The sequence below is a fragment of the Ornithinimicrobium carbonis genome (assembly GCF_977012275.1).
In genome coordinates this window covers 1,251,156-1,366,498 of the sequence record NZ_OZ348993.1, presented here as the reverse complement: position 1 = coordinate 1,366,498, position 115,343 = coordinate 1,251,156, and the positions used below count along the sequence as shown (strand labels likewise).

At 73.6% G+C, this 115,343-nt stretch carries 91 protein-coding genes (2 of these 91 cut by a window edge); 36 read left to right on the top strand and 55 right to left on the bottom strand.

Annotation, left to right across the window (positions count from 1 at the left end; translation table 11 throughout):
- Together ACWHYA_RS06120 and ACWHYA_RS06115 are read left to right on the top strand one after the other, a co-directional pair.
- Positions 1-442, top strand: partial view of a S66 family peptidase gene (locus tag ACWHYA_RS06120; RefSeq protein ID WP_425942292.1) — the 3' portion only. Its footprint begins 584 nt before the window's first position; only the last 442 of its 1,026 coding nucleotides appear in the window; its start codon lies off the left edge, out of view; its stop codon occupies positions 440-442.
- Positions 443-484: 42 nt separating this feature from the next.
- Positions 485-1,504 (top strand): LLM class flavin-dependent oxidoreductase, encoded by a 1,020-nt coding sequence (locus tag ACWHYA_RS06115; protein WP_425942294.1) that lies wholly within the window; start codon positions 485-487, stop codon positions 1,502-1,504.
- Positions 1,505-1,516: 12 nt separating this feature from the next.
- Here the strand turns inward: ACWHYA_RS06115 and ACWHYA_RS06110 are convergent, their stop codons facing one another.
- From ACWHYA_RS06110 to ACWHYA_RS06085, 6 genes are read right to left on the bottom strand one after another with little or no spacing between them, the layout of a single operon-like run.
- Complete coding sequence (locus ACWHYA_RS06110) at positions 1,517-1,846, bottom strand: type II toxin-antitoxin system PemK/MazF family toxin (protein ID WP_425942511.1); 330 nt, start codon at positions 1,844-1,846, stop codon at positions 1,517-1,519.
- Positions 1,846-2,076, bottom strand: coding sequence for a type II toxin-antitoxin system VapB family antitoxin (locus ACWHYA_RS06105; protein ID WP_431473223.1), 231 nt, complete (start codon positions 2,074-2,076; stop codon positions 1,846-1,848). The genes ACWHYA_RS06110 and ACWHYA_RS06105 overlap by 1 nt, the downstream gene beginning before the upstream one ends.
- Positions 2,077-2,111: 35 nt before the next feature.
- Complete coding sequence (gene hutI, locus ACWHYA_RS06100; protein ID WP_425942298.1) at positions 2,112-3,317, bottom strand: imidazolonepropionase; 1,206 nt, start codon at positions 3,315-3,317, stop codon at positions 2,112-2,114.
- A gap of 1 nt (position 3,318) precedes the next feature.
- Positions 3,319-4,740: a formimidoylglutamate deiminase gene (locus ACWHYA_RS06095; RefSeq protein WP_425942300.1), complete on the bottom strand. Its 1,422-nt coding sequence runs from the start codon at positions 4,738-4,740 to the stop codon at positions 3,319-3,321.
- The gene (locus tag ACWHYA_RS06090) at positions 4,737-6,143 is read right to left on the bottom strand and encodes an allantoate amidohydrolase (protein WP_425942302.1); all 1,407 of its coding nucleotides are present in this window, start codon (positions 6,141-6,143) and stop codon (positions 4,737-4,739) included. The genes ACWHYA_RS06095 and ACWHYA_RS06090 overlap by 4 nt, the downstream gene beginning before the upstream one ends.
- A gap of 32 nt (positions 6,144-6,175) precedes the next feature.
- Positions 6,176-6,718, bottom strand: a complete 543-nt coding sequence (locus tag ACWHYA_RS06085) for a DUF4395 domain-containing protein (protein ID WP_425942304.1) — start codon at positions 6,716-6,718, stop codon at positions 6,176-6,178.
- Positions 6,719-6,885: 167 nt separating this feature from the next.
- Between ACWHYA_RS06085 and ACWHYA_RS06080 the strand changes: the two genes are divergently transcribed.
- The 4 genes from ACWHYA_RS06080 (at position 6,886) to ACWHYA_RS06065 (ending at position 17,652) form a co-directional block, all read left to right on the top strand.
- Complete coding sequence (locus tag ACWHYA_RS06080) at positions 6,886-7,374, top strand: aminoacyl-tRNA deacylase (protein WP_425942306.1); 489 nt, start codon at positions 6,886-6,888, stop codon at positions 7,372-7,374.
- A 141-nt stretch (positions 7,375-7,515) separates the two neighbouring features.
- Positions 7,516-14,970 (top strand): cell wall-binding repeat-containing protein, encoded by a 7,455-nt coding sequence (locus tag ACWHYA_RS06075; RefSeq protein ID WP_425942308.1) that lies wholly within the window; start codon positions 7,516-7,518, stop codon positions 14,968-14,970.
- Positions 14,967-15,572 (top strand): hypothetical protein, encoded by a 606-nt coding sequence (locus ACWHYA_RS06070; RefSeq protein WP_425942310.1) that lies wholly within the window; start codon positions 14,967-14,969, stop codon positions 15,570-15,572. The genes ACWHYA_RS06075 and ACWHYA_RS06070 overlap by 4 nt, the downstream gene beginning before the upstream one ends.
- Complete coding sequence (locus tag ACWHYA_RS06065; protein WP_425942312.1) at positions 15,532-17,652, top strand: copper resistance CopC/CopD family protein; 2,121 nt, start codon at positions 15,532-15,534, stop codon at positions 17,650-17,652. Before ACWHYA_RS06070 ends, ACWHYA_RS06065 begins: the two co-directional genes overlap by 41 nt.
- An 8-nt stretch (positions 17,653-17,660) precedes the next feature.
- Here the strand turns inward: ACWHYA_RS06065 and ACWHYA_RS06060 are convergent, their stop codons facing one another.
- The 6 genes from ACWHYA_RS06060 to ACWHYA_RS06035 form a co-directional block, all read right to left on the bottom strand.
- Entirely contained in the window at positions 17,661-18,128 is a 468-nt protein-coding gene (locus ACWHYA_RS06060) for a hypothetical protein (RefSeq protein WP_425942314.1), read from the bottom strand.
- 28 nt (positions 18,129-18,156) lie between these two features.
- Entirely contained in the window at positions 18,157-19,167 is a 1,011-nt protein-coding gene (locus ACWHYA_RS06055) for a DMT family transporter (RefSeq protein ID WP_425942316.1), read from the bottom strand.
- A 22-nt stretch (positions 19,168-19,189) separates the two neighbouring features.
- Complete coding sequence (locus ACWHYA_RS06050; protein WP_425942318.1) at positions 19,190-20,464, bottom strand: YjiH family protein; 1,275 nt, start codon at positions 20,462-20,464, stop codon at positions 19,190-19,192.
- 101 nt (positions 20,465-20,565) lie between these two features.
- Positions 20,566-22,290, bottom strand: a complete 1,725-nt coding sequence (gene hutU, locus ACWHYA_RS06045; RefSeq protein ID WP_425942320.1) for a urocanate hydratase — start codon at positions 22,288-22,290, stop codon at positions 20,566-20,568.
- Between the two features lie 181 nt (positions 22,291-22,471).
- Positions 22,472-24,121, bottom strand: a complete 1,650-nt coding sequence (gene hutH / locus ACWHYA_RS06040) for a histidine ammonia-lyase (protein WP_425942322.1) — start codon at positions 24,119-24,121, stop codon at positions 22,472-22,474.
- A 219-nt stretch (positions 24,122-24,340) separates the two neighbouring features.
- Positions 24,341-24,943 carry an ASCH domain-containing protein gene (locus tag ACWHYA_RS06035; RefSeq protein ID WP_425942324.1) on the bottom strand — a complete coding sequence of 201 codons (603 nt, stop codon included), beginning with the start codon at positions 24,941-24,943 and terminating at the stop codon, positions 24,341-24,343.
- 153 nt (positions 24,944-25,096) lie between these two features.
- Between ACWHYA_RS06035 and ACWHYA_RS06030 the strand changes: the two genes are divergently transcribed.
- From ACWHYA_RS06030 to ACWHYA_RS06020, 3 genes are all read left to right on the top strand, one after another.
- Positions 25,097-25,861, top strand: a complete 765-nt coding sequence (locus ACWHYA_RS06030; RefSeq protein ID WP_425942326.1) for an IclR family transcriptional regulator — start codon at positions 25,097-25,099, stop codon at positions 25,859-25,861.
- A gap of 9 nt (positions 25,862-25,870) precedes the next feature.
- Complete coding sequence (locus tag ACWHYA_RS06025) at positions 25,871-27,244, top strand: NupC/NupG family nucleoside CNT transporter (protein WP_425942327.1); 1,374 nt, start codon at positions 25,871-25,873, stop codon at positions 27,242-27,244.
- 121 nt (positions 27,245-27,365) lie between these two features.
- Complete coding sequence (locus ACWHYA_RS06020; protein WP_425942512.1) at positions 27,366-28,358, top strand: NAD(P)H-quinone oxidoreductase; 993 nt, start codon at positions 27,366-27,368, stop codon at positions 28,356-28,358.
- A 160-nt stretch (positions 28,359-28,518) separates the two neighbouring features.
- Here the strand turns inward: ACWHYA_RS06020 and ACWHYA_RS06015 are convergent, their stop codons facing one another.
- Positions 28,519-29,025, bottom strand: a complete 507-nt coding sequence (locus ACWHYA_RS06015) for an NUDIX domain-containing protein (RefSeq protein WP_425942329.1) — start codon at positions 29,023-29,025, stop codon at positions 28,519-28,521.
- Between the two features lie 116 nt (positions 29,026-29,141).
- A complete protein-coding gene (locus ACWHYA_RS06010; RefSeq protein ID WP_425942331.1) occupies positions 29,142-30,935 on the bottom strand; it encodes an FAD-binding dehydrogenase in 1,794 nt (597 codons plus the stop codon).
- An 82-nt stretch (positions 30,936-31,017) separates the two neighbouring features.
- Between ACWHYA_RS06010 and ACWHYA_RS06005 the strand changes: the two genes are divergently transcribed.
- Positions 31,018-32,823 carry a metallophosphoesterase family protein gene (locus ACWHYA_RS06005; RefSeq protein WP_425942333.1) on the top strand — a complete coding sequence of 602 codons (1,806 nt, stop codon included), beginning with the start codon at positions 31,018-31,020 and terminating at the stop codon, positions 32,821-32,823.
- A 3-nt stretch (positions 32,824-32,826) separates the two neighbouring features.
- On the opposite strand, the gene thpR is transcribed toward ACWHYA_RS06005, so the two are convergent.
- The gene (gene thpR / locus ACWHYA_RS06000; RefSeq protein ID WP_425942335.1) at positions 32,827-33,417 is read right to left on the bottom strand and encodes an RNA 2',3'-cyclic phosphodiesterase; all 591 of its coding nucleotides are present in this window, start codon (positions 33,415-33,417) and stop codon (positions 32,827-32,829) included.
- Positions 33,418-33,683: 266 nt separating this feature from the next.
- Complete coding sequence (locus ACWHYA_RS05995; RefSeq protein WP_425942337.1) at positions 33,684-34,622, bottom strand: DsbA family protein; 939 nt, start codon at positions 34,620-34,622, stop codon at positions 33,684-33,686.
- A 157-nt stretch (positions 34,623-34,779) separates the two neighbouring features.
- Between ACWHYA_RS05995 and ACWHYA_RS05990 the strand changes: the two genes are divergently transcribed.
- Positions 34,780-35,703: a carbamate kinase gene (locus ACWHYA_RS05990; protein WP_425942339.1), complete on the top strand. Its 924-nt coding sequence runs from the start codon at positions 34,780-34,782 to the stop codon at positions 35,701-35,703.
- Positions 35,704-35,709: 6 nt separating this feature from the next.
- Here the strand turns inward: ACWHYA_RS05990 and ACWHYA_RS05985 are convergent, their stop codons facing one another.
- Genes ACWHYA_RS05985 through ACWHYA_RS05975 form a run of 3 tightly spaced genes read right to left on the bottom strand, consistent with a single transcriptional unit; the run spans position 35,710 to position 37,817 of the window.
- Positions 35,710-36,087, bottom strand: a complete 378-nt coding sequence (locus ACWHYA_RS05985) for a YciI family protein (protein ID WP_425942341.1) — start codon at positions 36,085-36,087, stop codon at positions 35,710-35,712.
- 12 nt (positions 36,088-36,099) lie between these two features.
- On the bottom strand, positions 36,100-37,272 hold the full coding sequence (locus tag ACWHYA_RS05980) for a trans-sulfuration enzyme family protein (protein WP_425942343.1): 1,173 nt from the start codon (positions 37,270-37,272) through the stop codon (positions 36,100-36,102).
- On the bottom strand, positions 37,269-37,817 hold the full coding sequence (locus tag ACWHYA_RS05975) for a CGNR zinc finger domain-containing protein (protein WP_425942345.1): 549 nt from the start codon (positions 37,815-37,817) through the stop codon (positions 37,269-37,271). Before ACWHYA_RS05975 ends, ACWHYA_RS05980 begins: the two co-directional genes overlap by 4 nt.
- 83 nt (positions 37,818-37,900) lie before the next feature.
- Between ACWHYA_RS05975 and ACWHYA_RS05970 the strand changes: the two genes are divergently transcribed.
- On the top strand, positions 37,901-39,037 hold the full coding sequence (locus ACWHYA_RS05970; protein WP_425942347.1) for a DMT family transporter: 1,137 nt from the start codon (positions 37,901-37,903) through the stop codon (positions 39,035-39,037).
- Between the two features lie 54 nt (positions 39,038-39,091).
- Here the strand turns inward: ACWHYA_RS05970 and ptsP are convergent, their stop codons facing one another.
- The 6 genes from ptsP to ACWHYA_RS05940 form a co-directional block, all read right to left on the bottom strand.
- Positions 39,092-40,825: a phosphoenolpyruvate--protein phosphotransferase gene (gene ptsP, locus ACWHYA_RS05965; protein ID WP_425942349.1), complete on the bottom strand. Its 1,734-nt coding sequence runs from the start codon at positions 40,823-40,825 to the stop codon at positions 39,092-39,094.
- 6 nt (positions 40,826-40,831) lie between these two features.
- Positions 40,832-41,101: an HPr family phosphocarrier protein gene (locus ACWHYA_RS05960; RefSeq protein ID WP_425942351.1), complete on the bottom strand. Its 270-nt coding sequence runs from the start codon at positions 41,099-41,101 to the stop codon at positions 40,832-40,834.
- A 212-nt stretch (positions 41,102-41,313) separates the two neighbouring features.
- A complete protein-coding gene (locus ACWHYA_RS05955) occupies positions 41,314-43,485 on the bottom strand; it encodes a PTS fructose transporter subunit IIABC (protein WP_425942353.1) in 2,172 nt (723 codons plus the stop codon).
- Between the two features lie 42 nt (positions 43,486-43,527).
- The gene (pfkB, locus tag ACWHYA_RS05950) at positions 43,528-44,475 is read right to left on the bottom strand and encodes a 1-phosphofructokinase (protein ID WP_425942355.1); all 948 of its coding nucleotides are present in this window, start codon (positions 44,473-44,475) and stop codon (positions 43,528-43,530) included.
- Positions 44,472-45,239 (bottom strand): DeoR/GlpR family DNA-binding transcription regulator, encoded by a 768-nt coding sequence (locus ACWHYA_RS05945; protein WP_425942356.1) that lies wholly within the window; start codon positions 45,237-45,239, stop codon positions 44,472-44,474. The genes pfkB and ACWHYA_RS05945 overlap by 4 nt, the downstream gene beginning before the upstream one ends.
- A 126-nt stretch (positions 45,240-45,365) precedes the next feature.
- Positions 45,366-46,907, bottom strand: a complete 1,542-nt coding sequence (locus ACWHYA_RS05940) for a S10 family peptidase (protein WP_425942358.1) — start codon at positions 46,905-46,907, stop codon at positions 45,366-45,368.
- A gap of 55 nt (positions 46,908-46,962) precedes the next feature.
- On the opposite strand from ACWHYA_RS05940, the gene ACWHYA_RS05935 reads away from it, so the two are divergent.
- The 5 genes from ACWHYA_RS05935 to ACWHYA_RS05915 are packed head-to-tail and all read left to right on the top strand — an operon-like array spanning position 46,963 to position 52,572.
- A complete protein-coding gene (locus ACWHYA_RS05935) occupies positions 46,963-48,387 on the top strand; it encodes a lipase maturation factor family protein (RefSeq protein WP_425942360.1) in 1,425 nt (474 codons plus the stop codon).
- A gap of 10 nt (positions 48,388-48,397) precedes the next feature.
- Positions 48,398-49,969, top strand: coding sequence for a serine hydrolase domain-containing protein (locus ACWHYA_RS05930; RefSeq protein WP_425942362.1), 1,572 nt, complete (start codon positions 48,398-48,400; stop codon positions 49,967-49,969).
- A 26-nt stretch (positions 49,970-49,995) separates the two neighbouring features.
- The gene (locus ACWHYA_RS05925; protein WP_425942364.1) at positions 49,996-52,080 is read left to right on the top strand and encodes a M3 family metallopeptidase; all 2,085 of its coding nucleotides are present in this window, start codon (positions 49,996-49,998) and stop codon (positions 52,078-52,080) included.
- Positions 52,077-52,295 carry a hypothetical protein gene (locus ACWHYA_RS05920; protein ID WP_425942366.1) on the top strand — a complete coding sequence of 73 codons (219 nt, stop codon included), beginning with the start codon at positions 52,077-52,079 and terminating at the stop codon, positions 52,293-52,295. Before ACWHYA_RS05925 ends, ACWHYA_RS05920 begins: the two co-directional genes overlap by 4 nt.
- Before the next feature lie 31 nt (positions 52,296-52,326).
- The gene (locus ACWHYA_RS05915) at positions 52,327-52,572 is read left to right on the top strand and encodes a hypothetical protein (RefSeq protein ID WP_425942368.1); all 246 of its coding nucleotides are present in this window, start codon (positions 52,327-52,329) and stop codon (positions 52,570-52,572) included.
- A gap of 268 nt (positions 52,573-52,840) precedes the next feature.
- On the opposite strand, the gene ACWHYA_RS05910 is transcribed toward ACWHYA_RS05915, so the two are convergent.
- From ACWHYA_RS05910 to ACWHYA_RS05900, 3 genes are all read right to left on the bottom strand, one after another.
- A complete protein-coding gene (locus ACWHYA_RS05910; protein WP_425942370.1) occupies positions 52,841-54,922 on the bottom strand; it encodes an elongation factor G in 2,082 nt (693 codons plus the stop codon).
- Between the two features lie 90 nt (positions 54,923-55,012).
- A complete protein-coding gene (locus ACWHYA_RS05905; protein ID WP_425942372.1) occupies positions 55,013-56,386 on the bottom strand; it encodes a choice-of-anchor B family protein in 1,374 nt (457 codons plus the stop codon).
- Between the two features lie 174 nt (positions 56,387-56,560).
- A complete protein-coding gene (locus ACWHYA_RS05900) occupies positions 56,561-57,076 on the bottom strand; it encodes a MarR family winged helix-turn-helix transcriptional regulator (protein ID WP_425942374.1) in 516 nt (171 codons plus the stop codon).
- A 129-nt stretch (positions 57,077-57,205) separates the two neighbouring features.
- On the opposite strand from ACWHYA_RS05900, the gene ACWHYA_RS05895 reads away from it, so the two are divergent.
- Positions 57,206-60,526 carry an efflux RND transporter permease subunit gene (locus ACWHYA_RS05895; protein WP_425942376.1) on the top strand — a complete coding sequence of 1,107 codons (3,321 nt, stop codon included), beginning with the start codon at positions 57,206-57,208 and terminating at the stop codon, positions 60,524-60,526.
- A 33-nt stretch (positions 60,527-60,559) separates the two neighbouring features.
- Here the strand turns inward: ACWHYA_RS05895 and ACWHYA_RS05890 are convergent, their stop codons facing one another.
- Positions 60,560-62,341 (bottom strand): BCCT family transporter, encoded by a 1,782-nt coding sequence (locus ACWHYA_RS05890; protein ID WP_425942378.1) that lies wholly within the window; start codon positions 62,339-62,341, stop codon positions 60,560-60,562.
- A 135-nt stretch (positions 62,342-62,476) separates the two neighbouring features.
- The gene (locus ACWHYA_RS05885; protein ID WP_425942380.1) at positions 62,477-63,862 is read right to left on the bottom strand and encodes a glucose-6-phosphate dehydrogenase; all 1,386 of its coding nucleotides are present in this window, start codon (positions 63,860-63,862) and stop codon (positions 62,477-62,479) included.
- 62 nt (positions 63,863-63,924) lie between these two features.
- Here ACWHYA_RS05885 and ACWHYA_RS05880 point away from each other — a divergent pair, with 62 nt between their 5' ends.
- Positions 63,925-64,482 (top strand): DedA family protein, encoded by a 558-nt coding sequence (locus ACWHYA_RS05880; protein WP_425942382.1) that lies wholly within the window; start codon positions 63,925-63,927, stop codon positions 64,480-64,482.
- Positions 64,483-64,678: 196 nt separating this feature from the next.
- Here ACWHYA_RS05880 and ACWHYA_RS05875 read toward each other — a convergent pair whose 3' ends face one another.
- The 7 genes from ACWHYA_RS05875 to ACWHYA_RS05845 form a co-directional block, all read right to left on the bottom strand.
- On the bottom strand, positions 64,679-65,740 hold the full coding sequence (locus ACWHYA_RS05875; RefSeq protein WP_425942384.1) for a lactonase family protein: 1,062 nt from the start codon (positions 65,738-65,740) through the stop codon (positions 64,679-64,681).
- 34 nt (positions 65,741-65,774) lie between these two features.
- Positions 65,775-66,962 (bottom strand): MFS transporter, encoded by a 1,188-nt coding sequence (locus ACWHYA_RS05870; RefSeq protein WP_425942513.1) that lies wholly within the window; start codon positions 66,960-66,962, stop codon positions 65,775-65,777.
- 227 nt (positions 66,963-67,189) lie between these two features.
- Positions 67,190-67,774 carry a class F sortase gene (locus ACWHYA_RS05865; protein WP_425942386.1) on the bottom strand — a complete coding sequence of 195 codons (585 nt, stop codon included), beginning with the start codon at positions 67,772-67,774 and terminating at the stop codon, positions 67,190-67,192.
- 47 nt (positions 67,775-67,821) lie between these two features.
- Positions 67,822-68,493, bottom strand: coding sequence for a hypothetical protein (locus tag ACWHYA_RS05860; protein ID WP_425942388.1), 672 nt, complete (start codon positions 68,491-68,493; stop codon positions 67,822-67,824).
- A 330-nt stretch (positions 68,494-68,823) separates the two neighbouring features.
- Positions 68,824-70,995: a cation:proton antiporter gene (locus ACWHYA_RS05855; protein ID WP_425942390.1), complete on the bottom strand. Its 2,172-nt coding sequence runs from the start codon at positions 70,993-70,995 to the stop codon at positions 68,824-68,826.
- A 58-nt stretch (positions 70,996-71,053) separates the two neighbouring features.
- Complete coding sequence (locus ACWHYA_RS05850; RefSeq protein ID WP_425942392.1) at positions 71,054-71,350, bottom strand: hypothetical protein; 297 nt, start codon at positions 71,348-71,350, stop codon at positions 71,054-71,056.
- A 26-nt stretch (positions 71,351-71,376) separates the two neighbouring features.
- Positions 71,377-72,321, bottom strand: a complete 945-nt coding sequence (locus ACWHYA_RS05845) for a hypothetical protein (RefSeq protein WP_425942394.1) — start codon at positions 72,319-72,321, stop codon at positions 71,377-71,379.
- A 40-nt stretch (positions 72,322-72,361) separates the two neighbouring features.
- Here ACWHYA_RS05845 and ACWHYA_RS05840 point away from each other — a divergent pair, with 40 nt between their 5' ends.
- Positions 72,362-73,483, top strand: a complete 1,122-nt coding sequence (locus ACWHYA_RS05840; RefSeq protein ID WP_425942396.1) for a hypothetical protein — start codon at positions 72,362-72,364, stop codon at positions 73,481-73,483.
- Between the two features lie 75 nt (positions 73,484-73,558).
- On the opposite strand, the gene ACWHYA_RS05835 is transcribed toward ACWHYA_RS05840, so the two are convergent.
- Positions 73,559-74,173, bottom strand: a complete 615-nt coding sequence (locus tag ACWHYA_RS05835; protein ID WP_425942398.1) for a biotin transporter BioY — start codon at positions 74,171-74,173, stop codon at positions 73,559-73,561.
- Between the two features lie 336 nt (positions 74,174-74,509).
- Here ACWHYA_RS05835 and ACWHYA_RS05830 point away from each other — a divergent pair, with 336 nt between their 5' ends.
- The 4 genes from ACWHYA_RS05830 to ACWHYA_RS05815 all read left to right on the top strand — a co-directional run bounded on the left by ACWHYA_RS05830 (position 74,510) and on the right by ACWHYA_RS05815 (position 79,559).
- Positions 74,510-75,529, top strand: a complete 1,020-nt coding sequence (locus tag ACWHYA_RS05830; RefSeq protein ID WP_425942400.1) for a 6-phosphofructokinase — start codon at positions 74,510-74,512, stop codon at positions 75,527-75,529.
- Between the two features lie 100 nt (positions 75,530-75,629).
- Positions 75,630-76,820, top strand: coding sequence for a M20 metallopeptidase family protein (locus ACWHYA_RS05825; protein ID WP_425942402.1), 1,191 nt, complete (start codon positions 75,630-75,632; stop codon positions 76,818-76,820).
- On the top strand, positions 76,817-78,106 hold the full coding sequence (gene ilvA, locus ACWHYA_RS05820) for a threonine ammonia-lyase IlvA (RefSeq protein WP_425942403.1): 1,290 nt from the start codon (positions 76,817-76,819) through the stop codon (positions 78,104-78,106). The genes ACWHYA_RS05825 and ilvA overlap by 4 nt, the downstream gene beginning before the upstream one ends.
- A 67-nt stretch (positions 78,107-78,173) precedes the next feature.
- Positions 78,174-79,559 (top strand): MFS transporter, encoded by a 1,386-nt coding sequence (locus ACWHYA_RS05815; protein WP_425942405.1) that lies wholly within the window; start codon positions 78,174-78,176, stop codon positions 79,557-79,559.
- A gap of 217 nt (positions 79,560-79,776) precedes the next feature.
- Here the strand turns inward: ACWHYA_RS05815 and ACWHYA_RS05810 are convergent, their stop codons facing one another.
- Complete coding sequence (locus ACWHYA_RS05810) at positions 79,777-82,080, bottom strand: MMPL family transporter (protein WP_425942407.1); 2,304 nt, start codon at positions 82,078-82,080, stop codon at positions 79,777-79,779.
- Positions 82,081-82,344: 264 nt separating this feature from the next.
- Here ACWHYA_RS05810 and ACWHYA_RS05805 point away from each other — a divergent pair, with 264 nt between their 5' ends.
- The 3 genes from ACWHYA_RS05805 (at position 82,345) to moaA (ending at position 84,399) form a co-directional block, all read left to right on the top strand.
- A complete protein-coding gene (locus ACWHYA_RS05805) occupies positions 82,345-82,776 on the top strand; it encodes a MarR family winged helix-turn-helix transcriptional regulator (RefSeq protein WP_425942409.1) in 432 nt (143 codons plus the stop codon).
- A 106-nt stretch (positions 82,777-82,882) separates the two neighbouring features.
- Positions 82,883-83,401, top strand: a complete 519-nt coding sequence (locus ACWHYA_RS05800; RefSeq protein ID WP_425942411.1) for a MogA/MoaB family molybdenum cofactor biosynthesis protein — start codon at positions 82,883-82,885, stop codon at positions 83,399-83,401.
- Positions 83,401-84,399, top strand: a complete 999-nt coding sequence (gene moaA, locus ACWHYA_RS05795) for a GTP 3',8-cyclase MoaA (protein WP_425942413.1) — start codon at positions 83,401-83,403, stop codon at positions 84,397-84,399. Before ACWHYA_RS05800 ends, moaA begins: the two co-directional genes overlap by 1 nt.
- A gap of 37 nt (positions 84,400-84,436) precedes the next feature.
- Here the strand turns inward: moaA and ACWHYA_RS05790 are convergent, their stop codons facing one another.
- From ACWHYA_RS05790 to ACWHYA_RS05745, 10 genes are all read right to left on the bottom strand, one after another.
- The gene (locus ACWHYA_RS05790; RefSeq protein ID WP_425942415.1) at positions 84,437-84,676 is read right to left on the bottom strand and encodes a MoaD/ThiS family protein; all 240 of its coding nucleotides are present in this window, start codon (positions 84,674-84,676) and stop codon (positions 84,437-84,439) included.
- 51 nt (positions 84,677-84,727) lie between these two features.
- On the bottom strand, positions 84,728-85,882 hold the full coding sequence (locus ACWHYA_RS05785; protein ID WP_425942417.1) for a cell wall-binding repeat-containing protein: 1,155 nt from the start codon (positions 85,880-85,882) through the stop codon (positions 84,728-84,730).
- A gap of 181 nt (positions 85,883-86,063) precedes the next feature.
- Complete coding sequence (mobA, locus tag ACWHYA_RS05780; RefSeq protein WP_425942419.1) at positions 86,064-86,720, bottom strand: molybdenum cofactor guanylyltransferase; 657 nt, start codon at positions 86,718-86,720, stop codon at positions 86,064-86,066.
- 76 nt (positions 86,721-86,796) lie between these two features.
- Positions 86,797-87,930, bottom strand: a complete 1,134-nt coding sequence (locus ACWHYA_RS05775; protein WP_425942421.1) for a ThiF family adenylyltransferase — start codon at positions 87,928-87,930, stop codon at positions 86,797-86,799.
- Positions 87,931-87,945: 15 nt separating this feature from the next.
- Positions 87,946-88,461 carry a hypothetical protein gene (locus ACWHYA_RS05770; protein WP_448095566.1) on the bottom strand — a complete coding sequence of 172 codons (516 nt, stop codon included), beginning with the start codon at positions 88,459-88,461 and terminating at the stop codon, positions 87,946-87,948.
- A complete protein-coding gene (gene narI, locus ACWHYA_RS05765; protein ID WP_425942425.1) occupies positions 88,443-89,189 on the bottom strand; it encodes a respiratory nitrate reductase subunit gamma in 747 nt (248 codons plus the stop codon). Before narI ends, ACWHYA_RS05770 begins: the two co-directional genes overlap by 19 nt.
- Positions 89,186-89,965, bottom strand: coding sequence for a nitrate reductase molybdenum cofactor assembly chaperone (gene narJ / locus ACWHYA_RS05760; protein WP_425942427.1), 780 nt, complete (start codon positions 89,963-89,965; stop codon positions 89,186-89,188). The genes narI and narJ overlap by 4 nt, the downstream gene beginning before the upstream one ends.
- On the bottom strand, positions 89,965-91,677 hold the full coding sequence (narH, locus tag ACWHYA_RS05755; protein WP_425942429.1) for a nitrate reductase subunit beta: 1,713 nt from the start codon (positions 91,675-91,677) through the stop codon (positions 89,965-89,967). Before narH ends, narJ begins: the two co-directional genes overlap by 1 nt.
- Positions 91,678-91,750: 73 nt before the next feature.
- Positions 91,751-95,476 (bottom strand): nitrate reductase subunit alpha, encoded by a 3,726-nt coding sequence (locus ACWHYA_RS05750; protein WP_425942431.1) that lies wholly within the window; start codon positions 95,474-95,476, stop codon positions 91,751-91,753.
- Complete coding sequence (locus ACWHYA_RS05745) at positions 95,473-96,462, bottom strand: helix-turn-helix transcriptional regulator (RefSeq protein WP_425942433.1); 990 nt, start codon at positions 96,460-96,462, stop codon at positions 95,473-95,475. Before ACWHYA_RS05745 ends, ACWHYA_RS05750 begins: the two co-directional genes overlap by 4 nt.
- A 265-nt stretch (positions 96,463-96,727) precedes the next feature.
- On the opposite strand from ACWHYA_RS05745, the gene ACWHYA_RS05740 reads away from it, so the two are divergent.
- The 6 genes from ACWHYA_RS05740 (at position 96,728) to ACWHYA_RS05715 (ending at position 104,453) form a co-directional block, all read left to right on the top strand.
- Positions 96,728-98,092 carry an MFS transporter gene (locus ACWHYA_RS05740; protein ID WP_425942435.1) on the top strand — a complete coding sequence of 455 codons (1,365 nt, stop codon included), beginning with the start codon at positions 96,728-96,730 and terminating at the stop codon, positions 98,090-98,092.
- Positions 98,089-99,486: an MFS transporter gene (locus tag ACWHYA_RS05735; protein WP_425942437.1), complete on the top strand. Its 1,398-nt coding sequence runs from the start codon at positions 98,089-98,091 to the stop codon at positions 99,484-99,486. Before ACWHYA_RS05740 ends, ACWHYA_RS05735 begins: the two co-directional genes overlap by 4 nt.
- Before the next feature lie 182 nt (positions 99,487-99,668).
- Positions 99,669-99,977 carry a DUF2249 domain-containing protein gene (locus ACWHYA_RS05730; RefSeq protein ID WP_425942439.1) on the top strand — a complete coding sequence of 103 codons (309 nt, stop codon included), beginning with the start codon at positions 99,669-99,671 and terminating at the stop codon, positions 99,975-99,977.
- On the top strand, positions 99,977-100,411 hold the full coding sequence (locus tag ACWHYA_RS05725) for a hemerythrin domain-containing protein (RefSeq protein ID WP_425942441.1): 435 nt from the start codon (positions 99,977-99,979) through the stop codon (positions 100,409-100,411). Before ACWHYA_RS05730 ends, ACWHYA_RS05725 begins: the two co-directional genes overlap by 1 nt.
- Positions 100,408-101,553 carry a hypothetical protein gene (locus ACWHYA_RS05720; RefSeq protein ID WP_425942443.1) on the top strand — a complete coding sequence of 382 codons (1,146 nt, stop codon included), beginning with the start codon at positions 100,408-100,410 and terminating at the stop codon, positions 101,551-101,553. Before ACWHYA_RS05725 ends, ACWHYA_RS05720 begins: the two co-directional genes overlap by 4 nt.
- Positions 101,550-104,453 carry a multicopper oxidase domain-containing protein gene (locus ACWHYA_RS05715; protein ID WP_425942445.1) on the top strand — a complete coding sequence of 968 codons (2,904 nt, stop codon included), beginning with the start codon at positions 101,550-101,552 and terminating at the stop codon, positions 104,451-104,453. Before ACWHYA_RS05720 ends, ACWHYA_RS05715 begins: the two co-directional genes overlap by 4 nt.
- 197 nt (positions 104,454-104,650) lie before the next feature.
- Here the strand turns inward: ACWHYA_RS05715 and ACWHYA_RS05710 are convergent, their stop codons facing one another.
- Complete coding sequence (locus ACWHYA_RS05710) at positions 104,651-105,520, bottom strand: glycosyltransferase family 2 protein (RefSeq protein WP_425942447.1); 870 nt, start codon at positions 105,518-105,520, stop codon at positions 104,651-104,653.
- Positions 105,521-105,612: 92 nt separating this feature from the next.
- Between ACWHYA_RS05710 and ACWHYA_RS05705 the strand changes: the two genes are divergently transcribed.
- On the top strand, positions 105,613-106,344 hold the full coding sequence (locus ACWHYA_RS05705; protein ID WP_425942449.1) for a helix-turn-helix transcriptional regulator: 732 nt from the start codon (positions 105,613-105,615) through the stop codon (positions 106,342-106,344).
- A gap of 1 nt (position 106,345) precedes the next feature.
- Here ACWHYA_RS05705 and ACWHYA_RS05700 read toward each other — a convergent pair whose 3' ends face one another.
- A complete protein-coding gene (locus ACWHYA_RS05700) occupies positions 106,346-108,091 on the bottom strand; it encodes an alpha-amylase family glycosyl hydrolase (protein ID WP_425942451.1) in 1,746 nt (581 codons plus the stop codon).
- 187 nt (positions 108,092-108,278) lie between these two features.
- Between ACWHYA_RS05700 and yczE the strand changes: the two genes are divergently transcribed.
- Positions 108,279-108,968 (top strand): membrane protein YczE, encoded by a 690-nt coding sequence (gene yczE, locus ACWHYA_RS05695; protein ID WP_425942453.1) that lies wholly within the window; start codon positions 108,279-108,281, stop codon positions 108,966-108,968.
- A gap of 22 nt (positions 108,969-108,990) precedes the next feature.
- Positions 108,991-110,244, top strand: a complete 1,254-nt coding sequence (locus ACWHYA_RS05690; protein ID WP_425942455.1) for a multidrug effflux MFS transporter — start codon at positions 108,991-108,993, stop codon at positions 110,242-110,244.
- An 85-nt stretch (positions 110,245-110,329) separates the two neighbouring features.
- On the opposite strand, the gene ACWHYA_RS05685 is transcribed toward ACWHYA_RS05690, so the two are convergent.
- The 4 genes in view from ACWHYA_RS05685 to ACWHYA_RS05670 are tightly spaced (each overlapping or abutting the next) and all read right to left on the bottom strand, a layout consistent with a single transcriptional unit that may run on beyond the window.
- Complete coding sequence (locus ACWHYA_RS05685; RefSeq protein WP_425942457.1) at positions 110,330-110,686, bottom strand: formate dehydrogenase subunit delta; 357 nt, start codon at positions 110,684-110,686, stop codon at positions 110,330-110,332.
- Entirely contained in the window at positions 110,683-113,688 is a 3,006-nt protein-coding gene (gene fdhF, locus ACWHYA_RS05680; RefSeq protein WP_425942459.1) for a formate dehydrogenase subunit alpha, read from the bottom strand. The genes ACWHYA_RS05685 and fdhF overlap by 4 nt, the downstream gene beginning before the upstream one ends.
- Positions 113,685-115,283, bottom strand: a complete 1,599-nt coding sequence (locus ACWHYA_RS05675; RefSeq protein WP_425942461.1) for an NADH-ubiquinone oxidoreductase-F iron-sulfur binding region domain-containing protein — start codon at positions 115,281-115,283, stop codon at positions 113,685-113,687. The genes fdhF and ACWHYA_RS05675 overlap by 4 nt, the downstream gene beginning before the upstream one ends.
- Positions 115,280-115,343 carry the 3' end of an NAD(P)H-dependent oxidoreductase subunit E gene (locus tag ACWHYA_RS05670; protein ID WP_425942463.1) on the bottom strand. It continues 506 nt past the right edge of the window, so 64 of the gene's 570 nt are visible here — the last part of the coding sequence; the start codon falls outside the window, past its right edge; its stop codon occupies positions 115,280-115,282. Before ACWHYA_RS05670 ends, ACWHYA_RS05675 begins: the two co-directional genes overlap by 4 nt.

Sequence of the window (115,343 nt, the reverse complement as noted above, 5' to 3'; positions counted from 1 at the left end):
GCAGCGGCTGGACTCCACCGAGCCGGTCACGCTGACGGGCCGGCTGCTGGGCGGCTGCGTGGAGACCCTGACCAACCTCACCGGGACGCCCTACCTGGACGTGGGCGCCTGGGCCGACGTGCACGCTCCCGAGGGTGTGCTCGTCCACCTCGAGGCGGCCGAGGCGGACGCGCTGACGGTCGCCCGGCACCTGCACGGCCTGCGGCTGGCGGGCTTCTTCGACCGCGCGGTGGGGGTGCTCGTGGGGCGGACGTCGGCGCCCGACGCGGACGGCTACACCCAGCAGGACGCGGTCCTGGACGCGCTGGGACCGCTGGGCGTGCCGCTGGTCGCCGGTGTCGAGTGCGGGCACGTGGCGCCGCGGATGCCGATGATGAGCGGGGCACTGGCGACCGCGGAGTGGACGCCGGGCCGCGGGGTGCTCACGCAGCGGCTTGTCTGAGGCGGCCGGAATGCCAGCCCGCCCCCGACGTTGACCACGGGTATGAAGCGCATCGGCTTTCTCTCCTTCGGCCACTGGACCCCGCACCCGCAGTCGGCGACGCGGTCCGCGTCCGACGTGCTGCTCCAGTCGATCGACCTGGCGGTCGCGGCGGAGGAGGTGGGGGCCGACGGGGCGTACTTCCGGGTGCACCACTTCGCCCGCCAGCTGGCCTCGCCGTTCCCGCTGCTGGCCGCGGTCGGAGCCCGGACGGAGCGGATCGAGATCGGCACCGGGGTGATCGACATGCGCTACGAAAACCCTCTCTACATGGCCGAGGACGCGGGCGCCGCCGACCTCGTCTCCGGCGGCCGGCTGCAGCTGGGGATCAGCCGCGGGTCGCCCGAGCAGGTCGTCGAGGGCTACCGCCAGTTCGACCACCACCCGCGTGAGGGCGAGACCGACGCGGACATGGCGCGGCGGCATACCGCACGGTTTCTGGAGGTGCTCTCGGGCGAGGGCTTCGCCGAGCCCAGCCCGCGCCCGATGTTCCCCAACCCGCCGGGTCTGCTGCGGATCGAGCCGCACTCCGAGGGGCTGCGGGAGCGGATCTGGTGGGGCGCCGGCACCCGGGCGACCGCCGAATGGGCTGCGGCGCAGGGGATGCACCTGATGAGCTCGACCCTGCTGACCGAGGACGGCGGCGTGCCCTTCCACGAGCTGCAGGCCGACCAGATCCGACGGTTCCGCGACGCGTGGCAGGCGGCCGGGCACGACCGGACGCCGCGGGTGTCGGTGTCCCGCAGCATCTTCCCGCTGGTGTCGGCGGAGGACCACGCCTACTTCGGCCTGGAGCGGCGCAGCACCGACCAGGTCGGGATGCTCGAGGGCGGCCGGGCCACGTTCGGGCGGACCTACGCCGCCGAGCCCGACGAGCTGGTGCGTCAGCTGGAGCAGGACACCGCGGTCGCCGAGGCGGACACGCTGCTGCTCACCCTGCCCAACCAGCTGGGCGTGGACTACTGCGCCCACGTGCTGCGGACGGTCGTCGAGGAGGTCGCGCCCTCGCTGGGCTGGCGGTGAAGGGGTCCTCGCTCAGCACCCTGTCGCCGTGGCGAGCGCCTGACACACCTCGCGCATCCGGAGGTCACCGAGCCGCCCCAGTCGGCGGGTGAGGACGCGGACGTCGACGTCGACGACGGCGTCGAGCTGCACCACGCTCGGTCTGACGACCGGGTCACCCTCTGCCGGATCGAGAACCACCTCGCTGGGCAGGCCTCGGCGCACCGTGCTGCAGGCGGCGATCATGGCCCGACGACGGCCCCGCACAGCCGCATCCCGACTGAGCACAACAACCGGCCGGCTCCCCTGGTCCTCCAGATCGGCCCACCACAGCTCTCCCCGTCCAGGCAGGTTGGTGATCATCACGTGCGGGACGCCGCGTCCAGGAACGTCTCCAGGTCGCCCCACTCGTCCGTCGTCGGCAGGGGCGTCCTGACATAGGCCGCCTCGTAAGCGGCGTCCACCTCCGCCTCCCGGTGAGACCGGAGAAGCGACTCGAGCGCAGCCTCGACGACGGAGGCGTCCGTGGTCCCGGGTGCCAGCGCCCGGGCCCGTGCAAGCAGGTCCTGGTCGACGGTCGTGCTGATCCTCACCCTGACCATGCCACCATCATGCCACAGAAGTGGCACTACACCTCCAGCGCCCGCACCACCGGCACCCCCACGCGGTAGGGGATGTGCAGCCAGCTGGGTGCGTCGACGAGCGCCAGGTCGGCCCGCTGGCCCACGGCGACCCGGCCGATGTCGGTGCGGCGCAACGCGGTCGCGGCGGTGATCGTCGCCGCACGCAGCGCCTCGGCGGGCGTCATCCCCATCTCGCGGACGGCGAGGGCGATCATCAGCGGCATCGAGGAGGAGTAGCAGGTCCCCGGGTTGCAGTCGGTGGCGATGGCGACCTGCACCCCGGCGTCGAGCAGCCGGCGGGCGTCCGGGTAGGGCTGCCGGGTCGAGAACTCCACCCCCGGCAGCAGCGTCGCGACGGTGTCGCTGCCCGCGAGCGCCTCGACGTCCTCGTCGGACAGGTAGGTGCAGTGGTCCACGCTCGCCGCGCCCAGCTCGACGGCCAGCTGCACGCCGGGGCCGTGGCCGAGCTGGTTGCCGTGGACGCGCAGCTCCAGGCCGGCGGCCCGCCCGGCCTCCAGCACCCGCCGCGACTCCTGGCCGTCGAAGGCGTGCGGGCTGGCGGGCTCGCAGAAGACGTCGATCCAGCGGGCGTGGGGCGCGCAGGCTGTGAGCATCTCGCCGACCACCAGGTCCAGGTATGCCGCCCGCTCGGCCGCCGACCCCCTCGCCTCGGGCGGGACGACGTGGGCGCCGAGGAAGGTGACCTCCGCCGTCACCTCGCGGGCCAGCCGGAGGGCCTCGACCTCGTCCTTCACGGTCAGGCCGTAGCCACTCTTGACCTCCACGGTCGTGGTGCCCTGGGAGCGCATCTCCGAGACCCGCCGCTGCAGCAGCTCGCGCAGCCGTGGCCGGTCGGCGGCCCGGGTAGCGTCCACCGTCACCGCGATCCCGCCGCCGTCGTAGGGGGTGCCGGACATCCGCGCGGCGAACTCGGCCGAGCGGTCGCCGTCGAAGACCAGGTGGCTGTGGCTGTCGACGAAGCCGGGCACGACGGCGCGGCCCTCGAGGCTGATCGACCAGTCGGCCGCCGGCGCCCGGTCGGCCGGCCCGACCCACTCGACGGTCGGCGCGCTGTCCTCACCACCTCCGCTGATGACGACGGCGGCGTCCCGGACGACCCCCAGGCCTGCGTGCAACGGGTCGTCGACGGCAGCGTCGACCGTCTCGTCGTTGGTGACGAGCTCGCCGATGCCGGTGATGAGCATGCTCACGTCAGGAGTCCTTCCAGAGGGGGTCGATGGCCTCGCGCAGCAGTCGCCCGACGTCGCCGAGCCGGTGGCGGCCGTCCTGGACGGCGACCCGGCCGTCGACGACGAGGGTGTCCACGTCGGCCGCGGCGGCGGACAGCAGGATCTGGGCGGGGTCGGAGCCGGCGGTGCGCACGGTGTCGTCGCGGACCGCCACCAGGTCGGCCCGGGCGCCGGCCTCGAGCCGACCGGCGTCGGCCCAGCCGATGCTCTCCTGGGCGGTGGCCGCCGCGACCAGCTGCTCGGGCGTGAGCCGGCCGCGCTCGAGGCTGTCGAGCCGCTCGTGCATCTCCAGCGCCCGCGCCTCCTCGAGCAGGTCGATCACGGCGTGCTGGTCGGAGCCGAGGCACAGCCTGGCCCCGGAGCGGCGCAGCGCCGACGCCGGTCCGATGCCGTCGGCGAGGTCCCGTTCGGTGGTGGGGCAGAAGCAGGCCCACGCGCGATGCTCCCCGAGCAGGCCGATGTCCTCGCCGGTCAGGTGGGTGGCGTGCACGGCGGTCAGGTCGGGGCCGAGCACGCCCTCGGCGGCCAGCAGCCCGGTGGGCGTCAGGCCGTGCGCGTCGAGGCACGCCTGGTTCTCGGCCGGCTGCTCGGACAGGTGGACGTGCAGGGGCCTACCGGTCACGCCGTCGGCGGCGGGGCGGGCCCCTCCCCCGTCGCCGCCGACCGCCCGGTACGCGAACGGCCGCCCGCCGAAGTTCGTCCGCACCGCGGCCGCGACGACGGACAGCTGCTCCCGCGGCACCGCGCGCACCGAGTGGATCGCCCCGCCGACCCGCACGTGGGCCGGGCCGCCGTCGGTGGCGTCCCGCAGGTCCGCCACCCGCAGCGCCCACGCGTCGGCGTCGCCGTCCCCGAACCGCAGCTGGGTCCCTTCCAGCGGCGCGTGCCCCTCCCCCGAGAGTCCGCCGGCCAGGTAGCAGGTGTCCAGCAGCGTCAGCCGGATCCCGGCCTGCGCGGCCGCCTCGACGAGGGCCTGCCCCATGGCGTTGGGCTCCAGGTAACGACGCCCGCCCGGCCCGTGGTGCAGGTAGTGGAACTCCCCCACCGCCGAGACCCCGGCGAGCGCCATCTCGGCGTAGACCGCCCGCGCCAGGGCCAGGTAGCTGTCGGGGTCGAGGCGGGCGGCGACGGCATACATCCGCTCCCGCCACGTCCAGAAGGTGCCGCCGCGGTCGTGGGTGCGTCCCCGCAGCGCCCGGTGGAAGGCGTGGCTGTGCGCGTTCGCCAGTCCCGGCAGGACCACCCCGGGCAGGCGGTGGTCGCCGGGCTCGGCGGCGGTGCCGCTCGTGACGGCGAGGAACCGGCCGTCCTCGACCGTGAGGCGCACGTCCCGGGCGAGCCCGTCGGGCAGGGAGGCGTATGCCGCCGCGTAGGTCGTGCTCATGCGTCGGAGTCCGGGTGGGACGGGGTGTCGGGTGCGTCCTGCCCGGCGGGCCGGGCGGCGGGTGCGTCCTGCCCGGCGGGCCGGGCGGCGCGAGGGTCGGTGGCGCGGACGGTCAGCTCGCGGACGCACGCGGCCAGCGCCTGGACCCCGGCGTGGCAGTCGTCGCGCTCCGCGTGCTCGGCCGGGCTGTGCGAGACGCCGGTCGGGTTGCGGACGAAGAGCATGGCGGAGGGGACACCGGCGGTCGCCAGGATGCCGGCGTCGTGACCGGCGCCGGTGCCCAGGACGGGGACCGACAGCGGTGCGTCGATCCCCCCTGCTCCGCGGACCATTCCCCCGTCCCCCGCTCCGCGGGGGACCGCCGTGCCCGCCGCTCCTCTGAGCACCCCCCTGAGCCGCTCGGAGAGGTCGGTGTCGAACCGGGTCGTGGGCGTCCAGCTCTCCCGGACGACCTCGGCCCCCAGCTCGGCGGCGCGGCCGCTCAGCTCGTCGACGAGCGCCTCGACCTGGTCCTCCTGCGGGCCGCGGGCGTCGAGCCAGCCGGTGACGTGCGAGGGAATGGCGTTGACCCCGCCGGGCGTGACGGCCACCTTGCCGACCGTCGCCACGCACCCCCGCTGCGCGGCGACGTGGCGCGCGCCCAGGACGAGGTCGGCATACCCGAGCATGGCGTCGCGGCGGTCCTCCAGCCGGGTGGTGCCGGCGTGGTTGGCCTCGCCGGGGAAGTCGAAGCGCCAGCGACCGTGCGGCCAGATGTCGCTGGCGACAGCGACCGGGGCGCCGAGGTCGACGAGCGCCCGGCCCTGCTCGACGTGCAGCTCGACGAAGGTGCCGACGCGGCGCAGCGTCTCCTCGTCCGGACCGAGGTCGGCCGGGTCGCGGCCGGCGGCGCGCAGGGCCTCGGCGTACGTGGTGCCGTCGGCATCGGTCAGCGCCAGGGCCCGCTCGGGGGACAGCTGACCGGTGAGGACCCTGGAGCCGGCGCACGCGATGCCGAACCGGGCACCCTCCTCGTCGACGAAGTTCACGACCGCCAGGGGCACGTCGGGGGTCAGGCCGGCCTCGCGCAGCCGGTCGACCGCGGCGAGGGCCGACACGACCCCCAGCGGACCGTCGAACGCGCCACCGTCGGGCACCGAGTCCAGGTGGGAGCCGATCGCCACGCCGGGACGGCCGGCCGTGACCGCGTCGTCCACGGTCCCCGGCCCGTCCCACCACCAGCCCCACTGGTTGCCCACCCTGTCGGTCGTCAGGTCCAGACCCCGGCGACGGCACTCGCCGGCGAACCACTCGCGCAGGGTGTGGTCCTCGGCGGTCCAGGCGAAGCGCCGGTAGCCGCCGCTGCGGGCACGTCCGACCGGTTCCAGGTCGGACCACAGGCTGTCGAAGGTGGAGCTGGGCACACCCCGACTCTAGGGCGGGGCGGCCCGGGCGATCAGGAGGTCGGCGCGGGGTGCGTCCCGGATGCGAGACCCGAGGCCCGGAGCCGGCCGGTGATGTCGGAGCACTCCACGCAGACGTCCTCCGGCACCAGCCCCGTCCGCATGAGGACCGCGAACAGGCGGCAGCCCACGCACAGGCCGAGGACGGCCTCCAGCGCGGGGAAGACGACCATGACCGCGGTGATCCCGGCGACGACCGCGAGGGCGACGGCCGAGCCGGTGAGCAGGTGGGTCGCCCAGAGCAGCACGGCGACGGACGTCAGCACGGCTCCGATGGCCGCGGCGAACCTCTTGGGGGTGCCGGCCGTGGGGTGCGGGACCGCGGCGACCCGGGGGCGCACCCACCGGCCCACGGACCGGGACACGGGGCTGGCCTGCGGACCCAGCGTCGCGCGCAGGACGAAGTCGAGCGCGAGGGGCACGAGCAACCACCACTGCTGCAGAACCAGCGTGCTGAGCGTGACGAGGAGGACCACGCCGGCGACCAGGCGCACGGTGACGTCGTCGACCACGGAGGGGAAGCGATTGTTCGGCATGCATCGATTATGCGGATACCAACCCTGGATTATGAAATCGCCGGCGGGCCGGGCAGCCATGTCCAGTCACCGTGCCGGTCGCGCCAGGGTGTCGCGCCGGTCGCGCCAGACGTCGTGCCGGTCGCGCAACGCCACCGGGTCTGTCACTCCGGAGTACCGTCCTGGTCATGAGCGAGCAGCGCGCCCTGGACGCCGTCGCAGCCAGCGGCCTGGAGCACACCGTCACCCGGCACGGGCGGGTGGGCAGCCTGCAGGAGGCCGCCGAGGCGCGGGGCGTGCGACCGCGGGACGTCGTCAAGACGATGGTCGTGCGTCGCGGCGAGGGCGACCACCTCTTCGTCCTCGTCCCCGGCGACCGGCAGATCTCCTGGCCCAAGCTGCGGGCCCTGCTCGGGGTGAGCCGGCTCTCGATGCCGGACGCCGAGGGCGCCCGGGAGGCCACCGGCTACGCCCGGGGGACGATCACCCCGTTCGGCTCGACCACCGCCTGGCCGGTGGTCGCCGACGACACCCTCACCGGGGACCGGGACCGGACCATCTCGCTGGGCGCCGGCGCGCACGGGGTCGCCGTGACGGTCAACGCCGAGGCCGTCCTGGCCAGCCTGGACGCCCGGGTCGCCGACGTCACCGAGCCGGAGGGCCCCGAGGCCCGCTGACGCCGGGCACGCCGAGCGCTTGGCAAAGTCCAGGTAAGGAAAAGGTCAAGAAAACGTCTTCCCAACACCGTCCTCGCGGGTCTACGGTGTGACGAACGTCATGCGGCGATGCCGCGTGTCGCTCGGGGAAGGGCTTTGACGATGGACGTATCCGTCGTCCGGGGACGGGTTCGTCCTCGGACCAGCGAACGCTTCCGGGCGCGCAGGACCGGGGGGCCGCCGGAGCGCGCGAACCACCACCTGCTCACGCATCGCCACCTGCTCACGTACGTCGGTGGCGCCCTCGCGGTCACGCTCGGGGTGGCCGTCCTGCAGGTCGGGGCGGACCCCGCGACCGTCCTCGCCCCCGGCGCGGTGGCCGCCGCCGGCGCCGCGCTCCTGCCGGCTGTGCTGGCCGGGACCGCCGCCCGGGCCGCTGCCCGAAGAGCTCTCGGGCGTCGTCTGCCCACGGCTCCGGCCGTCCGGGCCGCCCTCGGACTCACCCTGCTGGCCGTCACCGTCGTGGCGGCCGGCGTCGTGCTGTCGCTCCTCGGGGGCCTGCTGGCCGACGGCGGACACGCGCACGCCACCCCGGGCGCACACCCGGCGATGGCCGGGATGGGGGTGCTGGAGCACGCGCTGCACGTCGGGGCCGACCTCGCCCCGCTCGTCGTGCTCGCGGCCGTGACGGTCCAGGTGGCGGGAGCCGCCGGGCGAGCGTCGACGGACACCCTCCGGCGTGCGCTCCGCGCCGGTCCCGCCCGGTTCGGCCGGCTCTCGGTCGGGTGGGCCTCCACCTTCTCGCTGCTGGCCGGAGGCATGCTGGTCGCCCTCCCGGCCACCTCCGGGTCCGCCGCCATCGTGCCCGCGGTCCCCGCGTGCACGGCCGAGACGGCCGTCCGCTCCTACGACGTCGCGGCCGTGCGGGCCTTCATCCCCTTCAGCCGCTGGGCCAACGACAGCGGCGAGGCCGCCGTCGACCCGGTCACCGGGACGCAGCAGCTCACCGACGGGGACGCCGACGGGATGCTCTTCGCGCTGGAGCAGGACGTCGCCGCCGTCCAGCACTGGCACGTCCCGCTCGCCGCGGACCCGGCCGACGACCCGGCCGGCAACCGGCGGCTGCGCCCGCGGCCCCTCGTCCTGCGCGCCAATGTCGGCGACTGCCTGGAGATCACCCTGCGCAACGGCCTGCTGGACACCCCCGGGGCAGGCATGGGCCCGTGGCTGCCCCAGGTCGACCCGCACGTCTCCCTGCAGGCCTTCGGCGTCTCCTACAACCCCCAGACCAGCGAGGGCAGCAGCCTCGGGCACAACGCCGACAGCACCGTCGCCCCCGGTCAGACGCACACCTACTACTGGGTCGCCCCGCAGAGCTCGGGCCTCTACCTCTTCCGCGACCAGGGCATGCCCGCGGGGGCGGACGCCGACGGCGGTGGCGCCGAGCACGGCCTGTACGGCGGGCTGGCGGTCCAACCCGCCGGGGCCCGCTGGTTCGACCCGGTGAGCGGGGCCGAGCTGTCCTCCACCACCCCCGACCAGCAGTACGCCTCCGTGGCCCGGCAGAACGGCGACCTCTACGTCGACGCCGTGATCACCGTCCCCACCGAGGGCAGCTTCCTGCGCTACCGGGAGAGCGTGCTGGTCAGCCAGGACCTGCTGCCCATGCGACGGCCAGGTCCGGAGGCCGAGCCGCTGTTCGAACGGTTCAGCATCAACTACGGCTCGGAGCCGGAGATCAAGCGCGCCACGTGGAACAAGGAGGGGGACGTGTGGTGCGAGGAGTGCGTCTCGGAGGAGACCGTCCTGTCCTCCTGGGTCTACGGGGACCCGGGCCTGGTCAAGCTGGCCTCGGGCACCGGCCCCTGGCTGCCCACCGAGCCGGAGTGGGAGGACGTCGACCCCGCGACCGTCGCCGGCGGGCTGCCCGCGGAGAACATCGAGGACTGCGGCCTGACCCTGGCCACCGACGACGACACCCCGACGTCCTGCTACGTGGCCAACGTCACCCGCGCCTACCAGGGCGACCCGATCAAGCTGCGCTTCGGGCAGGCCGGGGTCTACGAGACCCACGTCTTCCACCTGCACGCGCATACCTGGCCCGCCGAACCGGACGAGCTGGGCCCGGCGCAGAGCAACCCCCCGCGCCCGACCTCCGCGGCCCAGCCGCGCGCCACCACGATCGACTCCCAGACCTACTCCCCCTGGACCGCGTTCACCGCGGACCTCAACTACGGCGCCGGGGCCAGGGCCGGCACCGTCGGCGACTCGATCTACCACTGCCACCTCTACACCCACTTCTCGTGGGGCTTCTGGGCCCTCATGCGCGTCCACGACACCTACGAGGACGGCACCGGGGCCCTGCCGGACGGCACCCGCGTCACCCGGTGGCTGGCCCTGGCCGAGATCTCCCCGGACCAGCCGGCCCACCCCCGCGTGCCCCCGGCCAAGAACGCCCCCACGCCCGAGAACCCGGGCTACCCGCGCTTCATCCCGGGCGAGTACGGCTCCCGCGCGCCCCAGCCCCCGCTCGGCGTCTGGCAGCGCGAGTTCACCGAGGACGGCAGCGTCGTGCTCGACGAGGCCGGTGACCCGGTGGACGCCCCGGTCGTGCGCAGCGTGGGCACCACCCCGCTCGACCCCGCCCTGCTGGAGGCGACCCAGGAGGTCGCCGTCGTCGACCCCGGTGCGGACCTGACCCTCGGCTTCGCCGGGTCGGAGTCGCCGCCGCTCGCGCCGGACGCGAGCGCCGAGGAGGTACGGGCCGCGCTGGAGGCGCTCGAGACCGTGCAGGCCGTCGCCGTCACCGGCGAGGCCGGCGGTCCGTGGACGGTCCAGCTCGGGCTGTGGACCGCCACCCCCGACCTGACCCTGGGCGGTACCAACGTCGCCGTCACGGCCAGCGAGGGCTTCGACCCGGCCGACCCGGTCGTGGCCCGCACGGCCCACCGGCTGGCGCTGGAGCAGCAGGTCACCCGGGCCTACCACGACCCGGACTACGTCTTCGGCGCCGAGCTGGACCCGGACGCCCAGCCGCTGCCCGGGGCCCCCGTCGTCGACCCCTGCGTCCCCGGAGCCCGGGAGGTCACCTACCGGGCCTCGGTCATCCAGCTGCCGCTGACCTACGTCGACGGCGACCAGGCCAACCCGCAGGGCTGGCGCGACGTCCAGGGCCGCATCATCGTGGCCGACGCCGACGTCGACGCGGTGCTCGCAGGGGAGATCGAACCGGAGCCCTTCTTCTTCCGGGTCAACGCCGGCGACTGCATCAACTTCGAGCTGACCAACCGCACGCCCAACTGGATCGGCGACGACGCCTACCAGGAGCTGGTCGCGACCAACATGGTCGGCGCCCACATCCACCTGGTGAACTTCGACGTCCTGGCCTCCGACGGCTCCTCCAACGGCTGGAACTACCAGCAGGCCGCCTTCACCGAGGAGCAGGCCGCGTTCACCCAGGGCGTCCTCGACGGGGAGATCCCCTGCCCCGAGGGCGCGTCCTGCGTGCCCGTGGCACCGACCGACCGCGACCCGGTCCAGCAGGCAGAGGACGCCCGGGCCAGCTGGCTGTCGGAGGGACAGACCATCAAGGAGCGCTGGTACGCCGACTACGAGCTGCGGACCGCGTTCATGCACGACCACCACTTCGCCGGCACCCTGCAGAACCGCGGGCTGTTCTCCGCCCTCGTCGTCGAGGGTCAGGGCTACGACAGCCGCGATCCCCTCACCGGGGAGTTCCTCCAGCCGGTGAACACCGAGGGTCGGGGCGTGCCCGTCTGCGGGACGTCCTGCGTCGGCACCGCCCACGGCTCGGCCATGGACCTCATCGGCCCCGCGGGACAGGACGACTTCCGCGAGTTCGGCGTCGCCATCGCCGACTTCATCCCGGTCTTCCAGCGCTCGGCCACGCACGCCGACATCCTCGACCGCGCCAACGCCGTCGAGCCGCCCCTGGTGCCGCTGGAGGCCGCGCGCAACGACCAGGGCGGGATGGGCATCAACTACCGCAGCGCACCCATGCTGCTGCGCCAGTTCGCCGGTCCCGGTCCCGGTCCGGTCACCGACCCGCAGGCTCCGCCGCCGACGCGGGCCGAGCTGCGGGCGGCCGGCTGGGTCGACCCCGCCTACACCTTCAGCTCGCGGATCTGGGGCGACCCGGAGACTCCCGTCCTCATGGCCAACCGTGGCGACAACGTGCGCTTCCGCCTGATCCAGGGCTCGCACGAGGAGATGCACAACTTCACCGTGCACGGGGTGCGCTGGCGCCGCGACGCGCTCGACCCCGCCTCCCCCTACATCAACGCCCGCCACATCGGGGTCTCCGAGGCGTTCAACATCAGCGATGTCGGCGTGGACTGCGGCCTGGGCGGCGACGTGGTCTGCCCGACGCCGCCGCTGGGCAACCAGCCCCGCGTCTCCGACTTCCTCTACGGCGGGACCGGGCTGGAGGACCTCTGGCTGGGCGCCTGGGGCGTCATGCGGGTCTTCGACCAGACCACCGCCAACCCCCTGACCCCGCTGCCCGACAACCCGGTCGGCCTGGTCACCGGCTACCCCCTGCCCGCGCCGGACCCGGCGGCGCACATCCCCCGCGCCCAGCAGCCCCTGCCGCCGGCGTGCCCGACGGGAGCCCCGCAGAAGTACTTCCAGGTCTCGGCCATCGACAGCGAGATCGTCTACAACCGCTACGGCGACCACGACCCCTACGGGCTGGCCTACGTGCTGTCCGCCGACGTCGCGGCCGTCCGGTCCGGGGAGAAGGAGCTCGAACCGCTGGTGCTGCGCGCCAACGAGGGCGACTGCGTCATCGTCAGCCTGACCAACGAGGTCGACTGGGAGCGCTTCGACGAGCACGGGCTCAGGGGCACGCTCGACGGGGACGCGCCGATCACCCTCGAGCCCGCCTTCCCGGTCCCGCCCGACGACGAGGGGGACGGGGAGTTCACACCCGGCAGGCCCTGGTATGCCGGCACCCGGGTCTCCCTGCACCCCTCGCTCGTGCGCTACGACGTGCGCACCAGCGACGGCACGACCGTGGGCTACAACTTCGACCAGACCGCCGGCCCGGGAGACACCGTGCAGTACGTCTGGTACGCCGACCAGGTCACCTACCAGGACCCTGCCCGTGAGCCCGCGCTCACCGACGGGGAGCTGGGCGCCGTGCCCCTGACGGCCTTCGGCGACGTCCGCGGGCACCGACACCACGGGCTCCTGGCCGGGCTCGTCGTGGGACCGCCGAACGCGGTCTACCGCGACCCGATGACGGGCGAGCGGGTGACCTCCGGGGCCCAGGTCGACGTCCTGCCCGGACGGGAGGGCGCGGACTACCGCGACGCCGTCCTGATCCACCACAACGGGCTCAACCTGCGCTCGGCCGACGGGACCGTCCTGCACGACCCCATCCCGGACGACTGGCCGGACGCCGGTGAGCGGGCGGTCAGCTACCGCAACGCCCCCCTCCACCACCGGCTGGGGCTGCCCGGCCCGGTGACGGACGAGGTCGCCGACCCGCCGCGCGACCCGCAGGGCGCGCCGTTCACCGACCCCGACTTCGGGGCGCGGCTCGCGAACGTCTTCAGCACCACCTACCCGGTCGACGGGGAACCGATCGGCGATCCGGACACCCCGATCATCCGGGCCCACCAGGGGGACCCCCTGCGGATCCACGTCCTGCACGCGGCCGACCGCGCCCGGACCGTGGCCTACTCCCTGGGCGGCCACAGCTGGCTCGAGCACGCCTTCGACGCGGACTCGGTCCGGCAGGGCGTGGCCGGGTCGCTGGCGACGGGCGGGTCGGCGACCCTGCACGTGGAGGCCGCCGGCGGGCTCCTGCAGTCGGTCGGCGACTTCCGCTACGGCGTCGCGAACGGGACGATGGGCCTGTCCTCCGGCAGCTGGGGCGTGCTGCGGGTGCACCAGCAGCCGGCCCCGGGGACCGAGCGCTTCCCGGTCCCGCTCGAACGGTGCCCCAGCCCGTACATGAGCTGCTCGCCGCTACGGGTCATCAACGAGGCCCTCACACCGGTGCCCGGCGCCCCCGTGATGGAGCTGACGCCGGACCCGCTCGTGGTGGAGTCCCTGCCCGACGAGGTGACCGTCACGGCGGCGTTGTCCGTCGACGGCCGACCCCTGGGGTCGGGGCACCAGGTCAGCCTGACCGCCCCCGAGCCCAACGCCTTCAGCACGACCGTGACCACGGGCGGCGACGGCACCGTGGAGGTCACGGTGCCGGTGACGGCATACCCGGGCCGGGGCGTGCTGGAGATCTCGGCGACGTCCACGGTCACGATGTCCGACCCCGACGGAGGCACGGTGACCCACCCGCTCGCGGACATGGCCCAGGTGCTCGTCCTGGACGCCGACGACGTGACCGGGCCCACCGTGACCGCGGTCGAGCCGGCCGACGGGGCCGAGGACGTGCCCCGCAACGGTGCGGTGATCCTGACCTTCTCCGAGCGGGTCGAGCTCGGCGGCCTCGCCGACCAGGTGCGCCTGGTCGACGTGGACTCCGGCGACCCCGTGCCCGCGACGGTGGTCGAGGACCACAGCCTCGACGTCGCCGTCTCCACGGTGGTGCTCGACCCGGAGGACAGGCTGGCCCGGACGAGCGGCTACCGGGTCGAGGTGGACGCGTCGGTGACCGACCTGCGCGGGAACGCCGCCGGGACCCCGTTCAGCAGCGTGTTCACGACCGCGGGCGTGGTGGTCGACCGGCTCGAGGGCCCGAACCGCTACGGCACCGCCGCGGCGGTCAGCGCCTCGCGGTTCGAGCCGGGCGTGGAGACCGTGTTCGTGGCCAGCGGCACCACCTTCCCGGACGCCCTGGCCGGTGGTCCGGCCGCGGCCCGGGCCCAGGCCCCGCTGCTGCTGACGACCCCGTCCACGGTGCCGGCGGCCACCACGGCCGAGCTCAGCCGTCTCGCGCCGCAGCACATCGTCGTCCTGGGCGGCACGGCCGCGGTCGACGGGGCGGTGCTCGAGGAGCTGCGGGCGTTCGTCCCCGAGGGGACGGGCACGGTGACCCGGCTGGCCGGGGCCAACCGGTACGCGACGGCGGCGGCCATCAGCGCTGCCACCTTCGCCCCCGGCGTCGACACGGTGGTCCTCGCCAGCGGGGCGGGCTTCCCGGACGCCCTGGCGGGCAGCGCCCCGGCCGCGCGGGACGGATCACCCATGCTGCTGACCCAGGTCGACGGTCTGCCCTCCGACACGGCCGCCGAGCTCGCCCGGCTGCAGCCGGCACGCGTCGTCGTGCTCGGCGGGTCGGCCGCGGTCGGGGACGCCGTCCTGGATCAGATCGCGACCGCGGCCGGCGTGCAGCCGGAACGCGTGGCCGGTGCGAACCGGTACGCCACCGCGGCGGCCGTCGCCGAGGCGTTCTACCCGCGCGCCGACCGGGCCTTCCTGGCCACGGGCCTGGACTTCCCGGACGCCCTGGCGGCCGGTCCGGTGGCCGGGCTCGACGGGGCGCCCGTCCTGCTGACCACCCCGACCGCGCTGCCCCAGGTGGTCCAGGACGAGCTGGTCCGGCTCGACCCGCTGCGGGTGACCGTGCTCGGTGGTCCGGCCGCGGTGGGCGGGGCCGTGCCCACCGCGGTGGAGGCGCTGCTCCAATGACCACCGCGCCCGCCGAGGTCGACGAGGCACCGGCTCCCCGACCCCTTCGCCGCAGCCAGGCCTGGGGGCTGGTGGCCCTCGGCGCGGTGCTGCTCCTGGCCCTCACGGTCTGGGGGCGGCTCGCCGAGGACGGCCGCGCCCTGGTGGGCAGCGAGGTCGAGCACGACGGCGGGCAGGTGGTGGTCACCGGCGCCTGGACGATCCAGGACCCGATGATGCTCATGCACCCCGAGGACGCCGACCGGTTCGCCGCCCTGGGGATGCAGATGAGCTCGTCGATGATCTCCGACGCGGTGCCTGAGGGGTCCAAGCGGGTCGCCGTGGAGATGGTCCTCTCCGGCGGGGAGGAGGGGACGCAGTTCCCTGCCAGGGACGTCACGCTGACGGTGGACGGCCAGGAACACCCCCCCTACCTGGCCCTGCTCGGCGACGAGTCGCTGACGCCGGGGGCCCGGATCAACGGGGTGGTCGTCTTCCAGGTGCCCAGCGGCGCCGCGGCCGCGCAGTTCCGCCTGGGGCCGGACACGCAGCCGGTGCACGTGGACGTGTCCGGCGGACCCGGTGGCGGAGGTGGTGGGGGCGGCCACGGTACGGAGCACTGAGGAGCGGACCGGCAGGCCCGGGGGCCGGTCGGGGTCCCGGGCGCCCCGTCCGCGCCTGCTCCACGCCCTGCTGGGCCTCCTGGGGCTGCTGCTGCCCCTGCTGCTGGTCGCGGCCCCGGCCGCCGCGCACACCACGCTGCTCTCCACCGACCCGGTCGCCGACTCCGTCCGCACGCTGCCCCCCGAGAGCGTGACGCTGCAGTTCAGCGCGCCGGTGGACGTCGAGCTCGGCGGCCTGCGCGTGGTCGGTCCCGACGGGGACCGGGTCGACGACGACACGACGACCGGGGACGGCGGGACGACGGTCACCGCCGAGGTCGACGCGGACGAGGCGGGCAGCTACGCGGTGTCCTGGTCGGTCGTCTCGACCGACTCCCACGTCATCTCGGGCAGCTTCGTCTTCCACGTCCAGGAGGAGCCGGACGACGGCGGGTCCGACGCCCGGGACGACGCCGCGGACGACCTCGAGGACGCCCGCGACGACCTCGAGGACGCGCGCGACGACCTCGAGGACGCCAGGGAGGACGCCCAGGACGAGCTCGAGGACGCGCGGGACGACGGGGGTGACGACCCCGAAGACGCCCCGGGCGCACCCACCGCCGGGGCGGGCGACGGGACGGGCGCCGGCGGTCCCCCCACCGGCACCGGATCGCCGGCCGACGACCCTGCCGGCACCGGCGGCAGCACCACCGGGGACGGCGCGACCGCCGACGGCGCCGCCTCGACGGGGACCGACCCGGCCGCCACCACGACCTCCCCGGCCCCGACGCCTCCCCCGACCTCCGTCCCCGCCCCCCCGGTCGACCCCGGCCCCGGCAGCGCCGGCCCCGGCGACCCGTCGTCCGCGGTGTCCGGCGCGACCTTCACGACCTCCACCACCGTGGCCGCCGTCCGGTGGGTCTCCCGGTGGGTCCTGCTCGCCGGGACCACCGTCCTGGGCGGGCTGGTGCTTTTCCGGAGCGTCGTCGCCCCGACGGCCACGCTCCGCAGCCGCCGGGCGGCGCAGGTCGCGACGGGGGCGGCGGCGGCGGTCCTGCTCGGGTCCGTGGGCCGGCTGCTGTCCCACGTGGCCGAAGCCTCCGGCAGCTCTCTGCTGGAGGCCCTCCCCCTGCTGGACGACGCCGTGCGGGGCACCGAGGCCGGACTCCACGACGCCCTCCGGATCCTGGCGGGGGCCCTGGCCCTCGTCGCCGCCCTGCTCTGGCGCAGGGCGGGACCGGTGGTCCCGCTGGTGGCGGGCGGAGCGGTCCTGCTCGTCATGGTCTCGCTCGCCCTCAGCGGGCACCCCGCCTCCGCCGGGGCCCCCGCGCTGGCCGTCGCCTCCGACGTCGTCCACCACGCGGCGGCGGCCACCTGGATCGGCGGCCTGGCGGCCCTCGGCATCGTCCTGGCACCCGCCGGCACCGGTGCCGACGAGGCGACCGCCGGGGCGGTCCGCCGCTTCTCCACCGTGGCGCTCTCAGCCGTGGTGGTCGTCGCGATCACCGGTGTCGCCTCGGCCGCGCAGCAGAGCGGAGGGGACCCCGGCACCCTGCTGACGACCCGCTACGGCGCCACGCTCATGGTCAAGCTCGTCCTCGTGGCCGTGCTCCTGGGACTGGGGTTCTGGCAGCGGACCCGGCTGGTGGCCGCGGTCACCACCTCAAAGGCCGTCTTCCGCACGGCCCGCGTGGAGCTGGTCGTCCTCGCGCTCGTCCTGGGCGTGACCGCCATGCTCGTCAACACCCCGCCTGCCCGCGAGGCGCTGCAGGCCCGCTCGTTCGCCAGCACCGTCGACGACGGGAACGGGGCGGTCGACGTCATCCTCACCCCCGCCCGGGCGGGCGGCAACGCCCTCCACCTCACCTTCTACGACCAGGTCGGCTCCCCCAGGACCGTCGACGCCGCCACGGCGACGGTGGCCGCTCCCGGCCAGCCCCCGCGCGAGCTGGCCCTGCAGCCCCTGACCGGCAGCTACTGGGTCGCTCCCGAGGTGACGCTGCCGGCCCCCGGCACCTGGACGGTCGAGGTGACGACGCTCGGCCGCTCCCTGGAGGGTGGCTTCACCGTGGACGTCACGGTGGCCGAGGCGCCCGGCTGAGCGGTCCCTCAGCGCGCAGGCGTCCCGCAGGACCCGGCGGTGAGCACCCGCTGGGCCAGGCCGACGACGACGAGCGCGACGGCATACCCCTGGGCGGTGCCGGCGGCCCCCTGGGCCAGCTGGGAGACCCCGAGGAGCGGCAGGCAGAGGCCGGCGATCCCGCACGTGCCCCCGAACGCCTGGCCCAGGGACTGGCCGGCGGCGGGCAGGTAGGTCGCCAGCGCCAGCCCCGTGCCGGCCCCCACGAGGAGCACCACCCCCCACGAGGCACCCGGAGCCAGGAGCACCAGGCCCACGACCAGGACGGCGGCGATCACGGCGGCGGCGGCCAGCCGATGGCCGGCCCACGTGTCGCGCAGCGTCCCCAGCACCGAGGTGGGGGTCTGCACGACCGGTGTCACGGGGGCCTGCGTCAGCGCCCGGACGCGCGCCAGGGCGGCCTCGTCCTGCGGGCTCGGCCGGGTGGGGGTGGTCATGCCGGGGTCCTTCCGTCGGTACGCACGATCATACCCCAGGGGGTATGCGGTCGCTCGGCGTCGCGCCCCCGTGCCCGCCTCCGGCAGGAGGTGGTGCTGCTCGGGCGGGACGGGCTGACGTCTCGGCGGCAGGGGCTGACGTCTCGGCGGCACGGCCGGACGTCTCCGCGGCACGGGCGACGCCCCGTCCTCCGCGCGACGCGAGCAGCACGCCACCGACGACGAGGACGCCGCCGAGCAGCTGGACGGCCGTCGGTGGCCGGCCCAGGATCGCCGCGATGGCCACGGTGAAGACGGTGATGAGGTTCATCGAGGTGCCCGCCACACCGGCGGGGACCCGGCCGATCGCCAGGTTCCAGCACAGGTAGGAGCCCACGGAGGGGAAGACGACGATGAACAGGACCGCGGCCCACGAGCCGCGGTCCGGTGGCGCGGACAGGCCGGTGAGCAGCACCACGGGGGTCAGCACCACCGTCGTCAGCACGACCTGGACCGCGGTGGCGGCCAGCACGGGCAGGCCGAGCCGACGGCCGATGAGCGTGTACGCCGTCCAGACCGCGACCGCCCCGAGCATGATGAGGTCGCCGGAGTTGAAGGTCAGCGTCAGCACGCGGCCGAGGTCTCCGCGGGTGAGCACCAGGAGCACCCCGAGCAGCCCTGCCCCCACCCCGACCCAGGTGCGCCACCCGGCCGTCGCCTGGCCCAGCAGGACGGCCGCCACGACGATCGCCGCCGGGTTGAGCGCGTTGACGATCGAGGCGTTGACCGCGCTCGTCCGCTCGAGGGCGGCGTAGAGGAGGAGGCCGTAGCCGCCCACCCCGAGCACGCCCGCGAGCAGCAGGATGCGCCACCGCGCCATCAGCCGGCGCCAGTCCGGCCGCTCGACCACCTGGGCCACGACCAGCAGGGGCACCGCGGCCAGGACCCACCGCCACCAGGTCAGCGACAGCGGGTCCAGGGTCTCGACCGCACGCTCGGCGACGAGGTAGTTGCCCGCCCAGAACAGCGTCGCGAGGACGAGGAGCAGGACGGCGGGCACGCGGTCAGGGTATGCCGCCGGGTCAGAAGAGCAGCAGCGCCAACGGGATCGTCAGGACGAGGCTGATCGCCACCCGGAGGAACCACACGACGAGCAGCCGCGGGATCGAGACCGGGATCTGCGTCCCGACGAGGCTGGGCACCATCGCCGAGAAGAAGATGATCTGGCTGACGCTGACCACCGCCACGACGAACTTCACCGACATCGCCGACTCCGTCACCAGCGCCGCCGGCAGGAACATCTCCGAGACCCCGAGCGCGGCGGCCTTGGCCACGAGCATCGGCTCGGGGATCTGCAGCGCCCAGGTGATCGGGTAGAAGAGGTAGCCCAGCCAGTCGAAGACGGGGGTGAACTCCGCGAGCACCAGCCCAAGCAGCCCGATCGAGAGGATCGAGGGCAGGATCGCCATCGCCATGACGAAGCCGTCCTTGAGGTTGGTCAGGACCGTCCGGCCCACCCCGGGGTCGGCGGCGACGGTGGCGCGCGCCTCGCGCCAGGCGGCTGCGAACCGGTTGCCGGCGTGGTCCTGCTCGGGGCGCGGGACCGCCCCGGGGGCGTAGTCCTCCGGCTCCCGGGACAGCGGCGGGATCCGCACGGTGACGGCCGTGACGAGGAAGGTGATGAGCAGGGTCGACCAAAAGTACAGCGTCCAGTGCTCCATGAGGTCCAGCGCGGTGGCCACGACGATCATGAAGGTCGCCGACACCGTGGAGAACCCGGTCGCGATGATCATCGCCTCGCGCCGGTGGTACTTGCCCTCCAGGTAGACCCGGTTGGTGATGAGCAGCGCCAGGCTGTAGGAGCCGACGAAGCTGGCGACCGCGTCGATGGCCGACCGGCCCGGCGTGCGGAACACCGGCCGCATGAACGGGCGCACGAGCACCCCGATGAATTCCATCAGGCCGTAGCCCACGAGCAACGCCAGGAAGACCGCGCCGATCGGCACGAGCAGCCCGACCGGGATGACCAGGGCGTTGAGGAGGAAGGGACCCATGCCCTCGGCGAACAGCCACGCCGGGCCGATGCCGAAGACCAGCATGATCCCCACGACCAGACCCACCACGCGGGCTAGGGAGAACACGAGCGTGGTCGTGTCCCGCCGCCACGTGCGGGTGAGGAAGGGGTATGCCGCGCCCGCGGCGATGAGCGCGAGCGCGTAGTAGGGCAGCACGGCGGGGACGCTGGCCCGCAGCCAGGACACGATGTGGTCCAGGGGGATGGTGCTGCGCTCCCCGATCGTGACCGGCACGAAGAACATGAGGATGCCGATCGCCGAGAGGACGAAGAACTTCCACATGGGTGCCCGGTCGGGATCGACCGCGCCCGGCTCCGCGGACCCCGGGGCGGTTGCCCGGGCGGGGTCCGGACCCGGTCCGGCACCAGGGGTCGCCGCGGTGCTCACCGGCCGCCCTCCGTGTCCTGGACGGTCCCGGCGCCGTCGGCGTCGGCGTCGGCGTCGGCGTCGTTCACGCCCTCCCGCATCGGCACCCGCACGCCACGCTCCTGCGCGACCTGCTCGGCCTCGGCATACCCCGCGTCCACGTGCCGGACGACGCCCATGCCGGGGTCGTTGGTGAGGACCCGCTCCAGCTTCTGCCGGGCCAGGTCGGTGCCGTCGGCGAGCGAGACCTGCCCGGCGTGCATCGAACGGCCGATGCCGACGCCGCCGCCGTGGTGCAGGGAGACCCAGCTCGCGCCGGAGGCGGTGTTGACCAGGGCGTTGAGCAGCGGCCAGTCGGCGATCGCGTCGGATCCGTCAGCCATCGCCTCGGTCTCGCGGTAGGGGCTGGCGACCGACCCGGCGTCCAGGTGGTCGCGGCCGATGACGATCGGGGCGGACACCTCCCCGGAGGCGACCATCTCGTTGAACCGGACGCCGGCCTTGTCCCGCTCGCCGTAGCCGAGCCAGCAGATCCGGGCCGGCAGGCCCTCGAAGGCGACCCGCTCGCGCGCCCCGCGGATCCAGCGCTGCAGGTGGTCGTTGTCGGGGAAGAGGTCCATCACGGCCTTGTCGGTGGCGTAGATGTCCTTCTCGTCGCCGGACAGCGCGGCCCAGCGGAAGGGGCCCTTGCCCTCGCAGAAGAGCGGCCGGATGTAGGCCGGGACGAAGCCCGGGAAGTCGAAGGCCCGGTCGAAACCGCCCTGGCGGGCCTCGTCGCGGATGCTGTTGCCGTAGTCGAAAACCTCGGCACCGGCGTCCAGGAAGCCGACCATCGCCTCGACGTGGTGGGCCATCGAGGCCTGCGCCCGGTCGGTGAACTCCTCGGGCTTCTTCTCGGCGTAGTCGTGCCAGTCGCCCAGGTCGATGCCCTCGGGCAGGTAGGACAGCGGGTCGTGCGCCGACGTCTGGTCGGTGACGATGTCGATCTCGACCCCGCGGCGCAGCAGCTCGGGGAAGACCTCGGCGGCGTTGCCGACGACACCCACGGACACGGCCTCCTGGGTGGCCTTGGCCGCGAGCACGCGCTCGACGGCCGCGTCGAGGCTGTCGGCCACCTCGTCGAGGTAGCGGCTCCTGACCCGGCGTCGCAGCCGGGCCTCGTCGACGTCGACGATGAGGCAGGTGCCGCCGTTGAGCGTGACGGCCAGCGGCTGGGCCCCGCCCATGCCGCCGCAGCCACCGGTCAGGGTCAGCGTGCCGGCCAGGGTGCCGCCGAAGCGCTTGGCCGCGACCGCGGCGAAGGTCTCGTAGGTGCCCTGCAGGATGCCCTGGGTGCCGATGTAGATCCAGGAGCCGGCGGTCATCTGGCCGTACATCGTCAGGCCGAGGTGCTCCAGGCGCCGGAACTCCGGCCAGTTGGCCCAGTCGGGCACGAGGTTGGAGTTGGCGATGAGCACCCGCGGCGCCCACTCGTGGGTCTGGAAGACGCCGACCGGGCGACCGGACTGGACCAGCATCGTCTCGTCCTCGCGCAGGTCGGTCAGCGTCCGGACCATCGCGTCGAAGCTCTTCCAGTCCCGGGCGGCGCGGCCGGTGCCCCCGTAGACCACCAGGTCGTCGGGCCGCTCGGCCACGTCGGGGTCGAGGTTGTTCATGAGCATCCGCAGGGGGGCCTCGGTGGCCCAGCTGCGGGCGGTCAGCTGCGTGCCGCGGGCGGCACGGACGGGGCGGGCGCCTTCCATGGTGGTCTCCTTCGACTCGGTACGGCGTGCGGTGCGGTGGGAAGCGTGCGTGCTGTGGTGCGGGTGGGGCGTGGTGCGGGTGGGCGTGGTGAGGGTGGCCGGTTCGTGCCAGGCGGCCCTCGTCCCGTGCAGACGATCCTGGCCCTTTCCGGGGCTCCCATCGACTGCACGAGACCTGGCCTCAGGTCAGCGGGCCGGCATGCTCCTCGGCGGCCGAGCGCACCCGGCCGTCCAGGACGAGGTCGACGACGGTCTCGATCTCCGGCGAGAGGTGGCGGTCGGGGCCCGGCCCCTGCACTCCGGCTCCGCGGAGGAGCGCGACGACGGCGGCGGTCGCCGGGGCGGGGGTCAGCGGGGCGCGCAGGTCCAGCGCCCGGGCGGCGGTGAGGACCTCGACGGCCAGCACCCGGGCCAGTCCGTCGACGGCCCGGCGCAGCTTGCGGGCCGCGCCCCACCCCATGCTCACGTGGTCCTCCTGCATGGCCGAGGAGGGGATGGAGTCCACGCTCGCCGGGGCCGCCAGACGCTTGAGCTCGGAGACGACCGCCGCCTGGGTGTACTGCGCGATCATGAGCCCGCTGTCGGTGCCGGGGTCGTCGGCCAGGAAGGGCGGCAGGCCGTGGCTGCGCGCCACGTCGAGGAAGCGGTCGGTGCGGCGCTCGCTGATGCCGGCGACGTCGGCGACGACGACCGCGAGGAAGTCGAGGACGTGGGCGACCGGTGCGCCGTGGAAGTTGCCGTTGGACTCCACCCGCCCGTCGAGGGTGACGACCGGGTTGTCGACGGCGGCGGCCAGCTCGCGGGAGGCGACCAGCGCGGCGTGGTCGCAGGTGTCCCGGGCGGAGCCGTGCACCTGGGGCGAGCAGCGCAGGGAGTAGGCGTCCTGCACCCGCGTGCACGCCTCGGTGCGGTGGCTCTCCCGGATGGCGCTTCCGGCCATGAGGGCCCGCAGGTTGGCGGCGGAGGAGCCCTGGCCGGGGTGCGGCCGCAGCGCCTGCAGGTCGGCTGCGAAGACGTCGTCGGTGCCGAGCTGCCCCTCCACGCTCATCGCGGCGGCCACGTCGGCGGTCGTCAGCAGGGTGTCCAGGTCGTGCAGCGCCAGGAGCAGCATGCCCAGCATGCCGTCGGTGCCGTTGATGAGCGCCAGGCCCTCCTTCTCGGCGAGCTGGACGGGCGCGAGACCGGCGTCGGCCAGGGCCTCGGCAGCGGGGACGGGCTCCTCCGGACGCGGCGCCGGTCGGTGACCGCGCGCCGCGCTGCCGTCGGCAGCCCGGGCGTCGCGGCCGCGGGCCCCCGGGTGCGGCCTGCGGACCCGCACCATGCCCTCGCCCGTCACCGCGAGCGCGCAGGAGGCCAGCGGGGCGAGGTCACCGGAGCAGCCCAGCGAGCCGTGCTCGTGCACCACCGGGGTGATCCCGGCGTTGAGCAGGTCGGCGTAGGCCTGGGCGGTGGCCACCCGCACACCCGTGCGGCCGGTGGCCAGGGTCGAGAGGCGCAGCAGCATGAGCGCGCGGACGACCTCGTGCTCGACCTCCGGCCCGGACCCGGCCGCGTGGCTGCGGACGAGGCTGCGCTGCAGCTGGGCCCGCTTCTGCGGCGGGATGCTCGTGGTCGCCAGCGCGCCGAAGCCCGTCGAGATGCCGTAGTGCGGCTGGTCGTCGCCGGCGAGGTCGTCGATGATCCGGCGGGTCGCCGCGATCCCCTCCAGCGCGGCCTCGGAGAGCCGGACGCGCGCCCCGTGACGGGCGACGGCCACGACCTCGGCCGGAGCGAGGGGACCGACGTCGACGACGACCTCGGCAGGGCTGTCGGAGGCGGGGAGGCGGCTCATGGCTCCATTCCACCGTCGTCACCGGCTGAGGGACAGGCCACGCGGAGGGCCAGCGTCTCGCATGCCAGACGTCCAGCACCGGGCGGCACACTCAGGCGACCGACACCGGGCGGCACACTCAGGCGACCGACACCGGGCGGCACCCCCAGGCGACCGACACCCGGCGGGGACTCGCGCGATCGGCGGAGACGGCGCCCGACGGCGGGGGGACCGGCGCCGCTACAGCAGCCCGGCCCTGCGGGCAGAGCGTCGGGCCTGCGCCGGCACCACGACGACGAACCGTTCCAGCACGACCCTGGTGTCCTCGTCGACCCACTGCCCGGCCGGCGCGTGCTCGTCGAAGAACCGTCGGTGCTCGGCCCGCCACCGCTCCAGGGACCCCTCCCCCTCTCGGCGGGCGTGGTCCTCGTCGACGTCGCCAAACCGGACGACCTCCACATGGGTCGTCCGGATGAGGGCGCGGGGATGGTCGGCCCCGTCGAGCACGATGGACAGCGACCCCGGCGCGGGCAGCTCGACGTCGACCCGCGTGCGGACCAGGGTGTCGCCACGGCCAGGACCACCGCCACCGTCCCGGCCGTCGGGGTGCTGATCGTCCTGGGCACCGACCTCGTACTCCCACCGCGCCGAGGCGGACGCCGTCTTGCGACCCTCGAGCACCAGGGCCAGGAGCCGGTCGGCCTCCTCCGGCGTCGAGCCGAACGACCAGGCCGGCGGCGGCAGCAGGTCGGCGGCGGTCACGCCGATGTAGGACTCCGCGGGGTTCAGGCCGCCGCGCACCCGCGCGTCGGCCCAGAAGGCCTTGATCTCGGCGTCGTCCATGGCGCCACCGTACGGCCCCTCCCTCGTTGCCCACGACACCCGAGGACGCCCGGGAGGCGCCCGCACCAGCCCACGCCCCCGCCCACGCCCACGCCCACGCCATGCTGGCGCGGTGGCCGACGCACCCGGCCACGCCCACGCCATACTGGCGCGGTGGCCAACGCACCCGCCGCCGGGCACGCGCTCGACGTGCTGACGTTCCTGGCCCGGCACGCGACCCCCCAGCCGGCGGCTGCGGTCGCCCGCGAGCTGGGCCTGCCGCGGTCCTCGACCTACCACCTGCTCGCCGCCCTCGTCGAGCGCGGCTTCGTCGTGCACCTGCCGGAGGAGCGCCGCTACGGCCTGGGGGTGGCCGCCTTCGAGCTGGGCTCCGCGTACACCCGGCACGCGCCGCTCCAGCGTCTGGCCCGCCCGGTCCTCACCCGGCTCGCTGACACCACCGGGCACAACGCCCACCTCGGGGTGCTGCACGGGCGCGACGTGGTCTACGTCGTGGAGGAGCGCGTGGCCGGCCGACCCTCGCTCGTCTCCGACGTCGGCGTGCGCCTGCCCGCGTCGCTGACGGCGACCGGCCTGGCCGTCCTCGCCGCCCTCCCCGCCGCCCAGGTGCGCGCGCTCTTCCCCGGCCGGGACGCCTTCGTGCGCCGCACCGACGCCGGCCCCACCTCGCCGTCCACGCTGCGCCCCCTGCTCAGCCAGACCCGCACCCGGGGGTATGCCGTGGAGCAGGGTTACGTCACGCGCGGGCTGGACTCGGTCGCGGCTCCGGTGACCGACCACGCCGGCCACCCGGTGGCGGCGGTCGCGCTCACCGTGCCCACCGAGGAGCTGACCGAGGACCTGCGGGAGTCGCTCGCCGGGGCGGTCCGACGGGCCGCGCAGGAGATTTCCCGGCGGATGGGCCACCGTTCCCGGTAACGTCCCCGCATGGACGTCCTCTGGGGTATCGGCGGGATGACCGCCCTCGTCGCGATCGGGCTGCTGCTCTCCTCCAACCGCAAGGCGGTGCGCTGGCGCACGGTCCTGGCCGCCCTCGGCCTGCAGGTGCTCTTCGGTGTGCTCGTCCTCTACTGGTCCACGGGGCGGGCCGTGCTGCAGGCGGTGACGGAGGGCGTGCAGGCGGTCATCAACTCCGCCAACGCCGGGATCGCCTTCCTCTTCGGGCCGGTGCTGCCCCAGGGCGAGGACGCCGGCGTGGTGTTCGCCTTCCAGGTGCTGCCGGTCATCATCTTCTTCGCCTCGCTGACCGCGGTGCTCTACCACTACAAGATCCTACAGTTCGTCGTGGAGAAGCTCGGCGCGGCGCTGGGCAAGGCGCTGGGCACCCGCAAGGCCGAGTCGGTCAACGCGGCCGCCAACATCTTCGTCGGCCAGACCGAGGCGCCGCTGGTCATCCGGCCCTACCTGCGCGGGCTGACCTCCTCGGGGTTGTTCGCGGTCATGGTGGGTGGCCTCTCGACGGTCGCCGGGTCGGTGCTCGTGGGCTACTCCCTGCTGGGCGCGCCGCTGGAGTACCTCATCGCCGCCTCGTTCATGGCGGCGCCCGGGGCGCTGATGATGGCCAAGCTGCTCGAACCCGAAGACCCCGACGCCCCGCCGGAGAAGCAGCTGGCCCGTGAGGAGGCGGCCGAGGACGCGCAGCGGGACGAGGTCGAGGACGGCGACGGGACCAGGGCAGGCGACGGGACCAGGGCAGGCGACGGGGCACGTGACGGGGACGGGGACGAGCGCGCCGCGGCCCACGACGACGACGACGAGGACGAGGACGATCTCGACGAGATGAAGTACCGCAACGTCATCGACGCCGCGGCCTCCGGGGCCGGGGACGGCCTGAAGCTCGCCCTCAACATCGGCGCGATGCTGCTGGCCTTCATCTCCCTCATCGCCCTGGTCAACCTGCTGCTGGGCGTGGTCGGCGGCTGGTTCGGCAACCCGGAGCTGACGTTCGAGCAGATCCTGGGCTACCTCTTCGCACCGATCATGCTGGTCATCGGCGTCCCGTGGGCGGAGGCGACCAACGCCGGCAGCTTCGTCGGGCAGAAGGTGATCGTCAACGAGTTCGTCGCCTTCGCCAACTTCGCGCCCACCATCGAGGACTACAGCCCCAAGACCGCGGCGATCATCACGTTCGCCCTCACCGGGTTCGCCAACCTGGGCTCGCTGGGCATCCTGCTCGGCGGTCTCGGGAGCCTGGTCAAGGACCGTCGCCGCGAGATCGCCACGCTCGGACTGCGGGCCATCGCGGCGGCCACCCTGGCCAACCTCATGAGCGCCGCGATCGCCGGGATCCTCATCGGGTAGCCGCCACGCGCGGTGCCCACCGGGGCGCGGCCGGCCGGGTCGCCGGCCCCGGTGCACGCCGACGCACCGCCGGGTGACGGCATACCAGGGTCCGGTCGGTAGATTGCCGCCCATGCCGCAGATGAACGCCGTCACGATCACCGGCCCCGGCGAGGCCGACGTCCTGGTCCCCGCCCAGGTGGACGTCCCCGTGCCCGGGCGGTACGAGGTTCTCGTGGAGGTCGTCGCCGCCGGGGTCAACCGCGCCGACGTCATGCAGCGCAAGGGCCTCTACCCACCGCCGCCCGGCGCCTCGGAGCTGCCCGGGCTGGAGGTCAGCGGCCGGATCGCCGAGCTCGGCCCCGGCTGTGAGGACGCGGGCTGGAGCGTGGGCGACGAGGTGTGTGCGCTGCTGTCCGGAGGAGGGTATGCCGAGCACGTCGCCGTCCCCGTCGGACAGCTCCTGCCCGTCCCCGCGGTGGTGCCGGTGGCCGACGCCGCGGCGCTGCCCGAGGTGGCCTGCACGGTGTGGAGCAACCTGGTGCTGGAGGCCGCGCTCGGCGAGGGCGAGACCGTGCTGCTGCACGGCGGGTCCAGCGGGATCGGCACGATGGGGATCCAGGTGGCCCGGGCGCTGGGGGCCACGGTGGCGGTGACCGCCTCCACCCAGGAGAAGCTCGACGCGTGCCGGGAGCTGGGGGCGGACGTGCTGGTCAACTACCGGACCCAGGACTTCGTGGAGGAGGTGCGGGCGGCGACCGACGGCCGGGGTGCGGACGTCATCCTCGACGTGGTCGGGGCCAAGTACCTCGAGCGCAACGTGGAGCTGCTGGCCACCGACGGCCGGCTGGTGGTCATCGGGCTGCAGGGCGGACGCCGCGGCGAGCTGGACCTGGGGGCGCTGCTGTCCAAGCGCGCCCGGGTCATCGCGACCTCGCTGCGATCCCGGCCGGTCGAGGGCAAGGCCGAGATCGTCGCCGCGGTGCGCGAGCACGTCTGGCCGATGGTGGCGGACGGTCGGATCCGCACGGTGATCCAGTCGCGCCACCCGCTCGCCGAGGCCGCCAGGGCCCACGAGGAGATGGAGCGTTCCGACCACGTCGGCAAGATCCTGCTGGAGGTCCGGCCCGGTTGACGGTCAGGTCCGGTCGGGGGGACTCGGGCGAACGCAGGTCGCGACACGCCCGGCGCCGTCGACCCCGAGGGTTCACGTGACCTGATGAGGTCGACAGGGCCGGGCGTGGCCCGACCTCGCGGTCACAGCTGCCCGCCCGGGGCGGACCGCGCGCCCGTCATCAGTCGTGCAGCAGGCGGCCCTCGCGCGGCGCCCGGCCGTGGCCGGCCAGCAGCTCCAGGATGCCCCGGGTGTCGCGGTCGGCGTCGTCCAGCTCCTCGGGGGTCAACCACTGCGCCTTGCGGGCCTCGGTCGCCAGCGTCAGCTCGGGGCGGTGGTCCAGCCGCACCCGGAAGACGACGTCGATCCCCTGGTCCACCGCGTCGACGCGGATGAACACCGGGTCGCCGGGGTCGATGTCCACCCCGACCTCCTCGGCCACCTCTCGCCGCACCGCGGCCTCCGGCTCCTCGCCCTTGCCGAGGAGGCCCCCCGGCAGGCTCCACCCCTTCCGGTGCGGCTGCCACAGGAACAACACGTGGCCGTCGTGCTCCAGCACGCAGACCGCCCCGACGGTGTAGCTGGGCGCCCCGACCCGCACCGCCGCCCGCTTCAGGGGTCCGGGCAGGACCCGGAACCCGACCAGCGCCGCGGTCCCGGCCTTGCGGCGGAGCGTCCCCATGTCCATGGATGCAGCCAACCACACGCCCGACCACCCGGCCTGCCGGTCCCGACCAGCCCGACCCCGTCACAGGTCGCGCCCGGCCTCCCGGCCGCCCGGTCCCGACCGGCCGGACCCCCCCGTCACAGGTCGCGCGCGAGCGCCCTCCCGGCGGCCCGGCCGCTGAACAGGCAGCCACCCAGGAACGTGCCCTCCAGCGACCGGTAGCCGTGCACGCCGCCTCCGCCGAAGCCGGCCACCTCGCCCGCGGCGTAGAGACCGGGCACCGGGGTCCCGTCGGCGTCCAGCGCCCGGGAGTCCAGGTCGGTCTGCACGCCGCCGAGGGTCTTGCGGGTGAGCACCCGCAGCCGCAGGGCGACCAGAGGCCCGTGGTCGGGGTCCAGGAAGCGGTGCGGCGCGGCCGTCCGCACCAGCCGGTCCCCGCGCGAGCGGCGGGCCGCCCGCACGAGCGCCGTCTGCAGGTCCTTGCCGTAGTCGTTGTCGAGCTCGCGGTCGTGCGCCTCGAGCAGCGCCCGCAGCCGCCCGCCGTCGACCAGCCCGTCCAGCCCGTCCGCACCGGGACCCGCCGGGTCGCCCTGCCCACCACCTCCGGGACCGCCACCCCCCGCGACCAGCGCGTTCATCGCCGCGGCCAGCTTCTCCGGCGTGTCGGCCTCCACCACGTCGGCACCGTGGTCGACGAACGCCTTCAGCGGCGCCGGCACGTCGGTCGTCACCCGCCCGAGCACCCCGCGCACGGAGCGGCCCGTGAGGTCGGGGTTCTGCTCCGAGCCGGACAGGGCGTACTCCTTGCCCAGGATCGTGCGGGTGGCGACGAACCAGGAGTGGTCGTGCTCCCGCGCACCCTCGGCCGTCCGCAGGTGGGTCAGCGTCCCGAGCGTGTCGAAGCCGGGGAAGAACGGCGCCGGCAGCCGCCGGCCGGACCCGTCCAGCCACAGCGAGCTCGGGCCGGGCAGGATGCGGATGCCGTGGCCCGGCCACACGGGCGCGTGGTTGGCCAGCCCCTCGGTGTAGTGCCACATCCGGTCCCGGTTGACCAGCCGCGCCCCGGCCGCGGCGACCGGGTCGAGCATCGACCCGTCGACGTAGGCCGGCACCCCGGTGACCAGCTCCGTCGGCGGCGTCCCCAGCCGGTCCGGCCAGAACCGGCGCACCAGGTCGGTGTTCGCCCCGATGCCGCCGCTGGTGACCACCACCGCCTGGGCGGTCAGCTCGGCCTGACCCACCACCTCGCGCGTGGACGGCATACCCCGCTCGACCCCGTCCTCGCGCAGCACGTCGCAGCGCACCCCGGTGACCGCCCCGCCGGTGACCACGATATCGGTCACCCGGTGCCGCCCGTGCAGCGTGACCAGCCCGGCGTCGACCGCGGCGCGCACCCGCTGCTCGAACGGCGCGACGATCGCCGGGCCGGTGCCCCAGACGATGTGGAAGCGCGGCACCGAGTTGCCGTGGCCGGTCGCGGTCCCGTCGCCCCGCTCGGCCCAGCCGACGACCGGGAAGAAGCGGATCCCCCGCTCGCGCAGCCAGGACCGCTTCTCCCCGGAGGCCCAGTCGACGTACGCCCGCGCCCACCGCCGGCCCCAGTCGTCCTCACCCGGGGATCCGGAGGTATGCGGTGCCCCGCCGCCTCCTCCAGCGGTGCCCGTGCCCGGGCGGCCCGCGCCGAACCGGTCGAAGCCCGCGGTCCCCGTCCAGTCCTGCCAGGCCAGGTCCCGGGTGTCGGCGATCCCCATCCGCCGCTGCTCGGGGGTGTCGACGAGGAACAGCCCGCCGAAGCTCCACCAGGCCTGCCCGCCGAGATGCCGGGTGGACTCCTGGTCGACCAGGGCGACCCTCCTCCCCGCGGCGACCAGCTCCGCGGTCGCGACCAGGCCGGCCAGCCCGGCCCCGACCACCACGACGTCAGCGTCCATGCGTCCTCCTCGACCCTCCGGCGGGCCCGACGGGCGCGCGGCCCCACGGTATCCAACGCCCCACGACTACGCTGACCCTGCGATGAGCACCCGTGAGCGCATCACCCGTGGGATGGCCGCCGGCCTGTGGCGAGCCCTGGTCGTCATGCTGCTCACGCTCGTGGCCGTGGTCGGCGGGGTGGCCACCACCCAGCTGTGGCCGGTGCACATGGAGACGGGGTACTTCACCGCGGACGTGGCCGTGGAGCCCCGGCTGGACTCCACCATCCAGGTGCCGACGGTGATCGGCGACGTCGTGATGACCTTCGAGGGCCCGTTGCCGGCCCCCGGGCTGACGGCCCAGGTCCAGGTGCGCGACGAGGTGACCGACCTCATCCGTTCCGGCCGGCTGGACGCCACCAGCCTGCAGCCCAGCCAGGAGGAGCTGCGCGAGGCCATCGACACCGGCGTGCGCGAGGTGGCCTGGAAGTTCGCCGCGGGTGCGCTCGTCACCTCCCTGCTCGTCCTGCTGGCCTACGGTGTGTCCCGCCCGCGCCACGCCGGCCACGTCGTCGCGGCGGCGGCGGGCGCGACGGTCCTGGCGCTGGCGCTGCCGGGGGCCTCCGCCTACCTGACCTACCGCACCGGCAAGGTCGCCGAGTTCCGGGCCACGTCCATGCTGTCGCTGGTGCAGACCAACGCCGGGATCCTGGACTCGCTGGCCAGCAAGGCCGACCAGGGTGCCGTCTACGTGACCAACCTGCTGGCCCTGTCCGACGCCCTGCGCGAGGAGTTCACGCCGGAGGGGGTCGAGGCGCCGGTGGCGGCGCGGTTCCTGCTCGTCAGCGACATCCACGGGATGGACCAGTACCCGCTCATGCGGCAGATCGTGGCCACCGAGCGCATCGACGCGGTCGTCGACAGCGGCGACCTGGTCAACTTCGGTCGGGTCCGCGAGGGCGAGCTGACCGGCATCTTCGCCGGGATCGAGTCGCTGGGCGTGCCCTACGTGTTCGTCCGGGGCAACCACGACGCCGTCTCGGCCACCGACGAGGCCCTGCTGCAGCGGCTGGCCCAGATCCCGAACGTCGTCCTGCTGGAGCCGACGGACGGCGAGTACCTGCGCGTCGACGTGCACGGGGTCTCGGTGTCGGGGTTCAACGACGTGCGCTTCTTCAACCAGCGCTCGGACGACTTCGGCGGCGAGCAGCTGGAGGCGGCCGCGCAGTTCCGGGAGGCGACCGACGGCCTGGAGCCCACGGACCTCGTCGTGACCCACCAGCCCTTCGCCGCGCACCGGGTGCGGGCCGGGACGCTGACGGTCAACGGCCACATGCACGCCCCGGCACTGGACGGCCAGCACCTGCAGGTGGGGTCGTTCACCGGGGGCGGGCTGGTCAACCAGTTCCGGCTGCCGCCGCTGACCGAGGAGGCCAGGGAGGCTGCGGAGGAGGACCCGGAGACCGCCGGCGAGCTCGTCAGCCAGCCCTACAGCTTCGACATCCTCACCGTCGGGCAGGACTGCTCGGTCGTGAGCCTGACGCGGTACAGCTACCGCAACCTGGTGTCCGGCAGGCCGCAGTTCGACGACGTCCGCCTGGTCAACGGCCGGACCCTGCAGCCGGACCCGCCACCGGGTCGCACCTGCGGTCCCGAGCTGGGGGTGGTGACCGGGCCGGTGGGTGAGTTCGTCCCGGCGGAGGGGCGCCCCGCGGACGAGGGGGACGGCGAGGTGGACGACGGCGAGGTGGACGATGGGGCGGTCGTCACCGGGGCGGTGGACGACGGGGCGGGTGACGGGCCGGGCGACGGGCCGGGCGACGCGGCCGTCACCGGGGCGATGGACGACGCGGTGGGCGACGCGGCCGTCACCGGGGCGGTGGACGACGCGGTGACCACGGCGCCGTAGCCGTCACCCGTCGGTGCCCTCCCTTCCCAGGGGCCAGCGATGACGCACCTCGTGCCGCGGGGTCCCGTTCGGCCCCTCCCCCAGCCACGAGGCGACCAGGACCAGCTCGGGCACCGTCCAGACCGGGGTGAGGAGGGTGTCCAGAGACTGCAGCAGGTGCCCGGCGGGGTGCCGGCCGCCGACCGAGCGGGCGAGCGTGACGTGGGGCGTGAACCGGGTGCCCTCCAGCCGGGCGCCGGCGTGCGAGAGGACCCGGCGGATGCCGGCCGCCCACCCCGCCAGGGTGTCCGGGTGCTCCTCCTCGACCCCTGCCCACAGCACCCGCGCGGCCCCCGGGTCGGGGAAGGCGCCGGCCCGACGGAGCCGGAGGTTGAGGGGACGCTGGCGGGCGGCATACTCCGCCCCGGCGCCGATCAGCTTCTCCTCGCGCCAGGCGTCGAGGTCGGGCACGAACGCCAGCGTGAGGTGGAGGTGCTCGGCCCGGGTCCAGCGCCACCTGCCCTGCGTCGCGAGCGCGTCCCGGCGGGGCTGCAGGAACTCCTCGACGGCCTCGACGACCGGGGCGGGCGGGACGACGGCGACGAAGACACGCACGGCCCCCATGATGGCTGACGGGGGCGTGTCCGGGAAGTGCCCGCAGGAGTGTGACCGATCGCTGTCCCCATGACGACACCGATCGGTCACGAGTCTTTCTGGTGCCCGACGCTGGGCGGGTGACGAGCAACGTGGGGGCGGTGACCGATGCCCGACGCTGGGCGGGTGACGACCAACGTGGGGGGCGATGACCGATGCCCAGCGGTGGGCGTACGACGACCGACGTGGGAGACGATGACCATCCCGGGGGTGGGCGGCCACGGGGCTCAGCCTTCGGTGGCGGCCTTCTCCAGCTGCTCGGAGACGACGCCGCGGAAGTGCTCGGCCGTCTCGGCACCCTGGACGACGGCGGTGTTGACCAGGAAGGTCGGGGTCGAGCTGAGCCCCAGCGACCGGGCCTCGGCCGTGTCGGCGTCCACGGCGGCGGCGAGCTGGGGGTCGTCGAGGGATTCCGTGAAGGCGTCGACGTCGGGGACGCCGACCTCCTCGGCGATGGCGACCAGGTCGTCCTCGGTGAGCGTGGCCTGGCCGGCGGTCGAGCGCGCGAAGGCCGCCTCCTGGTAGGCCAGCCCGTGCTCGGGCCCCTGCTCCGCGGCGGCCCGGGCGGCGACGGCGACCGCGTGGGACTCATCGCCGAAGATGACGAAGTCACGGAACTCGATGCGCAGCGTCCCGTCGTCCACCAGGTCCTGCAGCTCGGGCAGCGTCTCGAGGGCGAACCGGGCGCAGAAGGGGCAGCGGTAGTCGGCGTACTCGATCATGACGACCGGCGCGTCCACGTCACCGACGGCGAGCGGGTCGTCGGCGTCCCGCCGCTGCAGGCTCATCATCAGCTCGGCGACCTCCGGCGAGGGGCCGGTGGCCGCAGCGTCGTCACCAGCGTCGCCGGTCGCGTCGGCCGACCCGTCCCCGGAGCCGTCCGTCGACCCCTCGGCGGCCCCTCCGGTGTCGGCGGCGTCGGTGCCCTCGCCGTCGTCAGCCTCGGCGTCGTTCCCGGCGGCGTCCTCGGTGGCGTCTTCGCTCGTCGCCGGCGCGCTCACCGAGGGGGCGCTGCCGGCGGCATCACCGTCCCGGCCCCCGTCGCTCAGCGCCAGCCAGGCGATGAAGGCGCTGACCAGGGCGACGACGATGACCGCGACCGCCCAGGCGATGGACGCGGTCCGGCGGTCGTCGGCCGGAGGAGGAGAAGAGGCGGCGCTGCTCACCGGCCCAGCGTCGCACAGCCCGCGCGGGGGGACGGCACCCGGCCGCACCCCTCGCACCCCTCGCACCCCGACCGTGCGCCGCACCACGGCCGCACCCCCGCGCCGGCCGAAACCCCGCGCCTCCCGCACCCCCGCGCCGGCACGGCATACTCCCCCCATGAGGATCGTCGTCGCCCTCGGGGGGAACGCCCTGCTGCGGCGGGGCCAGGTGCCGGACGCCGACGCGCAGGTGGAGAACATCCGGCGGGCGATGAAGGAGCTGGCACCCCTGACCGACGACCACGAGGTCGTCATCACCCACGGCAACGGTCCGCAGGTGGGCGTCCTGGCGATCGAGTCGGCCAACGACGCGCGGCTGACGCAGCCGTACCCCTTCGACGCGCTGGGGGCAATGACGCAGGGGCTGATCGGCTACTGGATCCTGCAGGCGATCGGCAACGAGCGGCCCTACCGCCAGCTCGCTGCCGTGCTGAACCAGACGCTCGTCGACGCGGACGACCCCGCGTTCGAAGACCCGACGAAGTTCGTGGGCGAGGTCTACGACGAGGAGACGGCACGCGTGCTGGCGGAGCGGAACGGCTGGCAGGTGCGCCGCGACGGCGAGCACTGGCGGCGCGTCGTCCCCTCGCCCCGTCCGCGGGAGATCATCGAGACCCAGCTCATCGACCACCTGCTCGACGAGTCGATCATCGTCGTCTGCGCCGGCGGCGGGGGCGTGCCGGTCGTGCGCACCGCGACCGGGGACCTGCGCGGCGTGGAGGCGGTCATCGACAAGGACCTGTCCGCGGCGGTCCTCGCGCACCGGCTCAAGGCGGACCGGCTCCTGGTGCTCACCGACGTGCCGGCCGTCATGGAGGGCTTCGGAACCGCCGAGGCGCGGGAGATCCGGCGGACCACGCCGGAGCGGCTGCGGGCGCTGGACCTCCCCGCGGGGTCGATGGGTCCCAAGGTCGAGGCGGTATGCCGTTTCGTCGAGGTCGGGGGGCAGCAGCATCGGGTCGCCGCGGCGATCGGCAACCTCGAGGAGGCCCGCGAGCTGCTGGACGGTCGGGCGGGGACGTTCGTCACCGCCGAGGGGTAGCGTCCCTCACCGCAGGTCGTCGGCCAGCGGGCCCTCGAACCAGGCGCCGAGCACCGGGGTCCACTCGCGCACGGCCACCTGCTCGACGAGGCCCTGCTGCTGGAACGGGTCCTCGCGCATCAGCTCGACCAGCTCGGCGGCACTGTCGCCGCGGAGCAGGATGAGCGCGGCGTCGGGGGCCTCGTCGACCTCGGCGTAGGGGCCCGAGATCAGCACGACACCCTCCGAGGCGAGGGCGCCGAGGAACTCCCGGTGCGCCGAGCGGTGCTCGTCGCGCGCCTCGGTGTCGTCGGAGTAGGTGTAGTGGACGGCGAAGATGGCCATGGGCCGATCGTAGGCCCGCTGGGCGCTCGCCGCCGCGCCGAGCCCCGTCACGCGGCTCATGGGCAGACCTGCTCAGCCCGCGGCCGCCTCCAGGGCCTGCTCGAGGTCGGCCCACAGGTCCTCGGGGTCCTCGACGCCGACCGACAACCGCAGGAGGGAGTCGGGCACGCTGGTCACCTCGAGCGGGTGGCGTCGTCGGCGCTCGATCTGGGACTCGACCCCGCCGAGGCTCGTGGAGTGGGTCCACAGCCGGGTCGCCGCGGACACCCGCTCCGCCGCCTCGGGGCCGCCGGCGACCTCGATCGAGACCATCGCCCCGAACCCCGGGTAGCGCACCGCCTCCACCGTCGGGTGGTCCAGGAGCCGGCTGACGAGCAGCTCGGCCGTCGCGCTCGCCCGCTCCAGGCGCACGTGCAGCGTCCGGACCCCTCGCAGCACGAGCCAGGCCTCCATCGGGCCGGGGACCGCGCCGTGCAGGGAACGGTGGGTGTGCAGCCGCTCGGCCAGGTCCTCCCGTCGCGGCGAGGTGACCAGGGCCCCGAGGAGGGTGTCGGAGTGCCCGGCGAGGTACTTCGTCGCCGAGTGCACGACCACGTCCGCCCCCCAGCCCAGCGGCTGCTGGGCGACCGGCGTGGCGAAGGTGTTGTCGCAGGCGACGACCGGGCGGGCGTCGCCGTACCGCTGGCCGAGCCCCCGCAGCACCCCGCGCACGTCGGTGAGCTCCATCATCGGGTTGGTCGGGGACTCCAGCATGAGCAGGTCGGCACCCTCGCAGGCGTCGACGATCCCGGCGGTGTCCTCGGCCTGGACCGTCCGGACGGTGAGCGCCCCGGCGCCCGCGCGCTCGGCCAGCTGCGCAGTGGTGCCGCTGTAGGCGTGCCGCGGGGCGACGACGACACCGCCCACCGGGACCAGGGAGACGACGGCCGAGATCGCGGCCAGCCCGGAGGCGAAGGTCAGCGCCCGACCGCCCTCGAGGGAGCCGAGCACCTCCTCCAGCGCCTGCCAGGTCGGGTTGGACACCCTGGCGTAGTCGACGGCGCCGTCGGCGATGAACGTGGAGGTGAAGGTGACCGGCACGTTGACCGGAGCACCGGGGTCGCGCGGCGGGCGACCCAGGGCGACGGCGCGGGTCGCGGAGGCGAGCCGGGCGTGGTCGCCGGACCGGTGGGCGTGGTCGTTGCCGTTGTCGTAGCCGCTGTCGTTGCCGTTGCCGCTGTCGTTGTCGTTGTCGAACGCGTTCATGCGGGATCCTCCTGGGTGGCCTGGCGCTCACGATAGGCCGCCGCGGCCATCCGGTTGCCGCACGCCGTGCTGCAGAAGCGTCGCGAGCGGTTGCGCGAGAGGTCGACGTGCACCGCCTCGCAGCCGTCGGCCTCGCAGGTGCGCAGCCGGCCGAGCTCACCGGCGCGGACCACGTCGACCATCGCCATCGCCGCCTCGACCGCCATCCGGGTCGAGATCGGGGCGTCGTCGGAGACCGCGTGCAGGTGCCACCCCCAGTCGTCGTGGTCGACCAGCTGCGGGAGGGCGCGAGCGTCCGCGAGGAGCGTGTTGACCAGCGGCACGACCGCGTCCTCGTCCAGCTCCCACAGCCGGGCCAGGCGGGGCCGCAGCGCCCGGACGGCCTCCAGCTCCGCGGGCTCACCGGTCAGCGCCCCGGACCAGCCCTGGTCGCGCACGAAGCCCTCGAGCTCGTCCCCGGTCGTCAGGGTGTCGGGCGGACCCATCGTGTTCACCAGCGCGGCCGCGCTCTGCAGGGCGATCTCGGTGTCATGGGTGAAACGCATCTTGACTCCTGACGCAGCCAGTCGTATCGTCATGGTCATCACTTCTTGACACCCATGATGACAGATGAGAGGGGGTCCTCCCCGTGACGATCCACGACCGGCACGCCGCACCCACCGGCCCGGCCACCCCGGCCACCCCGCTGACGGCCGACGCCCCGACGGTGACGCCGACCAGCGCTCCCGCCCCGGGGCGGGCCGCCTCGCCCACCCCTCTTCGCCTGCTCGTCCTCGGCCTGCTCGTCGCCGTCTTCTCGGCCCTGACCTTCGGCAGCTCGGGGGCGGTCGCCAAGAGCCTGCTCGTCCAGGGCTGGTCGCCCGGCGCCGCCGTGACGGCCCGCATCGTCCTGGGCGCGGTGATCCTCGCGGTCCCGGCGGCGCTGTCCATGCGGGGCCACTGGCACCTGCTGCGCCGTCCGGTGACCTGGGCGCACGTGACGACGTTCGGCATCCTGGCGGTCGCCGGTGCCCAGCTCTTCTACTTCCTGGCCGTCGAGCGGCTCTCCGTGGGCGTCGCGCTCATGCTGGAGTACCTCGGCCCCATCCTCGTCGTCGGTTGGCTGTGGCTCGTCCGCGGGCAGCGGCCCCGTCCGCTGACCGTCGTGGGGATCGGCGTGGCGATGCTCGGCCTGCTCCTCGTCCTCGACGTCCTGGGGGACGCCCGGCTCAGCGGGATCGGCGTCATGTGGGGCCTGTTCGCCGCCGTCGGCCTGGCCGCCTTCTTCGTCGTCGGTGCCGACGACGCCACCGGCCTGCCGCCCCTGGCGTTCGCCTGCCTGGGTCTGCTCGTCGGAGCCGCCACGCTTCTGCTCGCCGGGGCGGTCGGGCTGGTCCCGATGCACTGGGACACGGTGGACGTCACCGTCTCCGGGTATGCCGTCACCTGGTGGGTGCCGGTGCTCTGGCTGGGCCTCGTGGCCGCCGCGATCGCCTACCTAACCGGCGTCGTCGCGGCCCGCGCCCTGGGCGCCAAGGTCGCTTCCTTCGTCGGCCTCACCGAAGTGATGTTCGCCGTGCTGTGGGCCTGGGTGCTGCTCGGCGAGCTGCCCGCCGTCGTCCAGCTCCTCGGCGGCCTGTTCATCCTCGCCGGTGTCGTCCTGGTCAAGCTGGACGAGCAGCCCAGTGACCGCGACGGGGAGCACGAGCCCCTCGAGGTGGAGCCGATCCCGGACGTGGACGCTGACCGTTCCGCGGCCGTGGCAGGAGACCGTCCGACCCGGTAGCCGACCCGGTGGCCGACCCGGTAGCCGACCCTGCCCGACGACCTCGTCGCCGGCTCAGACCAGCTCGGTCAGCTGCGGCCGGGCCGCCTCCCGCACCGCGGTGAGGGCGTCCGTCGCCGTCCGCGCGGAGGTGGCGATGCTGGCGAGGTGCTGGCACTCCGGCAGCGAGTGCAGCGACAGCGCCAGCCGGACCAGGGGCACCTTGCTCGGCGCCATCGAGAGGCTGGAGACCCCCATGCCGACGAGCACCAGGGCCAGGAGCGGGTCGCCACCGGCCTCGCCGCACACCCCCATCGGCCTGCCGACGCGTGCGGCTCCCCGGCATGCCGTCCCGATGAGGGAGAGAACCGCCGGCTGCCATGGGTCGAGCAGGTCCGACAGCTCACCCTGCATGCGGTCGGCGGCCATCGTGTACTGCGCGAGGTCGTTGGTACCCAGGCTGCCGAAGTCGCAGTCGGCGAGCACGTGGTCGGCCCGGAGGGCGGCCCCGGGGACCTCGATCATCACGCCTGCCTTGGGCAGACCGTTCTCCCGGACGCGCCGGGCGAACCAGTCGGCCTCCTCGGCGGTGGCGACCATCGGGGCCATGACGCGCACGTCGGCGCCGGTCTCCCGTGCGGCCACCGCGAGCGCCTCCAGCTGGGTGTCGAGCAGGTCGGGCCGCTCGGCCGACAGGCGGAGTCCGCGACGGCCGAGGGCCGGGTTCTCCTCCGGGCCCAAATCCGCGAACGCCAGCGGCTTGTCGGCACCGGCGTCGAGCGTGCGCACCACCACCCGCCGCCCCTCGAAGGGGGCGAACACCTGGCGGTAGATCTCCGTCTGCTCGGCCAGGGTCGGAGCGGTGTCGGCGGAGAGGAAGACGAACTCGGTGCGGAACAGGCCCACGCCCTCAAGATCCTGGGCTCCGGCCTCCACCGCGTCCGCGACCCCGCCGATGTTGGCGAGGAGCGCGACGTGGTGACCGTCGCGGGTGACCCCTGGCCCGGCGCTGCCGGCCAGGGCTGCGGTCAGCCGCTGGCGCCGACGGTGCAGGGCGGCGACGACCTCCTCGCTCGGGTCGACGACGACCTCGCCCGCGTCGCCGTCCACGGCCACCAGCGTGCCGGCCGGGAGCTCGGTGGCCCCGGGCACCTGCACGACCGCGGGGATGCCCATCTGCGCGGCGAGGATCGCGGTGTGGCTGGTGCGACCACCCGCCTCGGTGACGATGGCCACCACCATGGCCCGGTCGAGCGTCGCGGTCTCGGCGGGCGCCAGGTCGTGCGCCACCACGACGGAAGGACCGGTGAGCTCGGGCACGCCCGGGGCGGGCACGCCCAGCACCTGGGCCAGGGCCCGCGACCCGACGTCGCGCAGGTCGGTCACCCGTTCGGCGAAGTATCCCCCGAGCGCCTCGAACTGCGCCGCGAACTCCTCGATGCCCGCGTGGACCGCGGCGGCCTGGCCGACCCCCTTGGCCAGGTGCTTGCCGACCGCCTTGTGCAACGAGCGGTCGCGCGCGATGAGGACGGTGGCCTTGAGGATCTGCTGGGCGGTGTCGTCGGCCCGGGCGGCCCGCTCCTCCAGGTCGGCGGCCACCGCCTCGAAGGCCTGCTTGACCTCCACGAGTGCGGCGTCGGCGTCGGTCGTCGGCGGCTCGTCGGCCGGCGGCCGGACGGGCGGGGCGACCTGCACCACCGGCCCGGACGCCGTGCCCGGGCTGACGCCGATGCCGCGCCGGACGGTTCCCGCGCCTGGTCCGGAGGCCGGCGCGGCGGCGGGTCCGTCGGCGACGTTCGGGTCAGCCATCGTGGATCACTCCGCGTCGAGGTCGGTGGCGAGCAGCTCGACGAGGCCGTCGAGGGCGGCGTCGGCCCCCTCGCCCTCGGCGGTGAGCACGACCTCCTCGCCGTGCTTGGCGCCCAGCGCCATGACGCCGAGGATGCTCGTGGCGTCCACCGGGTCCTCGCCCGGACGGGCGATCTCGACGTCCAGCCCGGTGGCCGACGCCTTCTCGACGAAGAGGGCCGCGGGGCGGGCGTGCAGCCCGACGGAGCTGGCGATGGTGACGGTGCGCTGAGCCATGAGGGTCTCCTTGGTGGGTTCGGTCGATCCTAGGTGCGGGTCGTGCGGGTCGTGCGGTCGTGCGGGTCGTGCGGTCGTGCGGGTGCGGTCGTGCAGGTCGTGCGGTCGTGCCGCGGCCGGCGCTCCGGTCGTGGAGGGGGCGAGCGGTACGGGTCTTAAGGGTGTGCCGTGCCCGCCCGGGCCGCGGAGGCCCGGGCGGGCACGGCCGTGTCTCAGGCGGTGGCGGTCACGCTCTGCACCGCCTCGCGGCTGCGGTCGCGGCTCTTGAGCAGGACGATGAGCGTGGCGGTCACCGCGACGCCGGCGGCGAGGGCGACCAGGAAGCCCAGGAAGTTGCCGATCAGGGGCAGCACCCAGATGCCACCGTGCGGGGCCCGCAGGGTGGACCCGAAGGCCATCGCCAGACCACCGGTGACGGCCGAGCCGACGAGGGAGGACGCCATGATGCGCACGGGGTCGGCCGCGGCGAACGGGATGGCACCCTCGGAGATGAACGAGGCGCCCAGCAGCCAGGCAGCCTTGCCGTTCTCCCGCTCGGGCTCGGTGAACAGGCCCGGACGGACCGCGGTGGCCAGTGCGCAGGCCAGCGGGGCGACCATGCCGGCCGCCATGACCGCGGCCATGATGGTCAGCTGGGGGGCGTCGGTGGCGGCCCCCACCCCGGCCAGGCCCGCCGTGGCGAAGAAGTAGGCCACCTTGTTGACCGGCCCGCCGAGGTCGAAGCCCATCATCGCGCCGAGGATGAGGCCCAGGACGATGGCGCTGCCGCCGGCCAGACCCTCGAGCCAGCTGTCGAGGCCGTTCATCATGGCCGCGATCGGGCGGCCGAGGATGGTGATGAAGATGCCGGCGGTGAGGAGGGTCGACAGGAGCGGGGTGACGACGACCGGCATGACGCCCCGGACGCCCTTGTGCACCTTCCAGCTGGAGATCCAGCGGGCGATGAAGCCGGCGAGGAAGCCGGTGGCGATCCCGCCGAGGAAGCCTGCGTCCATCTGGACCGCGACGGCGCCGGCGACGATGCCCGGCACCAGGCCGGGTCGGTCGGCGATGCCGAACGCGATGAAACCGGACAGGATCGGGACGAGGAAGCCGAACGCCGCCCCGCCGATGACGAAGAGCAGGGCCGCCCAGGACATGAGGCTGAACGGGCTGAAGCTGGTGCCGATGTTGGTGTCGTCGTCGGCGGTGAGGTTGTACTGGGTCACCTCGATCGCGCCCTGCTCGCCGACGGCGAGCTGGGCGAGCATGAAGCCCAGGGCGATGAGGATGCCACCGGCCGCGACGAACGGGATCATGTAGGAGACACCGGTCATCAGCCACTGGCGGATCTTGGTGCCGGTCCCGACCTTGCGCTCCTCGTCGGCGCCGGAGGGCCGGGCGGCGACGGCGGCGGCCGCCTGCTCGGCGCGCGCCGGGTCGCTGCTCCACTCCTGCGACAGGCGCTCGGCCCGGGACACCAGACCCGGACCGTCGGAGATGGCGGCCTTGACGCCGACGTCGACGGTGGGCTTGCCGGCGAACCGGCCCTTGTCCTTGACCTCGAGGTCGTGGGCGAAGATCACGGCGTCGGCCTGGTCGATCTGCGCCTGCGGGATGGGGGTCGAGCCGGCCGACCCCTGGGTCTCCACGGTGATCTCGTGACCGGCGTCCCGCGCCGCACGCTCCAGGGCCTCGGCGGCCATGTAGGTGTGCGCGATCCCGGTGGGGCAGGAGGTGACGGCGACCAGGCGCAGCGGACGGGTGGCCTGCTCGGGCGCGGACGACGGCTCGGTCATCGACGAGGAGGTGGTCGACGAGGTGCTCGACGCGCCAGCCGGAATGGAGGTGGACGCCGCTGCGGCCGCAGGGGTCGTCGCACCGGTGGTGGTGCCGCCCTCGGCGGGCCGGTCGACCGTGGTGGTGCCGCTGTCGGCGGGCTCCGCGGCGGGTGCCGGGTCGAGGGCGACCTCGTCGCCGACGATGCGCACGACCTCCTCGCGGGTGGTGGCCGCCTTGAGGGCGGCCCGGAACTCCTTCTTCATCAGCGCACGGGCCAGCTTGGGCAGCACCTGCATGTGCGCCTCGCCACCGCCCTCGGGCGCGGCGATGAGGAACACGAGGTCGGCGGGGCCGTCCTTGGCACCCCAGTCGATGCCCTCGTCCGCACGGCCGAAGACCAGCGACGGCTCGGTGATCGCGGCGCTGCGCGCGTGCGGGATGCCGATGCCGCCGGGCAGACCGGTGGCCATCGTCTCCTCGCGGCTGCGCACGTCGGCCAGGAACTGCTCCAGGTCGGTGCACCGGCCCGAGCGGACGAGCGTCTCGCCCAGGGTCCGGGTCGCCGCATGGCGATCGGGGGCGACGAGGTCGAGGACGACCTGGTCGGTGGTGATGAGTGACATCGGGAGGTTCTCCTTCGGGTGTTGCGGCAGGGGGGTATGCCGTCAGCTGAGGGTGCGGGTGAGGTCCGGGTCGGGGGTGAGGACGGCCTGGACGCCTGCCAGGTCGGCGGGGGTGGGGACGGCGCTGCCGGGAAGTGCGACGGCCGCGCTGCCCCAGCGCACGCCGGCGCCGACGACGTCGGCGGCGGACAGGCCCCGGCTGAGCGCGTCGAGACAGCCGGCCAGCAGGCAGTCGCCGGCGCCGACCGTGGACAGCGGCGCGAGGACCGGGGCCGCGGCGTGCACGACGGTGGTGGCGTCGACGAGCAGGGCGCCGTCGCCTCCGAGGGAGACGACGACCGTGCCGACGCCCCCGTCCACGAGGCCGCGCGCGGCGTCGCGCACGTCCCCGAGGGTGGGCAGCGCGTGGCCGACCAGCTCCTCGAGCTCCTCGAGGTTGGGCTTGATGAGGTCCGGGCCCGCGGCCACGGCCGGGTGCAGCGGGGCACCGGAGGTGTCGACGGCCACGAGCGCGCCCGCCTCGTGACCGCGCCGGACCAGCTGGGCGAAGAAGTCCTCCGGGGCGCCCGGGGGCAGGCTGCCGCAGCCGACGAGCCATCCGCGAGGGCCCTCGATGAGGGGGAGGGCGGTGGCCAGGAGCGCCTCGACGTCGTCCGGCCCGAGGACCGGGCCGGGCTCGTTGACCTTGGTCGTGGTGCCGCCCGGCTCCAGGAGCGCGACGTTCATGCGCAGGGTGCCGGCGACCGGAACCGGGGCGTGCGGCACGTCCGCGGCGGTGAGCAGCTCCTCCATGAGGTGGCCCTCCGGGCCGCCGGAGGGGAGGACCGCCACGGTGGGTGACCCCTGCGCCCTGAGGGCACGGGAGACGTTGATGCCCTTGCCGCCGGGGTCGATCCGGCTGTCGGTGGCGCGGTTGACCTCCCCGCGCTGCAGGTCCGGCACGCTGATCGAGCGGTCGATGCTCGGGTTGGGGGTGAGGGTGACGATCATGCGCGGGCGACCTCCGGGGCGTCGTCGGCGGCGCGCAGCTCCTGGGCGTGCTCGTCGTCGAGGGTGGTGTCGGTGACGAGCAGGTCCACCTGTCCGAGCTCGGCGAACCGGTGCAGGTGGACCTCGCCGACCTTGCTGGCGTCGGCCAGCACGACGACCCGGCGGGCCGCCGCGACCATGGCGGCCTTCACCTCGGCCTCCGCCTGGTCGGGCGTGGTGAACCCCCGCTCGGGGGTGACCCCGTTGGCCCCGAGGAAGGCGACGTCGACGCAGACGTCCTGCAGCGCGGCCCGGGCCCAGGGTCCGACGGCGGCGCCGGTGAGCCGACGGACCCGGCCGCCGAGCAGGAGCACGTCGACCTGGGGCAGCTGGCCCAGGACACCCGCGTGGGCGAAGGAGTTGGTGAGCACGGTCAGGCGGGTGGAGGTCGGAAGCAGCTCGGCCAGCGCCCCCGTGGTCGTCCCGGTGTCGAGCAGGACCGTCCCGTCGGAGGGCAGCTCGTCCAGCGCCCTCGCCGCGATCCGGCGCTTCTCCGCAGCCAGGTGCGACTGCCTGGCCTGCACCGTCGGCTCCAGCTCCAACCGGTCGGAGGGCAGGGCCCCTCCGTGCACCCGGCGCACCGACCCACGACGCTCCAGCGCCGTCAGGTCGCGCCGCACCGTCTCGGTGGTGACCCCCAGCTCCTGGGCCAGCGCCAGGACCTCGACCCGACCCTGGGCGCGGGCCAGCTGGGCGATGTGCTGCTGCCTCTCCTGCGCGTACATGGGACCTGCGACCTCCTCGTCGGCCCGCCCCGGATCGTCCGGGACGGTGGGTCCGGCGACGGGGAGTCACCGGCTACCTCCGAGTGTGCCCCACACAAATCCACACGGTCAAGAGCAAAACCACATTTATTTTTGTGGTTCTTCGCCCACCCCGCTGGCCCGCCGGACGAAGTCGGTGATCCCCTCGGCCTCCTTCACCCGGGTGGCCGCGCCGACGTAGGGCATGTGTCCGGTCTCGAACCAGGCGTGCTCGATGCGGTCCAGCGCCTGGTCCGGCAGCCGGAGGTGGGCGACCGTGTCCTGGGCCGCACCGAAGGGCGTGGCCAGGTCGTAGTAGCCGTACTCGATCCGCACGCGCAGGTGCGGGTTGGCCCTCATCACCCGCTCCAGCTTGTCGGTGACGGTGATCGGGCGGCCCTCGAACTCCTTGTAGGACCAGTGCTCGATGGCGTCGGAGAAGACCGCGTAGGGCAGGTCGAGCTCGGACTCCAGCTCGCCCCGCAGGTAGTGGTGGATCGCGGCGGCGTAGGGGCCCATGATGGCGTCGATCGAGGGGTCGGCGTCCATGTTCTCGGCGATGCCCGAGTGCAGCACCCCGGTGATGCGCCCGTCGATCCGGCCGACCGTGCGGCCTTCCTCCCGCAGCAGCTCGGTGCAGAAGCGCCAGTGCTCCGGACGCAGGTCGCACCGGAGCAGGTAGTCCTGCGACAGGCCGGTCAGCCGGGCGAGGTCGGCGGCCACCGAGGACCGCTCCTCCTCGGTGAGCCGGTTGCCGCGCGCCAGAGCCCAGCGGTAGTGGCCGGCGGAGAGCTCCTGCGCCTCGGCGACCACCTCGCCCAGCGACCGGCCGGGGTGCCGGCCGTGGAAGTGCGCGACCGCCGCGTACGTCGGCAGGTAGGAGAGGCAGGCCTCGTCGTGGCGCAGGTAGCGGAAGTCCTGCGCGGCGAAGTCGAGCACGCTGGAGATCAGCACCAGCCCGTTGAGCTGCATCCCGAACCGGCTGAACAGGTGCTCGGCGACCGCGACGGCCCGGGTGGTGCCGTAGGACTCGCCGCAGAGGAGCTTGGGGCTCATCCACCGGTCCTCGCGGGTGCACCACAGCCGGATCAGCTCGGCGACCTGCTCCACGTCCTTGCCGAAGCCGTGGTAGTCCTTGGCCTTGCCGCCCTTGACAGCGCGCGACTGGCCGGTCGACATCGGGTCGATGAAGACCAGGTCCGTGGCGCGCAGCGGGGTCTGCGGGTTGTCCACCAGCGCGTACGGCGGCGGGGTCGGGGCGTCCACCTCACCGGCGTCGACGATCCTCGGCCCGAGCACGCCCAGGTGCAGCCAGACCGAGCTGGACCCGGGGCCGCCGTTGAAGACGAAGGTCACCGGCCGGTCGTTGCGGTCGGCGCCCTCGGGCAGGTCGAGGGTGTATGCCGTGACCGCCAGCTCGGCGCGCGGCGTCCACCCCTGGAAGACGTCGTCCTTGACCTCCTCCTCGCGCAGCACGATCCGCCCGGTCCGGGCGGTGTAGGCCAGCTCGCCGTCGTCGGTGACCAGGGTGTGGTGGGTCTCGACCAGCAGGTCGCGCGGCTCCGGGTCCTTGCCGGCGTCCTTGCCGGCGTCCTTGGTGGTGTCCTCGGTCGTCCCGTCGACGGTCGGGGTCGTGGCGTCATCGCTCATGGGCACCGACTGTACGAGGCGTGACGTGGGCGCGCGGCAGGCATACCGTCGAGGGATGGAGTGGTTCGTCGCCGACGACGGATGGCTGGGGCGCGCGGTGCTCCTGCACGGGCTGGCCGCGCTCTACCTGGTCGCGTTCGTCGCGGCGGCCCGGCAGGGGCCGGCCCTGCTGGGGACGCGCGGGCTGACGCCGGTGCCGACCTTCCTGCGGCGGGTGGGCTTCCGGCAGGCCCCGAGCATCTTCCACCGGTGGTGGTCGGACCGCTTCTTCCTCGCGGTCTGCTGGGCGGGCGCGGCACTGGCCCTGCTCACCATCGTCGGGGGAACGGCACGGCTGCCGCTGCCCGCCTCCATGGCGGTGTGGGCGCTGCTGTGGGCGCTCTACCTCTCGATCGTCAACGTCGGCCAGCTCTGGTACTCCTTCGGGTGGGAGACCCTGCTGTGCGAGGTCGGCTTCCTGGCCATCTTCCTGGGCAACGCGGCCGTCGCGCCGCCGCTGCTCGTGCTGCTCCTGCTGCGCTGGCTGCTCTTCCGGCTCGAGCTCGGCGCCGGGCTGATCAAGCTGCGCGGCGACCCCTGCTGGCGCGACCTGACCTGCCTGCACCACCACCACGAGACCCAGCCGATGCCCGGGCCGCTGTCCTGGTTCTTCCACCACCTGCCCGGCCCGCTGCACAAGGTCGAGGTCGCCGCCAACCACGTCACCCAGCTCGTCGTGCCGTTCGGGCTGTTCCTGCCGCAGCCGGTCGCGGGGTGGGCCGCCGGGATCATGCTGGTCACCCAGCTGTGGCTGGTGGCCAGCGGCAACTTCGCCTGGCTGAACTGGCTGGCGGTCGTGCTGGCGGCGTCCGTCCTGCCGGACGCCTTCTGGACTTGGCTCCTCCCCGGCCCCGTGCAGGACTGGCTCGTGCCCACGCAGGGCGGCGCGACGTTATACCCCTGGGTGGTCGCGGTGGTCCTGCTCACCGTCCTGGTGGCGGTGCTCAGCTGGCGGCCGGTGGTCAACCTGCTCTCGCCGGGGCAGGCGATGAACGCCTCGTTCGAGCCGCTGCGGCTGGTCAACACCTACGGCGCGTTCGGCAGCGTGACGAAGGTGCGCCACGAGATCGTGCTCGAAGGCCTGTCAGAGGACGGGGTATGGCGCGAGTACGGGTTCCGGGGCAAGCCCGGCCTCCCGGGGCGCTGGCCGCGGCAGTACGCGCCCTACCACCTGCGGTTGGACTGGCTGATGTGGTTCGCCGCCCTGTCCCGCCGCTACGCCCACCCGTGGCTGCCCCGGCTGCAGCGGCGGCTGCTCGAGGCCGACCCGCCGACGCTGCGGCTGCTCGCGCACGACCCGTTCGGCGGTCGACCCCCAGGGGCGGTCAGGGCGGTGCTCTACCGTTATCGGTACACCACGTGGACGGAGCTCCGCGCGACCGGGAACTGCTGGCACCGAGAGCTCGTCGGCGAGTTCCTTCCACCGGTGGCGCGAGGCTGAGGAGCAGATCGTGGCGCACCGGCTGGTCGAGCACGTCGGCCGGGTCCGGCACGCCCTCGTCGCCGTCCTGCTGCTGGCCCTGGTCGCGGTGCCGGCCGCCTCCTCTGCCGGAACCACGCCGTTCCCGGCCTGGGCCTCGCCCGCGGAGCTGGACGCCTTCCTGCAGGAGCAGCACCGGGAGCTGCACCTGCCCGGCCTCGCGGTCACGGTCCTGCTCGACGGCGAGGTGTACCTCGAGGCGACCTACGGTGAGGCCGCGCCGGGCGGACCGCCGGTCACTCCGGACACACCCTTCGTGCTGGGGTCGACCTCCAAGCAGTTCACCGGACTTGCGGTGCAGCAGCTGGTCGCCGACGGCCGCCTGGCCCTCGACACCCCGGTGCGGACCGTGCTGCCCGAGCTGGGCGGCGGTGCCTGGTCGGGGGTCACCGTCCGGCACCTGCTCGCCCACCGCTCCGGGCTGACGGAGGAGGACGGGCTGGGGCAGTGGGGCCTGGGCGAGGTGCCCGGCTCGATCCAGGAGGAGGTGGGACGCCTGGCGGAGGTGACCCCGGCCGCGGGACCGGGCGAGCGCTTCGAGTACTCCAACGCCAACTACGACCTGCTCGGGGCCGTCGTCGAACGCGTGACCGGCCAGAGCTTCGAGAGCGCGCTGCAGGAGCTCGTGGCCGCCCCGCTGGGGCTGGAGGCCACCACGACCGACCTCGACCTGGCGCGGGAGCGTGGCCTGGCCGCCGGCCACTACACGGTGCTGCGGCGCTGGAACGTCGAGGTGCCTGGCCCGCTGCCGCCGGGTGCGGCCCCCTCGGGCTTCGTCACCTCCACGGCACGCGACCTGACGCGGCTGCTGCAGGCCCACCTCGACGGCGGGAGCGGCCTGGACGAGGCGGTCCTGGCCGCCGCCCGGGAACCGCTGGGGGAGGTGGTCGACCAGGTCGACTACGGCAGCGGCTGGTTCATGCTCCCGTTCTGGGAGCTCGCGGAGGACCCCGAGGCCCGGGACGAGGCGCAGCTGCCGACGGTGCTGGAGCACCACGGCGACACCACCCGGTCGATGAGCACGATCGCGATGGTGCCGGACCACGGTCTCGGGGTCGTGGTGCTGGCGAACACCGGCCGGGGCACGCACCAGACCCTGCAGCCGCGCCTGTGGGAGGAGCTGCTGCACACCCTGGTCGGCACTCCGGCTCCGGAGCGGGACCAGGACCTGCTCCTGGCGGCCACGCCCGTCCTCATGGTCCTGCTCCCGCTCGCACAGACCGGGAGCCTGGTGTGGCTCGTCCGCACGCGCTCCGTCCGTCCGGGTCGCTCCTCCGGGAGGACCGGTCGGGCGACCGTGGTGGTCGCAGGCCTGCTGACCGCGGTCGCGTCGCTGCTGGCCCTGGAGGTGGTTCCCGCCCGGCTCGAGGCGGGGCTGCTGGACACGCAGTGGTGGCTGCACGCCCCCGACCTGGCGGTCTCGATCGCCCTCGTGCTGCTGCTGGCCCTGGCGACCCTGGCCGTGCTGGTCGGCGTCGCGGCAGGTCGCCTCCGTCGGCGCGGCACCGACGACGCGCACCCCGTGCCCTCGGCGGGGCGCTGAGGAACCCCTGTGCTGGGATGGGCACCATGACCAACCCGCTCCTCGCTCCCTCGACCCTGCCCTTCCAGCTGCCCGACTACGCCACGATGACCGAGGACCACGTGCGCGAGGCGCTCGAGGTCGGGATGACCGAGCAGCTGGCCGCCCTTCGGGCGGTCGCCGAGGACACCGAGCCGCCCACCCTGGAGAACGTCGTGCACGCCTGGGAGCGCAGCGGCGCCACCCTGGACCGCACGCTCTCGGCGTTCTGGGTCGCCCGGTCGGCCGACACCACCCCCGAGCGGGACGCGATCATGGCCGAGTTCTCCCCGCGGCTGGCCGCCCACCAGGACGCCATCCTCATGGACGCCGCCCTCTACGCCCGGCTCACCGGCCTGCGCGACCGCATCGACGCCGGCGAGGTCGAGGCCGACGAGCAGGACCGGTTCTGGCTCACCGAGTCCCTGCGCGCCTACGAGCGCGGCGGCATCACCCTCGGGTCGGACGACCAGGCCCGCCTGCGCGAGCTCAACGCCGACCTGGCCGGGCTGACCACGCGGTTCGACCAGATCCTCGTCGAGGGCCGCAACGCCGCCGCCGTCCACGTGACCGACGAGGCCCGGCTGGCCGGCCTGGGCGAGGACGAGCGGGCCGGGCTGCGCGAGGCCGCCCAGGACCGTGGCCTGGAGGGCTGGGTGGTGCCGATCGTCAACACGACCGGGCAGCCGCTGCTCGACGCGATGGAGGACCGCGGGCTGCGCGAGGAGGTCTTCCGCGCCTCGGTGGAGCGGGGGCTCGGCCGGGGCGCGCAGGCCGACCACGACACCCGCGACGTGCTCGTGCGGATCGCCCGGCTGCGCGCCGAGCGGGCCACCCTGCTCGGCTACCCCCACCACGCGGCCTACGTCCACGAGACCAGCTGCGCGGGGGGCACCGACGCGGTCAACGAGATCCTCGCCCGCCTCGCCACCGGGGTCGTCCCGCTGGCGGAGCGGGAGGCCGACGCCCTGCGCGAGCGACTGCACACCCTCGAGCCGGAGGCGCAGCTGGAGCCCTGGGACTGGCAGTTCCTCGCCGCCCGGGAGGCCGCCGAGTCCGCCCTCGACCCGGAGAAGCTGCGCCCCTACCTGGAGTTCGAGCGGGTCCTGCACGAAGGCGTCTTCGCCGCCGCGACCGCGCTCTACGGCATCACCTTCGCCGAGCGGCCCGAGCTCGTCGGCTACACCGACCAGGCGCGCGTCTTCGAGGTGCGTCAGGAGGACGGCAGCACGCTGGGCGCCGTCGTGATCGACCCCTACACGCGGCCGACCAAGAAGGGCGGCGCCTGGATGACCTCGATCGTGGACCAGAGCCACCTGCTCGGCGACCAGCCGCTGGTCACCAACACCTGCAACGTCCCGCCGCCCGCTCCGGGTTCGCCGAGCCTGATGACCTGGGACAACGTCATCACGCTCTTCCACGAGTTCGGCCACGACCTGCACGGCCTGCTCTCCGACGTGCGCTACCCCTCGCGCTCGGGCACCTCGGTCCCGCGCGACTTCGTCGAGTTCCCCTCCCAGGTCAACGAGATCTGGGCCTTTCAGCCCTCGCTGATCCGGCGCTACGCCGTGCACCACGCCACCGGCGAGACCCTCCCCGAGGAGTGGGTGGACGCACTCGTCGCCCAGCGTCAGGAGACGGCGTACCGCACCCTGGAGCTGCTCAAGGCGATGCTGCTGGACCAGGCGTGGCACCAGACCCCGCTGGCGGAGCTGCCCGCCGACGGGTCGGGTGTGGAGGAGTTCGAGGCCGCCGCGCTGGAGCGGGCCGGGGTCGCCTTCCCGTTGGTGCCCCCGCGCTACCGGTCGGCCTACTTCCACCACGTCTTCGGCGGGGGCTACGCAGCCGGCTACTACTCCTACCTGTGGTCCGAGGTCATGGACGCCGACACCGTGGCCTGGTTCACCCAGCAGGGAACGGAGCAGGAGCCCGGAGGTATGACGCGCGCCGCCGGCGAGCGTTTCCGCCGCGAGCTCCTCGGGCGGGGCGGGTCGATCGAGGCGATGGAGACCTACCGGCGCTTCCGGGGGGCCGAGCCGGACCTGCGCCACCTGCTGGCGCGGCTCGGGCTGGACGAGGAGCCCGCCGCGTGACCCTCCGGTCGCTGGTCACCGTCTACGCCGCGCTCGCAGCGCTGGGCCTGGTGTGGTGGGTGAGCGACGACGGGCTGTGGTCCGTGATCTTCTTCGGTGCGGTCGTGACTACCGGCACGCTGCACGTCCTCGTCCGCACGCGGGGTCTGGGCCACCGGCGCCGGGGGGCCGGGCCGGGTGACCGAGGGGTGGCGGGGCAGGACCCCCACCGCTAGGGTCGGCAGCACCTGAGCAGGGAGGACCGGCATGGAGGCGTCACCGAGGAAGCTGCTCGCGGCCGGGGGGGCCGTCTCGCTCGTCGCCCTCGTGGTCTGGTGGGCCACCACCGGGTCGCTGCTCCCCGTGGCGCTCGGTCTGGTGCTGGTCATGGCGGTGGCCGTGGGCTACGTCTTCTGGAGCAGCCGGGCCGGCTCGGTCGCCTACGGCCAGGAGCGGGTCGAGGCGGGCGTGCGCCGGTCGTTCCCCCGGGACCCCACGCTGCCGCGGATGTGACGGCCGCCGGTTCACCCCCGGGCGGGTCGCTCTTCACTGAGGTCGGGTCGCAGCGACCACCATCGGCTTGCAGGGCGATGGTGGTCGCTGCGACCCGACCTCGCTGCCTCCGCCTCACCCGGCGCTCCCGGCACTCCCGGCGCTCCCGGCGCTCCCGGCGACCGAGGGTCGGCACTCGCATGCCGCGCGCAGAACGTCCGGCGCCCGTCGTGGTGAGGACGCACCGGCGTCCACCCGCCGGTGGGAAAGAGGCACCGACGTCCGTCGGTCAGCCGGTGATGTCCCGGGCCAGCGACGCGGGCATGTAGTCGTAGCGGACGAACTCCCGGGTGAAGCTGCCGGAGCCGTGCGAGACCGAGCGCAGGTCGATCGGGTAGCGGGCCAGCTCGTGCTGGGGCACCTCGGCCCGCACCACGATGTGCCCCTCGACCGCGGCCGGCTCGGTGCCCTGGACCTGGGCCCGTCGGCCCCGAAGGTCGGCCATCACCGGACCGACGAACTCGTCGGCGACGGTGATCTCGACCAGGTCGACCGGTTCGAGGAGGGAGACCGTGGAGCTGTTGGCCGCCTCCCGCAGCGCCGTGCCGGCGGCGTTCTGGAAGGCCATGTCGGAGGAGTCGACGGAGTGGGCCTTGCCGTCGACGAGGCGCACCCGGACGTCGACGCAGGGGTAGCCGGCGAGCACGCCCTCGGCGAGCTGGGTGCGCAGGCCCTTCTCGACCGAGGGGATGAACTGGCGCGGGACCGCCCCGCCGACGACCTTGTCGACGAACTCGAAGCCCGCGCCCCGCTCCAGGGGCTCGATCTCCAGCTGGACGACGGCATACTGCCCGTGCCCGCCGGACTGCTTGACCAGGCGACCCTGGACCTGCACCGGGCGGACGAAGGTCTCCCGCAGGGAGGTCCGCACCGGCTCGGTCTCCACCTCGACGTGGTGCCGTTCGGCGAGGAGCTGCAGCACCTCCTCCTGCTGGGCCGGCCCCAGGGTCCACAGGACCACCTGGTGCGTCTCCGGGTTGTGCTCCAGGCGCAGGGTGAGGTCCTCGCTGACCAGCCGCTGCAGGGCGCCGGCGAGCTTGTCCTCGTCCTTGCTCTTGACCGCCTTGATGGCCACGGGCAGGAGCGGGTCGGGCAGCAGCCACGGCTCGACGAGCGCCGGACGGTCCCCCGAGGAGAGGGTGTCGGAGGTCTCGGCCGAGGCCAGCTTGCTCACCAGGACCAGCTCGCCCGCGATCGCGGCGTCCCGCGGCTCGGCGCCGCCGGGGACCGGGCTGCTGATCTGTCCGACGCGCTCGTCGTCCTCGTCGTGGCCCGGGTGGCCGGGGACCTCGTGGCCCACCACCCACTCCAGGTGGCCGCTGACGTGCAACCGGTCGCCGGAGCGCAGGGTGCCGGCGAAGATGCGGACCAGCGAGAGGCGGCCGACGTAGGGGTCGGTCATGGTGCGGACCACCTGCGCCACCAGCGGTGCGTCGGGGTCGGCCGGAACGTCGAGGATCGTCTGCGCGTCGGGGGTGGTCACCGTCGGCACCCAGGACTGGTCGGGCGAGGGGAAGGCGGCCACGACGAGGTCGAGGAGCCAGGGCACACCGGTGCCGGTCGGCGGGTTGACCGGCACGATCGGGAAGAAGCGGGCGGTGGACACGGCCGCGCGCAGGTCGGTCCGCAGGCCCTCCAGGTCCAGCTCCTCCCCGGAGAGGTAGCGGTCCAGCAGCGTCTCGTCCTCGGAGGTCTCGATGACCGACTCGATGAGGGTGGCCCGGCGCTCCGCCACCTCGGCGGCCTCGTCCTCGGTGAGCTCGCGGCTGGCTCCCCCGGCGTCCACCCGGACCTGGTCCAGCAGGTCGACGATCCCGGACAGCTCCTGCCCCTCGAGCACCGGCAGGGCCAGCGGGACAGCGTCCCCCAGCAGGCGGCGGCACTCCGCGACCACCTGGTCGTAGTCGGCCCGGGCCAGCTCGAGCTGGGTAACGGCGACGAGCCGGGGGATGCGCGCACCCTCGCACTCCCGCCACAGCATCCGGGTGGCCTCGTCGATCCCGCTGCCGGCGGCCACGACGAAGACGACGGCGTCCGCCGCGCGCAGGCCCGCCCGCACGTCACCCACGAAGTCGGGACGACCGGGCGTGTCGACGACGGTGATCACGGTGCCGGTGGCCTCGTGCACGGTGCTCGCGACACCGAGCACGGTCGAGGCCTCCTCGGCCTCCTTGACGTGGCCCAGCTGACCGGTCGTCAGCTGCTCCAGCAGGGCGCTCTTCCCGGTCCCCTGCGGTCCGACCAGGACCACGTTGCGCAAGTGAGCCGGAGAGGCGGGAGGCGTGAAGGAACGGGCGCCGGTGCGGTTCATGGGGCCAACCTACGCCGGGGCCCGGGAGGGTGGCACGAGGGGTGCGGCGCCCTCCCGGGACCCCTGCCGCAGGGTCGTCGACGACGCCGCTCAGCGACCTCCGGTGGCGCGCGGACCCTTGGCGGGCTTGGAGCTCTTCACCCGGGACTCCAGCACGAACAGGCCTTCTTCGGTGCCGGTCACGACCACCTTGCCGTCGTCGAACCAGGGGTAGTTGCTCCAGGTTCCGGCGAAGGAGGTGTCGTCGTCGGCCGGGTAGACGTCGAACCAGCCGGCCTCCTTCATCCGGCCCTGGTCCAGCTTGTAGGTGTCGAAGATGCGCAGGCCGGAGGTGTAGTTGGACTCGAAGGCCAGGTCGTCCTTGATGAAGATGTTGTGGTCGATCGACGACAGCCCGCTCGAAGCTGTCCCGGTCAGCTGGGGGTCGTCGAGGTCGTGCATGTCGAAGATGTAGGTGGTCGTCTCAGCCACCGTGCCGAAGGCCTCGTCCAGCTCGTCCCCCAGCAGGAAGTAGCGCTGGTCCTCGGTGAACCAGCCCTGGTGGGTGTAGGCGGACGTCTCGTAGGGGATGCGGGCGATCAGCTCGATGCCCGCGGGGTCGGTGGCGTCGAGCACGGTCACGGTGTCCTCGTTGGAGGCCACGCACACCTCCCGGCCGACATGCTCCGCGTCGGGCCCCTGGTAGTCGACGCACTGGATGTCGTGCGTGTAGCCGTCGTCCCCGAAGCATCCGGCGACCTCCGGGGCTGCCGGGTCGGACAGGTCGATCGCGATCGGCCCACCGTTCACATCCTTACAACCCGCCACGGTGACCCCGCGGGTCGCCCCCACCACGTACGCCGTCGCCGAGTCCTCGTTGATCGCCAGGTTGTGCGCCTGCCCGAACCCGCCGAGCCAGCCGTCGTCGTCCCACGTCCGGGCCTCATCGACGCCGCGCAGCCGGGTCAGGTCGAAGACCTGCATGCCGTGGCCGCTGTTCTCGGACACGACGTAGGCGTGGTCGGCGTGGACCTTGACGTCCCGCCAGACCCCGCCGCTGCCGACCGAGGTGTGCGACGGCAGCAGGCCCAGCCACACCGGATCGTTCGCCACGGTGACGTCGACGAAGCCGGTGCCCTCGAAGAGGCCGACGAGCGCGTAGTCGCGCCCGGTCTCGGGGTCGGTCCACCCCCAGACGTCGTTGGCCCAGACGGACCCCATCTCGGTGAGCGGCAGGAAGGAGGACAGGTCGACCTTGTGGCAGGGGAAGATGCCGGCCATCTGGTCCTCGCAGCGCACGTCGGTCATCCGCTCCATGGGGACCCCGCCCGGGCTGACGTCCTCGACCACCCGGTCGAAGCCGGACTCCTTGCCGGAGCCGTCGTGGTCGGGGTGGGCGGTCGCCGTGCCCGCCGCCAGGCCGAGGGTGAGGGTGCCGACCGCCGCCAGGGCGAGGGCCGCGCGTCCGTTCCGGTGCATCGTCATCGTCGTTCCTTCCGGGAGGGGGTGAGGAGGACGACGGTATGGCGCGGGTCACGCCCGCAGGAGCAGCTTGACCAGATCCGAACGCAACCTTGACCGCGGCCTTACCGCCCGGGCGCACCCGTCTTGCCCGCGGCACCTGTGCGACGCCGGGGCCCCACGCCCGAGCGGCCCTCGTCAGGCGCTCGCCGTGTCACCGGACCGCTCGACCTCGACCTCCCGCGCGGCGTCACGCATGCGGTCGGTGAGGCGGGCGAGGTCGCGAAGGTCGCTCTCGTCCAACCGGTCGAGGATGAGCGACCTCATCCGGTGGACGGGCACCTCCAGCTCGGCCAGCACCGCCTCGGCCGACGTGGTGAGGCGCAGCAGCACCCGGCGGCGGTCCTGGGGGTCGTGCTCGCGCTCGAGCCAGCCCTTGGAGGCGATCCGGTCGACGATGCCGCTCATCGTGGGGGTGGACACGCCCACCGACTCGGCCAGCTGCTGCCCGGTGGCACCGGGCAGGGCGCGCAGCAGGGCGAGGACCTGCAGCTGGCGCAGGGTGAGGTCGGCGGAGGTGGCCACCGGGTCGACCCACCGCATGGCGACGGCGTGCAGCTCGACCTCGGCGGCGGCGATCCGCTCGCACAGGAGTCGTCGCTCCTCCGAGGTCGCCACCGGGGACGCCGGGCTCTGGGCCCTGGCTGTTGTCATGCCGGAGCACCTCCTGCGGGGCGGGGCCTGGCGGGTCGCCGGGCGCTGGACGGGCGGTGGACGGGGGGACTGAGACCTCTGTCCAACGTTTAGGGGGAGGCTAACCGTTGGCCGTAGGCTTGGCATCCTATGTCACGCCTCACGCTGTTCAGCGTCCGCAACCGGGCCCTCATCGCGCTGACCACCCTCTTCGCCGTGCTGGCCGGCCTGTGGTCGACGGCGACGCTCCCCCGCGAGCTCTTCCCCTCCCTGCAGTTCCCGGTGCTGGCGATCACGACCGCCGTGCCCGGTTCGGGCAGCTCGGTCGTCGAGGAGCAGGTCACCGAACCGCTCGAGGTCGTGGCGCAGGGCCTGCAGAACGTCGTGGAGGTCACCTCGACGAGCACCGACGGCTTCTCCTCCGTGGTCGTCGAGCTGGACTACGGCACCGACCTGGGTGCCGCCCAGACCTCCCTCCAGCGGACGGTGCTGGCCGCCTCGACCGGACTGCCGGAGGGCGCCGAGCCGCAGATCTTCGCGGGGAACCTCGACGACTTCCCCATCATCCAGCTGGCCGCCGTCGGCGGGCAGGACAGCGACCCCCAGGACCTCGTCGACCGCCTCGAGCGCCTGGTCCTCCCGGAGATCGAGGACATCGACGGCGTCCGCGCGGTCACCCTCTCCGGCGTCGCCGACCGGGTCGTCACGATCGACCTCGACGAGGAGGAGGCGGTCGAGGTCGGTGCCGACGTGGCCGCGGTGGCCCAGCTGCTCCAGGCCAACGGCGTGGTGCTCCCCGGGGGCACGGTCCTGGACGGTGAGCGCGAGCTGCCCGTCCAGGTCGGCTCCCGGCTGACCTCGGTCGAGCACATCGCGGCCCTGCCGCTGCTGACCCAGCAGACCGCCGGCGCCCGGCAGGCCGCCGCCCAGCAGGAGGCTGCCGCCGCCGAGGCCGAGAGCGCGGCCGAGGAGGCGGGCACCGCGGCCGAGGAGGCCGCGGCCGCCGCGCAGGCAGACCCCACCGACCCGGCCCTGGCCCAGCAGGCCGCCGCCGCGGCGGCCGCCGCGGAGCAGGCCGGCGCAGGCGCCGAGCAGGCCCGGGCCGCCGCCGACGACGCCGAGGAGGTGGAGGTCCCCACCCTCGGGGACGTCGCTGAGGTGACGCTGGAGTCGCGGGAGGCGACGGCATACACGCGCACGAACGGGGAGCCGAGCGTGGGTCTGGCGATCACCAAGACCCCGGACGGCAACGCCGTGGACGTCTCGCGCGCCCTGGCCGACCTCGAGGAGGAGGTGGGCACGGCGCTCGACGGCGGGGAGCTGATCACCGTCTTCGACGGTGCGCCCTTCATCGAGAAGTCGATCGAGGACCTGGCGACCGAGGGCCTGCTGGGCCTGGGCTTCGCCGTCCTCGTCGTGCTCGTCTTCCTGCTCTCGGTCCGCCTGACGCTGGTCACCGCGGTGTCGATCCCGCTGTCGCTGCTGCTGGCGCTCATCGGGCTCCAGGCGCTGGGCTACAGCCTCAACATCCTGACGCTGGGGGCGCTGACCATCTCCGTGGGCCGGGTGGTGGACGACTCGATCGTGGTCGTCGAGAACATCAAGCGCCACATCTCCCGGGGCGACGAGCGGCGCACCGCCGTCGTGGAGGCCACCCGCGAGGTCGCCGGCGCGATCACCTCCGCCACGGTGGCCACCGTGGCGGTGTTCCTGCCGCTGGGCTTCGTCACCGGACAGGTCGGCGAGCTCTTCCGGCCCTTCGCGGTGACCGTGGCACTGGCCATGCTCGCCTCGCTCCTGGTGGCCCTGACGATCGTCCCGGTCCTGGGCTTCTGGTTCCTGGGCGGCCGGGGCCGGCACGGCGGGCGCGAGCGGGTCGGCGACGCCGACGACACCGACGCCGACGACTCCCCCGACGTGCTGCAGCGGGCCTACCTGCCGGTGCTGCGCACCGCCCTGGCACGGCCGTGGCTGACCCTCGGCCTGGCCGGGCTGCTGCTGGCCGGCACCGCCTACACCGCCACCCAGCTCAAGACCGACTTCATCGGCAGCTCCGGGGAGAACACCCTGCAGGCCACGCTCACGCTGCCGACCGGCACCCAGCTGGACCAGACCGACGAGGAGGCCGCGCGCGTGGAGCAGTGGCTGGCCGAGCAGGAGGAGGTGGAGTCATACCAGGTCGTCGCGGGCAGCCCGGGCGGGATCGAGGCGGTCTTCCTGGGCAGCGGGGCCAACACCGCCACCTTCGCGCTGACCCTGGCCGAGGGGGTCGAGGGTGAGGCCTTCGGGGCGACGATGGCCGCCCGGTTCGAGGAGGACCTGCCCGAGGGAGCCTCGCTCGTCGCCGCCGCCGGCCAGCAGATGGGCACCTCCAACCTGGAGGTCGTCGTCCAGGCCCAGGACGAGGACGACCTGCGGGCCGCCGCCGGCCAGGTCACCGAGGTCATGGGTGACGTGGGCGCCACCGACGTGACGAACAACCTCACCGACACCGTGCCCGCCCTGCGGGTGGAGGTGGACCGGGCGGCCGCGGCCGAGGTCGGGGTGGTCGAGTCCCAGCTGGGGCAGGTCGTCCAGGCGGCCACCGACGGGGCGCGGGTGGGCCGGGTCGAGCTGGACGCCCAGCAGATCGACGTGCTCCTGCGACAGGGTCAGGCTCCGGACGTCGAGGCGCTCGCCGCGCTCGAGGTCGCGACCGACACCGACGGCGAGGCGGTGGTGCTCGGGGACGTCGCCGCGCTGGAGACCGTCGAGGAGGCGGTGTCCATCACCCGGATCGACGGGCTGCGGGCGGCGACGGTCGAGGGCCGGCCGACCGGTGACGACCTGGGCGCCACGAGCGCCCGGCTGACCACCGCGCTGGAGGGGCTGGACCTGCCGGAGGGCGTCCAGGTCGAGGTCGGCGGCGTGAGCGCCGAGCAGGCCTCGGCGTTCCGGTCGCTGGGCCTGGCGCTGCTCGCCGCGATCGCGATCGTCTACCTGGTCATGGTGGCCACGTTCAACTCGCTGGTGCAGCCGCTGATCCTGCTCGTGTCGGTACCGTTCGCGGCGACCGGGTCGATCGCCCTGCTGCTCGTCACCGGGTTCCCGCTGGACGTGGCCTCGCTGATCGGGCTGCTCATGCTCATCGGGATCGTGGTCACCAACGCCATCGTGCTCATCGACCTGGTCAACCAGTACCGCGACCGGGGGATGGACCGCCACCAGGCCGTCGTGGAGGGGGCCCGGCACCGCCTGCGGCCGATCGTCATGACCGCCGCCGCGACGATCCTGGCGCTCACCCCGCTGGCGCTGGCGGTCACCGGGGGCGGGGCCTTCCTGTCCCAGCCGCTGGCGCTGGTGGTGATCGGCGGCCTGATCAGCTCCACGCTGCTGACGCTGATCCTCGTGCCCGTGCTCTACGAGCTGGTCGAGCGGGGCGCCGCCCGGATCGGCGGAGCCCGGCAGTCGCGGGACCCGCGGCAGGCCTGAGGGGGCCGGTCACGGCATACCCGGGGTATGCCGTCAGGGCGCGGGTGGGCTCCCGGCACGCCGGTCGTCGGGGCCGCCCGGGTCCTCCGTCACCACGGTCGCGCCCTCGCCCTCGCGCACGTCCTGGGTGGACGCCGTCGAGTTGTCGGCCGGGCCCTGCGCGGGCGGGGGCGTGGTCGTGCCCGCACCCACCGTGGGCGCGGTCGCGCCGTCGCCGGCGTCCTCCTTCGGCATGATCGCGCTCTCGCTCGCCGGCACGACGCCCTTGCGGACGACGAACGGTTCCTCCCGGAAGGCCATGACCAGCATCGGGACCATGGCGAAGACCAGGACGAAGACCGGCAGACCCATGACGGTGATGACCTGCTGCAGCGAGGCGAGCGCCTCGTCGCCGCCGAGGACGATGAGGCTCGCCGCCACCGCCCCCTCCGAGACGCCCCAGAACACCCGCTGCCGGGTCGGGCCACCCTCGGCCTCGCCGGAGCAGAGCATGTCCACGACGAGCGAGGCGGAGTCGGAGGAGGTGGCGAAGAACAGCGCGACCACGACGATCGCGATGCCTGAGGTCAGGGTGGCGAGCGGGAAGTTGTCGAAGAAGGCGAACATCGCCAGCGGCACGCTCTCGGCCACCGCCGCCGAGAGGTCGCCGCCGCTGCCGCCGATGCCGTCGAGCTCCATCGCCGACCAGCCGAAGATCACGAACCACACCAGGGTGAAGAGGGACGGGGCCACCATGACGCCGCCGATGAACTCACGGATGGTGCGGCCCCGGGAGATGCGGGCCAGGAAGATGCCCATGAACGGCGACCACGTGACGGTCCACGCCCAGTAGAAGACGGTCCAGCCGCCCTGCCAGCCCCAGCCGCCCTCCTTGGAGAAGTCGGCCGTGGCGTCGTTCCAGAAGCTCAGCCGGACCACGTCCTGCAGGTAGTAGCCCAGGCTCTCGATGATCTGCCGCAGCAGGAAGACCGTCTCCCCGGCGAAGAGCACGAACAGCATGAGGCCGACCGCGGTGAGGATGTTGAGGTTCGACAGGCGCTTCACACCCTTGTCCAGCCCGGCGACGATGGAGGCGGTGGCCACCAGGGTCAGGACCGAGATGATGACGACCCGCAGCCAGACGGCGTCCTCCAGGCCGGTGAGGGAGCTCAGGCCGGCGCTGATCTGAGAGGTTCCCAGACCCAGCGACACCGCCAGGCCGAAGATCGTGCCGAGAACCGCGAAGACGTCGATGGTCTTGCCGGCCGGCCCGTGGATGCGCTCCTTGAGCAGGGGGTAGAACGCGGAGGAGAAGCGCAGGGGCAGACCCTTGCGGTAGACGAAGTACCCGAACGCCAGCCCCGGGAGGGTGAAGATGGCCCAGGTGTGGATGCTCAGGTGGTAGAGCGAGATGCTCATCGCGCTGCGCGCGGCCTCGACCGAGTAGGGCTCGACACCGGTGAACGGCGGGCTGGCGAAGTGCGACATCGGCTCGGCCACGCCCCAGAACATCAGGACGGTGCCGATGCCGCCGGCGAAGAGCATCGCGAACCAGGACAGGTTCGTGTAGGCCGGCCGGTCGTCGTCGTCGCCGAGCCGCAACGACCCGTAGCGGCTGAAGGCGACCCAGATGAGGAAGACGACCCAGCTGGTCACCCCGAGGATGAAGAACCAGCCGAGGTGGGTCACGACCCAGTCGCGACCCTGGCCGAAGATCTCCCCCAGCGGGCCGGGGAAGGCCAGCAGCAGGATGAGGATGACGATCATCAGTCCGGCGGACCAGAAGAAGATCTGCGGGTTGGTCCGGAGGCCGAGCCTGCGCGCGAGTTCGTCCATGCCAAACCACCTTTGCGTACGCGCCGCCCCTTGTCCACCGTCCGATCGGAGCGGCCGACCCGTCGACCTCGACGAGCGTCACCGCTGCCTTCAGTCTCGGCACGGGCGCGCCACGGACCGAGCCGGTGGTCCGGCTCAGTCCGTGGCGGGGATCTCGTACCAGCCGTCCGGCCCCGCCGTCCCGGCCGCGTACTCCTCCATCGGCACCTCGTCCGCGCGCCAGGCGTCCAGGACCGGCTCGACGATCCGCCACATCTGCTCGGCCGTGTCTCCGCGGATCGACAGCAGCGGGTTGCTGTCGAGGATCCCGCCGAGGACCTCGCCGTAGGGCTTCATGCGAGGCTGGCCGAGCGGCGTGCCCAGCTCCTTCTGCTCCAGGTCGAACGGGTCGCCCTCGGCGTTGACCGAGATGTCGAGGGCCACCGCGCCCGGGCGCAGCTCGAGCTTGAGCCGGTCGGGAGCACCGCTCTCGGTCAGGCCGTCCGGGATGTGCGCCGGGGCACGGAAGGTCACGGTGATCTGCTTGTTGTCGTCCCCGAGGGCCTTGCCGCTGCGGAGCACGAACGGCACGCCCGCCCAACGCTGGTTGCGCACGTGGACGATGAGCTGGGACAGGGTCTCTGTCCCCCGCTCCGGGTCGACACCCTCCTCCGCGGTGTAGTCGGGCACCTCACGGCCCTCGATGGTGCCGGCGGTGTAGCGGGCCCGGCGCGAGGCCGTCACGGGGTCGCCGCCCCACAGTGCGGTCGCCCGCAGCACCTGGGCCTTGAGCGAGCGGATCTCGTCGGGGTCCATGCTGGCCGGCGACTCCATCGCGAACATCGCCAGCACCTGCAGGAGGTGGGACTGGGTCATGTCGGTGAGGGCGCCGGCCTTGTCGTAGTAGCCGGCCCGGCCCTCGAGCGCGAGCGACTCGTCGTAGCAGATGTCGACCCGCTCGATGTGCTCGGCGGTCCACAACGGCTGGAAGATCCGGTTGGCGAAGCGCAGCCCGAGCAGGTTGAGCACGGTGTTGACGCCGAGGAAGTGGTCGATCCGGAAGATCTGGTCCTCGGGCACGACCTTCCTCGCCTGCTCGTTGAGCTGGATGGCGGTCTCCAGGTCGTGGCCGAACGGCTTCTCCATGGCCAGCCGGGTACCCTCGGGCAGGTCCATCTCGGCCAGCAGCGCGCACACCCCGACGGTGACCTGGGGCGGGAGGGCGAAGTAGATGACCAGGCCCCCGGGCACGTCCGCGACCAGCTCCGTCAGCTGCTGCGGGTCCAGGGCGTCGGTCTGCTGGTAGCGCGCAGCACCCACCACGCGCTCGGCCACCTCCTCCTGAACGTCGGCCTCCTGCAGGGAGTCGGACACGCGCTGCTTCCACTCCTCCTGGCTCATCTCGGCGCGGTCGGCGCCCAGGACGACGACGTGGCGGTCGGGCTCGATCCGCAGCAACGAACCCAGGCCGGGCAGGAGGAGCCGGCGGGTCAGGTCTCCGGAGGCGCCGAGGATGACGAGGGTCGTGGGTGCGTCTGCCATGGCGCACAGTGTGGCACCGAGGAACGGGGGACGGCGCGTCGGCCGATATCCTGGGAGGTGCGATGGGCACCGTGACGGCTAGCCAGGGCCAGTTCTTCTGGGAGGGGCACGGCTTCCTCGTCGCCTACCTCTTCCTTTTCGCGGTCGCCATGCTGCGCGGGCAGGCCACCTACTGGCTGGCGCGCGTCGTCACCGAGCAGACCCTGCGGCGCACCCGCCCCACGGAGGGCTGGAAGGCCGGGGTGCACCGCTGGCTCCGGGGCGACGGCGTGGCGCGGGGACGCAGCTCCATCCAGCGGTGGGGGCTGGTCACGATCCCGCTGGCGTACCTGACCGTGGGGTTCCAGACGATGGTCCTGGCCGCCGCCGGCATGCTGCGGATCGCCTGGCCCGTGTTCACCCTCGTCCAGGTCCCGGGGGCGCTGGCCTGGGCGGGGATCTACAGCACCATCGGGTTCGCGCTGTGGGGTGCCACGATCGCCGCCATGGCCGGTCAGCCCCTCGCCCTGGCGGCCCTGCTCGCCCTGGTGGTGGTCGTCGGAACGACCCTGGCCGTGCGGCGACGGCGCCGGGACGCCACCCCTGCGGTCGCCGAGGACCGGCGGACACCGCTGTCGTGACACGCCGGTCGTCCGGACGACCGGTGTGTCACGGGACTGCCGCGTCAAGACAGCGGAGGTCCCTGCGTTCGGAGGATCTTTCCACCGACCGCCACGAGTTTCGTCGCATCGAGACGAGACGTCGCACCGCGACGAGGTCTCGTCGCATCGGGACGAGCTTCGTCGCATCGACGGAGGGCGGTCCTCCCAGCCCCCGCTAGCCCACCCAGGTGGGCGCCGACCAGGCCAGCGAGTGGCCGGTCTTCTCCAAGAGGCCCTCGTCGGTGGACCAGACGTCCACCGACCCCTCGCGCTCGGCGGCGACGAGGAGCAGGTCGCCCTCGTGGCCGGGAACCCAGCCGATGAACCGTGGCCAGTGGCCCGTCACGACCTGCTGGCGCAGCTCCAGCAGCCCATCGTCGTCCACGGCGTAGACCGAGACGGTGTCGGTGCCCCGGGTCGAGACGTAGAGGTGCCGCCCGTCCGGTGACACGACGATGCCGCCCGTCGTCGTCTCCCCCGGACCCGGACCCTCGGGCGCGGTGGTCATCGTCTGCACGACCTCCCAGCTCCGGCGAGCGCCGTCCCCGTCCGCGCCACCCCGCTCAGCGCCGTCCCCGTCAGCGCCGTCCCCGCCGCCACCCTTCCGCCGGACCACGTGCACCGTCTGGTCCAGCTCGCCGACCACCCACAGCAGGTCGTCCCGGTCCGGGGCGAGCGCGAGGTGCCGCGGCCCGCTCCCGGTCGGCAGCACGATCTCCCCCACGTGCCGCAGCGCCCCGTCGACGACCTCCAGCTCGGGCACCCGGTCGGCGCCCAGGTCGCAGACGAGCAGCCGGTCCTCCCCCACGAAGACGGCCTGGTGGGCGTGCGACGAATCCTGCCGATCGTGCGGCCCATCCCCCTCCAGCTGCAGCTCGTCGACCAGCTCCAGCTCCTCCCCCGCCGCGACCAGCCCCAGGCTGCCGCTGACGTAGTTGCTCGCGACGAGCCACCGGCCGTCGGGCGAGAGCGCCAGGTGGGCCGGTCCCATCCCTCCGCTGTCCACCGACGAGACCACGCCCTCCTCGGGGTGCACCCGGACCACGGACCCCCCGTCGGCCTCGCTGACGGCATACCCCTCCTCGGTCCCCGCGATGCGCACGAGCCAGGAGGGCGCGGCCGGGCCCGGGAGGGCGACCGCGTCCCCGAAGCCGGTGGTGGGGTCGTAGTCGACCCTGCCCCAGCCGGACCGGTCCGTGGGCTGGTCCTGCGTGTATCCACCCAGGTGGAGGGTCATCGCGGCTCCTTCTCGCTCGGGTCTGGTGGTCGCGCTACCCCATCGTGGCAGCGCGACCGCGCCGGTGCACGAGCAGGGAGACGCCCAGCACGGCCAGCCCGCCGACCGAGAGCGCGGCGCCGACGAGCGAGGGCGCGCGGTAGCCGTACCCGCCCGCGATGACGAGGCCACCCACCCACGCGCCGAGGGCGTTGGCCAGGTTGAGCGAGGAGTGGTTCATCGCGGCGCCGAGGGTGCGCGCGGAGCCGGCGACGGCCATCAGGCGCAGCTGGAGCGCGACCACCCACGCGGAGCCGGAGACGCCGATGACGGCGAGCGTGAGCAGCGCCGGCACCAGCCAGCGGGAGGTCTGCCAGAAGGCCAGCAGCGAGACCGCCGAGCCCAGCCCCATGATGACCAGCGTGCGCAGCACCGACCAGTCGCTGAGGCGCCCGCCGAGCCAGGTGCCGAGCAGCGAGACCGCGCCGTGCACGAGGAGGAACACCGGCACCCAGCGCTGGTCCAAGCCGGCGACCTCGGTGACGGTGGGCGCGATGTAGGAGTACATCGCGAACATGCCGCCGAAGCCGATCGCCCCGACGAGCAGCGACAGCCAGAACTGCAGGTTGCCGAACGCGGCGAGCTCGGTGCGGTAGGACTGCTCCGGCCGCCCCGGGGTCCAGGGCACCCAGACCCGCACGAGGTATGCCGTGAGCGCGCCGAGGGCGGCGACGGCCCAGTAGGTGGCGCGCCAGCCGAGCTCCTGGCCGGCGAGGGTGCCGAGCGGGACGCCCAGCACCATGGCGATCGGGATGCCGAGCATCACGGTACCCACGGCGCGCCCTCCCTGCCCGGGCGGCGCGAGCGCGACCGCGACGAGGGCGGCCAGGCCGAAGAAGCCGCCGTGCGGCAGGCCGGCGAGGAAGCGGGCGACGATGAGCAGCTCGTAGGTCGGGGCCAGCGCGGTGAGGGCGTTGCCGACGGTGAACACGACCATGAGGACGATGAGCACCGCGCGCCGCGGCATCCGGGCGGTCCCGAGGGCGATGAGCGGCGAGCCGACGACCACCCCCAGCGCGTACGCGGAGATGGTGTGCCCGGCCATGGGGATGCTGACCCCGGCCCCCTCGGCGATCTGCGGGAGCAGGCCCATCGTGACGAACTCGGTGATGCCGATGCCGACGCCGCCGGTGACGAGGGCCAGGAAGGCCAGCGTCCGGGCGCGGGCGTCGATCGCGGGCATGGTCAAGGGACCCCTCCAGGGGGAGCACGACGGTGGGGGAGTCCCGGCTGGGACCCCTCCAGGGTACGCGTCCTGCCGCCGGCGGTCGCCCCGCGCTCAGGGGCGCGGGTGGGGGCGGCCCTGAGCGCGGGTGGGGGTGCCCTCGGCCGCAGGTGGGGGGGTCGGCCCTCGGCCGCAGGTGGGTCGGCCCTCGGCCGCAGGTGGGGGCCGCCCGAGCCCCGGGGCGGTCAGTCCTCGACAGCCTCGGCGATGGCCACGAAGTTGGCCTTGCGGTGCCCGTCGTAGCGCTCACCCAGCGAGTCGTCGCAGGTGATCAGCGCGATGCGGGCCACGTCGTCCTGGTCGCCCCAGACGTCCGCGTTGGTCTGGAGGCCCTCCTTGGACACCTGTGTGGTGTGCGTGACGACGAACTCACGGACGTCGCCGTCGGCGTAGCCCACCTCCACGACGTCACCCTCCTCGACCTCCCCCAGGTCGTAGAAGACGTCCGGCTCGTCGTGGTAGATCATGTGCGCCGCGATGACGGCGGTGCCGACCTGGCCGGGGACGACGCGGCCGGTGCCGGTGTACCAGATCATGTCCCCCTGGTCGGGGTTGATCGTGCCCTGCGCGGTGAGCCCCTCGGGCTTGATCGGCTCCTCGTCGAGGTTCGCGTCGGCCAGGCTCACCCACGCCGGCGCGTCCGCCCCCTCGGCCGTGACACGGCCAGAGGTCCCCGCCAGCGCCCCCACCGCCTGCACCGTCAGCGTGCTCAGACCGAGCGTGCTGACGAGCAGGGCGGTGGGGACCAGGAACGAGGGACCTCGGGTCACGTCACTGCTTTCCGGGTATGCGGTGCACCTGGCGGTTCAGGGTCGGTTCAGTGCTCGCCGGCCCGGCGACGCATCGCCCAGCCCGCGGCGCCGGCGCCACCCAGGAGGAGAGCGGCTCCACCCATCAGGCCCATGTTCGGGCCGGCGGGGGTGGCAGGACCGTCGGTCTCGACGGGGGGACCGGTCGGCTTGTCGTCGTCCTTGTCCTTGTCGTCGTCCTTGCCCGGGTCGGTGGGCTCCTCGGGGTCGGTCGTCGGGTCGTCGGTCTCGGTGGGCTCGTCGGTCTCGTCGCCGTCGCCCGGGGTCACGCCGTTGTCGTCGTCGGCGACAGCCTGGCAGACGATGGCGTGGGTCACGTTGCCGGGCGAGGATCCGGGCAGCTCGTCGTCGTAGGAATAGGCCCCGTAGCCGTTCCAGTTGAGCACCTGGTAGTCCTCAGCGACCTTGAGCACGACGGCGATCCACTCGTTGTCGTCCTCCAGGAGTGGCCCCCAGCCGCCCTCTCCCTCTTCGAAGATCTCGATGTCGCTGGAGTCGAAGCCGCCGGGTTGGGTGGATACGTGGCAGCTGACGCTCGAGAAGTTCTGGTTCTCGAAGTACTCCTCCCAGAAGTCGGCCTGCGGCTGGCCCGGGATGGCGGAGGCGCCGGCAGCGCCGGCGAAGAGGACGGCGGCGGCCCCAGCACCGGCGGCCAGCCCTCGAAGGGTCCTGGTGCTCATGACGTTCCTTTCCACGGCGACGCGTGGGCGGGCCCCACTCGTCCTGCTGCTGATCTCGGTAGTCACATGAGTCACAAACAACACACATGTAACTTCAGGCGCACAGGCACCATAGCCGGAGATCGCCCCACCGTGCACGCCCCGGGTCCGGCGTGTCGTCGGAGGGCCCCGCGGGGACCGTCATGCAACGACAGGCCTGCACCCGGATCCGCCTGACGGAGGCCCTGCTCCGCCCTGATGGCCCGGCCACCTCCCCGCCCCCGGCCCCGGTCGGCCCGTCCCCGGGTCCAGCTCGCGGCCGGCCCGCCCCTGGCCCCGGCCCCGGTGCGCTCAGCGGTCGGCGTCCGGCGCCTCGCTCCCACCTTCGCTCTCGGCCACCTCCGGCTCCGGCTCCGGCTCCGGGTCGTCGTCGCCCGGACGTTCGGTCAGCTCCCTGACCTGGTGCGTCGCGGCGCCGCGGGCCTTGACGAGCGCGACCAGCGCGACACCGGTCTGCGGCACCGTCGTGTCCGCGGTGACCACGCGGGCCACCCCGTCCTCGACGACGAACATCAGCACGGCGTCCGGCTCCCGCTCCAGGAAGGCGTCCAGAGGGTGCTGCTCGGTGAGCTTGGTCTGGCGCACCTGCATGCCCTCGCGGATGCGGTCCTCCAGCTCGGGCGAGGACAGCGGCGGCCAGAAGGCCACGTTGGTGCTCAGCTTCGTGGCCGTGCGGCGTTTCGCCTGCGCCGACCCCTTCTGGACGGGGGCCTTGTCCATGGACCGGCGCCGTCCGTTCCCGGCCCCGTCGCGCTCGCTCCCGCTCCCGCTCCCCCGGTTCGCGCTGCCCCGCTGGCCGTGCCGACGGTCCCCGTGCTTCTTCGCCGCCTGCTTCTCCGCCTGCGCCCGCTGCTTCTCCTGCGGGCTGCTCCCCTCGGGGAGCGGGTCGGCCTGGCGCCGCACGGTGAAGGTGCGCTGGGACCCCAGCGTGTGGGCGAACTCCCGGGCGGCGGTCGAGTTGGTCTCGTCGTCGAACGTGCCCGCCACCAGGGACCCGATACCGGCCAGCTCCATGTCCTCCACGGCGTACTCCGACAGGATGTGCGTCCGCTCGACACGCAGGCCGGACAGCCGGGCCTGCATCACCTCGGCCGGGGAGAGCGAGACCAGCAGCGTCGGGACCTTCAGCTTCTCCAGCACGGCCGCCGACTGCCGCGCCCAGGTCGGGGCACCGGCGAAGAGCACCCCGTGCGGGGTGGTGGTCGCCAGGCCGAGACGCTCCGCCAGCCGGCCCACCCCCAGGCCGTAGACCGCCACGGTGATGACGATCGTCATGAAGACGAGCGGGACGAGGTCCGCCGAGGCGAGGACGAGGGCTTCCAGCCGCTCGGCCTGGGCCTCCAGGCGCAGCAGGTCGGTCGGGTCCAGACCGCCCTCCCGGCTGGCGAGCAGCGCCTCCTCCGAGGCGTGCTCCAGCTCGAGGGCGAAGATGCTCGTGACCGCCGCCGCGACGATGCCCCGCGGCGCCATGAAGGACAGCAGGGTGCGCTCCTCGCGGGTGGCCGACGTGCCCATCAGCCCCAGCCAGATCGAGGCCGGCCGCACCACGAGGATGAGGATCGTCACGAAGACGAGGGCCGTGGGCAGCACGCCCAGGACCTCGGCGGGCGAGAGCCGGCCCGCGAGCAGGACGAAGAGCGTGCCGACGATGAGCACCTGCAGGTGCTCCTTGAACTCCCGGACGTGGTCCAGGCGCAGCCCGGGCCGGTTGGCCAGGAAGATGCCCAGCATCGTGACGGTGAGCAGCCCGCTCTCGGTCTGCATCTCGTTGGAGATCACCAGCGCCGCGACGGAGACCGCCAGGAAGACCGTCCCCTCCAGGAAGTCGGGGATCCAGTGGCGGCGCAGGGCCACCTCCAGCGCGACGCCCAGGACGAGGGTGATCACCGTCGCGACGAGGATCGTGCGACCGAGGGTCCACAGCGCCGTCCCCAGCGCCGGCTCCGGCCCGCTGATGATGACCGCCTGGAAGACCAGCACCGCCAGGATCGCCCCGATCGGGTCGACGATGATCCCCTCCCAGCGCAGCATCGAGGAGACCCGGCGGGTGGGCCGCAGCTGCCGCACGATGGGCGCGATGACGGTGGGGCCGGTGACCACGAGCAGGGCCCCGATGAGCAGCGCCAGCTGCCACCCCACGCCGACCACGATCCCGGCCGCCGTGATGAGCAGCCAGGCGAGCAGGACCGTGACGGTGCACAGCCGCAGCACGGTCTGCCCCAGGCCCCGCAGCTCCCGGAAGCGCAGCGACAGCGACCCCTCGAAGAGGATGATGCCGACGGCGATGTTGACCCCGGCGAAGAGCAGGTCGCGTCCCAGCACCGCCTCGGGCGAGACCAGCTGGCCCAGCAGGAAGCCCCCGACCAGCAGCAGCAGGATGGAGGGGACCTTCAGCTTGTAGGCGATCAGCTGGAACGCCGAGGCCAGGCCGAGCACCAGGGCCAGGTAGGGGGCGACAGACACGGGTGCCAGTGTGCTGCATGACCCTCCTGCGGCGCACAGGTCTGTGCGTCGGTCGGTCTCAGGCGCCGGTCGTGCCCTCCTCGTGGACCGGCTCCAGCAGCCCCACGCCGAGCAGCGTGGCCACCACCTCCAGGGTCGTGACCAGGGTCTCGCCCTCCGGCGGAGGTCCGAACACCTCCTCCAGCACCTCGGCCAGCTCGGCCACGGTCAGGGCCACCCGGGCGCTCTCCCGGACGACCGTCCCCAGCGCCGAGACCCGCTGCACCTGTCCGTCGAGCAGCACGAGCGACTCCCCCTCGCGGTGCAGCTCGTCGTGGGCGACGACGGTGCGCACCCGGGTGAAGGGGGACGGCACACCCCGCGGTGTCCCCCGGGCCGGCGTCACCACGGCGACCTCCGGGCGCAGATCTCGGCGGCGAGGGGCTCCAGCCCGCTCACCTCGGCGTACGTCGCGCGCCGCGCGCCGCCGGTGCGCTCGAGCACGTCCGCCAGCCAGCGCAGCGGCCCGTCGGTGCGCATGAAGCCGGAGGACTCGGGGGTCAACGCGACGACCGCGTCGAGGGTGTCGAGGGGCTCGAGCTCGACCGGGCCCGCGTGCTCGGCGTCGCGGCGCAGCACGACGATCCCGGCCACCCAGGGCTCGGCGACCGGCGCTCGCAGCCCCACCTGCCCGGGCGCCTGCTCGTCCTTGACGCCCGCCCAGTCGGGGCGCCGGGTGGACAACGGCTTCAGGTATGGCGTCACGCCCCCGTCGCGGCGGATGCCCACCGTCTCGTCGCTGACGTAGGTGCGGGTCGGCCCGAGCGTGCGGCACAGCGTGGTCTTGCCGGTGTTCCCGGGGGCCACGAAGACGGCGGTCGCGCCGGTGACCGGGTCGGCCAGGGCGGCGGCGTGCAGCATCAGCAGGTCCCCGGTCCGGGCGGTGATGACCGCATGGGTCACGGCCTGGGTCAGGTGCTGCAGCAGCCGGCGGGGGTCGCTGTCGGCGACGGTGCGCGCGCCGCGGGTCCACGGCGGCGGGGTCTCCTCCGGGGCGAGCCGGTGGGCGCGGACGACCACGGTCTCCGGCGCAGGGCCGGACGCGGCGTCGGGTGTGACATCTGGGGCGGCGTCGGTTGCATCGGCAGCGGCGTCGGGCGCGGCGTCGGCAGCGGCCGGGCGCAGGGCGAGGTGCCACCGGTCGCGCAGCTGGGCCGCGAGCTCCGGGGCGGCGTGGCCGGTGACGTGCAGGTCGACGTCGGTCCCCAGCGCGTGCAGGGGCACGACAAAGGATGGCTGTTCGGACGGGCCGGCCGGCGGCTCGACGTCCGACGGGCTGGCCTCCACGGGGCCAGCGTAGGCGAGAGGCCGGGGCTACTCTCGCGGTGTGGACGTGCCCGCCGACCCCCAGCAGGCCCTGGCGCACGCCGTCCAGGAGCTGTATGCCGCCCCCGCGGCCGAGTTCGTCACGACCCGGACCGCCCTGGCCAAGGAGCTGCGCGCGGCCAAGCACCGGGAGGTCGCCAAGGAGCTCGGCGCCATGCGCAAGCCGAGCGTCTCCGCCGCAGCGGTCAACACTCTCGTCCGCGCCGAGGACGCGGTGGTCGACCGGCTGGTCGACCTGGGCGGGGCGATGCGGCACGCCACCTCCGCCTTCGACGGGAGGGCGCTGGCCGCGCTGCGCTCCGACCGCGACGAGCTGCTGCGCGACTGGGTGCGGGCCGCGGCCGAGCACGCCGAGGGACCGCTCACGGCCGCGGTCGAGGCGGAGGTCCGGGACACGGCCGTGGCCGCGCTGGCCGACGCCGCCGCCACCGAGGTCGTCACGAGCGGGCACCTGACCCGGGCCCTGTCCTACAGCGGGTTCGGCGAGGTCGACCTGGCCGACGCCGTCGCCCGTACGAGCACGGGCGTGGTGCTGACCCGGATCGAGGGTGGCCGGGTCGACGAGGAGGACGGCGTCGGGGACGCGGAGGGGCAGGACGGGGCGGCCGAGGCCGAGGCCGACGACGGCGACGGCGACGGCGAGGATCTCGACGGCGCCGAGGACGGGGCCGAGGACGGCGACGGTGACGAGGACGGGGCCGAGGACGGCGACGAGGACGGCGAGGACGGCGAGGACGAGGTCGAGGAGGATCAGGAGGACGACGAGCAGCAGGACGACGAGGCCGATGAGCCGCCGGACCCCGACGTCGACGCCCTCGAGATGGAGCTGGACGAGGCCGAGAAGGTCGTGGCCGCCGCCAGGGCCGAACGCCGCCGGGCCGCTGCGGCCGAGACGGAGGCCGAGGACGAGGTGCGGACGGCGGCCGAGGTGGTCGCGCAGGCCGAGGAGGCCCTGCGGGAGGCGCGCGCGGAGCTCACCGCCGCCGAGGAGTCCCACGCCCGCGCCCAGGACGGGCTGACGCAGGCGCAGCAGGGACGCGTCGAGGCGGAGGAGGCCCTGCAGGCGGCCCGTCGGCGGAGGGACGAGGCGCGGGTCGCGCTCGAGGAGGCCGAGGACGCCTGACGAACCTGCGCGCGGTCAACCGCCGCGGCGCACGAAAGGTGGCACCGGCGGGTCGTCAGTGACGTGCGGCGAGCTTCAGCGGCCGGTGCGGCTGTCGAGCAGCTGCACCAGCTTCCAGGCCAGCGGGAGGGCCGCTGCGGCCATGCCCGCCTTGATCAGCCCGGGGACGATGAAGGGCGTGATGCCGTAGGCGGCGACCGTCGCCAGGTCGGTCAGCCCCAGCACGCCGGCCAGGTAGGGCACTCCCACGAGGAAGGGCATGACCGTCGCGGCGCAGAAGCCGGCCATCGCCAGCAGGGGGCGACGGTCCCAGGCCCGCTCGGCGCACCAGCCCGCGACCGCGGCCGCGAGGATGAACCCGACGATGTAGCCGAACGACGGGGCCAGCACCATCGCCGGTCCGCCACGACCCTCCGCGAACCACGGCACCCCCGCCAGTCCGACGACCAGGTAGGTGGTGAGGGCGGCCGCCCCGCGGCGCATGCCCAGCGCGGCGCCGACGAGCATCACGGCCAGCGTCTGCCCGGTGATCGGCACCGGCCACATGGGCACCGTCAGCTGGGCCAGCACACCGACGACGGCCGCGCCGGTGGCGACCAGCGCGACGTCCGTCATGGTGGAGCTGCGGGGCAGGATGCGGTCGGCGAGAACTCCGGCACCCGGGCGGGTGCTCACGGCGGCGGTCGTCACGAGGATTCCTCCGGAAGGTGCGGCGGGCGGCGTCGGCCCGTGCGGGACGGTGCCGTTCCGGCCCGTGCGGGCGCGGTCTGGCGGACAGCCTGCCACACCCCCCGCACGACCCGCCGGTAACCCCCGCAGACGGCCGCGGAGCGGTCGCTGGCCGGCCGCGGAGCGGTCGCGGAGCGGTCGCGGAGCGGTCGCGGGGCGGTCGCGGGGCGGTCGCGGAGGCGACCGTGCACGGCATACCCTGGGAGGTGCACCGACGCCGGTCACCCTCCAGGGTGGTCGGCGTCTCCCGTCCCAGCCCCCGACCCCGCGCCCGCCCGGCGCCGAGGATGGACCCCCATGAAGATCGCCCTGCTCACCGCCGGTGGAGACTGCCCCGGCCTCAACGCCGTCATCCGGGGCGTCGTGCTCAAGGGTGACCGGATCTACGACCACGAGTTCGTCGGCGTGAAGGACGGCTTCCGCGGGCTGGTCGAGGACGACATCGTCCCGCTCCCCCGCCAGCGCGTGCGCGGCCTGTCCAAGGTCGGCGGCACCATCCTGGGCACCTCGCGGGTCAGCCCGATCACCAACGGCGGCACGGCGCGGGTCAAGGAGGTCATGGACAAGCACGAGATCGAGGCCCTGATCGCCATCGGCGGCGAGGGCACGCTGACCGTGGCCCGGATGTTCCACGACGACGGCATCAACGTCGTCGGCGTGCCGAAGACCATCGACAACGACCTGTCCGCCACCGACCGCACCTTCGGCTTCGACACGGCGGTGTCGGTGGCGACGGAGTCGATCGACCGGCTCCGGACCACCGGCGAGGCGCACAGCCGCTGCATGGTCGTGGAGGTCATGGGCCGGCACGTCGGCTGGATCGCCCTGCACGCCGGCATGGCCTCAGGCGCCCACGTCATCCTCATCCCCGAGGTGCCCGTCACCCCCGAGCAGGTGTGCGAGTGGGTGCAGCACGCGCACGACCGTGGCCGCGCGCCCACCGTGGTCGTCGCCGAGGGGTTCACCTTCGCCGGCCAGGCCCGGGTCGAGAGCGACCAGAGGGACAGCTTCGGCCGGCCGCTGCTCGGCGGCGTCGGCGACCAGGTCACCCGGCTGATCGAGGAGCGCACCGGCATCGAGACGCGCAACACCACGCTCGGCCACCTGCAGCGCGGAGGCGTGCCCAGCTCGTACGACCGGGTCCTGGCGACGCGCTTCGGCACCGCCGCGGTCGACGCGGTCAGCAACAAGCTGTGGGGCACGATGGTGGCGCTCTCCGGGATCGACATCTCCCACGTCAACCTCAGCGACGCCACCAGCCACCTCAAGACGGTCCCGCGCGACCAGTGGGACGAGGCCGCGATCCTCTTCGGGTGAGGGGTGTGGCGCTCGCGGCGGGGGATGCCGTGTCCGCCCCGGGTGGAGTCGGGTCCGCGACGGGGTATGCCGTGGCCGTCCCGGTCGTAGGCTGGTCGGCATGAGCCTGATCGACGAGGGACGCGCGCTGCTGGACGACCTGGTGGCGCTGCGCCGCGAGCTGCACCGCGACCCCGAGGTCGGCCTGGACCTGCCCCGCACCCAGCAGCGGGTGCTCGAGGCGCTGGAGGGGCTCCCCCTGGAGATCACCACCGGCGAGGGAACGACCTCCGTGGTCGCGGTGCTGCGCGGCGCGCGGCCGGGCCCGACCGTCCTGCTCCGGGGCGACATGGACGGCCTCCCGGTCACCGAGAACACCGGCCTCGACTTCGCCGCCACCACCGGCACCATGCACGCCTGCGGCCACGACCTGCACACCACCGGCCTCGTCGGCGCCGCGCGGCTGCTCAGCGCCCACCGCGAGGAGCTCGCCGGGTCGGTGCTGTTCATGTTCCAGCCGGGCGAGGAGGGCTACGGCGGGGCCAAGGTCATGCTCGACGAGGGGCTGCTGCAGGCCAGCGACCAGCAGCCGGTCGCCGCCTACGCCATCCACGTCTCCCCCGGCCCGCGCGGCGTCTTCTGGCAGCGCTCCGGCCCCGTCATGGCGGGGTCGAACGTCCTGGAGATCACCGTCCACGGACGCGGCGGCCACGGATCCCAGCCGCACAAGGCGGCCGACCCGGTCGCCGCCCTGATGGCGGTCGGCACCGCCCTGCAGACGATGGTCACCCGCCGCTTCGACGCCAGCGACCCGGTCGTGCTCTCGGTGACCCGCCTGCGGGCGGGCGAGGCGGTCAACGTGATCCCCGGTTCGGCGACCCTGGGCGCGACCGTGCGGACGCTCTCCGACGCCAAGGTCGACGCCGTGCGCGCGGAGGTCACCCGCGTGGCCGAGGGGATCGCGGCCGCGCACGCCTGCACCGCGGAGGTGTCCCTGCAGGTCCAGTACCCCGTCACGGTCAACGACCACGACGAGACCGCCTGGGTGGCCGAGCGGCTGGTCGAGGCCTTCGGGCAGGACCGCGTGGAGGAGCGGCCCTCCCCCCACATGGGCTCGGAGGACTTCTCCTTCGTGCTGGCGCAGGTGCCCGGCACGTTCTTCTTCCTCCAGTGCAGCCCGCCGGAGGTCGACCCGGCCACCGCGCCGTACAACCACTCCGCCGAGGTGCTCTTCGACGACTCGCTCCTGGGCGACCAGGCGGCCGCCCTGGCGATGCTGGCGATGGGCCGGCTCGCCCGGGAGGAGGTATGACGCAGCCCGGCACCCACCCGCACGCGGCGGGCGCGCACGACATACCCCTGCCCGCGGCGGACGAGGTCGACGCCGCGGCCGACCGGATCCTCGGCAAGGTGGCCCGCACCCCCCTGCAGCGCAGCGAGCGCCTCTCGGCGGCGACCGGCGCGACGGTCTGGCTCAAGCGGGAGGACCTGCAGCCGGTCCGCTCCTACAAGGGGCGCGGCGCGGCCAACCTCATCGCCCAGCTGGACAGCGAGCAGATCTGGGCGGGCGTCGTCTGCGCGAGCGCGGGCAACCACGCCCAGGGCGTCGCGCACGCCTGCGCCACGCTGGGCGTCAGTGCCCGGATCTACCTGCCGGCCAACACCCCGCGGCAGAAGCGGGAGCGGGTCGCCGCGCTCGGCGGCGACTGGGTCGAGGTCGTCGTCGGCGGTCAGACCTACGACGAGGCCGCCGCGGCCGCGCTGGCCGACGTGGAGCGCACCGGGGCCACGCTGATCCCGGCCTTCGACCATCCGCACACCATCGCCGGGCAGGGCACGATCGCCCGGGAGGTCGTGGAGGACCTGCCCGGGGCACCGGACGTCCTCGTGGTGCCGGTCGGTGGCGGCGGGCTGCTCGCCGGCTGCCTCACCTGGCTCTCCGAGCGCCACCCCGGCGTCCGGGTCGTCGGCGTCGAGCCGGCCGGGGCGGCCAGCATGATCGCCGCCACCTGGGCGGGCGGCCCCACCACGCTGCCGGAGATCGACCGGTTCGTGGACGGCGCCGCCGTCGCCCGCGCCGGCGACCGGACCTATCAGGTCGTGGCACGGCACACCCCCGAGCTGGTGTCCGTCCCGGAGGGGGCGATCTGCACCGAGATGATCGCGCTCTACCAGACCGAGGGGATCATCGCCGAGCCCGCCGGGGCGCTGGCGGCGTCCGCGCTCGACCAGCTGGACCTGGCGCCCGGGCAGCAGGTCGTGGTCGTGGTCTCCGGGGGCAACAACGACCTGCTGCGCTACGGCGAGGTGATGGAGCGCTCGCTCATCCACGAGGGGCTCAAGCACTACTTCCTCGTCGACTTCCCGCAGGAGCCGGGGATGCTGCGGCAGTTCCTCGACGAGGTGCTGGGGCCGGACGACGACATCGCGCTGTTCGAGTACGTCAAGCGCAACAACCGCGAGACCGGCCCCGCGCTCGTGGGCATCGAGCTCGGGCGCCGGGAGGACCTCGCCTCGCTGCTGGAGCGGATGGAGGCCAGCTCGATGGACGTCGAGCCGATCCCGGCCGACAGCCCGCTGTTCCGCTTCATCCTGTGAGCCGCGTCGCCGGCGGGGTCCGCGCCCGCCGCGTCGGCCACCCCCCGTCGCTGCGTCCGGGACGCCGGTGAGCGCCGGCCGGGCCCTCGTCGACCTCAGCCCGCTGCGGGTCGGGACCTACCGGCGGGTGTGGGCCAACGGGCTGCTGGCCGGGCTGGGCATCCAGGTCGCCACCGTCGCGGTCCTCTTCCAGGTGTGGGACCTGACCCGCAACCCCTTCTGGGTCGGCGCGATCGGTCTGGTGCAGGCGGTGCCGCTGATCGTCTTCGGGCTGGTCGGGGGTCCCCTGGCGGACGTGCTCGACCGCAGGCGGGTGGCGCTGTGGTCCACCGGTGGGCAGTCGCTGGCGGGGCTGGCCCTGGCCGGTCAGCTGGTGCTGGGGGCCTATCCCCTGCCGGTGCTGCTGGGGCTGGCCGGGGTGCAGTCGGCGTTCAGCGCCGTGGGGGCGCCGTCGCGACGGACCTTCGTCGTCCGGCTGCTGCCGAGGACGCTGGTGCCGGCCGGCATCGCGCTGCTCATGCTGACCTTCCAGGCCTCGATGCTCGTGGGGCCGGCGCTGGGCGGGCTGATCCTCGGTGCGACGTCGGCGGGCGTGTGCTTCCTGTTCAACGGGGTGGCGCTGGCGGTCGCGTGGTGGGCGATCCGGGGGCTGCCGCCGCTGCCGCCCCGCCCGGCGCGGGGCCGGACGGAGTCCGTGGCGGACGAGGCCGGAGACGCTGCGGCTGCGGCCCCGCCGTCGGCCGTGGCACCGGAGGGGGCGGCATCGGAGGGGACGGCGGCGGAGGGGACGGCCGCGGAGGGGACGGCCGCCCGGGTATGGCGTCGCACCCGCCGCGGGGTGGTGATGCTCGCGGACGGCATCGGGACGGTGCGCGGCGACCCGGTCCTGCGCGGGTCGTTCCTGCTCGACCTGGCTGCGACGCTGCTCGCCTTCCCGGTCGCCCTCTTCCCGATGGTCAACCAGGAGCTCTTCGACGGCGATCCGCGCACGCTGGGGCTCTTCCTGTCCGCGGTCGCCGTCGGTGGCATGTCCGCCGGCGCGACGTCGGGCCTGATCACCAGGGCCGACCGGCTGGGGCGCATCCAGGTGGGTGCCGTCGCCGCCTGGGGGCTGGCGCTGCTGGGCTTCGGTGCCGCTGCCTGGGCCGGTCAGGCCTGGCTCGTCCTGGGCTTCCTGGCCGTGGCGGGGGCGGCGGACACCGTCTCGGTGACCTCCCGCGCGGCGATGGTCCAGCTCGCCACCCCGGACGAGCAGCTCGGCCGGGTCTCCGCGGTCGAGCACGTCATCGGGCTCGCCGGTCCGGACGTCGGCAACGCCCGCGCGGGAGCGGTCGCCGGTCTCACGACCCCGGCGGCCACCGCGGTCCTGGGGTCCCTCACCTGCCTGGCGCTCGCCGCCTGGGTGGCGGCGACCCACCGGGAGGTGGCGGCCTTCCGGGTCAGCGGCCGGTGAGCGCGGGCGCCGGCAGCGACTGGGGGGTCCGCAGCGGCGTGTGGTGCACAGTGCCACGGCGTTGCGGCGTGTCCCGGCCTGGAGCACGGATCCTGCAGCACGCGACACGCAGCAACGGGGACGCCACCAGGTCGAGCGCACACTCAGCCGGTCGGCCCCATCAGCCGGTCGTCCGGCCAGCCCCGGCAACCCGACCAGTCCATCAACCCGTCAGCCGTCAGCTTCCGACGGTGACCGGCTCCCGGGCCTCGCCGGACCGCTCGACCGGCTCGACCGGCTCGACCTTGCGCGGCCACCAGAACGTGGGGCCCAGCACCCGCACGATCGCGGGCACGAGCACGGTCCGCACCACCAGGGTGTCCATCAGCACACCGATGCAGATGACCACGCCGATCTGGGCGAGCACCACGAGGGGCAGGACGCCCAGCACCGCGAAGACGGCGGCGAGCAGGATGCCGGCGCTCGTGATGACGCCACCGGTGGCCCCCAGCGCCCGCAGGACTCCCTCGCGGGTCCCGTGGACCCTGGCCTCCTCCAGCGTCCGGGTGATGAGGAAGATGTTGTAGTCCACCCCCAGCGCGACGAGGAAGAGGAACGCCAGCAGCGGCATGCTCGCGTCGATCGCGCTGAAGCCGAAGATGCCGGTGAACAACCACCACGAGACACCCAGGGCGGCGGTGAACGTGGCGACCACGCTGGCCACGAGGATGATCGGTGCCAGCACCGACCGGAGCAGCCCCATGAGCGCGACGAGCACCAGCACGAGGATCAGCGGCATCACCACCCACCGGTCGCGCACGTTGCCCGCGCTCTCGTCGGCCGACGACGCCGCACCGCCGGTCACGTAGGTCTGGTCCTCACCCTCCAGTTCGGCCCGCACCTCGGACACCGTCCGCGTGGAGGCCTCGCTGCCCGGGTCGGCCTCGAGGACGACCTGGACCTGACCGATGCCCTCGACCGGGTCGACGGCCGTGGCAGAGGTGACCCCGTCGACGTCCCCGACCCGCTCGGCCAGCTCCTCGACCACGGCCGCGTCGTCGGTCCTCGTGACGACCAGCACCGGGTCCGAGGTGCCGGCCGGGAAGGACTCACCGAGCCGTTCGGAGGCGGTGATGGCCTCGGGCGTCTCGAGGAACTGGTCCTCCGGCGCCAGCCCGCTGACCGTCTGGGTCAGCCCGAAGGCCATCGCCGCCAGCACCCCCAGCGTCACCAGGATCGAGACGCCGGGCGCCCGCGCCACCGTGTCACCGATCCGCCGCCACAGGGACCGGGACTCGCTGAGCAGCTGCTGGCCCTCGCGGGGCACCTGCGGCCAGAAGATCCACCGGCCGAAGACCACCAGGGCGCCCGGCAGCAGCAGGAGCACGCCCAGGACGGCGACGACGACACCGACGGCGGAGGCCAGCCCCAGCCCGCGGGTGCTCGGGAAGACCGACAGCAGCAGGCTCAGCACGCCCACGACCACGGTGCTGGCGCTGGCGATGACGGCCTCGGACGCCCGGCGCAGCGCGACCGCCATGGCTTCGTGCCGGTCGGCGTAGCGGCGCAGCTCGTCGCGGTAGCGCGAGATGAGCAGCAGCGCGTAGTTCGTCCCGGCACCGAAGACCAGGACCGAGAGGATGCCGATCGTCGACTCGTCCCACGGCACGTCGACCCACGCCAGCACCCGGGTCGCCACGGTCGCGGCGACCTGGTCGGCGATCCCGACGACCACGAGGGGGACGATCCACAGGATCGGGCTGCGGTAGGTGACGATCAGCAGCAGCGCGACCACCGACGCGGTCACGGCGAGCAGGGTGATGTTGGCTCCGTCGAAGACCGAGGCGAGGTCGGCCTGGATCGCGGCGGGCCCGGTGACCTGGGCGGTGACCCCCTCCGGCACGGCCTCGTCCAGGTCGGCCCGCAGCGAGGTCACGACCTCCTGCGCCTCGCTCGCCGACGGGGCCTCCAGGGTGAGCACGCTCAGGGCCGCGGTGCCGTCCTCGGACGGGATCACGGGTATGCCGCCCTCCGTCACCCCGGGCGGGGGGCCACCCGCGCCCTCGGTCCCGGTGTCGGCGCCCGGAGGCGCTCCCGCGGCATCCTCGGCCCCGGTGTCGACGCCCGGAGGCGGACCTGCGCCGTCCTCACCCTCGGTCTCGACGCCCGGGGGAGGTCCGGCCTCGCCTCCGCCCTCGGCCCCGCCCTCCGGCGCCCCCGCGACGGGGGCGCCCTCACCGGTGTCGTAGGTCTCGGCGATGCCGGCCATCACCCCGCCCAGGCCGGGGAGGTCCTCGGCGATCTGTCCGTCCTCGCGGGTGAACAGCACGATGGCGGTGCTGCTCCCCTCGTCCGGCAGCTCCCCCAGCAGGGCCTGGCCCTCCGTGCTCTCGAAGCCGGCCGGCAGCGTGGAGAGCGGGTCGGGGGTGCGCTCGGCCTGACCGAGCCCGGCGATCATCCAGCCTCCGAGGATCAGTCCGACGAGCGCGATGATCCAGCTGCGTCGGCCGGTGAGCAGACGCACGAGGGCGTTCGCGTTCATGGCAGGTCCTTCCGGGATAACGTAGGCTTGGCATTCAAGCAACTGTCTAACTAAGTGAGCAAGTTCATGAGCGAGCGTAGCACTGAGGGACGTGTTCGTCACACCCTTGTCCAACCTCGCGACGGAGACCACGCACCGACCCGCCCGGGGCAGGTCGATGGCAGCGACCACGGCCGCAGCGGGGAGCACGGCAACGCTCATGCGAGCCCGGGCGGGGAGCACGGCAACGCTCAAGCCGGCCCGGGCGGAGAGCACAGCCGGTGGGTGGGGTCGTGGGAGCGCAGCGAGACCCTGGACGCCCTGCGCAGCCTCCTGGACACCAGCCGCCGGGCCACCCCCGCGCTCGCCCGGCGGGCCGAGCTCTCGCACAACGAGGCCGCCGTGCTCGAGCACATCATGGACGAGCCCACCGGCCCCACCGAGCTCGCGCAACGGCTCGGCGTCACGTCGGCCGCGGCCAGCGGCATCGTCGACCGGCTCGTGGCCCGGGGTCACGTCGAGCGGCAACCGCATCCAAGCGACCGCCGTCGCACGGTCGTCGTGGCCACCGGTTCCGGACGGGAGGAGATGCTGGGCCACCTGATGCCGATGTTCGTCGACCTGGCCCGGCTCGACCAGGACCTCTCGGCGGACGAGCGCGAGGTGGTGCTGCGCTTCCTGCGGGCGGCCGACCGAGCCGTCTCCCGTCTCCTCTGAACGTCGGGCCCGCCTTCGGCCCCGTCGGTCCCCGGTACGGCGATCGGAGAGCCTGCCCGGGCCTCGGGATGAGGCCGCCCGCAGGCCCACGACGTAGGGTGGAGCGATGAGCTCCACCCCGTCCCGCCCCCGCACCGCCGCCGCGATCACGGTCTCCAACCGCAGCTCCGACGGGCGGCGCGAGGACACCTCCGGTCGTCTGCTGGCCGAGGCGCTGCGCGAGGCGGGTTTCGAGGTGGACGGACCGACCGTCGTCCCGGACGGCGTCGAGTCGGTCGCCACCGTGCTGCGCGAGAAGGTCGCGGCCGGCCACCGGCTCGTCGTCACCACCGGAGGCACCGGGATGGGTCCCCAGGACCTCACCCCCGAGGGCACCCGGCAGGTGATCACCCGCGAGAACCCCGGACTGGCCGAGCTGATCCGCAGGGAGGGGACGCGTCATACCCCCTTCGCAGCCGTCTCCCGCGGCCTCGTGGGCGTCGTGGACTGGCCGGCCGAGCAGGGCTCCGGCGGCACGCTCGTGGTGAACCTGCCCGGACGCCCGTCCGCGGTGACCGAGGGGATGGAGGTCGTCGCCCCGCTGCTGGGGCACGTCCTCGACCAGATCTGCGGAGGGGACCACTGATGACGGCCGGACCGCTCGTCGACCGCTACGGCCGGGTGCACCGCGACCTGCGCATCTCGGTGACCGACCGCTGCTCGCTGCGCTGCACCTACTGCATGCCCGAGCAGGGGGTGCCGTGGCTGCCACGCGACACCATGCTCTCCACCGAGGAGGTCGTCCGCCTCGCCGACGTGGCCGTGGGCCTGGGCATCGAGGAGATCCGCCTCACCGGCGGGGAGCCGCTGCTGCGCCGCGACCTCGTCGACGTCGTCGCCGGCCTGGCGGCCCTGGACCCGGCCCCCGAGATCTCGATGACCACCAACGGCGTCGGCCTGGCGCGGATCGCCGAGGACCTGCGGGCCGCCGGTCTGACCCGCGTCAACGTCAGCATCGACACGCTGGACCGGGAGACGTTCATCGCCCTGGCCAAGCGTGACCGGCTGGGCGACACCCTCGCCGGGATCGAGGCCTCCGCCGCGGCCGGTCTGGTGCCGGTCAAGCTCAACACCGTGCTCATGCGCGGTGTCAACGACTCCGAGGCGCCCGACCTGCTGGGCTTCGCTCTGGAGCACGGCTACCAGCTGCGGTTCATCGAGCAGATGCCGCTGGACGCCCAGCACCAGTGGGACCGCACCCAGATGATCACCGGTGAGGAGATCCTGGAGAAGCTGCGGACGCGCTACGAGCTGACGGCCATGCCGGACGACACCCGCGGCAGCGCCCCGGCCGAGCTCTTCCTCGTCGACGGCGGCCCGGCGACGGTCGGCGTCATCGCCTCGGTGACGATGCCGTTCTGCGGCACCTGCGACCGGGTCCGGTTGACCGCCGACGGGATGATCCGCAACTGCCTGTTCGCCACCGGCGAGACCGACCTGCGAGGACCGCTGCGCGCAGGGGCCTCGGACGAGGAGCTCGCAGACCTGTTCCGCGAGTCGATCGGCGCCAAGCTGCCCGGCCACGGGATCAACGAGCCGGGCTTCCTGCAGCCGCCGCGGCCGATGAGCCGGATCGGCGGCTGACGAGGTCGCCTGCCGACGAGCGGCAGCAGGGCCCGGCTCAGCCGCCGGCGAACGGCGGCAGCACGTCCAGGACGGCGTCGTGCGCCACCGGCAGGGACCGGTCGTTGACGTACTGACCCTCGTGCAGCACCGAGCTCAGCCGCAGCACGCGCTCCAGCTCGGCCCCGTGCAGCTCGACGAGCCGGTCGAGCAGCGCGCCCAGGTCGTCGGCCGCCACCTGTTCGGACTCGGTACCGGCCGCCTCTGCAGCGGCTGCGAAATATCTCACCGTGGCCATGCGTCCAGTCTCCCAGACACCGTGGGAAAAGGCCCGCCCCGCACCTCGCCATCACGGAACCGTGGGCACCTCGACCGGCAGGGCGCGCAGCTGGTCCAGCACCGGCTCGGGGATGCTGGCCTCCCCGCCGAGAGCCGTGATCCACGCGAGGTCCAGGTCCGTGACCGTCTGCGCCGTGCTCGCCGGGACACCGGTCGGGGTCAGGAGCAGGAGCTTGTCACCGAGGACACCGGCGTAGGCCGCGCCGACCAGGGCGTCCGGCCAGCCGAGCCCGCTGGCCACGGTCGCGCCGTAGTTGGTCGGTGACGCCTGGGCGAGCGCAGCAGCGGTCTCGTAGCGGCTGCGTCCCGCGACCCGGGTGACCGGGGCGACGGTCTCCAGCTGGCGCAGGACTGCGTCATCGACGCTGGCCGGACCCCCGAGCAGGACGATGTGACGGGGGCGGACCTCGTCCCGCAACGACTGCATCACGGAGGAGGGCACGCCGGTCGGTTTGGTCACGAGGAGCGGAGCGCCCTCCCAGGCGGCCGCAGCCCCGCCGGCCAGCCCGTCGGGCCAGTTCACTCCGGAGGCGACGAACGCGAGCTCGCTGGGGCCCAACGAGTTCGCCAGGCTCGCCGACACGACGTACCGGTCGGGCCCACCGAAGCGACGCACCCAGTCGCGACCCGGCGCGTAGTCGGCGAGTGCGGCCTGCACCTCGTCGCTCACCGCTCCGGGGCCGCCGAGCAGGATGATCGTGTGGGGCGCGAGCCGCTCGAGCGCGGCCCGGGTCGCACCCGGCAGGGAGTCCTTCCTCGTCAGGAGGACGGGCGAGGTGAGGGCGCCGGCGAACGCCCCGCCCGAGAGCGCGTCAGCGTAGTTCTCGCCGCTGGCCACCACGACCAGCCGTCGCGCCAGCGGATCGTCGACATAGACCACCTCGTTCCAGAACCTGGAGAGCTCGGCGGCCGTCTCGTACCGGTTCGCCCCGGAGACCCGCTCGACCAGAGGATGGCCGGCCGTCGCTGACTCGCGAGCCTCCTCGAGAAGGACCCGCGTCCTTGCGATCTGATCGGCATCCGGGAGCGGGACGGTCTCCCCGTCGGCGAGAACGGCGGCGGGAGTGGCGGCGGCCGTGGCGGCGGGAGTGGCGGCAGGTGCCACAGGGCTGGCGGCGACCAGCCCAGCCAGCACCAGCGCGGACAGGCGACGGACAGGCGACACGAGGGGGCCCTTCTCACGGGATCGACCATGGTGTGCCACGACCATCCCGACCCAGCCGGCGGCCCTGCACGGCGGGACTCTAGCGGATCGACGCAGCATGTCGGTACACCCGACGGAGGGGGCTCACGCGCCGGCAGCCGGTCGCTGCTGGGCGTGCCCTCCCGTGGATCGCGTGCCGGAGTCAGTCGCCGTCGGCCCCGTCGCCCAGTCGACCCTCCCAACGGGCGGCGTCCTCCCAGGTGTCGACGTCGCCCAGGTGCTCAGCACCGCGGTCGACGACATGCCAGCGCAGGTCCGCGACCAGCCTGCGGACGGACGTGTTCCGCACCTCGCCCAGAGCAGCCAGGGATGCCTCGAGGGCGGAACGCCGATAGATGGCCAGCAGCCACTGGCGGTGACCTTCCGCGTCCTGGTGGCTGACGGCATCCACCGCTTCCGGGACGCTGGGAAGCACCGCCTGCAGGGCGGCGAGCGCACGAGCGGCACCGGGCTGGTCGACGGCCACGACGGCGACCCAGGGGGCAACGCCCGCCCGGTCCCCGGGGGCCGACCCCACGGAGAGGTCTCCGAGAAGGTCCGGGACGGAGGGACGCAGCGCCTGGAGCCCCGCCGCGATACCGGCGACCGGGCCGCCGCCCGGCGGGTCCTCCGTCGTGCGCGCGACGCCGTCCGGGACGGAGGTGACCCCCACGACGACGACCGAGCCGCCGAGCCGGGCCGCCCCCTCGAGGACGCGGTGAAGCAGGCTCCGCCCGCCGACCATCAGGGCGGCCTTGTCCCGCCCGCCGAGGCGTTCGCCCCGCCCGCCGGCGAGCACGAGCAGGTCGACGATCGGCACGGGGCTCCTTCGGGGTGGGTGCGGGTTCCGGGACGGACCTGCGGGCGGCGGCGCGGTGGTCGGGCGACCCGCGCTGCTAGTAGCTCGGCAGGCCCGGGTCGACCCGTTCGATCCACGCGAGCATCCCGCCGGTCATCACCGACACGTCGGGATGGCCGAGACGGACCAGGTGGGCGGCGGCCCGGCGGGCCCGCGGACCGGTCTTGCAGTAGACGACCACGGGGCCGTCGGGCAGCGTCTCCAGGTGCTCCCACGTCAGCACCTCGCCGACCGGGACGGTCAGAGCGCCCGGCACGGTCCCGAGCGCGTGCTCGGCCGGCTCGCGGACGTCGAGCAGCAGCGGGGCGTCGGTGCCGCGCAGGACCGAGCGCACCTCCTCGGCCGACAGCTCGGGCAGCGGCACCAGCTCACGCACCGGCTCGTGCGTGGGAGGCGGCAGGAGGTCGCCGACGGGTCGCAGCGGCACCTCGCGCGTGCGCTGGGTGAGCGCGTCCACGAGCAGCACCCGGTCGACGAGGGGCTCACCGAACCCGCAGACCAGCTTGACGACCTCGGCGGCCATGATCGAACCCACCTGGCCGACGAGGGCCCCGAGCACACCGGCCTCCGCGCACGAGGGCACGTCCTCGGGCCGCGGTGGCCGGGGGAAGAGGTCGCGCAGGCTCACCGCGCCGGGCCGTCCGGGGACGAACGTGGACAGCTGGGCGTCGAAGCGCAGCACCGCCGCCCAGACGACGGGGGTCCCGAGCGCGGTCGCGGCGTCGGACACGGCATACCGCGTGGGGAAGTTGTCCGCGCCGTCGAGGACGACGTCGTGCCCCTCGAGCAGCTCGCGGGCGTTCTCCGGCGTGATCCGCTCGTGCCGCACCTGTACCGAGACGTCCGGGTTGAGCCCGGCGACGAAGCCGGCGGCCGACTCCACCTTGGACCGCCCCACGGCGTCCAGCCGGTGGATGACCTGGCGCTGCAGGTTGGTGGGGTCGACGTCGTCGTCGTCGATGATCGTCAGGTGCCCCACCCCCGCGGCGGCGAGGTAGGAGATCGTCGGACTGCCGAGCCCCCCGGCGCCGACGACCGCGACCCGGGCGGCCAGCAGACGGCGCTGCGCCTCGATCCCCATCCCCGGCACCAGCAGGTGGCGCGAGTAGCGGGACACCTGCGCGGGCGTCAGCTCCGGACCGGGCGCGACGAGGGGAGGCAGGGGCGGCATGCTGGGCAGGCTACGTCAGCCGACCGACACGGTCAGCACGCAGACGCTGTCCTCCTCGGCGACGACGTCGTGCCGGGCGGGGGGTATGGCGTGCGCGCTCCCCGCGGGCAGGGTCCACGACCGGCCCTCCGACCCCAGGACGACGCGGCCCGAGAGGCACAGCAGCGAGGCCGGGCCGGGGGCGTCGTGGTCGGGCAGGCCGCCGCCGGCGGGCAGGCCGAGGACGATGAGGTTCTGCCCCGGCTGGCGCACGACCGAGCGGACGGCCCGCCCCCGGCCGGACTCCCGGGCCTTGGCCAGCAGCCGCTGCCCCTCGGCGAGCAGGTCGACGACGCGGTAGGGGTCGACCTCCTCGGCCGGGGCCAGCGTAAGGTCGCCCAGGACCGGGTGGGACGGGTCCTGGACGGACCCGGGGACCGGCCGCGCGGCTGATCCGTCCCCGGCACCGGCGACGGCCCCGCCCGCGACGGCCCCGCCCGCGGCCGAGCCCGGCGGCATACCTGCGGGGTCGCTCACTGCACCCGCTCCCACCCGCGCTTCTGCGCGCGGGACCCGGTCGCGGTGCCGGGGCGCTGGTCGCGGCTGCGGTAGACGATGTAGGGCCGGGTGAAGTACCCGATGGGCGCGGAGAAGACGTGCACCAGACGGGTGAACGGCCAGATCGCGAACAGCAGGAACGCCACGAGCGCGTGCAGCTGGAAGCCGATCGGCGCGCCCTCCATGAGCGAGGCGTCGGGCTGGAACCAGAAGATCTGCCGGAACCAGGGGGAGACGCCGTCGCGGTAGTTGTAGTGGTCGCCGGCGATGCCGAGGTTGAGCAGGCTGCCCGCCACGGTGTTCCACATGCCGAGCACGATGACGACGGCCATGAGGGCGTACATGACCTTGTCGTTGACGGTCGTCGCCCGGAAGACCGGCCCGGTCGTGCGCCGGCGGTAGACCAGGATGGCCAGGCCGACGAGGGTGGCGATGCCCGCCGGCAGCCCACCCGCGAGCGCGACGATGTGGTAGAGCTCCTGGCTGATCCCCGCCCGCTCGGTCCAGCTCTGCGGCACGATCAGGCCCATGAAGTGCCCGACGGCGACGAAGAGCATGCCGAAGTGGAACAGCGGGCTGCCGATCCGCAGCAGCCTGTCCTCGTAGAGCTGGCTGGAGCGGGTGGTCCACCCGAACTTGTCGTAGCGGTAGCGCCAGACGTGCCCGACGACGAAGACCGCCAGGCAGATGTACGGGAAGATCACCCAGAGGAAGGTGCTCATCGGGGGGCTCCTACGGGGATGGTCGGGCCGAGGGTATGGGGTGTGCCGGCGGGAACTCCGCCGTCGCCGCAGGCGCTGCCCGAGGAGGGCGGGGTGCGCAGGTGGTCCAGGGCGGGGTCGATGGAGTAGGGCGCGTCATCGATACCGACGGACTCCTGGGGCGGACCCTCGGCGATGAGCCGCGCCAGCGCGGCCTCGTCGTTCTCCTCCAGCTGGGGCAGGGTGGCGCGCAGCGCGTCGACGACGTCGAGCCAGGGCGAGCCGCGCCGCTGGAGCGCCCGGTGGAGCAGCTCGATGCCGACCCGGTGGTCGTTGAGCATCTTCCAGGCGGCGTCCGGGTCCACGGTGGCCCCGAACTCCAGCACGACCGAGAGGTGGTCGGGCAGCTCCCCGGTCGCGCCCTCGCCCTCGGCCAGCTCCACGCCGTGCCGGCGGTAGGCCTGCTTGAACTGCACGAGGGCCACCCCGCGGTTGCGGGTGTCGCCGTGCAGGAAGTAGGTCAGGTGCAGGCAGCACTTGCGGGTGACGTCGAAGGTGTCGACGTAGTCGATCTGCACCGACGCCAGGTCGCTCCCGTCGACGTGGTCGAGGAACCGGTCCAGGGGCGTCCGGACCCGGTCCGGCAGCCCCGCGACGATCTCGCGCATCGCCGGCAGGCGCTGCACGAGCGCGTCGTCGGGGTAGTCGAGCAGCAGGGAGACCAGCTGCCAGGTGTCGGCCTGGGCCTGCGCCTCCAGCCGCGGGTCGCTGCGCCGGTGGCGCCGCCAGGGCAGCATCAGCGGGTCCCGCCGGTGCCGTCGCCGGACCCGTCGGCCGCCTGGCCGACGCCCTCGGCGGGCCGGTCGGGGAACATGCCCGCGGGCACGCCCTTGCCGTCCCAGTTGAGCAGGTTGACCCGGCCCCGCTTGGAGCCCCCGGAGACCAGGGACTCCTGGGTCTGGCGCTGCTGGAGCATCTTGAAGTTCTCGACGGCCACCGGGGTGGTGGCTCCCCGGCCCGAGCCCTCGCCGAAGGGGCCGGACTCGTCCATCAGCTCGTCGTCGTACCCGGTCACCGGGCAGTCGGTGGCCAGCTCCTCGAGGGCGTGGGCGTCCTCGCCGTGCGCGGACGGGATGACGTAGCGCTCGTTGTACTTGGCGATCGCCAGGAGGCGGAACATCTCGTACATCTCCTCCTCGGTCATGCCGACCGCCTCGGGGATCTCCGCCCGGGGGTCGCGCCCCAGGTTGATGTCGCGCATGTAGGAGCGCATCGCCGCGAGCTTGCGCAGGACCTCGTTGACCGGCCGGACGTCACCGGCGGTGAAGAGGTTGGCCAGGTACTCCACCGGGATGCGCAGGGCCTCGATCGCGGCGAAGAGGTTGTCCTTGTCCTCCGCGTCGTACCCGGTCTCCTTGATGACGTCCACGACCGGCGACAGCGGCGGGATGTACCAGACCATCGGCATCGTGCGGTACTCCGGGTGCAGCGGCAGCGCGACCTTGTACCTGTTGATGAGGGCGTAGACCGGGGACTTCTTGGCCGCCTCGATCCAGTCGCCGGGGATGCCGGCCCGCTCCGCCTCCCGCTGCACCTGCGGGTCGAAGGGGTCCAGGAAGACCGAGCGCTGGGCCTCGTACAGCTCGTGCTCGTCCTGCACCGAGGCCGCCTCGAGCACCTTGTCCGCGTCGTAGAGCATGAGGCCGATGTAGCGCAGCCGGCCCACGCAGGTCTCGGCGCACACCGTGGGGATGCCGACCTCGACGCGGGGGTAGCAGAAGGTGCACTTCTCGGCCTTGCCGGTCTTGTGGTTGAAGTAGACCTTCTTGTAGGGGCAGCCGGTGACGCACATGCGCCAGCCGCGGCACTTGTCCTGGTCGACCAGGACGATGCCGTCCTCCTCGCGCTTGTAGATGGCGCCGGAGGGGCAGGAGGCCGCGCAGCTGGGGTTGAGGCAGTGCTCGCAGATGCGCGGCAGGTAGAACATGAAGGTCTGGTCGAACTCGAACTTCACCTTGTCCTCGATGCCCTTGAGCATCGGGTCCTTGGCGGCGTGCTCGGCCGAGCCGCCCAGGTCGTCGTCCCAGTTGGCGCTCCACTCGATGTTGATCTGCTTGCCCGAGATGAGCGAGTAGGGCTTGGCGACCGGGAAGGTGTCCTGGGCCGGGGCGTTGAGCAGCGTCTCGTAGTCGTAGGTCCACGGCTCGTAGTAGTCGGAGATCTTGGGCATCTTGGGGTTGGAGAAGATGCTCAGGAGCTTGGTGAGCCGTCCACCCGCACGCAGCTTCAGGCGCCCGTTGTCGGCGCGGACCCAGCCGCCCTTCCACTCCTCCTGGTCCTCGTAGCTGCGGGGGTAGCCCAGACCCGGCCGGGTCTCCACGTTGTTGAACCAGACGTACTCCATACCCTGGCGGTTGGTCCACGCCTGCTTGCAGGTGACCGAGCAGGTGTGGCACCCGATGCACTTGTCCAGGTTCATGACCATGGCCATCTGTGCCATGACTCTCATCGTCAAACTCCTCCAACGTCGGGGTCTGGGGCGGAGCCCCAGCGGGGGTGCACGGGGGCGGAGCCCCCGGGTGTCAGTACTCCACCTTCGTCGTCCGCTTGCGGATGGTCGTCACTTCGTCGCGGTTGTTGCCGGTCGGGCCGATGTAGTTGAAGAAGTACGCGTGCTGGGCGTAGCCGCCGATCAGGTGGCTGGGCTTGAGCAGGATCCGGGTCAGGCTGTTGTGGATCCCGCCGCGCTTCCTGTCCGTCTGGGTGAGCGGCACGTCGATGAGCCGGTCCTGGGCGTGGTGCATGTAGACCGTGCCCTCGGGCATCCGGTGGCTGACGATCGCGCGGCAGGCGACGACTCCGTTGCGGTTGACCGCCTCGATCCAGTCGTTGTCCCGCACCCCGATCTTGGCCGCGTCCTGGTCGGACATCCAGATCGTCTGCCCGCCCCGGGAGAGGGAGAGCATGAACAGGTTGTCCTGGTACTCGGAGTGGATCGACCACTTGTTGTGCGGCGTCAGGTAGCGCACGCTCACCGCGACCGCGCCGCCGGCGTCCTCGGTCTCCTGGCCGATCGGCGCCTCCCCGAAGAGGGTGGTCATGTTGAGCGGGGGCCGGTAGGTCGGCAGCCCCTCGCCCATGCCGAGCATCCAGTCGTGGTCCAGGTAGAACTGCTGGCGACCGGTGAGGGTGTGGAAGGGCTTGGACCGCTCGATGTTGATGGTGAACGGGCTGTAGCGCCGCCCGCCGCTCTCCGATCCGGACCACTCCGGGGAGGTGATGACCGGTACCGGCGCGGCCTGGGTGTCGGCGAAGGTGATCTGCTTGCCCTCGTGCTCGGCGGACAGGTCGGCCAGCTGCGTTCCGGTGCGCTTCTCCAGGAAGCGGAAGCCCTGGGTGGCCAGGTGCCCGTTGCTCACCCCGGACAGGTGCATGATCGCGTCGGCGAACTGGATGTCGGTCTCCAGCTTGGGCCGGCCGTCGGTCGGGCCGCCGTGGACCTCGCCGTTGCGCTGGCGCAGGATGCCGACCTCCCGCCCGACGTCGTACTTGACGCCCTTGGTCAGCATGCCGACCTTCTCCAGGAGCGGGCCGATCGAGGTCATCCGGTCGTAGACCGCGGTGTAGTCCCGCTCGACCTCGGCGATGACCGGGAGGGTCTTGCCGGGCACCGGCTCGACCTCGCCGGTCCGCCAGTCCTGCACGCGGCCGTGGACGGTGGCCATCGCCTCCGGGGTGTCGTGCCACAGCGGCTTGGTGACCACGTCCTTGCGCACACCCAGGTGGTCCACCGCGAGCTCGGAGAACCGCTTGGCCACGGCCTTCCACGCGTCCCAGTCCGTCTTGGCCTGCCAGGGCGGGGCGATGGCCGGGTTGAAGGAGTGGATGAACGGGTGCATGTCGGTGGTGTTGAGGTCGTGCTTCTCGTACCAGGTCGCGGCCGGCAGCACGACGTCGGAGAACAGCGTGGAGCTGGTCATCCGGAAGTCGAGCGTCAGCAGCAGGTCGAGCTTGCCCTCGCCGGCCTCCTCGCGCCAGACGACGCTGTCGGGGCGCTGGCCTTCGGCGGCCTGGTGGGCCTTGACCGCGTTGTCGGTCCCGAGCAGGTGCTTGAGGAAGTACTCGTTGCCCTTGGCCGAGGACCCCAGCAGGTTGGCCCGCCACAGCGACAGGATGCGGGGGTAATTGTCCGGGGCCTCCGGGTCCTCCACCGCGAACTTCAGCGTGCCCTCCTTGAGCTGCTGCACGACATACTCCGCCGCCGGCAGGCCCGCCGCGGCGGCGTCGTCGGCCACCTGCAGGGAGCTGCGGTCGAACTGCGGGTAGGAGGGGGTCCAGCCCAGCCGGACCGACTGGGAGAGCAGGTCCATGGTGGACCGGCCCTCGAACGCCCCGGTCGCGCCGTTGATGCCGTCGGCGCCGAAGGTGTCGTAGCGGTACTGCGAGGTGTGCACGTACCAGTAGGCGGTCTGGTTCATGTGCCGCGGCGGGCGGACCCAGTCCAGGGCGAACGCCAGGTGCTGGAAGCCCATGATCGGCCGGATCTTCTCCTGGCCGACGTAGTGTGCCCAGCCGCCGCCGTTGCGGCCCTGGGTGCCGCAGATCGTCGTCAGCAGCAGCATCGCCCGGTAGATCTGGTCGGAGTGGTACCAGTGGTTGGTGCCGGCCCCCATGAGGATCATGCCGCGGCCCTGGGTGTCGATCGCGTTCTGCGCCCACTCGCGGGCGATCCGCACGATCTGCTCCAGGGGGGCGCCGCTGATCTCCGCGGCCCAGGCCGGGGTGGCCGGGACCGAGGGGTCCTCGTAGCCCTGGGGCCAGGTGCCCGGCAGCCCCGCCCGACCGACGCCGTAGTGGGCCAGCAGCAGGTCGAGCACGGTCGTGACCAGCCGGTCGCCGACCCGGCGCACGGGCACGCCGCGACGCTCGGTCACCTGGTGCCCCTCGACGTTGTCGAAGCGCGGCAGCTCCACCTCCACGGACTCGCCGGTGTCGCCGTAGAGCGAGAGGACCGGGCGGATGTCGCCCAGCTCCAGGTTCCAGCGGCCCACGCCCTCGTCGCCGTAGCGATGGCCGATCGAGCCGTTGGGGATCGCGACCTCGCCGGTCACGCCGTCGAGGAGCGCCGGCTTCCACATGGCGTTCTCGCTGGACTGCTCGGGGTGGCCCTCGAGGTCGCCGGCCACGAGGAACTTGCCCGGACGGAACACCCGGGAGGCTCCGTCGTCGCCGTCCGCCGGTTCCAGCGTCACCAGGTAGGGCAGGTCGGTGAACTGCTGGTTGTACTCGGTGAAGAAGTCGACCTGGCGGTCGACGAAGAACTCCTTGAGCACCACGTGGCCCATGCCCATCGCCAGCGCACCGTCGGTGCCGGGGGCCGAGGCCACCCACTCGTCGGCGAACTTGACGTTCTCGGCGTAGTCCGGCGCCACGGCGATGACCTTCTGGCCGCGGTAGCGCGCCTCGGTCATCCAGTGCGCGTCGGGGGTGCGGGTCAGCGGGACGTTGGAGCCCCACATGATGAGGTAGCCCGCGTCCCACCAGTCGCCGGACTCCGGCACGTCGGTCTGGTCGCCGAACATCTGGGGGGAGGCGTTGGGCAGGTCGGCGTACCAGTCGTAGAAGGAGAGCATCGGGGCACCGATGAGCTCGTGGAAGCGGGCGCCGGAGGCGTAGCTCACCGGGGACATCGCGGGGATCGGGGAGAAGCCGGCGATCCGGTCCGGGCCCCAGCGCTTGACCGTGTAGACGTGCGCGGCGGCGATCATCTCCACCGCCTCCTCCCAGGTGGAGCGCACCAGGCCGCCCTTGCCGCGGGCCTTCTTGTAGACGGCCGTCTTCTCCTCGTCCTGCACGATCGAGGCCCAGGCGACGACGGGGTCGCCGTAGGTCTGCTTCGCCTCGCGGTACATCTGCAGGAGCGTCCCGCGCACGTAGGGGTAGCGGACCCGGGTGGGGCTGTAGGTGTACCAGGAGAAGGCGGCCCCTCGCGGGCAGCCGCGCGGCTCGTACTCCGGCTTGTCCGCCCCGGTCGAGGGGTAGTCGGTCTGCTGCGCCTCCCAGGTGATGATCCCGTCCTTGACGTAGACCTTCCAGGAGCAGGACCCGGTGCAGTTGACCCCGTGGGTGGAGCGGACGACCTTGTCGTGGGCCCACCGGTCGCGGTAGAAGGAGTCGCCGGTCCGTCCGCCCTCGAGGGTCAGCGTGCGCTTGTCCTCCGACACCTCCCCGCGGGTGAAGAAGCGGCGGGTGCCGACCAGCGCGTCGCTCAACGGACCGTCGAGCCGGGACGTGGTGCGCTCACTCATGCAGGATCTCCTGGTGCGGTTCGGTCTGGGCGGTCGGGCGAGGTGGAGGGGGGTATGGCGTCCGCGGACGTCGCGACGCCGGTGGAGGTGGGGGCAGGGGCACCGGTGGGGGTGGCGCCAGCAGCGGGGAGCGGGGCGGGCGCAGGGGTGGGGGCGGAGCCGGAGCCCGGGGTCGACCACCGGGCGGGGCCGGGGTCGATCGGCTCCCCCGGTGGCGTGCGGTGCCGCAGCAGCACGGCGTGGCAGGTGGTCGGACCGACGAACGGACGGAGGCTGACGCCGGCGTCCTGCTCGCCCGCCGCTTCGAGGGCGCCCCTGAGCAGCCCCCGGTGGACGCCGCAGACGACCTCGGGGTGGATCCGGGCCAGGTCGAGGAAGGGGCAGTCCCGGAGCGTGAGGGTGACGTCCCCCTCCCGTCCGCTCACCGACAGGTCGGGCGTGTAGCCCCACTCCTGGAGCAGGTCGACCACCCCGCCGACCTTGGCCACCCACTCTCCGGCCGTCGACGCCGCGTGGGGGACGTCGTCCTCGCGCAGCCCGTGGTCGTCCCCCTCCTCGAGCCGGTGGCGCACCCACTCGGCCCCGGCCTCCTCGGGCGTGAGGCGACCCTCGTCGGCGGGGTCCAGGGCACCGGCGAGCAGGGTGGCGAGCACCTGGTAGGGCCCCTCCACCCCGGGGCGGGCGACCGGACCCAGCTCTCCCTCGACGACGAAGTACCGCTTGGCGGGGCGCCCCGCGCCCCCGCTGCGCACGAACCTGCTGCCCACCAGACCGGCCGAGACGAGCTGGTCGAGGTGGAAGCGGACGGTCGTGCTGTGCAGGCCGAGGACCGTCCCCAGCTCGGCGGCCGTCATCCCGTCGTCCCGGGTGGGCCGCCCCTCGACGGCGAGGCGCGGCAGGCCCACGAGGTGGTCGACGATCGACCGCCGGACGGCAGAGGTGAGCAGGAACGCACCACCGCGTTCGACGTGCTCGGCTGCACCCATGTCGGCGCCCCCTTTTATCGGAGTTGGCTCGCCTAATCTAAGCCTACGTCGCGGACCTCGCGCAACCGACCCCCCGACCCCCGGGACGCACCCTGGTCGCGGAGGGTCTTTGTGCAGGCCAGGCACGGTTTAGCGCACAGTTCTATGCGCTAATTCTGGGAGTGTCGCGAACGCCACATCGGAACGCTACCGCCGCCGTCGGGGGCGGGTGTAGGGTCGGCGTCGACACCTTTGCGATGACTCTTTCCTCTAATCAGGAGACCAGATGACGACCACCGCGTCGCCGACCGGGACCCCCTCGGCCCAGCGGTCCGGAGCCAGCCGGGTCATGTGGACGTCCACCGTGGCGTTCACCCTCATGTTCGCCGTCTGGCTGATGTTCGGCATCCTCGGCAAGCCGATCAAGGACGAGTTCGGGCTCACCGACACCCAGCTGTCCTGGGTCTCCGCGGTCGCGGTGCTCAACGGGTCGATGTGGCGGCTGCCGGCCGGCATGCTGGCCGACCGCATCGGCGGTCGCAAGGTGATGACCGCGATGCTCGCGGCCACCGCCGTCCCCGCCTTCCTCGTCAGCCGGGCCGACAGCTACGCCATGCTGCTCGTGCTGGCCTTCCTCGTCGGCTTCGCCGGCAACTCCTTCAGCGTCGGCATCGCCTGGAACGCCGCCTGGGCCCCCCGCGAGCGCCAGGGCTTCGCCCTCGGCCTCTTCGGGGCCGGCAACGTCGGCGCCTCGGTGACCAAGTTCATCGGCCCCCCGATCATCCTGGCCACGGCCGGCACCACCTTCGCCCTCGGGGTGCAGGGGGGCTGGCGGCTGATCCCCGTCGTCTACGGCGTCCTGCTCCTGCTCATGGCCGTGGCGGTCTGGGTCCTGACCCCCTCGGTGGACCGGATGCCGGGAGCCAGCAAGACGCTCGGCGAGATGCTCGTCCCGCTCAAGCAGCTGCGGGTGTGGCGCTTCAGCCTCTACTACGTCGCCGTCTTCGGCGCCTACGTGGCCCTCTCGGCCTGGCTCCCGCTGTACTACATGGACAACTTCGAGGTGTCCCTGACCACGGCGGGCCTGCTCACCGCCCTGTTCATCTTCCCCGCCTCGCTCCTGCGCCCGGTGGGCGGCTGGTTCTCCGACCGCTGGGGCGCCCGCAAGGCGATGTACGGAACCTTCCTCGTCATGCTGCTCACGACGGGCATCCTCATGATGCCGAACGGCTACATCGTCATCAACCACGCGGACGGCCGGGAGACCGAGCACCTGGCCTACGCCATGCACATCGTGCCGTTCACCGCGCTGCTCTTCCTGCTCGGCTGCGCCATGGGCGTGGGCAAGGCCGCGGTCTACAAGCACATCCCGGAGTACTTCCCCGGCAACGTCGGGCCGGTCGGCGGTCTCGTCGGGATGCTCGGCGGCCTGGGCGGCTTCGTCCTGCCTCCGCTCTTCGCCTACACCAAGCTGTGGACCGGGTTCCCCACGTCCACCTTCTTCGTGCTCTTCCTCCTCGTGGCCGTCTGCCTGCTGTGGATGCACCTGACGGTCGTGCGGATGCTGCACGAGCGCTCCCCCGAGGTCGCCGACAAGCTCGACGAACCTGCCCCCGCCCCCGCCACGCCCCTCCAGGAGGCCCGCGCATGACCACCGCCGACTCCCGCCGCACCGGCAGCCGCTGGCTGCAGGACTGGGACCCCGAGAACGAGGAGACCTGGGACAGCAGGATCGCCTGGCAGACGCTGTGGATCACCACGTTCACGCTCACGCTGGCCTTCGTCACCTGGTTCCTGCCCAGCGCGATCGTCCCCAAGCTCAACGACATCGGCTACTCCTTCACCCAGACCCAGCTCTACTGGATGGCGGCCATGCCCGGCCTGGCCGCCGGCCTGCTGCGCATCGTCTGGATGGTGCTGCCGCCGCTCATGGGGACCCGCACCATGGTCGCGCTGACCACGGCGCTGCTCTTCTTCCCGCTCCTGGGCTGGGGCGTGCGCGTGCAGGAACCCACCGCTCCCTACTGGGAGCTGATGGTGCTGGCCTTCCTCGCCGGCATCGGCGGCGGCGCGTTCTCCGGCTTCATGCCGAGCACGTCCTACTTCTTCCCCAAACGCCTCCAGGGCACGGCCCTGGGTCTGCAGGCGGGGCTGGGCAACTTCGGCGTGTCCCTGGTCCAGTTGCTGACCCCGTGGCTCATCGGCTTCTCGATGCTCGGCTTCCTGGGCAACAGCCAGATGATGGAGCTGGCCGGTCAGGCCAACCAGGAGGTCTGGTACCAGAACGCCGCCTTCTTCTGGATCCCCTTCGTGCTGGTCGGGGCCGCTTGGGCGTGGCTGGCCCTGAAGTCGGTGCCGGTCAAGGCCAACGTCCGCCAGCAGTTCGACATCTTCTCCAACCCCGACACCTGGTACATGACGCTGCTCTACATCATGACATTCGGCACCTTCTCGGGGCTGGCGGCGCAGTTCGGCCTGCTCATGAAGAACCTCTACGGCGCGGGCAACCCGGAGATCGTGCAGGGCGCCGGCGAGAGCGCCCAGCTGCTCATCGAGAACTACGAGGTCCCCGAGGCCGTCAAGTTCGTCTTCCTCGGCCCGCTCGTCGGGGCTGGCGCCCGGGTGCTCTTCTCCCCGCTCACCGACAAGATGGGCGGCGCGATCTGGACGCTCATCTCCGGTCTGGGCATCATCGTCTCGATCTCCTTCACGCTGAGCGCCCTCACGCCGGACACCACCTCGGCGGCCACCCTGGACGCCGGCTTCGACCGGTTCCTGTGGGGCATGCTGGCGATCTTCCTGTTCGCGGGCATCGGCAACGCCTCCACGTTCAAGCAGATGCCGATGATCTTCGAGCGGCGCCAGGCCGGTGGTGTGATCGGCTGGACGGCGGCCATCGCCGCCTTCGGACCGTTCTTCTTCGGCATCGGCCTGACGCTGATGACGCCGACCATCTTCTACGTCATCGGCCTGGTCTTCGCCGTGATGTGCGTGGGCATCACCTGGTGGCGCTACGCCCGTCCGGGCGCGCCGAAGCCGAGCTGACCCGGCTCCGTCGACGAGCCGACGAGCCGACGAGCCGACGAGCCGTCGAGCCGTCCAGCCCGGCAGCGCGAGGTGCGCCGCCGGGCTCCGACGTCCTATAGTGGTGATTGCGACCCCTTGAATCATCTAAATGGGGCCGCGCACGCACGACCCGAACCGTCCGACGACCCGAGGAGCTCCCCATGACCGAGACCCAGCCCCGCACCGAGCTGAACGTCACCCAGGTCCGCGACGGCGGCTGCGCGTGCGGCTGCGCCGACGAGGGCATCCCGGCCCTCGACGTGCGCGTGATCCCGCACGCCATCCGGCACGCCACCATCTTCGGCGCCCTCGGCGGCCTGCGCCCCGGGCAGCAGATGGACCTCGTGGCCGACCACGAGCCGCGGCCCCTGCTGGCCCAGCTGGCCGAGCGCGAGGGCGAGACCTTCACGCACGAGTACCTCGAGCGCGGCCCGGAGGCGTGGGCGCTGCGCTTCACCCGTCACGCCTGATGTGCACCTACTGCGGCTGCGAGTCGATCGAGGTGATCGGCCGGTTCATGGCCGAGCACACCGAGATCGTCAACGCCGCAGGCCGGCTGCGCCGGGCCGTGGACGGCGGCGACCACGCGGAGGTGGAGCGCGCGTGCGACGAGGTCGCCGCGCTGCTCACCCCGCACACGCAGGCCGAGGAGGTCGGCCTCTTCTCGGTGATGCGCCGCCAGGAGGAGTTCACCGAGCACGTCGACAGCCTCTGCGCCGAGCACACCACCCTCGACGAGCAGCTGGCCGCCGTCCGCGCCGGCGACCACGGCCGGTTCCCGCAGTTCCTGGACGACCTGCGCCACCACATCGACCGCGAGGACAACGGGCTCTTCCCCGCCTCGGCGATCGCCCTGGACGGCCCGGACTGGGACGAGGTCGACGCGGCCACTCCCGCCCCGTGAGGTTCGCACCGCTGCTCCTGCTACCCGGCGGCCTGGCGCTGCTGGCCGGGCTGGACGCCGCCCTCACCCTGGCCGGGCTGCCCGCCCCCGCCGGCAGCGCCCGGCTGGCCTCGATCCACGGGTCCCTCATGGTGCTCGGCTTCCTCGGGACGGTGATCGCACTCGAGCGGGCCGTGGCCCTGCGCCGCCCGTGGGGTCTGCTCGCCCCCGGCCTGCTCGGCGCGGGTGCGCTCGCCCTCGTCGTCCTGCCCGACCCGCTGCTCGGCCGCCTGCTGCTGACCCAGGGGATGCTGGTCCTCGTGCTCGTGTATGCCGTGCTCTGGCGCCGCAACGAGGACCCCACCGTCGCCGTGCAGGCCCTGGGAGCGGTCCTCGCCACCGGCGCGGCCCTGCTCCTCACCCGGGTCCCGGTGGCCGACGTGCTCGCCCTCCTCGTCGGGTTCGTGGTCCTGACGATCGCCGCCGAGCGGGTCGAGCTGGCCCGCCTCGCCATGCCCCCGGGGGCGGGCGGCCGGCTGGTGGCCCTGACGGTCCCGCTCTCGCTCGCCGCCCTGGCCACCCTGCTGTGGCCGACGGCCGCCGGTCGGATCACGGCCGTCCTGCTGCTGGCCCTGACCCTGTGGCTGCTGCGTCACGACGTGGCCCGCCGCACGATCAACGCCACCGGACTGCCGCGCTTCGCCGCCGCCGCGCTGCTGGCCGGGTACGCCTGGCTGATGGTCGCCGGCCTCCTGCTCCTGGCCACCGGCCGACCGCAGGGGGTGGTCTACGACGTGGTCGTCCACTCGGTCTTCCTCGGGTACGCCATGTCCATGGTGCTGGCCCACGCCCCGGTCATCCTGCCGGCGGTGCTGCGGGTCCGGCTGCCCTACACCCCCTGGATGTGGGCCCCCCTCGCCCTGCTGCACGCCACCCTGCTCGTGCGGGTGGTGGCCGCCCTCCTGTCCGGCGTCGCGTCCGCCCCCGACGGCACCGTCGCGACCTGGACCGGCGCCGCCGGTGGCAACGTGGCCGCACTGCTCCTCTTCGTCCTCACCGCGGTGGCCACGGCGCTGGCGGCCGCCCGCCGCCCCGTCCGTCCCGCCCGCCGCCCCGTCCGTCCGCCCGCCCGGACCCTGTCCCGAACCGTCGAAGGACCATGACCACCACGCAGAGCTCCGACCCCGCCCGCCCCGGCCCGGTGCCGGGCGCACCCGCCGGCGCGGCGGCATACCCCTCCCCGCCCTCTCCCGGCCGACCCGGCGGGGCGCGCGGGCGGTGGCCGCTGCGGGACTACCCGGGGCTGCTGTGGATGACGCTGGCGGTGCTGCTCACGCTCGTGCACCCCTTCCTGCCCGGGTCGCGCTGGCTGATGGTGCACCTGGTGCTGCTCGGCGCTCTGACCCACTCGATCATGGTGTGGAGCACCCACTTCACCCAGGCGCTGCTGAAGACGCGGCCCGGCCTGGACGACCGGCGCGACCAGAGCCGACGGCTGACCCTGCTGCTCGTCGGGACCACCGTCACGCTCGTCGGCGTCCCGACGTCGACCTGGGAGGTGACCGTGGTCGGCGCGTCGCTGGTGAGCGTCGCGGTCGGCTGGCACGGCGTCCAGCTGTGGCGCCGGCTGCGCGCCGCGCTGCCGGGGCGGTTCCGGGTGACGGTGCGCTACTACCTCGCGGCGGCCGTCTGCCTGCCCGTCGGAGCCGCCCTGGGCGCCACCCTCGCGCTCGGTCTGGGTGACGCGCTGCACGGACGGTTCCTGCTGGCCCACATCACCGTCAACGTGCTCGGCTGGGTCGGGCTGACCGTCACCGGCACCCTGCTCACCCTCTGGCCCACGATGCTGCGCACCCCGATCGGGCCCCGCGCCGAGCAGCGGGCCCGCCAGGCCCTGCCCGGCCTGGCCGGCGCGCTCGGGGTGCTGGTCCTCGCCTCGCTGGCCGACCTGCGCTGGGTGACCCTCGCCGCCCTGGCGGGGTACGCGCTCGCCCTGCTGTGGTGGGCCTCGGCGACCCTCGCCCCGGTGCGCACGGCCCCGCCCCGGGAGTTCGCCCCCGCCTCGGTCGGGCTGGCGCTGCTGTGGTGGCTGCTGGGCATCGGGCTGGTGCTGTGGCGGCTCGCGACGACGTCGACCTGGGCGGAGTTCGCCCAGGGCATCGGCACCGTCAGCGCCGTGGTCGTGGTCGGCTTCGCCGCGCAGCTGCTGACGGGAGCGCTGTCCTACCTCATCCCCTCGGTCATGGGCGGCGGCAAGACGGTCGTCCGCGCGGGACAGGCGTGGTTCGACCGGTGGGGCACGGCCCGCCTCGTGCTCATCAACGTCGGGCTGGCGCTCTGCCTGCTGCCGGTGCCCAGCTGGGTGCGGGTCGTGGTCTCGGTGCTCGTGCTCGCAGCGCTGGCCGTCTTCGTGCCGCTCATGGTCGGCGCCATCCGGGCCACCGTCCGGGCGAAGCGGGAGGTCGAGGGAGCCCGGGCGCGGGGGGAACGGCCCGCCGGTGCCACCCCGACGCCGGGCCTGGCCGCCGGTGCCGCCGACCGTCTGCCCTCGGTCTGGTCCGGGGGCCAGCTGGTCGCCGCCGTGTCGGCCCTGCTGCTCGCGGTCTCCGTCGGCGTGGCGGTGGACCCGGCGGCGGCCGGGCTGGGCCCGACCGCGTCCGGGACGGCGGCGGGCACGGGCGGGACCGCAGGGTCGGGCGGAGCCGCCGGGCAGGTCGCCCCCACCGGGCGCACGACGACCGTGCAGGTGGAGGCGGTCGGCATGCGGTTCGAGCCCGCGACCGTCGAGGTGCCCCTCGGCGACCGCCTCGTCGTCGAGCTGACCAACACCGACCCCACCAACGTCCACGACCTGCAGCTCTTCGACGAGCGCACCCCCCGGCTCGCCACCGGCGAGTCGGCGACCCTCGACGTCGGCGTCGTCACCGGGCCGACCCAGGGGTGGTGCACGATCGTGGGCCACCGTCAGATGGGGATGGTCCTCGACGTCGTGGTCACCGGAGGGGACGCGGCCGGCGGGAACGTCGCGAGCGGGGCGGACGGCGCGGCCGACGGCGCCCAGGCCGGCGAGGGCCCCGCCGCGCACGGCAGCGACGCGGCGGGGGGCGCGCCCGGAGCGGGCACGGCATACCCCGCTCCGGCCACGCCGGCGATCGACCCGGACGCCCGCGTGCAGGACGTGGTCGACCCGGTGCTGCCGCCCCTGCCCGAGGAGCGCGTCCACCGGCTCACCCTCACCGCCGAGGAGGTCGAGCTGGAGGTCGCGCCCGGGATCACCCAGACCCGGTGGACGTTCAACGGTCGGGCGCCGGGGCCGACATTGCGCGGGCGGGTCGGCGACGTCTTCGAGATCACGCTGGTCAACGACGGCACGATGGGCCACTCGATCGACTTCCACGCCGGGGCGCTCGCGCCCGACCGGCCGATGCGCACGATCGCACCGGGCGAGTCGCTGGAGTACCGGTTCACCGCCGAGCGGGCCGGGATCTGGATGTACCACTGCTCCACGATGCCGATGAGCGCGCACATCGCGGCCGGCATGCACGGAGCCGTCGTCATCGAGCCGGAGGAGGGGCTGCCGGAGGTCGACCGGGAGTACCTGCTGGTCCAGTCCGAGGTCTACCTGGAGCCGGGCACGGGCGGCAGCGGCAGCGCTGACGCCTCCGGGCCGGCCGAGGTGGACATGGACGCCATCGCCGCCGAGCGGCCGGCCTTCGTCACCTTCAACGGCATCGCCAACCAGTACGGCACCGCCGGCCGGATGCTCGACGCCCGCGTCGGTGAGCGCGTGCGGATCTGGGTCCTGGACGCCGGACCCAGCCGACCGAGCAGCTTCCACGTGGTCGGGGGCCAGTTCGACCGGACCTACCTCGAGGGGGCCTGGACCCTGGGCGACGCCGACGGTCCGGCGCAGGACGCGGGCGCCCAGACGCTCGGCCTGCAGGCGGCCCAGGGTGGGTTCGTGGAGCTGACCTTCCCCGAGGCGGGGCACTACCCGCTCGTGTCGCACATCATGGTCGACGCCGAGCGGGGCGCGCACGGCTACGTCCGGGTCACCGACTGAGGACGGCAGCACACAGGCTGGAACGGCGGGCGGTCTGGCGACCGGCCGAGGGGCGGCGGGCGGCCGAGGGACGGCGGGCGGCCAGGTCGGCGGCCGGCCGGGGCGTCGTGCGAACGACGCCCCGACCGTCCCCCGCCCCCTGATCCCTCGGTGCCGTCCCCGCCATGGTCACGGCACCCAGGGAAGCTGCGCTGCGGCTACGCCGCGGTGAACCGACCGGAGGGGTCCCGCCGCACGTGGCCCTGGCCCTGCAGCCGCTGCAGCCACGGGACGTCGGGCTCGGCGCCCCAGCGCTCGCGCCAGACGGCCGCGTGCCGCAGGGCGACGCGCACCTCGTCGGCGAGGGGGACGTCCGGCACCAGCTGCTGGTAGGCCGTCGCCCCGCCCACCCAGACCCTGGCACCGCCCGCCTCGTGCACCGCGCGGGCGAAGTCCACGTCCTCCAGGCCGTGACCGACGTAGTCCGTGCTGTAGCCGCCGACCGTCTCCCAGTCCTGCGCGCTCATCGCGAACGAGCACCCGGAGCACAGCTCCCAGCGCCGGTCCACCTCGAACTGCCCCGGCGTGAGGGCCGGGACGCCGGGCGTGGGCACGGCGACGTCGCGCAGCTGGCCAAAGGGGTAGCCGACCACGGGGTTCTCCGGCGGCGGGAGCTCGAGCACCGGGCCGCACCACATCGCAGGGCCGTCCACGTCGGGCCTCTCGCCCGCGCCTGCGCCGCTCCCGGTGACGGCATCGGCATACCTCTGCAGGGTCCGTCCTCCCGGGATCGCCGAGGCGCTGAGGAACACGAGGACCTCGGCACCCTCCTCGATCGCGGTCCGGGCGGCGAGGTTGCGGGCCGCGGCGTAGGGCAGCGCGCGGCGGTCGGTCTGCACGGGGCGCACGATGGTGCGCCAGCGGTCGGTGCCCAGCGGCAGCCGGTTGCGGGTGAGGTCGCGGTCGCCCATCGAGACCACCACGTGCAGGTCGGTGGGCCTGGATCCGACGGAGATACCGTCGACCTGGCCCAGCAGCTGCTCGTGGTTGCCGCGGGTCATCGTCAGCACGGCCAGGGTCGGGGTCACACCTGTGACCCTAGTGACGGCACTGACCTGCGACTACACCCTGAGGGGTGATTCACGGCGACGGGTGCAGGTCGGGGGCGTACACTCCGTGCGTGACTGTGCCCGCGCCCGTGACGGTGGCCATCCTCAACGACTACGAGGTGGTCGTGCGGGGTGTCCACGCCATGCTCGAGCCCTTCGCCGACCGGGTCCAGGTGGTCGAGGTGGCGGCCGGACTCCCGGTCCGCAGCCCCGTCGACGTCGTCCTGTACGACACCTTCTCGGCCCCGCAGGTCGACTCCGCCGACTTCGACCTGGCCGTCGCCGCGGAGGAGTTCGCCGCGGTCTGCGTCTACTCCTGGGACACCGACCCCAGGCTCGTCGAGATCGCCCTCAGCAAGGGCTGCCGGGGATATCTCGACAAGGGGCTGGAGGCCGAGGAGCTCGTCACGGCCGTGGAGCGGGTCGCCGCGGGCGAGCTAGTGGTCTCCCCCTCCCGCTCCCACGTGGTGCCGATCGGGCCGCAGGCCGGTCTCGCGGCCGACCAGGACCCGCAGGACCGTCGGGTCGAGCTGGTGCCGGGCGACTGGCCCGGCCGCTCCCACGGGCTGTCTCCGCGGGAGGCCGAGGTCGTCGCGCTCATCACCCAGGGGATGACCAACGTCGACATCGCCGCCAGGGCGTTCCTGTCGATCAACTCGGTCAAGACCTACATCCGCAGCGCCTACCGCAAGATCGGGGTGTCCCGGCGTTCGCAGGCGGTGCGGTGGGGGATGCAGAACGGCCTGGCGCCGGACACCCTGCGCGACACCCAGCCGGACGTGCCGCAGCGGGCCGGCGCGTAGGTCAGTCCTCCGGCAGGTAGATCACGCAGGAGTAGGGGCCCAGGTCGAGCACCCCGGTCCCGTGGGAGACCTCCAGGTCGGGGGTGGCGTGGTCGCCGAAGAGCTGGCTGTAGCGGCGTGCGTCGCTGTTGAAGCGCACCCGCCAGCGGCCACCGGGCAGCTTGACCTCGCGCTGCACGGCGTGCGCGGTGAGGTTGAGGGCGACCAGGACGTGCCGGCCGTCGTCGGAGGAGCGGACGTAGGCGATGACGTTGGCGTCGTCGTCGAGGGTGACCAGCGTCGTGTTGGGCCCCCTCAACCCGGCCGTCTCGCCGTCGAGGTTGCGGCGCATCCGCACCAGGTCGCGGAAGAGCTGGGTGATGTCCCGGAAGGACCAGGCCCGCTCCCAGTCCAGCGGCACGGTGTCGCGGAACCACTCGTCCTCGAGGAACTCCTGCCCCTGGAAGAGCATCGGCATCCCCGGCGCCGTGAGGACCAGGGCAGCCCCCAGGGTGGCCATCTTCTGCGCGTCCCAGCCGGAGGGGTTCTCACCCTGGACCTCGGAGGTGATCCGGGCCTTGCCGTTGGCGACCTCATCGTGGGACTCGGTGTAGATCACCCGGTCGAAGGCGTGGTGGTAGCGGTGCATGACCGCCTTGGCCACCGCCGGGATCGACCGGTGCTCGTCGCCGGGGGCGGTGAGCACCTCACGCACCGGGTGCACGAACTGGTTGTCCCACTGGGCGTGCATCGCCGCCCCGCCCTCCTGGGTGGAGGTGACCGCGGGATCGTTGTGCAGGTCCTCGGCGATGACGATCCGCCCGGGGAAGTCCGTGCGCACGAGCTCGCCCACCCGCCGCATCATCTCCCAGCCTTCCGGGATGTCCCCGGAGAACCCGTCCACGTGGCGCATGTAGGGCGTCATGTCCAGCCGCAGGCCGTCGACGTGGTAGTCGTGCAGCCACATCCGGGCGTTGTCCAGGATGAAGTCACGCACCTCCTGCCGCCCGTAGTCGGGGCGGGTGTCGCCCCACGGGGTGTTCGAGCGCCAGTCGTTGTAGAAGTAGATCCCGCCCTTGCCGTTCTCGCTCCAGCCGTCGAACTGCCAGGTGGGCAGGTCGCTGGGACCGAAGTGGTTGTAGACCACGTCGACGAGGACCGCGATCCCGCGGCGGTGGGCCTCCTTGACGAACGTCTTGAGGGCGTCCGGCCCGCCGTAGGTGTGCTCCACGGCGAAGATGTGCGCCGGGTTGTAGCCCCAGGAGTAGTCGCCCGCGAACTCCATGAGCGGCATCAGCTCGATCGCGTTGACGCCCAGGCCCACGAGGTAGTCCAGCTTGCCGGTGAGGTCGTGCAGGTCGGCCGGTCCGTCGGCCGCGTCCACGAAGGACCCGATGTGCGTCTCGTAGAGCACCAGCTCGTGCTGGCCGGGGGTCTGGAACTGCTCGTCCCCCTCCCACTCGAAGCGGCCCTGGTCGTAGAGGATGCCGTTGCCGACCGAGTTGGTCACCGCGTAGGCGCGGGGGTCGATCCGGTGGAAGGTGTGCTCGCCGTTGGTCAGCAGCAGCTTGTACTCCTGGCCGTGCTCGGCGCCGGGCACCTCGACGTACCAGTTGCCGTTGCCCTCGGACTCCATCGGGTGCGCCTGCTCGTCCCAGCCGTTGAAGTCGCCGACGACCGCCACGGCCGTCGCGTGCGGGGCCCAGACCCGGAAGGCGAAGCCCCCGTCGACGGCGATGGCACCCATACCGGGGTGGGACGAGCTCACGGAAGACCTCCAGGGCGAGGGGCAGGGACCAGCGACATCGTAGGGGGTGAGGGTCCCGCGGAACGCCCCGCGCCCCGCTCGGGCGGAGTCCTGCGCCCCCTCCGCCGAAGTCCCGCGCCCGCTCCACGGCGGGTCCTGCGCCCGCTCCGGGGCCGACCCGGGGCGGCGCGTGGGGCACACTGCGGGGGTGCGCGACCTTCCCCGCTCCCCCCGTGGACCCGCCCGTCCCCGGCGCGAGCTGGCCGACATCGGACCGATCGAGCAGCTGCGGGCGGGCCGGCTGGCCCCCCGCCTGACCCTGCTGCTGGTGGGGCTGTTCCTCTACGGCGCCTCGATGGCGCTGGTCGTGCGCAGCGTCCTGGGCCTCATCCCCTGGGACGTGCTGCACGTGGGGATCCAGCAGCACGTGCCGCTCTCCTTCGGCACCATCGTCGTGGGCACCTCGGTGCTCGTGCTGCTGGCGTGGATCCCGCTGCGGCAGAAGCCCGGTCTGGGCACGCTGGCCAACGCCTTCCTCATCGGGCCCTCGGCCGACCTCGTGCTCGCCGTCGTCCCGCAGACCGACCACCTCGGCTGGCGGACCGTCCTGCTGCTGGGCGGCATCCTGCTCAACGGCGTGGCCACCGGGATGTACATCGGCTCCCAGTTCGGCCCCGGTCCCCGCGACGGCCTGATGACCGGGCTGGCCCGGGTGAGCGGGCGGTCCATCCGACTGGTCCGCACCGTGCTCGAGGTCTCCGTCGTCGCGGTCGGCTGGCTGCTCGGCGGGATCGTCGGGGTGGGCACCGTGCTCTACGCCGTCCTCATCGGGCCCCTCGCCCAACTGTTCCTGCCGCTCTTCACCGTCGAGCTGCCCGCCCGGGAACCGGCCCGGTGAGGGCCACCGCGGGACCGGGACGGTGAGGCCCGCCGGCCGCGACGACGCGCGCCCCGGACGGACCGGTGGGCCCGACGGGACCGGTGCGGCGCGGCATACCCCCTCGGTGCGGGTCCTGACCCTGACCCTGGCGACGCTGTCGATGATCGGTCCCTTCACGATCGACACGATCTTCCCCGGGTTCGCGCAGATGGGGGCGGACTTCGAGGCCGGCCCGGCGGCGTTGCAGCAGGTGACGAGCGTCTACCTGCTGGCGTTCGCGCTGATGAGCGTCGTGCACGGACCGCTCTCCGACGCGCTCGGCCGGCGTCCGGTCATGCTCGTGGGTCTGGGTGGGTATGTCGTGGCCTCCGCCGCCTGCGCGCTCGCCCCGACCCTGGGCTGGCTGCTCGTGGGCCGCGTGGTCCAGGGCCTGTTCGCCGGTGCTGCGACGATCGTCAGCCGGGCGGTGATCAGGGACCTCTTCGAAGGTGCCGAGGCGCAGCGCCTGATGAGCCAGGTGATGATGATCTTCGCGGCCGCGCCGGCCCTGGCCCCGGTCGTGGGCGGGTGGATCCTGCAGTGGGGCCCGTGGCCGTGGATCTTCTGGTTCGTGGGGGCCTACGGGGTGGGGGCCGCGCTCCTCGTCGTGCTCGTGCTGCCCGAGAGCCTGCCGCCGCAGGACCGGCAGCCGCTGCGGCTGGGGTCGGTCGTCGGGGGGCTGCTGCACGTCGCGCGGTCGTGGGCCTTCCAGCGGCTGGCGCTGGCGGCGGCGTTCGCGATGTCCGGCTACTTCGTCTACGTCGTGGGCGCGCCGATCGTCGTGCTCGACCTGCTGGGTCTGGGCGAGCAGGACTTCTGGGTGCTGTTCGTGCCCCAGATCGGCGGGTTCGTCCTCGGGTCCTGGCTGACCGGCCGACTGGCCGGGCGGGTGCACGAGCGACGGCTGGTGGACGTGGCGATGGGCGGACTGGTGCTGGCGGTCGCCGTGAACGTCCTGATCGCGGCCGTCGCGCCCTCCCTGCCCTGGGCGGTCGTGGGCCCCACGCTCATGGGGGTCGTCATCGGCGTCGTCTTCCCCCTGCTGCAGCTGGAGATGCTGGACCTGTTCCCCCGGCACCGGGGCTCGGCGGCGTCGGTGGCCTCGTTCGCGACGCTGGTGTTCAACGCGCTCCTGGCCGGGGCGATCATCCCGCTGGTGACGGCCTCGCTGCTGACGACGGCCCTGGCCAGCGGGGCGCTGGGGCTGGCGGGGGCCGGGATGTGGCTGTGGCACCGGTCGGTGGAGCGCGCGTGAGGGCCGGGCCCCCGAGGGTCCGCTTCCGTCGGCCAGCCACTCCCCACGTCACCCGCCGGCACTCCCCCCGCGGGCCCTGCCCACGTCATCCGCCGGAGGGCTTGCGCACCTCGGCGGGGTCGATCTCACCCTCGCGCAGCAGCACGACCCCTGCCCGGAGCAGGTCGTCCATCGGCTCGCCGCGGTCGACGCGGGCCAGGATCGTGGCCCGCATGCTGGGGTCCCAGAACTTGCGCAGGTGGGTGGCGATCTCCTCCGCGGCCCGCTCGGGCGGGTGGTGGGCCATCGCCCGGGCGATGTCGTGCCCCATCCGCACGTCGGCCGGCTGGTGCTGACGCTCCTCGGCGTCGACGTCCTCACCGGTCGGTGGCCCCTGGTCGGGCACCGGGTCGGCGTCGGTCGGGGCGTCCAGGTCCGGACCGCCCGTCGGCAGCCCGCTCATCGCGACGCCCCGGCCGGCTGGCGGCCGGCAGCGTCCGCACCCAGCTCGTCCTCGGACCGCGCGGCGTTGGCGACGGCGACCTGGACGGCGGTGACCTTGTACTCCGGGCAGTTGGTCGCCCAGTCCGAGTTCTCCGTCGTCACCACGTTGGCACCGGTCACGGGGTGGTGGAAGGTCGTGTAGACCACGCCCGGCTGCATCCGCTCGGACACCTGCGCGGTCAGGGAGGTGGTGCCGACGCGGCTGGACAGCTCCACCCGGTCGCCGGTGCGGATGCCGCGCAGCTCGGCGTCGGAGGGATGGATCTCCAGCACGTCCTCGGGGTGCCACGTGCTGTTGGCCGTGCGCCGCGTCTGGGCACCCACGTTGTACTGCGTGAGGATCCGCCCCGTCGTCAGGATCAGCGGGAAGCGTCGGTTCGTCGTCTCCGTCGTCGGCACGAACACCGTGGGCACCAACCGCCCACGCCCGCGGACGAAGGTCTCCACGTGCATCGTCGGCGTCCCGGTCGGCGACGCGTCGTCCACCGGCCACTGCATGCTGCCCTCGGCGTCGAGCCGGGCGAAGCTCACCCCGGCGAACGTGGGGGTCGTCGCGGCGATCTCGTCCATGATCTGGGCCGGGTCGTCGTAGTGCATCGGGTAGCCCATCGCGGTCGCGATCTCGCAGACGACCTGCCACTCGTCCTTGCCCACCGTCGAGGGCATGATCGGGCGGACCCGGCCCAGGCGTCGTTCGGCGTTGGTGAAGGTGCCGTCCTTCTCCAGGAAGCTGCTGCCCGGGAGGAAGACGTGGGCGTAGCGGGCCGTCTCGTTGAGGAAGAGGTCCTGGACGACGACCAGCTCCATCGAGGTCAGCGCCGCCCGCACGTGCGTCAGGTTGGGGTCGGACTGGGCGATGTCCTCGCCCTGGACGTAGAGGCCCTTGAAGGTCCCGCCGACGGCGGCGTCGAACATGTTGGGGATCCGCAGCCCCGGCTCGGGGTCGAGGTGGACGCCCCACAGGTCCTCGTAGATCGCCCGCACCTCGGGCCGGGAGATGTGCCGATAGCCGGGCAGCTCGTGCGGGAAGGAGCCCATGTCGCAGGAGCCCTGCACGTTGTTCTGCCCGCGCAGCGGGTTGACGCCGACGCCCTTGCGGCCGATGTTGCCGGTGAGCATGGCCAGGTTGGCCAGGCCCATGACCATCGTCGAGCCCTGGCTGTGCTCGGTGACCCCCAGCCCGTAGTAGATCGACCCGTTCGGCGCCGTCGCGTAGAGCCGGGCGGCCGCGCGCAGCTGGTCGGGGTCCAGCCCGGTCGCCTCCGCGGTGGCCTCCGGGGAGTTCTCCGGCCGGCGCGCGAACTCAAGGTAGGGCTCGACGTCCTCGCAGCGCTCGCGCAGGAACTCCTCGTCCGCGAGCCCCTCGGTGACCACGACGTGCGCCATCGCGTTGATGAAGGCCACGTTGGACCCCGGCAGCAGGGGCAGGTGGAAGGCCGCCTCCACGTGCGGGGAGCGCACGAGGTCGATCCGGCGCGGGTCGGCGACGATGATCTGCGCCCCCTGCCGCAGACGCTGCTTGAGGCGCGAGGCGAACACCGGGTGGGCGTCGGTGGGGTTGGCCCCGATGAGCAGGACGACGTCGGTGTGGTCGACCGACTCGAAGTCCTGGGTGCCGGCGGAGGTGCCGAAGGTCTGGTTCAGCCCGTAGCCGGTCGGGCTGTGGCACACCCGGGCGCAGGTGTCGACGTTGTTGTTGCCGAACGCCGCCCGCACCATCTTCTGGACGACGTAGACCTCCTCGTTGGTGCACCTGGAGGAGGAGATCCCCCCGACGGCACCCACGCCATACCGGTCCTGGATGCCCCGGAAGCCCTCGGCGACGCGTCCGACCGCCTCCTCCCAGGAGACCACCCGCCACTCGTCCTCGATCGTGTCGCGCACCATCGGGTGCAGCTGACGGTCCGCGTGGTTGGTGTAGCCGTAGGCGAAGCGCCCCTTGACGCAGGAGTGCCCCTCGTTGGCCCCGCCGGAGCGGGCCGGGACCATCCGCACGACCTCGGGGACGGTCGCGGACCCGTCGGCGTCGCCGCCCGCGCCACCCTCCACCGGCCGGTCCTGGATCTCGGCCCGGAAGGTGCAGCCGACGCCGCAGTAGGCGCAGGTCGTCTCCACCACCCGGGTCGGCATCCCCAGCTTCACCAGCGAGCGCTCGACCAGCGCCTCGGTCGGGCAGGCCTGGACGCACGCGCCGCAGCTGACGCACTCGCTGCCGAGCATGTCCGTCGGCCCGGGGGCGATCCGCGAGCCGAACCCCCGCCCCTCCACCGTGAGGGCGAAGGTGCCCTGGATGTCGGCGCAGGCCCGCACGCAGCGCGAGCACACGATGCAGGCCTGGGGGTCGTAGTCGAAGTAGGGGTTGGACGCGTCGCGGCCCTCGCCCCCGTCGACGTGGTGCGCCAGCCCGGCCCGGGCCATCGCCAGTACGTCAGCCCGCCCGGTCGCGGGGCTGTCGACGAACGCCTCCGTGGTGCCCTCCTGGTCGGCCGGCCCGGGGGTGGTCGGCAGGCCGTAGCGCACCTCGGCGACCCCGGTGCGCCGGGCCAGGTCCTGCAGCTGGCAGGTGCCGCGGGCGCACCCGGGGCAGTCGGTGGGGTGGTCCGACAGGTACAGCTCCATGACGCCCCGGCGCAGCCGCTGCACCTGCTCGGTGCCGGTCCGCACGACCATCCCGTCGGTGCACGGGGTGGTGCACGAGGCGGGCGTGCCCTTCGCCCCGTCCACCTCGACGAGGCACAGCCGGCAGGACCCGAACGCCGACAACGAGTCGGTGGCGCACAGGCTGGGCACGTCGACCCCGGCCTCGCGCGCCGCCCTCAGCACCGAAGTGCCGGCAGGCACCTCGACGTCGCGGTCGTCGACCGTCACCCGGACGGTCACGTCGGTCTCCACGGCCGGGGTGCCCAGGTCGGGCTCGGGGGCGTAGGCCGTGCCGGCCGGACGGTGCGGGGCGAGGGTCATGGCGCGCTCCTGGTGGTGCTGGCGGCTGCTGCCCCGGCGCGGGCGTCGGGGTCGGTGGCGTCCCCACCACCTCCGGCGGGGGCGAAGTCCTCGGGGAAGTGCTTCAGGGCGCTGCGCACGGGCATGGGCGTCAGGCCGCCCATCGCGCAGAGCGACCCGCTGGTCATCGTGGTGCACAGGTCCTCGAGCAGGACGAGGGCGGCCTCGCGCTCGGCCGGCGGGCCGACCCGGATCCGGTCGATCGTCTCGACGCCACGGGTGGAGCCGATCCGGCAGGGGGTGCACTTGCCGCAGGACTCGGCGGCGCAGAATTCCATCGCGAACCGGGCCATCCGGGCCGCGTCGAAGGTGTCGTCGAAGACCACGATCCCCCCGTGGCCGAGCATCCCGCCGGCCTCGGCCAGCGTCTCGTAGCCGGCGGCCACGTCGAGCCCGTCCGCGGGCAGGTAGGCCCCGAGCGGACCACCGATCTGGACGGCCCGCACGGGACGGCCGGAACGGGTGCCGCCGCCGAAGCCCTCGACCAGCTCGCGCAGGTCGGTGCCCAGGTCGGCCTCGACGAGACCGCCGCGGGCGACGTTGCCCGCCAGCTGGAACACCTGGGTGCCGCGGGACCGGCCGTCGCCCGCAGCGGCATACGCCTCCCCGCCGCCGGTGAGGATGGCCGGCACGGCGGCCAGGGTGAGCACGTTGTTGACGACCGTGGGGCACCCCCACAGGCCGGACAGCGCGGGGATCGGGGGCTTGGCGCGGACCTCGCCGCGGCGGCCCTCGATCGACTCCAGCATCGAGGTCTCCTCGCCGCAGATGTAGGCACCGGCACCACGGCGCACGTGGACGGTGAAGGAGCGGCCGCTGCCGAGGACGTCCTCGCCGAGGTAGCCCTCGGCAGTCGCCACCGAGATCGCCTCGCCGAGGATGGCGATGGCGTCGGGGTACTCGCTGCGGACGTAGAGGTAGCCCTCCGTGGCCCCGACGGCGACCGCGGCGATGGCCATCCCCTCGAGCAGGGTGAACGGGTCGGCCTCGGCCACGATCCGGTCGGCGAAGGTCCCCGAGTCCCCCTCGTCGAGGTTGCAGGCCACGAACTTCTGGTCGGCCTGCGCCTCGAGCACGGTCCGCCACTTGATCCCGGTCGGGAACCCGGCGCCGCCCCGGCCGCGCAGCCCGGAGGTGACGACCTCCTCGACGACGTCGGCGGGGTCCATGTCCAGGGCCCGGCGCAGGCCGGCCCAGCCGCCGGCGTCACCGTATGCCGCGATGTCGGTGGGCTCGGCCAGACCCAGCCGGGCGCAGCTCACCCGGTGCTGGGCGGTCAGCCAGGGGTCCTCCGCCACCGGGCCGAGGTGGTCCCCGACGGGGACGCCCTCGAGCATGCCGCCGGAGACCAGCCGGGGGACGTCGGTCGGGGCGACGTTGGCGTAGCCGACCCGGCCGGCGGGTGTCTCCACCTCGACGAGCGGCTCGCGCCACAGCATCCCGCGGGTGCCGTTGCGGCGCACCGTGACCCCTGGCTGCTGGGCGAGCGCGGCGGCGACCTCGTCGGCCCCGACGGCGCGGGCGGAGCTGTCCTTAGGCACCCAGACGATGGTCATGGACGGACCTCCTGGTCGGCGGTCGGCACGGTGACGCCCATCGAGGGCGGCTGGTCGGCG

Bases quoted from the DNA above. Each gene is read 5' to 3' on its own strand.
- ACWHYA_RS05900 (WP_425942374.1), bottom strand. From the start codon at position 57,076: ATGACAACAGCCAGGGCCCAGAGCCCGGCGTCCCCGGTGGCGACCTCG.
- pfkB (WP_425942355.1), bottom strand. From the start codon at position 44,475: ATGATCGTCACCCTCACCCCCAACCCGAGCATCGACCGCTCGATCAGC.
- ACWHYA_RS05990 (WP_425942339.1), top strand. From the start codon at position 34,780: ATGAGGATCGTCGTCGCCCTCGGGGGGAACGCCCTGCTGCGGCGGGGC.
- ACWHYA_RS05980 (WP_425942343.1), bottom strand. From the start codon at position 37,272: ATGAACGCGTTCGACAACGACAACGACAGCGGCAACGGCAACGACAGC.
- ACWHYA_RS05715 (WP_425942445.1), top strand. From the start codon at position 101,550: ATGACCACCACGCAGAGCTCCGACCCCGCCCGCCCCGGCCCGGTGCCG.
- ACWHYA_RS06085 (WP_425942304.1), bottom strand. From the start codon at position 6,718: ATGCCGAACAATCGCTTCCCCTCCGTGGTCGACGACGTCACCGTGCGC.
- ACWHYA_RS06015 (WP_425942329.1), bottom strand. From the start codon at position 29,025: ATGGACATGGGGACGCTCCGCCGCAAGGCCGGGACCGCGGCGCTGGTC.
- ACWHYA_RS06010 (WP_425942331.1), bottom strand. From the start codon at position 30,935: ATGGACGCTGACGTCGTGGTGGTCGGGGCCGGGCTGGCCGGCCTGGTC.
- ACWHYA_RS06110 (WP_425942511.1), bottom strand. From the start codon at position 1,846: ATGATCACCAACCTGCCTGGACGGGGAGAGCTGTGGTGGGCCGATCTG.
- ACWHYA_RS05825 (WP_425942402.1), top strand. From the start codon at position 75,630: ATGAGCCTGATCGACGAGGGACGCGCGCTGCTGGACGACCTGGTGGCG.
- ACWHYA_RS05860 (WP_425942388.1), bottom strand. From the start codon at position 68,493: ATGAGCACCAGGACCCTTCGAGGGCTGGCCGCCGGTGCTGGGGCCGCC.
- ACWHYA_RS05740 (WP_425942435.1), top strand. From the start codon at position 96,728: ATGACGACCACCGCGTCGCCGACCGGGACCCCCTCGGCCCAGCGGTCC.
- ACWHYA_RS05945 (WP_425942356.1), bottom strand. From the start codon at position 45,239: ATGTACGCGCAGGAGAGGCAGCAGCACATCGCCCAGCTGGCCCGCGCC.
- ACWHYA_RS05915 (WP_425942368.1), top strand. From the start codon at position 52,327: ATGGAGGCGTCACCGAGGAAGCTGCTCGCGGCCGGGGGGGCCGTCTCG.
- ACWHYA_RS05775 (WP_425942421.1), bottom strand. From the start codon at position 87,930: ATGCCGCCCCTGCCTCCCCTCGTCGCGCCCGGTCCGGAGCTGACGCCC.
- ACWHYA_RS06005 (WP_425942333.1), top strand. From the start codon at position 31,018: ATGAGCACCCGTGAGCGCATCACCCGTGGGATGGCCGCCGGCCTGTGG.
- fdhF (WP_425942459.1), bottom strand. From the start codon at position 113,688: ATGACCCTCGCCCCGCACCGTCCGGCCGGCACGGCCTACGCCCCCGAG.
- ACWHYA_RS06060 (WP_425942314.1), bottom strand. From the start codon at position 18,128: ATGACCACCCCCACCCGGCCGAGCCCGCAGGACGAGGCCGCCCTGGCG.
- ACWHYA_RS05730 (WP_425942439.1), top strand. From the start codon at position 99,669: ATGACCGAGACCCAGCCCCGCACCGAGCTGAACGTCACCCAGGTCCGC.
- moaA (WP_425942413.1), top strand. From the start codon at position 83,401: ATGACGGCCGGACCGCTCGTCGACCGCTACGGCCGGGTGCACCGCGAC.
- ACWHYA_RS06075 (WP_425942308.1), top strand. From the start codon at position 7,516: ATGGACGTATCCGTCGTCCGGGGACGGGTTCGTCCTCGGACCAGCGAA.
- ACWHYA_RS06080 (WP_425942306.1), top strand. From the start codon at position 6,886: ATGAGCGAGCAGCGCGCCCTGGACGCCGTCGCAGCCAGCGGCCTGGAG.
- ACWHYA_RS05955 (WP_425942353.1), bottom strand. From the start codon at position 43,485: ATGTCACTCATCACCACCGACCAGGTCGTCCTCGACCTCGTCGCCCCC.
- ACWHYA_RS05985 (WP_425942341.1), bottom strand. From the start codon at position 36,087: ATGAGCCGCGTGACGGGGCTCGGCGCGGCGGCGAGCGCCCAGCGGGCC.
- narI (WP_425942425.1), bottom strand. From the start codon at position 89,189: ATGAGCACCTTCCTCTGGGTGATCTTCCCGTACATCTGCCTGGCGGTC.
- ACWHYA_RS05735 (WP_425942437.1), top strand. From the start codon at position 98,089: ATGACCACCGCCGACTCCCGCCGCACCGGCAGCCGCTGGCTGCAGGAC.
- ACWHYA_RS05925 (WP_425942364.1), top strand. From the start codon at position 49,996: ATGACCAACCCGCTCCTCGCTCCCTCGACCCTGCCCTTCCAGCTGCCC.
- ACWHYA_RS05905 (WP_425942372.1), bottom strand. From the start codon at position 56,386: ATGACGATGCACCGGAACGGACGCGCGGCCCTCGCCCTGGCGGCGGTC.
- ACWHYA_RS06035 (WP_425942324.1), bottom strand. From the start codon at position 24,943: ATGGACGACGCCGAGATCAAGGCCTTCTGGGCCGACGCGCGGGTGCGC.
- ACWHYA_RS05875 (WP_425942384.1), bottom strand. From the start codon at position 65,740: ATGACCCTCCACCTGGGTGGATACACGCAGGACCAGCCCACGGACCGG.
- ACWHYA_RS05685 (WP_425942457.1), bottom strand. From the start codon at position 110,686: ATGAGCGGGCTGCCGACGGGCGGTCCGGACCTGGACGCCCCGACCGAC.
- ACWHYA_RS05725 (WP_425942441.1), top strand. From the start codon at position 99,977: ATGTGCACCTACTGCGGCTGCGAGTCGATCGAGGTGATCGGCCGGTTC.
- ilvA (WP_425942403.1), top strand. From the start codon at position 76,817: ATGACGCAGCCCGGCACCCACCCGCACGCGGCGGGCGCGCACGACATA.
- narH (WP_425942429.1), bottom strand. From the start codon at position 91,677: ATGAGAGTCATGGCACAGATGGCCATGGTCATGAACCTGGACAAGTGC.
- ptsP (WP_425942349.1), bottom strand. From the start codon at position 40,825: ATGGCTGACCCGAACGTCGCCGACGGACCCGCCGCCGCGCCGGCCTCC.
- ACWHYA_RS05890 (WP_425942378.1), bottom strand. From the start codon at position 62,341: ATGGACGAACTCGCGCGCAGGCTCGGCCTCCGGACCAACCCGCAGATC.
- ACWHYA_RS06070 (WP_425942310.1), top strand. From the start codon at position 14,967: ATGACCACCGCGCCCGCCGAGGTCGACGAGGCACCGGCTCCCCGACCC.
- ACWHYA_RS05940 (WP_425942358.1), bottom strand. From the start codon at position 46,907: ATGAGCGATGACGCCACGACCCCGACCGTCGACGGGACGACCGAGGAC.
- hutU (WP_425942320.1), bottom strand. From the start codon at position 22,290: ATGGAAGGCGCCCGCCCCGTCCGTGCCGCCCGCGGCACGCAGCTGACC.
- ACWHYA_RS05745 (WP_425942433.1), bottom strand. From the start codon at position 96,462: ATGGGTGCAGCCGAGCACGTCGAACGCGGTGGTGCGTTCCTGCTCACC.
- ACWHYA_RS06025 (WP_425942327.1), top strand. From the start codon at position 25,871: ATGGACGTCCTCTGGGGTATCGGCGGGATGACCGCCCTCGTCGCGATC.
- ACWHYA_RS05975 (WP_425942345.1), bottom strand. From the start codon at position 37,817: ATGCGTTTCACCCATGACACCGAGATCGCCCTGCAGAGCGCGGCCGCG.
- ACWHYA_RS05895 (WP_425942376.1), top strand. From the start codon at position 57,206: ATGTCACGCCTCACGCTGTTCAGCGTCCGCAACCGGGCCCTCATCGCG.
- narJ (WP_425942427.1), bottom strand. From the start codon at position 89,965: ATGCTGCCCTGGCGGCGCCACCGGCGCAGCGACCCGCGGCTGGAGGCG.
- ACWHYA_RS05885 (WP_425942380.1), bottom strand. From the start codon at position 63,862: ATGGCAGACGCACCCACGACCCTCGTCATCCTCGGCGCCTCCGGAGAC.
- ACWHYA_RS06115 (WP_425942294.1), top strand. From the start codon at position 485: ATGAAGCGCATCGGCTTTCTCTCCTTCGGCCACTGGACCCCGCACCCG.
- ACWHYA_RS05810 (WP_425942407.1), bottom strand. From the start codon at position 82,080: ATGAACGCGAACGCCCTCGTGCGTCTGCTCACCGGCCGACGCAGCTGG.
- ACWHYA_RS05880 (WP_425942382.1), top strand. From the start codon at position 63,925: ATGGGCACCGTGACGGCTAGCCAGGGCCAGTTCTTCTGGGAGGGGCAC.
- hutH (WP_425942322.1), bottom strand. From the start codon at position 24,121: ATGAGCCGCCTCCCCGCCTCCGACAGCCCTGCCGAGGTCGTCGTCGAC.
- ACWHYA_RS05800 (WP_425942411.1), top strand. From the start codon at position 82,883: ATGAGCTCCACCCCGTCCCGCCCCCGCACCGCCGCCGCGATCACGGTC.
- ACWHYA_RS05830 (WP_425942400.1), top strand. From the start codon at position 74,510: ATGAAGATCGCCCTGCTCACCGCCGGTGGAGACTGCCCCGGCCTCAAC.
- ACWHYA_RS06095 (WP_425942300.1), bottom strand. From the start codon at position 4,740: ATGAGCACGACCTACGCGGCGGCATACGCCTCCCTGCCCGACGGGCTC.
- ACWHYA_RS05870 (WP_425942513.1), bottom strand. From the start codon at position 66,962: ATGCCCGCGATCGACGCCCGCGCCCGGACGCTGGCCTTCCTGGCCCTC.
- ACWHYA_RS06020 (WP_425942512.1), top strand. From the start codon at position 27,366: ATGAACGCCGTCACGATCACCGGCCCCGGCGAGGCCGACGTCCTGGTC.
- ACWHYA_RS05675 (WP_425942461.1), bottom strand. From the start codon at position 115,283: ATGACCATCGTCTGGGTGCCTAAGGACAGCTCCGCCCGCGCCGTCGGG.
- ACWHYA_RS05750 (WP_425942431.1), bottom strand. From the start codon at position 95,476: ATGAGTGAGCGCACCACGTCCCGGCTCGACGGTCCGTTGAGCGACGCG.
- ACWHYA_RS05910 (WP_425942370.1), bottom strand. From the start codon at position 54,922: ATGAACCGCACCGGCGCCCGTTCCTTCACGCCTCCCGCCTCTCCGGCT.
- ACWHYA_RS05790 (WP_425942415.1), bottom strand. From the start codon at position 84,676: ATGGCCACGGTGAGATATTTCGCAGCCGCTGCAGAGGCGGCCGGTACC.
- ACWHYA_RS05960 (WP_425942351.1), bottom strand. From the start codon at position 41,101: ATGGCTCAGCGCACCGTCACCATCGCCAGCTCCGTCGGGCTGCACGCC.
- ACWHYA_RS06050 (WP_425942318.1), bottom strand. From the start codon at position 20,464: ATGTGGAAGTTCTTCGTCCTCTCGGCGATCGGCATCCTCATGTTCTTC.
- ACWHYA_RS05935 (WP_425942360.1), top strand. From the start codon at position 46,963: ATGGAGTGGTTCGTCGCCGACGACGGATGGCTGGGGCGCGCGGTGCTC.